The 115343-nt window shown below is 39.2% G+C and carries 100 protein-coding genes and 5 pseudogenes; 91 read left to right on the forward strand and 14 right to left on the reverse strand.

The annotated features are described in order from the left end of the window. The first annotated feature begins 181 nt into the window (after window positions 1–181). A complete protein-coding gene (locus J7I90_RS00005; protein ID WP_214767421.1) occupies window positions 182–1033 on the forward strand; it encodes a tyrosine-type recombinase/integrase in 852 nt (283 codons plus the stop codon). A gap of 273 nt (window positions 1034–1306) precedes the next feature. On the opposite strand, the gene J7I90_RS00010 is transcribed toward J7I90_RS00005, so the two are convergent. Further along, window positions 1307–1546: a hypothetical protein gene (locus tag J7I90_RS00010; RefSeq protein WP_096338764.1), complete on the reverse strand. Its 240-nt coding sequence runs from the start codon at window positions 1544–1546 to the stop codon at window positions 1307–1309. A 571-nt stretch (window positions 1547–2117) separates the two neighbouring features. On the opposite strand from J7I90_RS00010, the pseudogene J7I90_RS00015 reads away from it, so the two are divergent. From J7I90_RS00015 to J7I90_RS00050, 8 genes and pseudogenes are all read left to right on the forward strand, one after another. Continuing rightward, a pseudogene (locus J7I90_RS00015) lies at window positions 2118–2222 on the forward strand (recombinase family protein); the annotation flags it as partial. A gap of 519 nt (window positions 2223–2741) precedes the next feature. After that, on the forward strand, window positions 2742–4331 hold the full coding sequence (locus J7I90_RS00020) for a long-chain-fatty-acid--CoA ligase (protein ID WP_251025058.1): 1590 nt from the start codon (window positions 2742–2744) through the stop codon (window positions 4329–4331). A 75-nt stretch (window positions 4332–4406) separates the two neighbouring features. After that, window positions 4407–5675, forward strand: a complete 1269-nt coding sequence (locus tag J7I90_RS00025) for an MFS transporter (protein WP_048686008.1) — start codon at window positions 4407–4409, stop codon at window positions 5673–5675. Window positions 5676–5768: 93 nt separating this feature from the next. Beyond that, window positions 5769–6941 (forward strand): thiolase family protein, encoded by a 1173-nt coding sequence (locus J7I90_RS00030; protein ID WP_214767427.1) that lies wholly within the window; start codon window positions 5769–5771, stop codon window positions 6939–6941. A gap of 111 nt (window positions 6942–7052) precedes the next feature. Continuing rightward, window positions 7053–8201: an acyl-CoA dehydrogenase family protein gene (locus J7I90_RS00035; protein WP_072272816.1), complete on the forward strand. Its 1149-nt coding sequence runs from the start codon at window positions 7053–7055 to the stop codon at window positions 8199–8201. 70 nt (window positions 8202–8271) lie between these two features. Beyond that, complete coding sequence (locus J7I90_RS00040; RefSeq protein WP_214767430.1) at window positions 8272–9456, forward strand: thiolase family protein; 1185 nt, start codon at window positions 8272–8274, stop codon at window positions 9454–9456. Between the two features lie 82 nt (window positions 9457–9538). Then, window positions 9539–9943, forward strand: a complete 405-nt coding sequence (locus J7I90_RS00045; protein WP_063576637.1) for a PaaI family thioesterase — start codon at window positions 9539–9541, stop codon at window positions 9941–9943. A gap of 63 nt (window positions 9944–10006) precedes the next feature. Next, on the forward strand, window positions 10007–11614 hold the full coding sequence (locus J7I90_RS00050) for a long-chain-fatty-acid--CoA ligase (RefSeq protein WP_214767432.1): 1608 nt from the start codon (window positions 10007–10009) through the stop codon (window positions 11612–11614). A gap of 93 nt (window positions 11615–11707) precedes the next feature. Here the strand turns inward: J7I90_RS00050 and J7I90_RS00055 are convergent, their stop codons facing one another. Genes J7I90_RS00055 through J7I90_RS00065 form a run of 3 tightly spaced genes read right to left on the reverse strand, consistent with a single transcriptional unit; the run spans window position 11708 to window position 12464 of the window. Next, a complete protein-coding gene (locus J7I90_RS00055) occupies window positions 11708–11863 on the reverse strand; it encodes a hypothetical protein (protein WP_214767435.1) in 156 nt (51 codons plus the stop codon). Then, window positions 11860–12099, reverse strand: a complete 240-nt coding sequence (locus tag J7I90_RS00060) for a hypothetical protein (RefSeq protein ID WP_214767438.1) — start codon at window positions 12097–12099, stop codon at window positions 11860–11862. The genes J7I90_RS00055 and J7I90_RS00060 overlap by 4 nt, the downstream gene beginning before the upstream one ends. Before the next feature lie 44 nt (window positions 12100–12143). After that, window positions 12144–12464 (reverse strand): hypothetical protein, encoded by a 321-nt coding sequence (locus J7I90_RS00065; RefSeq protein WP_214767441.1) that lies wholly within the window; start codon window positions 12462–12464, stop codon window positions 12144–12146. A 345-nt stretch (window positions 12465–12809) separates the two neighbouring features. Here J7I90_RS00065 and J7I90_RS00070 point away from each other — a divergent pair, with 345 nt between their 5' ends. Continuing rightward, window positions 12810–13385 carry a hypothetical protein gene (locus J7I90_RS00070; RefSeq protein WP_214767443.1) on the forward strand — a complete coding sequence of 192 codons (576 nt, stop codon included), beginning with the start codon at window positions 12810–12812 and terminating at the stop codon, window positions 13383–13385. Window positions 13386–13536: 151 nt separating this feature from the next. On the opposite strand, the gene J7I90_RS00075 is transcribed toward J7I90_RS00070, so the two are convergent. Continuing rightward, window positions 13537–13953, reverse strand: a complete 417-nt coding sequence (locus J7I90_RS00075; RefSeq protein ID WP_034312878.1) for a PaaI family thioesterase — start codon at window positions 13951–13953, stop codon at window positions 13537–13539. 1266 nt (window positions 13954–15219) lie between these two features. On the opposite strand from J7I90_RS00075, the gene J7I90_RS27630 reads away from it, so the two are divergent. The 38 genes from J7I90_RS27630 to J7I90_RS00255 all read left to right on the forward strand — a co-directional run bounded on the left by J7I90_RS27630 (window position 15220) and on the right by J7I90_RS00255 (window position 54573). Further along, on the forward strand, window positions 15220–15354 hold the full coding sequence (locus tag J7I90_RS27630; RefSeq protein ID WP_285289393.1) for a hypothetical protein: 135 nt from the start codon (window positions 15220–15222) through the stop codon (window positions 15352–15354). A 76-nt stretch (window positions 15355–15430) separates the two neighbouring features. After that, window positions 15431–16288, forward strand: coding sequence for a MurR/RpiR family transcriptional regulator (locus J7I90_RS00080; RefSeq protein ID WP_251025021.1), 858 nt, complete (start codon window positions 15431–15433; stop codon window positions 16286–16288). Between the two features lie 46 nt (window positions 16289–16334). Then, complete coding sequence (locus J7I90_RS00085) at window positions 16335–17465, forward strand: amidohydrolase (protein ID WP_214767446.1); 1131 nt, start codon at window positions 16335–16337, stop codon at window positions 17463–17465. Window positions 17466–17501: 36 nt separating this feature from the next. Further along, window positions 17502–18986 carry an amino acid permease gene (locus J7I90_RS00090; protein WP_251025022.1) on the forward strand — a complete coding sequence of 495 codons (1485 nt, stop codon included), beginning with the start codon at window positions 17502–17504 and terminating at the stop codon, window positions 18984–18986. 156 nt (window positions 18987–19142) lie between these two features. Next, window positions 19143–19973 carry a GNAT family N-acetyltransferase gene (locus J7I90_RS00095; protein WP_214767449.1) on the forward strand — a complete coding sequence of 277 codons (831 nt, stop codon included), beginning with the start codon at window positions 19143–19145 and terminating at the stop codon, window positions 19971–19973. Between the two features lie 112 nt (window positions 19974–20085). Then, window positions 20086–21222 (forward strand): o-succinylbenzoate synthase, encoded by a 1137-nt coding sequence (menC, locus tag J7I90_RS00100; protein WP_214767451.1) that lies wholly within the window; start codon window positions 20086–20088, stop codon window positions 21220–21222. Between the two features lie 239 nt (window positions 21223–21461). Then, entirely contained in the window at window positions 21462–23477 is a 2016-nt protein-coding gene (locus J7I90_RS00105) for a transporter substrate-binding domain-containing protein (RefSeq protein WP_214767454.1), read from the forward strand. After that, window positions 23455–24810 (forward strand): sigma-54-dependent transcriptional regulator, encoded by a 1356-nt coding sequence (locus tag J7I90_RS00110; RefSeq protein WP_214767458.1) that lies wholly within the window; start codon window positions 23455–23457, stop codon window positions 24808–24810. The genes J7I90_RS00105 and J7I90_RS00110 overlap by 23 nt, the downstream gene beginning before the upstream one ends. A 362-nt stretch (window positions 24811–25172) precedes the next feature. After that, a complete protein-coding gene (gene hutG, locus J7I90_RS00115) occupies window positions 25173–26117 on the forward strand; it encodes a formimidoylglutamase (RefSeq protein ID WP_214767461.1) in 945 nt (314 codons plus the stop codon). Between the two features lie 5 nt (window positions 26118–26122). Then, the gene (gene gltS, locus J7I90_RS00120; RefSeq protein ID WP_214767464.1) at window positions 26123–27316 is read left to right on the forward strand and encodes a sodium/glutamate symporter; all 1194 of its coding nucleotides are present in this window, start codon (window positions 26123–26125) and stop codon (window positions 27314–27316) included. Between the two features lie 387 nt (window positions 27317–27703). After that, a complete protein-coding gene (locus tag J7I90_RS00125) occupies window positions 27704–28318 on the forward strand; it encodes a HutD/Ves family protein (protein ID WP_214767467.1) in 615 nt (204 codons plus the stop codon). Between the two features lie 602 nt (window positions 28319–28920). Next, window positions 28921–30108, forward strand: coding sequence for a hypothetical protein (locus J7I90_RS00130; protein WP_214767470.1), 1188 nt, complete (start codon window positions 28921–28923; stop codon window positions 30106–30108). A 17-nt stretch (window positions 30109–30125) separates the two neighbouring features. After that, complete coding sequence (locus J7I90_RS00135) at window positions 30126–31352, forward strand: Zn-dependent hydrolase (protein WP_214767474.1); 1227 nt, start codon at window positions 30126–30128, stop codon at window positions 31350–31352. 2 nt (window positions 31353–31354) lie between these two features. Next, on the forward strand, window positions 31355–32530 hold the full coding sequence (locus J7I90_RS00140; protein ID WP_214767477.1) for a M20 family metallopeptidase: 1176 nt from the start codon (window positions 31355–31357) through the stop codon (window positions 32528–32530). A 701-nt stretch (window positions 32531–33231) separates the two neighbouring features. Beyond that, window positions 33232–34470 carry an amidohydrolase gene (locus tag J7I90_RS00145; protein ID WP_251025061.1) on the forward strand — a complete coding sequence of 413 codons (1239 nt, stop codon included), beginning with the start codon at window positions 33232–33234 and terminating at the stop codon, window positions 34468–34470. A gap of 119 nt (window positions 34471–34589) precedes the next feature. Further along, complete coding sequence (locus J7I90_RS00150; RefSeq protein WP_063236065.1) at window positions 34590–34778, forward strand: twin-arginine translocase TatA/TatE family subunit; 189 nt, start codon at window positions 34590–34592, stop codon at window positions 34776–34778. An 86-nt stretch (window positions 34779–34864) separates the two neighbouring features. Then, window positions 34865–35587, forward strand: a complete 723-nt coding sequence (tatC, locus tag J7I90_RS00155) for a twin-arginine translocase subunit TatC (protein ID WP_251025062.1) — start codon at window positions 34865–34867, stop codon at window positions 35585–35587. A gap of 284 nt (window positions 35588–35871) precedes the next feature. Next, a complete protein-coding gene (locus J7I90_RS00160) occupies window positions 35872–36648 on the forward strand; it encodes a DeoR/GlpR family DNA-binding transcription regulator (protein ID WP_214767483.1) in 777 nt (258 codons plus the stop codon). A gap of 307 nt (window positions 36649–36955) precedes the next feature. After that, a complete protein-coding gene (locus J7I90_RS00165) occupies window positions 36956–37093 on the forward strand; it encodes a hypothetical protein (protein WP_214767486.1) in 138 nt (45 codons plus the stop codon). Window positions 37094–37174: 81 nt separating this feature from the next. Further along, window positions 37175–38002 (forward strand): MerR family transcriptional regulator, encoded by an 828-nt coding sequence (locus J7I90_RS00170; protein ID WP_214767488.1) that lies wholly within the window; start codon window positions 37175–37177, stop codon window positions 38000–38002. Window positions 38003–38132: 130 nt separating this feature from the next. Further along, entirely contained in the window at window positions 38133–39620 is a 1488-nt protein-coding gene (locus J7I90_RS00175) for a UbiD family decarboxylase (protein WP_214767491.1), read from the forward strand. Between the two features lie 47 nt (window positions 39621–39667). Beyond that, complete coding sequence (locus J7I90_RS00180; RefSeq protein WP_214767493.1) at window positions 39668–40243, forward strand: non-oxidative hydroxyarylic acid decarboxylases subunit B; 576 nt, start codon at window positions 39668–39670, stop codon at window positions 40241–40243. A 35-nt stretch (window positions 40244–40278) separates the two neighbouring features. Beyond that, complete coding sequence (locus J7I90_RS00185) at window positions 40279–40740, forward strand: pyridoxamine 5'-phosphate oxidase family protein (RefSeq protein ID WP_214767496.1); 462 nt, start codon at window positions 40279–40281, stop codon at window positions 40738–40740. Window positions 40741–40975: 235 nt separating this feature from the next. Next, window positions 40976–41848: an alpha/beta hydrolase gene (locus J7I90_RS00190; protein ID WP_251025023.1), complete on the forward strand. Its 873-nt coding sequence runs from the start codon at window positions 40976–40978 to the stop codon at window positions 41846–41848. Window positions 41849–42089: 241 nt separating this feature from the next. Then, a complete protein-coding gene (locus tag J7I90_RS00195) occupies window positions 42090–42776 on the forward strand; it encodes a cyclase family protein (RefSeq protein WP_214767501.1) in 687 nt (228 codons plus the stop codon). A gap of 14 nt (window positions 42777–42790) precedes the next feature. Further along, on the forward strand, window positions 42791–43510 hold the full coding sequence (locus tag J7I90_RS00200; RefSeq protein ID WP_214767504.1) for a carboxymuconolactone decarboxylase family protein: 720 nt from the start codon (window positions 42791–42793) through the stop codon (window positions 43508–43510). A 21-nt stretch (window positions 43511–43531) separates the two neighbouring features. Continuing rightward, a complete protein-coding gene (locus J7I90_RS00205) occupies window positions 43532–44221 on the forward strand; it encodes a CoA transferase subunit A (RefSeq protein WP_214767507.1) in 690 nt (229 codons plus the stop codon). Next, window positions 44214–44846 carry a 3-oxoacid CoA-transferase subunit B gene (locus J7I90_RS00210; RefSeq protein ID WP_214767510.1) on the forward strand — a complete coding sequence of 211 codons (633 nt, stop codon included), beginning with the start codon at window positions 44214–44216 and terminating at the stop codon, window positions 44844–44846. Before J7I90_RS00205 ends, J7I90_RS00210 begins: the two co-directional genes overlap by 8 nt. Window positions 44847–44866: 20 nt before the next feature. Next, on the forward strand, window positions 44867–45982 hold the full coding sequence (locus J7I90_RS00215) for a muconate cycloisomerase family protein (RefSeq protein ID WP_057277159.1): 1116 nt from the start codon (window positions 44867–44869) through the stop codon (window positions 45980–45982). A gap of 75 nt (window positions 45983–46057) precedes the next feature. Then, window positions 46058–46396, forward strand: coding sequence for a DUF3870 domain-containing protein (locus J7I90_RS00220; protein WP_214767526.1), 339 nt, complete (start codon window positions 46058–46060; stop codon window positions 46394–46396). A 4-nt stretch (window positions 46397–46400) separates the two neighbouring features. Beyond that, the gene (locus J7I90_RS00225; protein WP_214767529.1) at window positions 46401–47594 is read left to right on the forward strand and encodes a thiolase family protein; all 1194 of its coding nucleotides are present in this window, start codon (window positions 46401–46403) and stop codon (window positions 47592–47594) included. 28 nt (window positions 47595–47622) lie between these two features. Further along, a complete protein-coding gene (locus J7I90_RS00230; RefSeq protein WP_048687696.1) occupies window positions 47623–48435 on the forward strand; it encodes a dioxygenase family protein in 813 nt (270 codons plus the stop codon). 228 nt (window positions 48436–48663) lie between these two features. Then, window positions 48664–49743 (forward strand): MFS transporter, encoded by a 1080-nt coding sequence (locus J7I90_RS00235; RefSeq protein ID WP_251025024.1) that lies wholly within the window; start codon window positions 48664–48666, stop codon window positions 49741–49743. Continuing rightward, window positions 49740–50030, forward strand: coding sequence for an MFS transporter (locus J7I90_RS27125; RefSeq protein ID WP_251025025.1), 291 nt, complete (start codon window positions 49740–49742; stop codon window positions 50028–50030). Before J7I90_RS00235 ends, J7I90_RS27125 begins: the two co-directional genes overlap by 4 nt. A 210-nt stretch (window positions 50031–50240) precedes the next feature. Beyond that, complete coding sequence (locus J7I90_RS00240; protein ID WP_214767532.1) at window positions 50241–51587, forward strand: MFS transporter; 1347 nt, start codon at window positions 50241–50243, stop codon at window positions 51585–51587. A 21-nt stretch (window positions 51588–51608) separates the two neighbouring features. Beyond that, entirely contained in the window at window positions 51609–52415 is an 807-nt protein-coding gene (locus J7I90_RS00245) for a sugar phosphate isomerase/epimerase family protein (protein ID WP_214767535.1), read from the forward strand. Window positions 52416–52443: 28 nt separating this feature from the next. Continuing rightward, entirely contained in the window at window positions 52444–52641 is a 198-nt protein-coding gene (locus tag J7I90_RS00250; RefSeq protein WP_214767538.1) for a hypothetical protein, read from the forward strand. 612 nt (window positions 52642–53253) lie between these two features. Beyond that, window positions 53254–54573, forward strand: a complete 1320-nt coding sequence (locus J7I90_RS00255) for an MFS transporter (RefSeq protein ID WP_396020088.1) — start codon at window positions 53254–53256, stop codon at window positions 54571–54573. A 434-nt stretch (window positions 54574–55007) separates the two neighbouring features. Here the strand turns inward: J7I90_RS00255 and J7I90_RS00260 are convergent. Further along, window positions 55008–55241, reverse strand: a pseudogene (locus J7I90_RS00260) ((2Fe-2S) ferredoxin domain-containing protein); the annotation flags it as partial. Between the two features lie 867 nt (window positions 55242–56108). Between J7I90_RS00260 and J7I90_RS00265 the strand changes: the two are divergent. Further along, window positions 56109–56484: pseudogene (locus J7I90_RS00265) on the forward strand (YybH family protein). 237 nt (window positions 56485–56721) lie between these two features. Here J7I90_RS00265 and J7I90_RS00270 read toward each other — a convergent pair. Together J7I90_RS00270 and J7I90_RS00275 are read right to left on the reverse strand one after the other, a co-directional pair. Then, entirely contained in the window at window positions 56722–58155 is a 1434-nt protein-coding gene (locus J7I90_RS00270; protein WP_048687700.1) for an aldehyde dehydrogenase family protein, read from the reverse strand. 27 nt (window positions 58156–58182) lie between these two features. After that, window positions 58183–59817: an acetolactate synthase large subunit gene (locus tag J7I90_RS00275; RefSeq protein WP_214767546.1), complete on the reverse strand. Its 1635-nt coding sequence runs from the start codon at window positions 59815–59817 to the stop codon at window positions 58183–58185. A 281-nt stretch (window positions 59818–60098) separates the two neighbouring features. Here J7I90_RS00275 and J7I90_RS00280 point away from each other — a divergent pair, with 281 nt between their 5' ends. The 11 genes and pseudogenes from J7I90_RS00280 to J7I90_RS00330 all read left to right on the forward strand — a co-directional run bounded on the left by J7I90_RS00280 (window position 60099) and on the right by J7I90_RS00330 (window position 67017). After that, the gene (locus tag J7I90_RS00280) at window positions 60099–61082 is read left to right on the forward strand and encodes a tRNA dihydrouridine synthase (RefSeq protein WP_214768375.1); all 984 of its coding nucleotides are present in this window, start codon (window positions 60099–60101) and stop codon (window positions 61080–61082) included. Between the two features lie 736 nt (window positions 61083–61818). Next, window positions 61819–62079, forward strand: a complete 261-nt coding sequence (locus tag J7I90_RS00285; RefSeq protein ID WP_214767549.1) for a metal-sensitive transcriptional regulator — start codon at window positions 61819–61821, stop codon at window positions 62077–62079. 38 nt (window positions 62080–62117) lie between these two features. Beyond that, window positions 62118–62423, forward strand: a complete 306-nt coding sequence (locus J7I90_RS00290) for a monooxygenase (RefSeq protein ID WP_214767552.1) — start codon at window positions 62118–62120, stop codon at window positions 62421–62423. A gap of 117 nt (window positions 62424–62540) precedes the next feature. Further along, on the forward strand, window positions 62541–63020 hold the full coding sequence (locus tag J7I90_RS00295) for a DsrE/DsrF/DrsH-like family protein (RefSeq protein WP_214768376.1): 480 nt from the start codon (window positions 62541–62543) through the stop codon (window positions 63018–63020). A 26-nt stretch (window positions 63021–63046) separates the two neighbouring features. Further along, the gene (locus J7I90_RS00300) at window positions 63047–63415 is read left to right on the forward strand and encodes a rhodanese-like domain-containing protein (RefSeq protein WP_222619728.1); all 369 of its coding nucleotides are present in this window, start codon (window positions 63047–63049) and stop codon (window positions 63413–63415) included. Window positions 63416–63433: 18 nt separating this feature from the next. Then, on the forward strand, window positions 63434–63736 hold the full coding sequence (locus J7I90_RS00305) for a rhodanese-like domain-containing protein (protein ID WP_214767555.1): 303 nt from the start codon (window positions 63434–63436) through the stop codon (window positions 63734–63736). 43 nt (window positions 63737–63779) lie between these two features. Continuing rightward, entirely contained in the window at window positions 63780–64352 is a 573-nt protein-coding gene (locus tag J7I90_RS00310; RefSeq protein ID WP_214767558.1) for a sulfurtransferase TusA family protein, read from the forward strand. 54 nt (window positions 64353–64406) lie between these two features. Further along, a pseudogene (locus J7I90_RS00315) lies at window positions 64407–64740 on the forward strand (DsrE/DsrF/DrsH-like family protein). A gap of 48 nt (window positions 64741–64788) precedes the next feature. Continuing rightward, window positions 64789–65916: an MBL fold metallo-hydrolase gene (locus tag J7I90_RS00320; protein ID WP_214767561.1), complete on the forward strand. Its 1128-nt coding sequence runs from the start codon at window positions 64789–64791 to the stop codon at window positions 65914–65916. Window positions 65917–65958: 42 nt separating this feature from the next. Next, window positions 65959–66186, forward strand: coding sequence for a sulfurtransferase TusA family protein (locus J7I90_RS00325; RefSeq protein WP_063593098.1), 228 nt, complete (start codon window positions 65959–65961; stop codon window positions 66184–66186). Between the two features lie 51 nt (window positions 66187–66237). Beyond that, a complete protein-coding gene (locus tag J7I90_RS00330) occupies window positions 66238–67017 on the forward strand; it encodes a sulfite exporter TauE/SafE family protein (RefSeq protein WP_214768377.1) in 780 nt (259 codons plus the stop codon). A 158-nt stretch (window positions 67018–67175) separates the two neighbouring features. Here J7I90_RS00330 and J7I90_RS00335 read toward each other — a convergent pair whose 3' ends face one another. Continuing rightward, on the reverse strand, window positions 67176–67658 hold the full coding sequence (locus J7I90_RS00335; protein ID WP_214767564.1) for a DUF456 domain-containing protein: 483 nt from the start codon (window positions 67656–67658) through the stop codon (window positions 67176–67178). Window positions 67659–68511: 853 nt separating this feature from the next. Between J7I90_RS00335 and J7I90_RS00340 the strand changes: the two genes are divergently transcribed. From J7I90_RS00340 to J7I90_RS00355, 4 genes are all read left to right on the forward strand, one after another. Next, entirely contained in the window at window positions 68512–72594 is a 4083-nt protein-coding gene (locus tag J7I90_RS00340) for a S8 family serine peptidase (protein ID WP_214767567.1), read from the forward strand. A gap of 314 nt (window positions 72595–72908) precedes the next feature. After that, the gene (locus J7I90_RS00345; RefSeq protein WP_214767570.1) at window positions 72909–74156 is read left to right on the forward strand and encodes a helix-turn-helix domain-containing protein; all 1248 of its coding nucleotides are present in this window, start codon (window positions 72909–72911) and stop codon (window positions 74154–74156) included. 842 nt (window positions 74157–74998) lie between these two features. Continuing rightward, window positions 74999–75724, forward strand: coding sequence for an RNA polymerase sporulation sigma factor SigH (sigH, locus tag J7I90_RS00350; protein WP_214767572.1), 726 nt, complete (start codon window positions 74999–75001; stop codon window positions 75722–75724). Between the two features lie 495 nt (window positions 75725–76219). Continuing rightward, the gene (locus tag J7I90_RS00355) at window positions 76220–76876 is read left to right on the forward strand and encodes a hypothetical protein (RefSeq protein ID WP_214767575.1); all 657 of its coding nucleotides are present in this window, start codon (window positions 76220–76222) and stop codon (window positions 76874–76876) included. Window positions 76877–76977: 101 nt separating this feature from the next. Here the strand turns inward: J7I90_RS00355 and J7I90_RS00360 are convergent, their stop codons facing one another. Then, complete coding sequence (locus J7I90_RS00360) at window positions 76978–77181, reverse strand: hypothetical protein (protein WP_034312777.1); 204 nt, start codon at window positions 77179–77181, stop codon at window positions 76978–76980. Window positions 77182–78024: 843 nt separating this feature from the next. On the opposite strand from J7I90_RS00360, the gene J7I90_RS00365 reads away from it, so the two are divergent. The 3 genes from J7I90_RS00365 (at window position 78025) to J7I90_RS00375 (ending at window position 80815) form a co-directional block, all read left to right on the forward strand. Then, entirely contained in the window at window positions 78025–79470 is a 1446-nt protein-coding gene (locus tag J7I90_RS00365; RefSeq protein ID WP_214767578.1) for an alkaline phosphatase PhoX, read from the forward strand. Between the two features lie 55 nt (window positions 79471–79525). Further along, window positions 79526–79669 (forward strand): twin-arginine translocase TatA/TatE family subunit, encoded by a 144-nt coding sequence (gene tatA, locus J7I90_RS00370; RefSeq protein WP_214767581.1) that lies wholly within the window; start codon window positions 79526–79528, stop codon window positions 79667–79669. Between the two features lie 132 nt (window positions 79670–79801). Further along, on the forward strand, window positions 79802–80815 hold the full coding sequence (locus J7I90_RS00375; protein ID WP_214767584.1) for a bifunctional metallophosphatase/5'-nucleotidase: 1014 nt from the start codon (window positions 79802–79804) through the stop codon (window positions 80813–80815). 907 nt (window positions 80816–81722) lie between these two features. On the opposite strand, the pseudogene J7I90_RS00380 reads toward J7I90_RS00375, so the two are convergent. Then, window positions 81723–82481 (reverse strand): annotated as a pseudogene (locus J7I90_RS00380) (GTP cyclohydrolase II). Window positions 82482–83154: 673 nt separating this feature from the next. On the opposite strand from J7I90_RS00380, the gene J7I90_RS00385 reads away from it, so the two are divergent. The 21 genes from J7I90_RS00385 to J7I90_RS00485 all read left to right on the forward strand — a co-directional run bounded on the left by J7I90_RS00385 (window position 83155) and on the right by J7I90_RS00485 (window position 110528). Continuing rightward, window positions 83155–85224, forward strand: coding sequence for a bifunctional aldolase/short-chain dehydrogenase (locus tag J7I90_RS00385; RefSeq protein WP_214767587.1), 2070 nt, complete (start codon window positions 83155–83157; stop codon window positions 85222–85224). Window positions 85225–85407: 183 nt separating this feature from the next. After that, window positions 85408–86661, forward strand: a complete 1254-nt coding sequence (gene rhaA / locus J7I90_RS00390) for an L-rhamnose isomerase (RefSeq protein ID WP_214767590.1) — start codon at window positions 85408–85410, stop codon at window positions 86659–86661. A gap of 1054 nt (window positions 86662–87715) precedes the next feature. Continuing rightward, window positions 87716–88726 (forward strand): autoinducer 2 ABC transporter substrate-binding protein, encoded by a 1011-nt coding sequence (locus J7I90_RS00395; protein WP_251025027.1) that lies wholly within the window; start codon window positions 87716–87718, stop codon window positions 88724–88726. Beyond that, on the forward strand, window positions 88716–90587 hold the full coding sequence (locus tag J7I90_RS00400; RefSeq protein WP_214767595.1) for a cache domain-containing sensor histidine kinase: 1872 nt from the start codon (window positions 88716–88718) through the stop codon (window positions 90585–90587). The genes J7I90_RS00395 and J7I90_RS00400 overlap by 11 nt, the downstream gene beginning before the upstream one ends. After that, window positions 90553–92166: a response regulator gene (locus J7I90_RS00405; protein ID WP_214767598.1), complete on the forward strand. Its 1614-nt coding sequence runs from the start codon at window positions 90553–90555 to the stop codon at window positions 92164–92166. Before J7I90_RS00400 ends, J7I90_RS00405 begins: the two co-directional genes overlap by 35 nt. 191 nt (window positions 92167–92357) lie before the next feature. Further along, window positions 92358–93047: a ribulose-phosphate 3-epimerase gene (gene rpe, locus J7I90_RS00410; RefSeq protein WP_214767601.1), complete on the forward strand. Its 690-nt coding sequence runs from the start codon at window positions 92358–92360 to the stop codon at window positions 93045–93047. Continuing rightward, complete coding sequence (gene rbsK / locus J7I90_RS00415; RefSeq protein ID WP_214767604.1) at window positions 93044–94015, forward strand: ribokinase; 972 nt, start codon at window positions 93044–93046, stop codon at window positions 94013–94015. The genes rpe and rbsK overlap by 4 nt, the downstream gene beginning before the upstream one ends. 23 nt (window positions 94016–94038) lie before the next feature. After that, a complete protein-coding gene (locus tag J7I90_RS00420; RefSeq protein ID WP_214767606.1) occupies window positions 94039–95586 on the forward strand; it encodes a sugar ABC transporter ATP-binding protein in 1548 nt (515 codons plus the stop codon). Continuing rightward, on the forward strand, window positions 95583–96566 hold the full coding sequence (locus J7I90_RS00425; protein WP_214767608.1) for an ABC transporter permease: 984 nt from the start codon (window positions 95583–95585) through the stop codon (window positions 96564–96566). The genes J7I90_RS00420 and J7I90_RS00425 overlap by 4 nt, the downstream gene beginning before the upstream one ends. A 15-nt stretch (window positions 96567–96581) precedes the next feature. Further along, window positions 96582–97556: an ABC transporter permease gene (locus J7I90_RS00430; RefSeq protein ID WP_214767610.1), complete on the forward strand. Its 975-nt coding sequence runs from the start codon at window positions 96582–96584 to the stop codon at window positions 97554–97556. Between the two features lie 68 nt (window positions 97557–97624). Next, complete coding sequence (locus J7I90_RS00435) at window positions 97625–98662, forward strand: autoinducer 2 ABC transporter substrate-binding protein (protein WP_214767612.1); 1038 nt, start codon at window positions 97625–97627, stop codon at window positions 98660–98662. A gap of 95 nt (window positions 98663–98757) precedes the next feature. Then, complete coding sequence (locus J7I90_RS00440) at window positions 98758–100422, forward strand: ribulokinase (RefSeq protein WP_214767614.1); 1665 nt, start codon at window positions 98758–98760, stop codon at window positions 100420–100422. Next, window positions 100422–101885 (forward strand): rhamnulokinase, encoded by a 1464-nt coding sequence (rhaB, locus tag J7I90_RS00445; RefSeq protein WP_214767616.1) that lies wholly within the window; start codon window positions 100422–100424, stop codon window positions 101883–101885. Before J7I90_RS00440 ends, rhaB begins: the two co-directional genes overlap by 1 nt. A 15-nt stretch (window positions 101886–101900) precedes the next feature. After that, complete coding sequence (locus tag J7I90_RS00450) at window positions 101901–103196, forward strand: class II aldolase/adducin family protein (protein WP_214767617.1); 1296 nt, start codon at window positions 101901–101903, stop codon at window positions 103194–103196. 119 nt (window positions 103197–103315) lie between these two features. Then, window positions 103316–104077, forward strand: a complete 762-nt coding sequence (locus tag J7I90_RS00455) for a DeoR/GlpR family DNA-binding transcription regulator (protein WP_101221779.1) — start codon at window positions 103316–103318, stop codon at window positions 104075–104077. A gap of 366 nt (window positions 104078–104443) precedes the next feature. After that, window positions 104444–105343, forward strand: a complete 900-nt coding sequence (locus tag J7I90_RS00460; RefSeq protein ID WP_214767618.1) for an ABC transporter ATP-binding protein — start codon at window positions 104444–104446, stop codon at window positions 105341–105343. After that, a complete protein-coding gene (locus J7I90_RS00465; protein ID WP_214767619.1) occupies window positions 105336–106586 on the forward strand; it encodes an ABC transporter permease in 1251 nt (416 codons plus the stop codon). The genes J7I90_RS00460 and J7I90_RS00465 overlap by 8 nt, the downstream gene beginning before the upstream one ends. 137 nt (window positions 106587–106723) lie before the next feature. Beyond that, complete coding sequence (locus tag J7I90_RS00470; RefSeq protein WP_096338702.1) at window positions 106724–107026, forward strand: hypothetical protein; 303 nt, start codon at window positions 106724–106726, stop codon at window positions 107024–107026. A gap of 450 nt (window positions 107027–107476) precedes the next feature. Further along, window positions 107477–107815, forward strand: a complete 339-nt coding sequence (locus J7I90_RS00475) for a metal-sensitive transcriptional regulator (protein WP_214768378.1) — start codon at window positions 107477–107479, stop codon at window positions 107813–107815. A gap of 16 nt (window positions 107816–107831) precedes the next feature. After that, entirely contained in the window at window positions 107832–108038 is a 207-nt protein-coding gene (gene copZ, locus J7I90_RS00480; protein ID WP_053534714.1) for a copper chaperone CopZ, read from the forward strand. Between the two features lie 75 nt (window positions 108039–108113). Next, a complete protein-coding gene (locus tag J7I90_RS00485; RefSeq protein ID WP_311380982.1) occupies window positions 108114–110528 on the forward strand; it encodes a heavy metal translocating P-type ATPase in 2415 nt (804 codons plus the stop codon). 170 nt (window positions 110529–110698) lie between these two features. Here the strand turns inward: J7I90_RS00485 and J7I90_RS00490 are convergent, their stop codons facing one another. Then, window positions 110699–111202 carry a DinB family protein gene (locus J7I90_RS00490; RefSeq protein ID WP_214767621.1) on the reverse strand — a complete coding sequence of 168 codons (504 nt, stop codon included), beginning with the start codon at window positions 111200–111202 and terminating at the stop codon, window positions 110699–110701. A 248-nt stretch (window positions 111203–111450) separates the two neighbouring features. Between J7I90_RS00490 and J7I90_RS00495 the strand changes: the two genes are divergently transcribed. The 3 genes from J7I90_RS00495 (at window position 111451) to J7I90_RS00505 (ending at window position 114012) form a co-directional block, all read left to right on the forward strand. Beyond that, window positions 111451–112371 carry a patatin-like phospholipase family protein gene (locus J7I90_RS00495; protein WP_214767622.1) on the forward strand — a complete coding sequence of 307 codons (921 nt, stop codon included), beginning with the start codon at window positions 111451–111453 and terminating at the stop codon, window positions 112369–112371. Window positions 112372–113046: 675 nt separating this feature from the next. Further along, the gene (locus J7I90_RS00500; protein ID WP_214767623.1) at window positions 113047–113631 is read left to right on the forward strand and encodes a hypothetical protein; all 585 of its coding nucleotides are present in this window, start codon (window positions 113047–113049) and stop codon (window positions 113629–113631) included. A gap of 78 nt (window positions 113632–113709) precedes the next feature. Further along, on the forward strand, window positions 113710–114012 hold the full coding sequence (locus tag J7I90_RS00505) for a hypothetical protein (RefSeq protein WP_214767624.1): 303 nt from the start codon (window positions 113710–113712) through the stop codon (window positions 114010–114012). 178 nt (window positions 114013–114190) lie between these two features. Here the strand turns inward: J7I90_RS00505 and J7I90_RS00510 are convergent, their stop codons facing one another. Together J7I90_RS00510 and J7I90_RS00515 are read right to left on the reverse strand one after the other, a co-directional pair. Continuing rightward, window positions 114191–114565, reverse strand: coding sequence for a DnaA N-terminal domain-containing protein (locus J7I90_RS00510; protein WP_214767626.1), 375 nt, complete (start codon window positions 114563–114565; stop codon window positions 114191–114193). Between the two features lie 188 nt (window positions 114566–114753). After that, the gene (locus J7I90_RS00515; RefSeq protein WP_082352106.1) at window positions 114754–114921 is read right to left on the reverse strand and encodes an aspartyl-phosphate phosphatase Spo0E family protein; all 168 of its coding nucleotides are present in this window, start codon (window positions 114919–114921) and stop codon (window positions 114754–114756) included. Between the last annotated feature and the right edge of the window lie 422 nt (window positions 114922–115343).

Below are 115343 nucleotides of genomic sequence, written 5' to 3' on the forward strand. Positions count from 1 at the left end.
AGAGTAGGACGCCGCCAAGCAATGTTTATCACATCAATTAGGATTCATAAACCCGTATAAACAGGTTCAAATCCTATCTACGCATCTAAACCTTAGGATTATCCTAAGGTTTTTTTGTATAAATTCCACAATTCGTTGGAAAGGCTTATTAATAGCATGATTTTGGTAGGGGGCTTCTCGAATGACCAGTAAAGAAGAAATCCTGGACAATAAACAAATTCTTCATTCTTTTGGGAAATGGTTAATGGGTCAAAATAAATCCGATGGTACGATTAAAACCTATGTGGGAGTCATCTCCCAGTTTCTTCAATGGTTTAAAGATGAGGCGGAAGAGATTGAAAAATTCCACGTCCAAACCTATTTAGACGATATGGAACAGTCAAACAAGAGTGGAGGAACGATTGAAAAACATTATTCAGCCATTACCATGTTTTCCAGGTTCCTTGATAAACCCGAAATCGTCCTCAACATCGATCGTAAAGCAAAGGAAAAGAAAGAAGATCCACCAAAAGCCCTGAACATGCATGAGCAAGCTGCTCTCCTAAAAGAAATCGAGGCCTCTGGGCATTTCAGGAATATTGCTATTGTCTACACAATGATTCATACGGGTATCCGGGTATCCGAACTTTGTGATTTGAACCATAGTGACATTCAAAAAGAGGGAGAAAGGCAATATATCCTCATTCGGGATTCAAAAGGTGATATAGACAGGAAGATTCCACTCTCCATGACTGCTAGTGAAAAGATCAAGGCATACAAGGAATTTTTAAATATGGAAACGGAAGCCATCTTCATATCCAGTGTGAATCAACGCATAACGCCAAGGTCCGTGCAATATATGTTGACTAAATATAATACGACTCCCCATAGGCTTCGGAATACGTTTTGCCAAACATTAATCGATAAGGGGATAGACCTTCAAACCGTTTCAAAATTGATGGGGCATAAAGATTTGAACATGACCAAACGTTATATAGGAGAAGGAAAAGAAGAATTGGAATCAGCCATTGAAAATACTTTTGATAATTTGTAGGATTGGGAATACTTAACGATATACAAGAAGTTTTCCTTCATAAGTTCCAATAGCACGGGGAATTTAATGCTGATGATTTAAAAATAGCATTTCTTTTATAGTTGTAGGCCTTTTAAAGGACAGATTAAAATGACTAGGAATTTTTAAGGCAAGATCTCTTTTGGTGAATGCCACCCAAAACAACCCTTTGGTAGCCAAGAGGGTTAATTAGAAGGAATTTATTCTTTACCTAGGGTAGACTAGAAAACATCATTGGACTTCTTATTCTACAATTTAGGGTTGCAGGGTAGTTTCTCTTAGTAGTTTCTCGGCTTCAATTATACAAGCACCCTTGTCATGTAGGTATTCAAGTGAGATACTCCTTTTTAATGCTGTTTGTTCAATTAATCTAATTTCATGCTGCATAGCACCAGACAAGATTCCATTTTCAATGTTCTTATTTATTTCATAATAAAATCCTGCCAATAATTCTAACGGTAATTCATCGTAAAGGGAACTTTTTTTGATCTTCATAAAGTACCTCCTCATTCTACAATAAAACTAGCATACATATTTGTACTAAAAACATAAGAGATCTTAAGGGGGGGCTTTTAAGCTAGGGAAACCCTGAATTTGATCGAATACAGAGTTTTTTTGTATTTGAATAATATGATTGATGAATCACTGTTTCCTATTCGGAAGAAGCTATTCTTTCTATGTACTGTTCCGGGTATTGGCCCCACCTACGCCAGATACTATGACGGCCACGCATGCCATCCAACCTATTATCATCATAAAAGAAAACGCTTACATTGTCAAGAATTTCATTTGGAAATTCGAGCAAAAACCTCTTGGTATGATAAAAGGGTGACAGGCTGATAGGATGAAGGGGCTAAAATTAAAAAAATCAGCAGATTTATTATTTTAATAATATCCAAAAAAGAAAATGTTGTATTTCACAAAAATGGTTGAGCGCCGTTTAAAGCTAAAAAATTTCCGAAATGGTCTGTATAGCATTGTTACACCCGTTCGTAAAAGTTAGAAAAACATTTACGAACGCTTTTGATAGAATAAGAGAGAGAAAAGTAGATGAAGGAGTAAAAAAATGGATGTCCGTAAATTTGGATACATAAGAATGAGTAGCAAAGATCAAAATGAAGGACGACAACTTCAGGCCATGTTGGATAATGTTCTTAAAGAACGTGATATCTAGGTCTTTACAGGATGGTCCGATCGATTGAACCAGTTGTGTGGCTTTGATGATTCTTGGATTCAGCGGTGGCAAAAAAGTCTACGAACGCGCAAAATCTAAAAATCCAGGAATGGAAAGGGAGCTATAGATTTTTTATTTAACCGTAGGTCAATAAAATTCGAAAAGCCCATCCAGCTAAGGATGGGCTTTTCGAATTTTATAATCAACCATGGAGAAAGTCTATATCACGATTTGTGAGTAGGTATAATCTATAATATGGTAAAAATCATCTTTTCAATATCGTTAGAAAAGAGCTGAGTTTGTTTAAATTCAAAAATGAATTATGGGCATTTCGATGAATCCCCAATAGAAAGGCATTTTTTGTGAATAAAATTCATTAATGAATTGTCTGATCTTAATAATAAGCGACTTTACATTAAATTGGGACTTGGCATGCAAGTTGCATAATATTAGTTATAAATCAAACATGCACGATATGAAATTCGTTTATGTGCGGAGGGATGAATGGTGCGAAAAATGATAAATAAACCATGGGAGCAATGGTATGTTGAAAGAATGAAATCTATGAAGCTACCGGAAATATCCGTCTATTCACTGCTTGATATAACAGCGAGTAGGTTTCCACACCATACAGCCATCATTTATGAAGACCAGTCCATGGATTATAAGAATCTGAAAATGCAGGTAGACAAACTTGCAGGTAAATGGAGAGAAATGGGCTTTGTTAAAGGTGAACGGATTGGACTGATGATGGCCAACCACCCTTATTTCATAATCAGTTATTATGCTGCCCAGGCACTGGGTCTGTTGGTTGTACAAATTAATCCCATGTACAAACCGCGGGAACTATTGCAAATATTAATAGACTCGGATACCAAGAATATTGTATTTGACCAAACGGCCGTAAAGACGATCGAAGAAACGAGAGCGATATATGAATTTGATGTATGCATTGATACGGAAAATGATCCAAATGGCTCCTATTCTCTTAAAACGATGATTGAAACCGGGGATGCGATTAAGAAGCCCGTAGTGATAATCCCGCATGAAGATACGGCAGTCATCCAATATACTGGCGGCACCACTGGGAAGATGAAAGGTGTCATGCTTACTCACCATAATTTAACCTCCAATGTCGTGCAGAGCTTTGAAATGTATGGTGATTCCCTGAAACCTGGCGAAGAAATCGTTTTGGCAGCTACGCCTCTTTACCATGTTTATGCCATGACAAGTGCAATGAATCTAGGTATCTATATTGGAGCTGCCATCCTCTTATTTCCTAAATTCGAACTTGAAGATGTACTTGCAAAAATAAAAAAGTATCGTCCGACTTTCTTTCCAGGAGTTCCAAAGATGTATAACGCTTTCGTCAATCACCCAGGAATTGAAAACTATGGACTGAATTGTTTAAAAAGTTGTTCTTGTGGATCGGCGCCCCTGCCGGTTGAAGTAATAAAGCGATTTGAGGGGCTGACCGGTGCCAAAATAGGAGAGGGTTTCGGTTTGTCTGAGGCTTCACCTTCCACTCATCGTAATCCGCCTTTCGGAAAAAGGAAAATAGGAAGCATTGGCATCCCTTTTCCAGGCACGGACTGTATGATCATAGACGATGAAAATAATGAAGTGCCTAACACATGCGTCGGGGAGTTGCTCATAAAAGGCCCGCAAATCATGAAGGGTTATTGGAATAACGAAGCCGAAACCAAAAAGGCCTTACAGAATGATTGGCTATATACTGGCGATCTTGCTGTGATGGATGACGAAGGATATTTCTATATCGTCGGCAGGAAAAAAGAAATGATCATCGTCGGGGGATTCAATATTTACCCGCAGGAGGTAGAAGGGGTTCTGTATGAACATCCGGCCATTAAAGAGGCAGCTGTGGTTGGCATCCCACATAAAGAAAAAGGAGAAATAGTGAAAGCATTCATCGTACCTAAAGAAAGCGCTTCTGTGGATCTTGAAGAAATAGAAGGATATTGCTATTCCCAATTGACGCCTTATAAAGTACCGAAAGTATTTGAATTAAAAAAAGAACTTCCGCGAAATACAGTGGGTAAACTCTTAAAAAGACTGTTAGTTAAGGAGGAATTAGAAAAGGGTTGAAAGAGGGCTAAGTTGAACCTTACGTTGGATGGTATGCCAGTTTGTAAACGAAAATAATGAAGAGGAGGGATTCATATGCGTTGGGTTGTTCTCATTCTATTATTCTTTGGAGCCGTCATCAATTTTGCAGATAAATCGATCGTGGGCCTTGCAGCTGTTCCCATCATGAAGGAATTCAATCTTACCTATGCAGAGTGGGGTCTTGTTGGAAGCAGTTATTATTGGCTCTACCCAGTAACAGGGATTTTTGGGGCAGCATGGGCTGATCGGCTGGGGGCTAAAAAAGTGCTGGGGTTCATCATGCTGACATGGACCGTCTTGCAATTCGGCGTTTTAGCCATCACCGCTCTTCCGTTATTAATTCTATACAGGATTTTACTTGGCGCATTCGAAGGGCCTTATAGCCCGATTGCTTACAGTCATGCCGATAAGTGGTTTCCGCCGAAGCTCAAAGGTTTTGCCAATTCGGTGGTTGTTGGCGGAGGGACCGTTGGTGCGATGATCGTGGCACCGATCCTCGTATCCTTAATTACGATATTCGGCTGGAAGGTTGCCTTTGCCGCCCTTGGTGCAGCAAGCCTTGTTTGGTTCTTCCTCTTTCAATTTTTAACAAAGGAAAATCCGGTTGAAGTATATGAAAACGTCCAAAAGAAAAAGAAACAAAAACTGGAGAAAATAAAAGTGAAAGACTTTCTACTGCTATTGGCTTCACCAACTGCTTTGTTTACTACGCTCGCTTATTTTTCAACTTATATTTTAGTTGTTTGGTTTTCTGTTTGGCTCCCTATTTATTTAGTGGAAGCCGTAAAAATGACTCCAGGTCAAATGGGAACCAGCGTTGCGATAATCGGAGTCGTTTCCGTATGTATTTATATGGGTGTTTCGATGGCGTCCGATCATTTATTCAAGAAGAATCAGAATTGGCGATCATCAAGGGTATTCGTCGTTGCGGGCGCCATGATTCTTGGTGCATTGTTCTTTTCCTCAATCATGATATTTCAAAATCCAATCTGGGTGATAGTCGCCATGTGTTTAGCAAAGGGTCTTACATACGCCATTTTACCAATCGGACCAACGATCATGATCAATGAAATGCAGGAGCGGGGGGGACTGATGACAAGCATCTTAACATCATCAGGAAATCTAGCGGGCATTGTTGCACCTCTATTAACTGGCTATATCATAAGTCTAGCTGGAGGAAATCAACTATTGGGTTATAACCTATCGATATTGTTCATGGCCATCCTTGTCCTGGCTTTTGGCATCCTGTTTGCCATATTCGTTAAGCCGGCCGGGAAACTTAAAAATAAAAGTTCTGATAATTTTGACCTTAAATCCTCATAAGCAGGGTCAAACCTGCTTACATTCAATGAAACTAGTAGAGAAGGAATGCCTTCAAATAATGGAGTGAATAAAAGGAAAAGGAGCGGATGGGACATGAATAGAGAAGCAGTCATAGTTTCTGCAGTTCGAACAGCGATTGGAAAACAAGGAGGTGCACTTGCATCTGTTCCTGCCCACGTATTTGGGGCAGAAGTAATGAAGGAAGCCTTAAGACGAGCGAATGTAGAACCTCGTATGGTAGATGATGTAATCATGGGGAATGTGTTAAGCGGGGGTGGAAACATTGCCAGGTTAACTGCACTGGAAACGGGCCTCTCGATTCATCTTCCGGGACTGACTGTCGACCGTCAATGCGGCTCGGGAATAAATGCTGTCAACTTGGCTGCACAAGCGATCCGGGCTGGCGAAGGCGATGTCTATATCGCCGGTGGGGTCGAGAGCATGAGCAGGGCGCCATACTTGATGGACCGACCGGAAAAACCATACAGTGCAAAACCCCCACAGTTCAGAAAGTCCAGGTTGTCCCCTAAAGAGATTGGCGATCCCCCGATGGGAATCACGGCTGAAAACTTAGCGGGAAAATATGAGGTCAGCAGGGAAGAACAAGATGCCTTTGCTCTACAAAGCCAAAAAAATATGGCCAGAGCCGTGGAAGAGGGCCGGTTCAATGAACAAATTGTGCCTATCCACATTCCCGTCAGAAAAGGTGACGATATCGAATTTAATTTGGATGAACATCCACGACCGCAAATAACGAAAGAAGGGCTAGCCAAATTATCGCCTGCATTTCTGGAAGGCGGGTCCGTGACTGCAGGCAATAGTTCGGGATTGAATGATGCCGCTTCAGCATTGGTCATCATGTCGAGGGAAAAAGCGATGGAATTGGGGATTAAGCCTTTAGCGACGATCAGGGCACAGGCAGTTGCAGGGGTAGATCCAAATTATATGGGAATAGGACCTGTTCCCGCAATAAGAAAAATAATGGAGAAATCAGGACTTTCCTTAAATGAAATGGACATCATTGAGATTAATGAAGCATTCGCCGCTCAAGTCATTGCTTGTAATCGGGAGCTTGATATGAATCTAGCAAAAGTGAATGTGAACGGGGGAGCCATTGCACATGGACACCCACTAGGTGCGACGGGTGCCATCCTCATTACGAAAGCGGTTCATGAATTGAAGCGTTCTGCCGGAAGGTTCGCCCTTATTACAGCTTGCATTGGAGGCGGACAGGGAATTGCTACGATAATTGAACGTGAAGGCTGACTTTATGTGTGTGTTTACAAAGGACAATCAATTTAGCACAGCATTCAGACCTAAAGGGCCTGCTTGTCGATGGCTACTATATATGAACAGAACTAAGGAGGAATAAACTAAATGACAATCACTTTAACCAAGGAAATGCAGCAAATGAAGGAAATGATCCGTAATTTTGTTGAAAGGGAAGTGGAGCCCTTCGCCATACAAATTGAAGAAGAAGATGCCATCCCGGGACATTTGGTGGAAAAAGCAAAAGACCTTGGCTTATTCGGGATAAGCATTCCCGAACAATACGGTGGAATTGGCTTAAATGCGGTGGGAAAAGCGACCGTTTTAGAGCAGTTAGGAAGGACCCATAATGGTTTCGTTTCATTAATAAGCGCTCACACCGGGATTGGCAGTACAGGTCTGGTTAAGCTGGCATCCGAACATTTGAAAAATAAATACTTGCCTGAAATGGCAGCAGGCACGAAAATTGGCGCCTTTGCTTTATCTGAACCCGGAGCGGGATCGGATGCAACCAATTTGGCAACGAGTGCAGAAAAGAAGGGTGATTACTGGGTGATGAACGGGACGAAACATTTCATCACGAATGGGCCGATAGCTGATGTTTATACCGTATTCGCATTAACGGATAAAGATAAAGGGGCAAAGGGAGGGATTACCGCTTTTTTAGTGGAAAGAGACTTTCCTGGTTTGACTGTCGGCAAAAAGGACAAAAAAATGGGATTAAGAGGATCATATACCTCACAGGTCATTTTTGAAGATTGTATCATACCTGAAGAAAATGTAATCGGCGAAGTTGGAATGGGATATATTTCTGCACTTAAAATTTTAGGTGAAGGGCGAGTAGGATTGGCTGCAAGAGCAGTGGGTTCAAGTGGTAAATTAATTGAATTATCAGCCAAATATGCCAAAGAGCGCATCCAATTCGGTAAACCGATCGCTGACAACCAAGCGATTCAATGGATGCTTGCTGATATGGCAACCGAAACGGAAGCTGCAAGAGCATTGACGATGATGGCGGCACAAAAGATTGATGAAGGAAAAAAAGTGATCAAGGAAGCTTCAATGGCCAAACTGTTCGCTTCTGACGTTTTTAATCGGGTGGCGGATAAAGCGGTACAAATTCATGGCGGGATGGGATATATGGCTGAATATCCAGTGGAACGTTTTTATCGGGATGCCCGCATAACGAAGATCTATGAAGGAACGAATGAAATCCAACGTTTAATCATTGCAAGAAATGTTTTGGAAGAGTGCTGAATGTTTACTGTTTTATTCGGGCAGGTAGTCTTTTGTCCAAGTATCTGGAGTTTCAAAGGAGAGGAACGAAATGGGAGAAGATATCGTGATCGTGAGTGCTGTACGTACACCAATTGGTAGGTACGGTGGAGCATTTAAAGAGATTAGTTCCGGTCATTTGGCTAGCATTGCCATTAAAGAAGCGATCAAGCGGGCAAATATTGCAGCGGAACAAGTGGATGAAGTCATTTTCGGGGAGGTTAGGCAAACGACCGAATCCTCGAATGTCGCGAGGGTGGCAGCATTGCGTTCAGGGATTCCCGATTCTGCACCGGCTTTTACGGTAAACCGGTTATGTGCATCTGGAATGCAGGCCATCACCTCAGCTGCACAGCAGATAAGCTCAGGTCAAGCAAATATAGTCGTTGCCGGGGGGACGGAAAGCATGAGCCGGGCACCGCTTTATTTAAGAAGTGCCCGTTTTGGGGGAGACAGGACCCAACTAGTTGATTCTAATACTGAAGCAGGGCAGCAGCCTCAAGAAATTTATGGGAAAAGTTTGGGGATGGGAATCACCGCTGAAAATGTCGCGCAGCGATACAACATTTCCAGGGAAGAACAAGATGCCTTTTCAGTGGAAAGTCAACGAAGAGCGGCGCAAGCTATGGAAGAAGGAAGGTTCAAAGATGAAATCGTTCCTGTCCAGGTCTCTGACAGGAAGGGTACGGTTATCATTGAAACGGATGAATATCCACGCCCTGACACCACAATGGAAAAGCTTGCAAGCTTAAAACCGGCATTCAGGGAAAACGGAACCGTCACTGCCGGTAATGCTTGTGGACGTAATGACGGGGCAGCTGCATTGGTGTTAATGAAGGCCAGTGAAGCAAAACGGTTGCAAGTACAGCCGATAGCAAAGATCGTCGATTGGGCGACTGCCGGAGTTTCTCCTGAAGTGATGGGAATTGGTCCAGTACCAGCGGTTGGAAAACTTATGGAGCGCACCGGGAAGAAAGTTGAAGAAATTGGGCTTTTCGAATTAAATGAAGCGTTCGCTTCACAAGCATTGGCAGTAATCAGGGATTTATCGCTAGATGAAAACAAGGTGAATGTAAACGGAGGCGCCATTGCACTTGGGCACCCAGTCGGATCGACAGGCGCAAGGATCGTGGCAACGCTAATACATGAACTGATTCGCAGGAAAGAAAAATATGGAGTTGCTACACTTTGTGTAGGCGGCGGCCAGGGAATGGCGATCATGATTGAAACGATATAGTCCAACGATAAAGGAGCGGAAACCCCATACGTTTCTGCTCCTTTCCGTAATTTGAATCGCGCATAAGTGAGGGGGAGGAAGATTGCCTGTTGAAGTGGAGGATATTCGGAATCAATTCGAAAGTAGTGCATTCTTTTCGCATATTGGGTTTGAAATCATTCGGTTTGAAGAAGGTAATGTAACGATAAAGCTAAACATTGAAGAACATCTACTTAATGTCAATGGAACACTGCACGGGGGCATTCATGCCACCATGCTGGATACCATCCTAGGAATGGTGACTCGTTCCGTTACCAAGTCTAAAGTCGTGACGACAAGTTTAACAGTACATTATTTAGCCAGCATATCAAGCGGGGAACTATTTGCGGAAGCAAAAGTCCTGCAAAAAGGATACAAAATTGCCTTTACTGAAGGAGAAATAAAAGATGCTGAAGGCAACATCATTGCTAAGGGCACAGGAATTTTTAAAATCATTCGCGATAAATGAGGCAAGGATGATCAAATTGGCTGACAAGTGACTATGCTCCATTTTAGTAGTAAAGAATGAGGTGTGAAAAAATTGACTCGAACTTGGCATCGATTTTATCCGAAAGAAACCCCAGCAGAAATTGACATTCCAGTATTGTCCTTATATGGACTCCTTGAACGTTCAGCCCGACTTTACCCAACCTGCAAGGCCGTAATAGATGGGGATCGGGAAATGACATATATGGAATTAAAGGATGCCGCAGATCGTTTTGCTGTGAATTTAGACAACCGTGGATTTCAAAAAGACGATCGTATAGCAATCATGCTGCCAAATTGTCTAGAATATATCATTGCCTATTATGCCACCCATCGTTTGGGAGGTATGGTCGTTCAAGTGAACCCACTGTATAAGTCGATTGAATTGGACTATATATTACGGGATTCCGGAGCCAATTGGTTCATTGGGCGGGAGGTACAACGGGAAATATTAGCGCTAACAAGTTTTTCTGAAAGGTTAACGTTCATATCTGCCGAGCGATTAATGGAAACTGGAGCGGATTTATCAAGGAAAGATAAGGAACTTCCTGTTCTGGACATCGACCCAAAGGAAGCTGTGGCTGTTCTTCAATATACAGGGGGAACTACAGGGAAATCAAAAGGGGTCATGCTCACGCATTTTAATTTGATCTCGAATGTATTTCAAGATTTTGCTTTCACGGCTAATGCCCTTCAACTCCAAAGTCCTGGCGAACGGATGCTTGGATTGACCCCATTATTCCATGTCTTTGGTAATGGACGATTGAATAGTGCCATATATGCCGGATCAACTTATATCACATTAGAGAAATTTGAAATAAATAAGGTGGTAGATTTGATTCGAACACATCGGCCAACCATTTTTCCTGGTGTCCCGACCATGTATATTGCTTTATTGAATCACCCGGATTTGACGGCGGACGATTTATGCTGCTTTAAGTACTGCAGCTGTGGTTCTGCGCCGCTCCCGATAGAAATCATTCAACAGTTCGAAAAAAAATTACGGATTACAATATTAGAAGGATTCGGGATGTCGGAAACTTCCCCCACTACCCACCGTAATCCAGTCATAGGACAGCAAAAACAAGGAAGTATCGGAATTCCATATCCAAATACCGATGCTAAAATCGTCGATTTGAAAACAGGCGTTGATGAATTGCCAGCAGGAGAAAGAGGCGAACTGATCATTAAAGGCCCGCAAGTAATGAAGGGATATTGGGAAAATCCAGAGGAAACGGCAACAGCTTTGCGGGAAGGGTGGCTTTACACGGGAGATATAGCTACGATGGATGAAGAGGGATATTTTTATATCGTAGGCAGGAAGAAAGATATGATCATTGCAAGCGGTTATAATGTATATCCAATCGAAGTCGAAGATATTATTTATCAGCATCCATCCGTAAAAGAGACATGTGTATATGGAGTCCCGGATTCATACCGTGGGGAAACGGTAAAAGCGGCCATAGTTTTAAAGAAAGGCAAGTCAGTCACGGAGCAGGAAATCAGGGAGTTTTGCGTGCAGCGACTTGCCAGATATAAAGTGCCGCGAAGCTTTGAGTTCAGGGAGCAATTGCCAAAATCAGCTGTCGGGAAAATATTGCGCAGAATATTAATGGAGGAAGGAACACAAAGCCCTACTGCCGGGGGGAGATAAGCATATCAGTTATCGCAAGGGAGCTCAGTTGAAACCCTAAATAAGGGAAACCTTTATTCGAGGTTCCCCTTATTTAGGGTTTATAGACGAAATCTACTTTCCTTTTAGGGGAATTTCAAATGAAGTCCCATCCACCAATAATTCATGAGACTCACCATCCGCTATATCATCGGTAGTGAAAGAAAAGGAATCGAGCCGTTCGAAGTTTTCCTCTGGATCAACCAATAAACCAATTGTGCCTTTTCTCAATTCTCCTGGTCTGATCGACTTACTTTTTTTGTCCCCATAAAAGTATCCCCGGAATGGATGAAATTTTTAGAAGGCACCTCATATGTAAGATCATCATTGAAAGTAACATTTTCCATGCTGAAGAACTGAAGTTCCTTCGAATCTTTATTTTCAACAGAATAAGTTATCTCTAGATAAGAAACCTCTTCATCGATATCCGTTTTAGACAACGCCGCCTGTTGATCGATTTCCTCCATGGATAAATTCTCTTTATAATATATCGAATAGGCCTCTTCAAAACTCAATCCCGTATAGGACTTGGTTCCTCTTTTACTTCATCTGTGAGTGAAGATAATTGAATCCTGCGGATATCCTTGACTGTGATGACCATCGGTGCCAATTCAAAAGCCTCATTAATAGACTTCGTTTCTAGTAATCTGAAGGTTCCCCAATTTTTTTGGCGAACCTTATCCCCGACTTTTTCAAGATGGATCCCGCCATATTCATCAACCTCAGGAATTTTGGAATCCTTGGCTTCCGCATTTTCCCCTTTTTCAGTTTTATCGCTCTTGAAATAATTTAAGGCAATCACACTTAAACAAATAAGCAATAATCCAACCATTGCTGAAATGACCCAACTTTTACGAATACTTCATCACTCCTTGTCTTTAACCATTGGTGTCAAAGAATAATATACCATTTTTTTTGAAAAAGAAGGAAAGGGGAGTGACTGAAGATTGATCCTTTTGATTACTAGAACAAGTTCCGTGTTCATCCAAATGATTCGAAGTCTGTCCATGATAATGATTTCTCAGCTACAGTACAAGCCGATTTATAAAAGAGTCATATCATATTTATAACGAAGGGGAAATCTGAAAAACTGAGAATATGCTTTTAATCTTTTATAGTTTTCTCATCCCTGGAGACCTCTCTAGTAACAAATTTAAAAAAAGGAGACGTTTAGGGAATGTTGTGGCCAATTAACAATGGTAAGGAAAGGTTACATCAGCCGAATAAAAGTGCAATGCTGTCCATGAAAGAGATAAAAGCCATTGAGTCCTGGATATCTCAAATTGGGATATTCCAAATTTATATAACCGCTGGACAATTAGTATCTACCGCCAGAAAAACGCTAAAGTTCAAGTATAAAATCATTGGTCATGGATTTAACCGGGTCGTCTATGATTTAAATAATGGCTATATTTTAAAAATTGCATTGTCACAAGTAGGACTAATAAGCAGTGCAAATGAAGCTTATATATATAATAACTGTAATGAGGAAGTCAAAAAGTATTTATGTCCGGTTAAGGAGTATGGGACGGGCTGGATAATCATGAAGAAGGTGGACACGAAAGTGCCGTTTGCAATCAATGAATATACGAAACTGATTAAGTTGGAATTAAAATTCCTGAGGCACGGTATTATCCCAATAGATTTGCGTTTAGATAACGTCGGATATAACGAGAATGATGAAATGGTCGTCATTGATTACGGTCTATTCACCATGGATCTTAAAAGCCCCGTGCTGCGATGGCTTGTTTGATGAGGTGTCTCCAAAGAAAATATAAAATTGATTTACAATGAGGTGATTAGGCGAAGCGGTGAATCTTGTGCTCTCTTGATTTTATCGAATTGTCTAAATGAAACAAGCATGTTACGAAGGGCTTTTTTGTGCAACATGCTTTTTTTATGGTTTAAAGGATCATAACTGATGAAACAACGCTTGCCACTTTTTTATCATTTTGAAATAAATCTGCAAGTACATAAGCTGTTTTTTTTCCGATTCGGTCTACTTTTGCTTCAACTTGTACGTCTCCTAATCTTACTGGTCGATGAAAGGTAGTATGTAAATCAATGGATGCAAAGGATTGTCCAATGCTTAATTTAGATGATATCGCATAAGCCATCATAATATCTGCTGCAGAAGTGACAAATCCACCCATTGCTACACCAATTCCGTTAATGAACTTTTCATCTACTTTCCATACACCCCTCGCAATTCCATCCTGGGCATAATTTGCTTCAATCTGTAACGTTAGATCACAATTCGGAGGTTGTTTCCCCTCTGTAATAACCTGTAAAAGCTCGTTTCCTTTGGATGGTTCCCCCATTAAAATACCCCCTAGAATAAGTTGAAACTACAGAATATTCTAACATATATCTTGGTATCAATGAAGTTATTGATTTACAAATAAAGTAATTAGAGATTCGAACCAATAAATGTAATTTGGTGGTGGATTTGATTTCCACTCTAGGCACTCGCTTTCCGCGGGCGGTCTGTGGAGCCTACTCGGCTTCCGCCTGCAGGGTCTCCCCTAGACACGTTTTGCCCGCAGGAGTCTCGTACCTTCCGTTCCAATCAACTTTGTTTTATTTAGAATCCTTTTGTCTACAAACTAGATAATTTTTGTTTGCCGATTGTCTTTTTTTGGGGTTTATAAATTGGGAACGGTGATTTCCACTTCAGGCACTCGCTTTCCGCGGGCGGGCGGGAGCCTCCTCGGCGAGCCTGCGGGGTCTCCCATGCCACGCTTTTCCCGCAGGAGTCACGTACCTTTCGTTCCAATCAACTTTGTTTTATTTAGAATCCTTTTGTCTACAAACTAGATGATTTTTGTTTGCCGATAGTCTTTTTTTTAGGTTTATAAATTGGGAACGTTGATTTCCACTTCAGGCACTCGCTTTCCGCGGGCGGGCGGGAGCCTCCTCGGCGAGCCTGCGGGGTCTCCCATGCCACGCTTTTCCCGCAGGAGTCACGTACCTTTCGTTCCAATCAACTTTGTTTTATTTAGATAGAATCCTTTTGTCTACAAACTAGATAATTTTTGTTTGCCGACAGTCTTTTTTTGTGGGTTTATAAAATGGGAACGTTGATTTCCACTTCAGGCACTCGCTTTCCGCGGGCGGGCGGGAGCCTCCTCGGCGAGCCTTCGGGGTCTCCCATGCCACGCTTTTCCCGCAGGAGTCACGTACCTTCCGTTCCAATCAACTGTGTGTTTTAAAAGAAAAAACTGTAGGCAGGTCTCATCACGAACCATGTTTAAGATCTGTTTATATTTCATGTTTTTTCCTGTACTCCTTAATGGATGGAAGAAATTTACGATACTCCTTTCGAAAAACTGGTTAGCTTATATTCCACAAGCGCTTGTGCCGAGGAGGCTTGGCAGGCAGTCGGCGGAAAGGGAGCGGATTTCTTGAATTAGCTGGAATGTTTTCTAGAAAAAACTACAGTCTGAGCTTACACCGAATTATGTTTGAGACCAGTTTATCCTTTAAGTTTTTTTCACCTATATTCCTCATTGGATGGAAGAAAATTGCGACACTCCTGCCGAAATACTGTCTAGCCTAGAGCCCACAGGCGCTCGTGCCGAGGAGGCTTGGCAGCAGTCGGCGGAAAGGGAGCTGATTTCTGGAATCACCGGGAATATTATTTTATAAAAAGCCGTAGGGAAGTTGAAGTTAATAATTATCAAAAAAATCAAAAACTTCTTCTTTTTCTAATTAAATTGTGATAGTGTATAAAAAATAGAAGTATTACCTTCATCATAATTTCAAAAAGAAGTATTTGATTCATCAGAGAGGAGTGATATGGTGGAACATCTTCCATTTAAATTATTAGTAAAAGAAAAATTTGACCATTTATCCGCAGGTCAAAAAAAAGTTGCCGCTTATCTGATTGAAAATTTGGATGAAGCCGCCTTTAAAACGGCATTTCAAATTGGTAGGGAAGCGGAGGTTAGTGAAACAACGGTCATTCGGTTTTCGTATTCTTTGGGGTTTGAAGGGTTTAGTAAAATGCAGTCGAGGATTCAAAAACAGCTGCTGCACCAAAATCAAATAGACTTATCCAATACTGATTCCATTCTCCGCATTGATGACAAGCAAGATCCCTTTACAAAAGTGATAGAAAACGAAGTACATATTTTAAGACATCTATTAGATCATACGAACGTTCAGGATATATGGAAAGCAGTCGATGTTCTGATCCAGGCTGACCAAATATTGATTGCTGGGCATCGGATTTCCCATGCCGCCGCCTATTGGTTCTCCTATACGCTAAGTTCATTAAGGGAAAATGTAAGTTTATGTTCTCCTACTGGAGACTTCTATGAAAAGTTTTGTAATCTCACAAATAAGTCTGCATTAGTTGTTTTTTCCTTTCCCAGATATGCAAATGAAACATTAAAAGTTGCTGAGTGTGCCAAAGAACAAGGAGTTTGTTTAATTTCAGTTACAGACCGCCTTCTGTCACCAGTTGGACGCATCTCCGATATTTCACTGACAACTGAAGAAAACGCAGAAACCGGAACCAATTCAATCGCTTCCGTTATTAGCTTATTGGACTTGGTCATTGCAGGCATCCATCAAAAAGACGAAAAACGGATTTATACCCATCAGCAAAAATTAGAAAGGCTATATTCAAGTTATGAGGTGTTTAATGAATGAGTTTTTAATAAAGTTAGAATTCATGTAAAGGAGGAGGTGCAACATTATGGACCCGATTCAATATATTGATCACCATCAAGAATCATTGATGAAGTCCTACCATGACTTGCATTCTTTGGCTGAGCCAAGCTGGCAGGAAGAAAGAACGTCTTGCTATATTTTAAAATGTCTTAGGGAAGCGGGCATAACCGTAAAAACATTTCACGGCCATTATGGAATCATTGCCGAGATCCCAGGCATTTCAAAAAAGGTTGTAGCATTAAGGGCTGATATGGATGCACTTGTTCAGGAAGTGGATGGAGTTGTTAAGGCCAATCATTCATGTGGACACGACGCACATAGCACAATGGTTTTATATACAGCGTTGGGCATTGCCTCCAGCGGAATTCGGCCTAAGCACACTCTCCGATTTATATTTCAGCCTGCAGAAGAAAAAGGGGAAGGCGCTCTTCAAATGATCAATGATGGCGCGTTGGAGAATGTTACATATTTATTCGGGGTACATGTAAGACCAAGTATGGAGGTTCCTTATATGAAGGCTTCCCCCGTCATTGTCCATGGCTCAGCCGAAACAATAAGGGGTACAATCAAAGGCCTTCAGGCGCATGCATCCCGGCCGCAAGATGGAATAAATGTAATTGAGGCAGCAGCTTTGCTTGTCCAAAAATTACAGCAGATTAATCTGGAAACCGAATTTCCTTATTCCATCAAAATGACTCAATTTGAAACAAACAATAAAGCATCAAACGTCATCCCGGAAACAGCTGTCTTTGCTATTGATGCTAGAGCACAGTCAAATGATGTAATGAATGAATTAAATCGCTTAACAAAGGAAGCTTTTGAACAGTCAATGGAACAAACTGAAACATCGATTTCCTGGTCTGCGGAAGAATTTGTCCCAGCTGCGACCTTGAATGAAAAGGCGATAAAGCTGGCTGAGGCCGCAATTAGAGATATCCTAGGGATGGAAAATGTCGTTCCAGTCTGTGTTTCTCAAGGAGGCGAGGATTTTCATTTTTATACTGCCGAAAATCCTGATATAACAGCAACCATGATAGGGTTAGGCTGCGATCTAACGCCTGGTCTGCACCATCCGGATATGAAGTTTAATTTACAAGCACTTATTTATGGAACGAAAATTTTAATTAACACAGTCATGATGGCGGCAGAAGAGTAAAATTTGTTACTTAAAAAATTAATGAAGGGGTGTTTTATGGAAAATACGGCACAAACATCACAAACCGGGGGCCAAACAGCAGCTGATGAAAAACAACTGGAGCGAAAACTCAAACCAAGGCATCTATCGATGATTGCAATCGGCGGCACCATTGGAACAGGACTATTTTTGGCAAGCGGTTCCATTATTCATACTGCGGGTCCTGGAGGAGCTGTGGCTGCTTATATAATTGCCGGGATCATGGTTTACTTTCTGATGACAAGCTTAGCCGAAATGGCTGCCCTTATTCCTATTACAGGTTCTTTTAGTACCTATACATCAAGGTTTGTCGATCCTGCATTGGGATTTGCGATCGGATGGAACTATTGGTATAACAATGCAATCGTAGTCGCACTGGAATTAGCGGCTTCCTCCCTGATAATGAAATATTGGCTTCCTTCCGTTCCGGGCATCATTTGGAGCGCATTATTTCTTGCACTCATATTTGGCCTTAATATTTTATCGGTAAAAGGGTATGGAGAATCAGAATTCTGGTTTGCCATTATAAAGGTTTTGACGATTATCATTTTTATTGCAGTAGGTTTATTAATGATTGTTGGAATCATGGGAGGGGATGCCGTTGGTTTTGAAAATATCACCAAAGGGGAGGCACCGTTTAAAGGAGGCTTTTTATCTATTATAAGTGTCTTTATGGTGGTGGGATTTGCCTTTCAAGGTACCGAGTTAGTAGGAATTGCGGCCGGCGAGAGTGAAAACCCGAGAAAAAATATACCAAAGGCCATTAAGCAAATCTTCTGGAGACTGCTCTTGTTTTATGTATTGGCGATAATTGTGATTGGATTTTTAATAAGCTATAATGATCCGCGTTTGTTAAGCTCGGATATTGAAGATATTGCGGTAAGTCCCTTCACTCTAGTTTTTCAAAACGCTGGGCTTGCCATCGCTGCCTCCGTTATGAATGTGGTCATTCTTACTTCCGTTCTTTCTGCAGGCAATTCGGCCATGTACGGAGCTTCTCGGGTGCTTTGGGTGCTGGCGAAAGAAGGCAAAGCCCCTTCGTTTCTAAAAAAAGTGAATTCAGGCGGCATTCCAGTAAACGCTGTGTACTTTTCCACCATCGTTGGGATGGCAGCTTTCCTGACCTCTCTTTTCGGTGAAGGCACGATTTATACTTGGCTATTGAATGCTGCAGGATTATCCGGTTTTTTATCCTGGTTAGGAATTTCGATTACACATTATCGTTTCCGGAAGGCATATATTGCACAAGGTAGAGATTTGAAAGATTTGCCTTATGTATCAAAATGGTATCCATTCGGTCCGATATTAGCGACACTTTTATGTGTGACGGCAATCCTGGGACAAAATTACTCTGCATTTTTCGGTCCTGAGATTGATTGGTATGGAATTTTAATTTCCTATATCGGGCTTCCTTTATTTTTCCTGGCTTTTCTAGGATATAAAATCGTAAAGAGAACAAAAATGACTCCATTGCAGGAGGCCGATTTCAGTAAAGTGGAATAACCTCTTTCTTTAAAAAAGCAGGAAAGCATTTCTTATTAAGAAAGACCATTTACATGATAGCTCCAGTGCCTCGTAACGACATGCCGTCAGCTGTGGACTACCTTGTCATCTTATGTTGTAAATAAGGGCACTTATGCTATACCAAGGAGGTTGACCATGACAAAATTACAGGAAATTGTAATTCGTTCTATTCATGGAATTGAAGAACTAGAGGACGTAAGAAAGCTAGAGTCCAGCATTTGGGGAGAAACCGACTCAATCCCCACACACCAAACCCTGACAGCCGTGAAAAACGGCGGTTTGGTTATAGGAGCTTATTGCGAAGGAAAGCTGATTGGATTTCAATACAGCTTTCCGGGATTCAATGGGCAATCAGCCTATCTTTGTTCACATATACTAGGCATAGATGAGCAATTTCGCAACAAAGGTATAGGCGAGAAGTTAAAGTTAGCGCAACGTGAGGAAGCGCTAAAGCTTGGCTATTCGCTTATTACATGGACATACGATCCTTTGGAAAGTGTTAATGGGTATTTAAATATAGCCAAGCTCGGTGGGGTATGCTCCACATATATAGCAAACTGCTATGGTGAAATGGAAGATCTTTTAAACAGCGGAATTCCTTCTGACCGCTTTCTTGTCGAATGGCATATTGATAAAAAAGAAACAACGGATTCTAGTGGAGGGGGAATGCCGCTGGACTTCATGATGGAAAACTCGCTTATTCAATGGGATACCATTGAAAAGGGATTGCCTGTTCCATCGTTCACTCGCCCGCTGCCTGAGCATGAATGTGAAACAGCTTTCGTGGCCATTCCAAAGGACTTCCGAACAATAAGAGTCACGAATATTCAGGCGGCCAATGAATGGCGGATGAAAACCAGGGACATTTTTACCGGATTATTTCAGCAAGGATGGCAGGTAACAGATTTTATGAAGAATTCCATGACGGAAATTCCCGTTCAGTTTTATGTGCTATCAAGGAAGTGAACTAGGAAGAATATATATAATGTTTAGTGATTTCAGGCTGTGTAAGCCTATTAATAAAAAATTTGTAAGACTGTGTCCATTAACAGTTTTATCACAAAAGGAGAATTTCTAAGTGAAAATTAAACAAGTTATTCTAAGGCATCTTAAGCTAGACTTGCTCGAACCTTTTACAACTAGCTTTGGGACGGAATACGATAGGGATTTTATCCTTGTGGAAGCCATAAGCGAGGATGGCATTTCCGGTTGGGCTGAATCGGTTGCGATGCTCGACCCCCTGTATAATGAAGAGACCTTAAAAACAAACTGGCATATACTAGAAGACTATCTAATTCCAATAATCCTAAAAAATGAAATCAAGCATCCTGATGAAATTTCCGAAAAATATTTCACCCATATTCGCGGAAATTATATGGCAAAAGCCGCTTTAGAGGGTGCCGTTTGGGATTTGTATGCTAAAAAGAAAGGTGCTTCTCTTTCAAATGTGTTAGGTGGAACAAAAAAGAAAATTGAAGTGGGGGTAAGCATCGGCATAAAGGATTCGATCGATTCGACCCTGGATATAATTGAAGCCCGTCTCGGTGAAGGCTATAAACGTTTTAAACTAAAAATCAAACCGGGCTGGGATGTTGAATTAATAGACAAGGTACGAAAAGTATATCCTGAAATCCCGCTCATGGCCGATGCAAATTCAGCTTATACCTTAAAAGATATAGACCGGTTATCCGCCTTGGATGATTTTAATTTAATGATGATTGAGCAGCCTCTTGCCTATAATGATATCATTGACCATGCAGATTTACAGTCAAGGTTAAAAACCCCTATTTGCCTGGATGAAAGCATACACTCATTAGAAGATGCCAGGAAAGCTATTAAATTGGGCAGCTGTAAAATTATTAATATCAAGATTGGCCGTGTCGGAGGTTTGACTGAATCTAAGAAAATCCATGATTTATGCCTAGAACATGGCATTCCGCTTTGGTGTGGGGGGATGCTGGAATCAGGCATTGGAAGAGCTCATAATATTGCAATCACTTCACTGCCGAACTTCACTCTTCCCGGTGATACCGCAGCTTCCTCCCTCTATTGGGTAGAAGATATCACTGACCCTGAAGTTACAGTGGAAAACGGAATGATCAGTGTTCCAGAATTGCCTGGAATCGGCTATGAACCAAGCATGGAAAAAATCAATAAGTATACTATACACAGTCAAATCTATCATTTAAGTGAAAATGTTGCTAGAAACGCCTAGAGTGCTACTAGATTATATAAAGGCATGATTCCCGAAAAAGGGAGCATGCCTTTTTTATTTATAATCCATTTTCCATTTAAAATATATTGTAATTCGACTTTGTGCCATGTATGGTGTTATGAAATGCAGATTAGCTTTTCTTATATCCTTTAAAAAGTTATCATAATAGAGTCTTTATACATTGTATATATACACATTTATGATACAAAACTGCATGTATAGAAAAAAGGGGTGAGGCGATGCGAAATTTACATACTATCTGTGCCGTAATAACCGTCTACCTTTTCTTTTTTAGCTGTTTCTTTCCTTCAGCAGTCCATTCGGAAGCCCAAAAAGTGATACGGGTTGCTGGGGATAATAACTTTCCACCTTTTGAATACTTGAGCGATTCTGGTGTTTATACCGGTTTTAATGTGGATATAATGAACGCCATTTCTATCGAGACTGGCATTAGGTTCGAATACTATCCCATGCCGTGGAACGAGGCTGTACAAGCTATGCGCTCTGGAAAAGTGGATGCGATTCAAGGCATGAAGTACAACCAAGAACGTGAAGGGATTTATGATTTTTCAGCTCCGTATTTCACAAGTTCACAAGGGATTTTTGTGTTGAAAGATAATATGTTTATCCGAAAAATCGAAGATCTTAAAGGCCGGAAAGTAGCTGTACAAAAAGGAGATGTTGCAAGCGGCCTATTAAGTAAAGTCGACCGTTTGAAATTGGTGGAAACTAATAATCAACAAGAAGCCGTTCAGTCGCTGATCGACGGTAAAGTGGATGCTTTCATTGGAAATCGGATTACGGGTCAATATTTTCTGCAGAAAAATGAGCAGCAATCACTCATTAAGATTGTCGGTGAGCCACTTGGCACCACAAAATATGCTGTAGCCGTGATGCCGAAAAATAAAGAGTTGCTGACACTATTCAATCAGGCAATTTCTCAAATCAAGAAAGATGGAACGTATGAAAAGATAGAGAAAAAGTGGTTCGGCGAATATATCCTGCCAAATACTCAACGGCTACGTAAAACGCTGTTGTATTTGGAAATTGGTCTTATTCTTACCTTCATTGTGATTTCTCTCATCTTATGGTGGAATCTCAGCCTTAAACGAGAAGTGGCTAAGCGAACCGAGCAAATTGAGCACGTGAATAAAGACTTGGAAGAGAAGATGCTGCTTCTTGAGGAAAACATCAACTTTCAGCAGCAAGTATTAAACAGTGCCTACAGTTCGCTTATTACACTGAATCAGCAAGGTCTTGTATCGATGATTAATGTTAGGGCCATGGAATATTTGGGGGTGGACGGTAATGTTGTTGGAAAACGTTTTCAGGATCTGCCAACTGCCCATTTCATCCCGGAAAAGGAAATTAAGGCTGCATTAGAGAAAAAGAGAGTTTTCTTGCAAAAGGAAACGGTATGGTCTCATTATGCGGGCAAAAAAAGGCATATAACTTACAGCATGTATCCAATTCAGACTATTGGGGGAGAAAGTGTAGGTGCGGTATTGAATTTTTTCGATAGTACGGAACAAAAACAACTGGAGAGAAAAGTGGCTCAGGATGACCGATTGCGTTCATTGGGTCAACTCGTGGCGGGTATCGCTCATGAAATAAGAAATCCGTTAACATCGATCCTTACCTATACGCAATTGCTGCCGAAAAAATTTGCAAGCGCAGATTTTCGAACGTTCTTTTCCGAACAGGTCACTAGTGAAATTACCCGACTTAATACATTGGTTAACGATTTGCTCGATTATGCCCGCCCTAAAAAATCAGAGCCTGTCACATTTTCGCTGAATGAGGCCATGGCAGGGATTGAGCTATTGCTTAAGCCGAAAATCAAAGAAAAAAACCTGAGCATTGTTCGAGAGTTCGCTGGAGACATTCAGGCAACTGCAGATACACAGCAGATCAAACAAGTACTGGTGAACGTCATTCTCAATGCCATACAGGCGTCCAATACAGGGGGAACCCTTATTTTTCGGGCATATTATCGGGATATGTTCACCGTCGTTGAAATCGAGGATGAAGGGATCGGCATTTCGGAAGAAGACATTGATAAGATCTTTGAACCGTTTTACACCAGGAAACCCAACGGGGTCGGGCTAGGGCTTTCTATTACGTATCAGCTTGTCAAAGAAAACGATGGCATTATCGAGACAAGAAGTGAAGTAGGAAAGGGAACAGTAGTGACCATTTGTATACAGCATTCATACAGAAAGGATGAAGACGATGTACGATATCATGATTATTGATGATGAGCCAACCATTTGTCAGTCACTTACGTTTGCATTGGAAGACCAGTATCACGTTTATTCGTTTACAGACCCACGTGAAGCGCTTCCGCTTTTCGAAAGAGCAGAAATCGCCATCGTTTTGCTGGATTTAAAAATCGGGGGATATAATGGAATGGAAGTGTTAGAAGAAATCAAACGCCTCTCCCCCTCGACTGTTGTCATTATGATGACGGCCTACGGCACCATTCCTTCTTCCGTGGAAGCAATGCGTAAGGGTGCGTTTTCATATGCGACAAAGCCGCTTCATATTGATGAATTGGAAGTGCTGATGCAAAAAGCAGAAGAAGTGTACACCCTTCAGTCCAAAGTGAAATGGCTGAGTGAAGAATTGGATAAGGTGGCAGGTGTGAACGGCCTCATTGGTGAAAGCTTGGCCATGCGCAAAATATTCTCCCTCATCGAAAAAGTGAAGGATATCGATTCCAACATTCTCATAGAAGGGGAAAGTGGAACCGGTAAAGAAGTCGTCGCCAGAACCATCCATAATCAAAGCAAGCGCAGAAACAAAAAGTTTCAGGCTATTAATTGTGCCGCCATTCCGACTCACCTGTTGGAATCAGAATTATTTGGATATGAAAAGGGCGCATTTACAGGGGCGACACAGCGAAAATATGGACTTTTTGTGCTGGCGGAAGGAGGTACAATATTTCTTGACGAAATCGGTGAGATGGATTTGGCGCTGCAGGGGAAAATTTTGCGTGTTCTACAAGAGAGAAAGGTAATGCCCGTTGGCGGGATAGAAGAAGTCAGCATCGATGTCCGGATCATTGCAGCGACAAACAGAGACTTGGTTAAAGAAGTAAAAGAGAATAGATTTCGTGAAGATTTATATTACAGATTAAATGTGATTCCGATTCACCTTCCGGCTTTACGTGAACGAAAAGAGGATATTCCTTTGCTGTTGGAATTTTTCATTGCAAAAATCGGTGATCGAATGGGAAAACCTGTAGAAGGAATTTCCCATGAAGCGTTACAGCTTTTACAGCAATATGACTTTCCAGGAAATATTCGTGAACTGCAGAACGTGATTGAAAGAGCAATAGCGCTTACGAATGATTCTTACATACAGAAAGACGATTTACCTTCCGACATCCAAAAAAGCTCGCGCCCATTTTTCGGGAATACCCTAATCCCCGTATATGTCGGCGAACCGCTTGAAGATATCGAAAAAAGAGTGATTCTTCATAACCTTGCCGCTTTTAACGGTCATCAAAGGAAGACAGCGCAAACAATTGGCATCGGGGAGAGGACATTGCGGGACAAGTTGAAGAAATATCGGGAAGAAAAGTAGGCGGAAATTGCCGAGCGGCAATTTTCGCCTACTTTTTATTTTGAAAAAATCTGAATTTTCCACTGTTTTTAAGACAATGGACCTGGCATGAAACTTGCTTAATAAAATTGTAGTAAAACCATTAAGCAGAATGGAGGGAACATAGATATACAACATAATGGTCTACAGAGCTGGACTGGAAGTTACAGTGCGGCGAAAGCGGGGATGTGCAAAATGCATCAGGTAGGATAAGTCGATGGTCTATCCAAATTTACCGAAAACAAAAGGACAAGCTATCGCACCATACCTTTTATAACAGTACAACCTGAAATTCATGGCGATTGCAAATATGAAGTATTTTTATTCATGGGGAGGAAAAATAAATGTATGCGTTACCAAATATGGATTTATGGAAAGGCAGAACAGATAGTCTAATAGATAAAGATGAATTTAGAATTCATCAAATAGTTAAAGATAATCAAACAACATCAGTAAATAATACATGTGGAATAATAGGGTTCTCTTGTGAAGAAGGTGTACGCAGGAATAAAGGAAGACTTGGAAGCAAAGAAGCTCCCAATGAAATACGTAAATCCTTATCATCTCTATCTTGGCACGGACAATCAGCAGATAGCTTAGTTGATTTCGGAAATATCATTTGTGAAAATCAACAGTTAGAAGCAGCTCAAGCTGAATTGGGAAGTCACGTCGAGAAAATATTATCTAAGAATATGTTTCCTGTTATTTTGGGGGGCGGACATGAAACCTTTTATGGTCATTATCTAGGAATTAGGTCGAGTGTTGGACCCAATGCCAAAATAGGCATTCTTAACATTGATGCTCATTTTGACTTACGCTCTTATGAAGATATAACTTCTTCTGGAACGATGTTTAAACAAATATTAGATAATGATCATCAAGCTAGTTATTTGCCAATTGGCATTCAACGTTATGGAAATACAAAAAAATTATTTGACACTGCAACTACACTTGGTTGCTCTTGGATATTGGAAGAAGAATTAGTAGATGAAAATTCTGAAGAAAATGAAAATAAAATTCTGAATTTTATAAATCAGCATGATTATATTATATTAACACTTTGTATGGATGTAATAAACGCTTCTGAAGCACCGGGTGTTAGTGCCCCTTCCTCATTTGGTCTTTCAGGAAAAATGGTTAGGCAATTAATTCGTAAGATTACTTCACATACGAAAACTATTTCATTTGATATCTGTGAAGTGAATCCATCATTAGATTGTGATAATCGCACTGTAAAACTAGCTGCAAACCTAATAAATGAAGTATTCATGTGTGTGGAGAGGAGATAAGCAATATGAACATCGAGATTAATCAAACAATCACTATTTTTTTAGCGATACTGCTTTTAGCACTAGGCGGGATTATCGTTAAGAATGTCAAATTATTTAGACACTTTTGTATCCCTGCACCCGTTGTTGGGGGATTACTTTTTGCAATCGTCGCTACAAGTCTTAAAACCTTTTTAAACATGACCATCTCATTGGATACGACACTCCAGGGTTTATTCATGTTAACATTTTTTACGTCCGTTGGATTGGGTGCCAGTTTCCAATTAGTGAAAGTCGGCGGTAAATTATTATTAATATATTGGTTGTTATGTGGGTTTCTGGCATTTGCTCAAAATTTAATCGGAATTTCTTTAGCGCCCGTTTTTGGGATTGATCCATTGATTGGCATGATGGCAGGAGCAATTTCCATGGAAGGCGGCATAGGTGCAGCTACAGCATTTGGCGGTACAATTGAATCGCTTGGCATTCAATCTGCCCAAGCAATTGGAATAGCAGCCGCTACATTAGGATTAGTGTTTGGTGGATTAGTTGGAGGTCCCACTGTAAAGTATTTAATTAATAAGCACAAATTAACACCAAGTAAAGAGGATATTGAAATTCAAGAAAAGAAAGAAATGGAAGACAAAATAGAATTAAATGTAGCTTCATTTATGAAACAAGTGTTAATACTGACATTTTGTATGGCATTAGGTTCATATCTAGGAGAGTTATTTTCGGCAAAGACAGGTTATGTTTTACCGAACTATGTTGGAGCAATGATAGTGGCTGTAATAGTTCGGAATATTTTAGATAAAATAAACGGAAAAATTATCGAAATGCCAAGTATTAATTTTATTGGAGATATCACTTTAGGTATTTTCTTATCTATGGCATTAATGAGTATAAAATTATGGGAAGTTGCTGACCTTGCTTTACCAATTATTTTAATTGTGGTTATACAAGTAATTTTCATTATCCTTTTAAGTATATTCATCATGTTTCGCTTTCTTGGCAAAAACTACGATGCGGCAGTTATGGTTGGCGGTTTCATCGGACATGGTATAGGGGCTACACCGAATGCTATGGCAAATATGTCAACAATCACTGCGAAATATGGACCTTCAAGTAAAGCATATTTAATCGTTCCGATAGTCGGTGCATTTCTTATTGATGTTTTTGCCATGCCTATCATCATAATAAGTATTAATCTATTTAAATGATGATTTGCCATTAATTAAGGCATCAAAGAGTGGCTTTACTATAAATCCCGTCTTGGTAAATAAATGGATTAAAATAAAGTGTTACCGAATGTTTTTGGGAATGCCAAAACATTCGGTATTGATTTTTTTATTCCGAAATTGCCCATATAGTAGGTTATCACAATGGTTTTTCTGTATGATTATTAATGCACCGGAAACCTATCAATTTCAAGTAGACATCAGCAACCATAGGTGTATCGTATCAGATCCTGATTTAGGTACGAATGCTGCTGCGATGATCAGAGTTCAGTAGAATTAAGCTCTCTTATGCATCTCTGTTAATGATATCCACCCTGGCCTAAATTGAATTGTACTGAAAAAATGTAATAATTAAAGGGGAGAAAATCATTGTCATTTTCACTAAAAATAATAAAGAAAAGTGAACAAATAACCAGTTTTTGGTCAGGTGGTAAAACAACTCAACTAGCCATTTATCCTGAAGAAGCTGATTACTCGAAGCGTGATTTCAAATGGCGGATAAGCACAGCAGAAGTCGAGGTGGACGAATCCTTATTTACTCACCTTCCAGGCATTCAGAGAATCATCATGATCCTTGATGGTGAAATGTCGCTGCAACATCAGGGAAAGCCCAGTGTGCATTTAAGCCCATTTGAACAGGATCGGTTTGATGGAGGCTGGACAACCCGCAGTATTGGGAAGGTCACTGACTTTAACTTGATGTTAGCGGAAGGATGTGAAGGTGATATCAGCACGATTCATATGAATGATGGAACCCATGCGGAAGTGCTGGATAATCGGGATTCTTCGAAAAGAACCGACGCCTTCTATTGTTTTAAAGGAAGGAGTAGAATGAATATTGATGAAAAAGAGACAATTGTTTTAGAGCAAGGCGACTTAATCACCTTAAACAGAGAACATACCTCCAACAATTTAAATATAAAGTTATCAAATCACGATGACGACTCTACTGTAACAATTATTAAGGTACGTATTTTATATTGATAGAGAGTTTCTGGGTTGCCAAAGCATCCTTCTCCTATATAAATCCGAGTCCATTGAGCCGCAATTTACTTAATGATATTTTTTATTAATTAACAGAAATGTCCTTTGTCGGCTAAGTTTGTATCAAAAAGGGTTCTGTCTGAAGCTTTAAACATAGTTGATTGGAGCGGGGTGTGCGAGACTCCTGCGGGAATAGCGAGTTCAAGGGGAGACCCCACAGGGCAAGTGCGCCGAGGGTGGACCGCTCTCGGAAAGCGAGTGCCCTACGTTCCAATCAAATTTGTACAAGCCAAAAAAAACTGTAGACAAACTCGATTTTCATCGAGTTTGTCTACAGTCTGAGCCGTCAATAGACGGCTTTTTCTTTTTGGTATTTAAAGGAGATAAAGTGTCTGTTTTAAGATTAAAATTATTTTGATATATCCAATCCTTTAATTGTTCGAGAATATTTAGTTTTTGAAATCGAAAATAAAACACTTACATTTCCTATTATCTGTGTATAAATACCTGAAAATATGAAATTATATTTAAATTCAAATGATTCAGTGTTATTATTTTATAAGAATATTCAAACTATTAAATGAGAAGGTGAGGGAACTCATATGTCACAGATGTTGGCTTTGGTTATCGTAATTCTGATTTTATTTGTAGGAGACATAGTGGCGGTTCGAACAAAAGCCTGGGTACCTTCCGTTTTCATTTCGGCGATCCTATTTCTATGTGGTTATTGGACATTCTTCCCGCAAGACATCGTTTCAATAGCAGGTGTTCCACCGGTAGTGGCAACCATGATGATGTACTTATTGATCACAAATATGGGGACATTGCTTTCAATAAGGGAATTGGTGAATCAATGGAAGACGATTGTCATCTCCTTATCTGGTATTCTTGGCATTGTTGCACTATTATTCGGAATTGGCATCTTTATTTTTGATCTGCAAACTGTCCTTGTAGCGGTTCCACCTTTAGTGGGAGGTATGGTTTCTTCAATAATCATGTCAGAAGGAGCGGCAGATGCAGGACTTACGAGCTTGTCCGTTTTTGCCATTGTTATTTATGTAATGCAAGGCTTCGCTGGATATCCTTTAACTTCAATTGTCTTGAAGAAAGAAGGGAAGAAGCTTTTGGTGCAATACCGCAATGGAAAGTTAACGGTAAAAAAGGATGAAACTGCAGCCGCTGCAGAAGGCATGACGGAACTTAGGCTGTTTAAGAAACTTCCTGAAAAATATAATACGGAGTATTTCAAATTTTTAAGACTTGCAGTTGTTGCTTTACTTGCTTACCTTGTTTCGAGTGGATTAGAGCCGATTATATCTATAAATGCATTTGTTCTTTGCTTACTATTCGGGGTTATCGGAAAAAGTATCGGTTTCTTGGAAAGACAGACACTGCAAAAAGCAAATGGATTTGGATTTGCCATCATGGCCCTTATGCTTTTCGTCTTTGATGGATTGAAAAATGCAACACCAAGTATGATGATGGAGATTCTTTACCCACTTGTTGTTTGCATTATCTTAGCTGTGATAGGGATGTATATATTCTCATTCATAGCAGGGAAATTGTTAAAAGTCAGCAAAGAAATGGCCTTTGCTGTATCTTTAACAGCATTATACGGATTTCCAGCTGATTACATTATCACCAATGAAGTCGTCAATTCATTAACAAAAGATGAATATGAAAAAGAAGCATTGCTAAGCCATATGCTGCCGCCGATGCTTGTTGGCGGATTTATATCGGTAACAATCGTATCGGTTATTTTGGCAGGAATATTCGTACAATTCTTGTAAAATAGGAGGGATTCCAAGTGAGTCTTAGCGAACGTATAGAAAAGCAAATAAATGATTTGAAAGAATTTACATCAACACCCGGAGAAGGGACTACCCGGCTTACGTATAGCAAGGAAGACTTGCTTACACGTAATTATATAAAAAATAAAATGATGGAATATGGCCTGTCAGTAAAGGAAGATGGATTTGGAAATATTTTTGGAAGGCTTGAGGGTACTTTAAAAGATGCACCAAGCGTTCTGTTAGGTTCACATTTTGATTCCGTACCAAATGGCGGTGCGTATGACGGACCAGCCGGTGTAATTGTCGCACTGGAAGTGGCTGCCCTATTTGCAGAAAATCAATTAACACCTAAATATCCATTGGAAATCGTTGCCCTGATTGAAGAAGAAGGAGCTCGTTTTGGCGGAGGGCTAATGGGGTCGAGAGGAATAGTGGGAACGCTTAGTGAGGAAAGTTTTAAAAATTTAAAGGATAAAGATGGTATCACAACCATTGAAGCGATGTCAAAAGTTGGACTGGATTTCTCTCTTCCGAAAAGAAGAAATCCCAATAGCATTAAAGCATTTCTCGAATTGCATATAGAACAAGGACCAATCCTTGAAGAGAAGAATATCCCCATTGGTGTTGTAGAAGCTATTGTTGGTTTAACTCAATTTGAAGTAACCATTGAAGGAAAGGCAGGACATGCAGGCACTACCCCAATGGATCGCCGTACGGACGCATTGGTTACTGCCGCTCAAATTATTTCTCAATTACCGAGCTTTGCAATTGAGGAAGGAGAAGGAACGGTTATAACGACAGGGCGACTAGATGTTTTACCAAATGGAGCAAACGTCATACCGAATAAAGTGGTATTTTCGGTAGATATCCGATCAAGCAAGGAAGAACATATTAACAATGTCATCAGGCGGATGAAAGAATTAATCGAATCCTATCAGGTACAGGGGATCCATACAACGGCAGAACAGCTGTTGTATATGCCGCCAAAGATATTGAGTAATGAGATTAAGGATTTATTAAAAGATAAAAGTTCTGATTTGGAAATTCCATACTGTTCCATTGATAGTGGTGCAGGTCATGATGCGATGGTTTTTTCCGATGTGACTGATGTGGGCATGCTTTTTGTTCCAAGTAAAGCAGGACTAAGTCATTGTCCAGAGGAATGGTCTGATGCACGTCATTTGGCAAATGGAGTGCAAATATTTTACGAAGTGGCTAAATGTTTAACGGAGGTAGAATAAGAATGATTAATCAAACGATAAAAGAAGCGATTCAAAATTATAGTGATGAATTAACAGAAATACGTAGAAAACTTCATAGCGAACCTGAGTTATCATGGGAAGAAGAAAATACAACTGCCTTTGTTTGTGACTACCTTGAAAAATTAGGAATTACTTATCGAAAAGCAGAACCAACAGGTGTCATTGGAGAAATTAAAGGCGGTAAGGCTGGAAAGACCGTCGCGTTAAGAGCAGATATGGACGCCCTTTCTGTAGAAGAACTAAATAAAGACTTGTCGTATGCTTCAAAGGAAGAAGGGAAAATGCATGCATGTGGTCATGATGCACACACTTCCATGCTATTAATTGCGGCGAAGGCACTAAACGAAATAAAAGAAGAATTACCTGGGAATGTGCGCTTAATATTTCAACCAGCCGAAGAAGTGGCAACAGGTGCAAGGGAAATGGTTAAACAGGGGGCCGTTGAAGGGGTTGATAATGTTTTTGGCATACATATTTGGTCGCAAATGCCAACAAACAAAGTCGCTTGCACTCAAGGACCTTCATTCGCTTCAGCAGATATCTTTACCGTAACGTTTAAAGGAAGAGGGGGACATGGTGCAATGCCGCAGGACTGTATCGATGCTACTATTATCGCCTCTTCATTTGTCATGAACGTACAGTCTGTCGTATCAAGAACGGTCGACCCCCAAAATCCCGCTGTTTTGACAGTCGGAAAAATGGTCGTCGGCACACGATTTAATGTCATTGCAGAAAACGCCGTCATTGAAGGGACTGTCCGTTGTTTTGATCCTAAAACACGTGACCATATTGAAAAGCAGCTCCAGATTTATGCTGAAAATGTTGCGAACATTTACGGTGCGACCGCAAAGGTTGATTACTACCGTGGCACGCAAGCTGTCATTAATGATGAATATAGTGCCAAATTAGTGCAAAAGGTGGCCTCACAAGCGTTTGGCGAAGACGCAATATATAATGAAAAGCCAACAATGGGGGGAGAAGACTTTAGCTTCTATTTAGATGAAGTACCCGGAAGCTTCGCTTTAGTGGGATCAGGAAACCCTGAAAAGGATACGGAATGGGCGCATCATCACGGGAAATTCAACATCGACGAGGATGCGCTTGCTACCGGTTCAGAACTTTATGCCCAATATGCATGGGCATATTTACACGAATAACGGACTGAAAAGAAGAAGGATCTTGGGCAATTACAAAAAGTCTTTCAATGTCAAGGCCGCCAATTGGCGGCCTTCCGGCGTTAAGGGTTACATTTAACTACAAGGGCTTTGCATACAGTCAAAAAGGGAATGGATTTTACCATTCCTTTTTTTTCCATTAACAAGGAATGAAACAAAGGTATCTTATGTCGAAATTAAAATGAGAAAACAATTAATTACCACAAAAACTTAAAAAAACTTAAGATAATGCAGAATTTATTGCTATTAAAATTAAGTAGACTTATAATTAGATTTATAGGGTGACATCATGTAACTGGACCAGTGACTATTTCAACAGATATGAATGGATTGAAATTGTAAAAAATAAATCCAAAAACACCACTAGAAGAGATATGAAAGATTGGAAGGAAAGAGTAATTCCAATCAAATGCCGGGCTGGATGCCTCTTGTTCTCCAATGAAGTTTATAATCATGATCATCTTAAAATACGAACGTACTAGAGGAGGATTTCACAGGTGAATCAGGAAAAAGAAGGTTTGTCCCGCAGAAAGTTTATAGGTAACGTCTGTAAAATTGGAAGCGCTTCCGCTGTTCTCGGTGTCACGGACACGGTGGGATTATTTATGCCTGAGACGGCAAGTGCGGATGCTGAGAGGAAGGCTGCCCATAACACCAAAAAACCAGGAAAGAACAGTTCCTACATGTTGATGAATGTTAGATTGGAAAGTGGATACAAGTATAAAAATGGCCAGGTCGTCGCAACCGAAACCGTATTGAGGAACCTCCATATTGTAAAAGGCATCATTACCAGAATACTAGATATCAAGTCCCCTTATGGAAAAGGTGTCGATTGCTACGACGCGAAAGGCATGCTGCTACTTCCTTCTTTTAGAGATATGCATATTCATTTGGATAAAACCTTTTATGGCGGTCCTTGGAGAGCGGCTGCGACGAGGAAAAATGGCATTTTTGACATGATTACCTTGGAGCAGACACTGCTGCTGGAGCTTCTTCCAACAGCTCAGGAGCGTGCGGAGAAATTGATTGAACTAATTCTTGGCTATGGCTCAACTTATGTCAGAAGCCATTGCAACATCGATCCAGTCGTTGGCTTGAAAAATCTTGAAAAGCTAAATCAGGCCTTAGCGAACTATTCAGATAAAATATCACATGAAATCGTTGGATTTCCTCAACATGGCCTACTTCGTTCAAATTCTCAGGGATTGATACGCGAAGCCATGAAGCTCGGAGTTACACATGTTGGCGGACTTGATCCAACCTTAGTTGACGGGGATATGGAAAAATCGTTGCAAACGATGGTACAGATCGCGGTTGACTACAAAGCAGGTATTGATATTCACCTTCATGAAGGTGGCGAAACGGGTTTGAAGGCAATACGTCGATTGGCTGATCTGACTGAGGAAGCGGGTCTGCAGGGAAAAGTGACGATCAGTCATGCGTTTTCGCTCGCTTCGTTAGGGGATGGCGCCGACGTAGAAATGGCAAAGCGCCTTGCATCGCTGGGTATTTCCATTGCCTCAACCGTTCCAATCGGCAAAGAAGTAATGCCGATTCCGCTCCTTCAGAAGCATAAGGTGAACGTCATGCTAGGTAATGATAGTATTACGGATCACTGGTCACCATTCGGGATTGGAGATACGCTGCAAAAGGCACATCTCGCCTCAGATTTGTACGGATGGTCAAACGAATACAACCTGTCTCGCTCACTTTCCCTTGCTACCGGTGGTATTACACCGTTAGACGAGGCTGGCAAGCAAATATGGCCAAAGGTAGGCGATGCCGCGACCGCTGTACTCATTCCAGCAAGCTGCTCGGCCGAAGCCGTAGCCCGACTGCCTAAGCGTTCTGCCGTATTGCATAAGGGAACTCTCTCTTCGGGTTCTCTGGATAGCGTGAAGCCAAAGCTTCATACCAATTAAAAGGGTATGACAATGTTAATGAACCTTGGTAAAAAAAGAATTGGGGATAGGTTCGATGAGCACATTAACGTTTAACGTTTTAAAGGAATTACAAAATATGAATACCGATGGGGGAAGTTATGCTACAAAATATTGGAATACCAGGATTGATGCTAATTTTAGTGATTGCCCTTATTATTTTCGGCCCTTCAAAGTTACCGGAAATCGGAAGGGCGTTTGGCTCAACATTAAGAGAATTTAAAAAGTCTACCAGAGACCTTGTAGCAGATGACACTAATGCAGATGTGACCAATAAGAAAGAAAGCTAATCAAATAAATGAAGAGGGGATGTAGGATCTGTCTTACATCTTTTTTTCCTGGAGTGATGAAGTTGGAAAATCAAAAAAAAACGAGCATGATTCAGCACCTTGAGGAGTTACGTAAACGTATTATTATCACTTTAGTCGTTTTCACGCTGTTCCTCGTACTGACATTTATATATGTTCAAGATATTTATAATGTAATAGTTAAAGACTTGCCGTTTAAGCTAGCCCTGTTAGGACCGAGTGATATCATACTCGTTTATTTAATGATTGCCACCGTCGTTGCCATCGCGGCTACTATACCGGTTGCTGCTCACCAAACTTGGCTCTTTGTACGTCCAGCGTTAACAGCAAAAGAACGCAAGGTTACTAGCGCTTATATTCCAGCTCTATTTATTCTATTCATATTAGGAATCAGTTTTGGTTACTTTATTTTATTTCCTATTGTCCTAAATTTTTTAATGTCTCTATCAAACGGCATGTTTACTACTTTCTTTACAACTGAGAAATATTTCCGGTTTATGCTTCACATGACAGTGCCTTTTGGATTTCTGTTTGAAATGCCCGTTGTTATCATGTTTCTAACAAGTTTAGGAATTATAAATCCATACCGTTTGCAAAAAATCAGGAAATATTCTTACTTTATTTTAATAGTTATTTCAATTTTGGTTACTCCACCAGACTTTCTATCAGATATCCTAGTTACAATACCTTTATTACTCTTATATGAAAGCAGTGTCAGCTTATCTAAATTCGTATATAATCGACATCAAAGGGAAAAAGAAAGTAAAAAAGAGATGGATGAATCTGTCTAAAAAGGGACTTGCACCAAGACAGTAGCATCTCCATTTTAAGGTTGATTTTTTTCATGCCCGGAAAATATCCTTCCAATGGTCGGGATCTATAATTTGATGGGCAAACCGTCATGTTTAATCCATGGTTAATATCTCCGATATGGAATTCTGTTAAAAATATATTGATAATGTCTTCAGTATTAACTAATAATCTACCCTCAAAAGCTTAATTATCCTTAAAATAATTCATGTTTCTTTGTGATTAAATTTGGATTAACTTATAATTAAATGTACGAGGTGAGATCATGCTACAGGATGAACGACTAGACGCCATTGTACAATATTTAAACGAACACGAACGGATTGATATTGAAACAATTTGTAAAATAAATAATGTATCTAAAGATACGGCCAGAAGAGACTTAATCAATTTAGAAGAGATGAGGAAGATCATTCGAATACGGGGTGGGGCGAAAAAGGCTCTGCTTTCCAATGAAGTCCATAATTATGGTGAGCGCATGAACATGGCATCGGAAGCTAAAGGCATGATCGGAAAATTTGCAGCTTCTTTGATAAACAACGGGGATCATCTTATTTTGGATGCCTCTACAACAGTTCAATTTTTAGCTAAATATTTAACTAGCCGGAACAACACTGTCGTGACTAATTCGATTAACATTGCCAGTGTATTAAGCCAGAGGGAAGATATAAAAGTTAATTTATTAGGCGGAACATTAAGCACTAGACACCAAGCCATTTATGGTTCAAGAGCCATAAGGGATATACAAGATTATAAGGTGAATAAATGCATCATTGGCACTTGCGGAATATCTGCTGAAGGACTGTCTACATCCATCGAGGAAGAAGGTCTCCTCGTTAACGAAATGATTAAGCGTTCTGACCAGGTCATTGTGATTGCAGATTCAACGAAGTTCAATAAAACTTTTTTTCAAAAGGTATGTGACTTAACCTCCGTTGATATAGTGATTACAGACAAAGAAGTACCAAAAAACATGCAGGAACTCTTAAATGAACATGTGGTAGAGGTGATTGTGGTTCCAGGTCATGAAAGAGACGAGTAATAGTTTTAAAGGTTGGATTTACTGCTGATTATATTAAACTCATAACAGCGGTTAATAATGCTTAAATTGAGGATATACAATATAATGTTGAACGAAAAGCAACAAGATATGTTTATGAATCATGGGAAAATATTTATGGAAAAAGAGCGCCCAAGAGGTGCTCTTTTTTTCAGTGGATAGATTGATGAAGTTCTTTTTAATCATTTGTATAGGTGATTAGCTGTTCACTACACATTGCTGGTAAGAAAATAAACCTTTTGGTATTTTCCTTCTGTATCCATTGCAGTCACTTACATATTGGCTATTAATGAAGATGTTGATATGCTCCATTTCGATAGAAAGGGCAGTTGAAATTCCATTCATTTTAAATGGGAAAATGGTAAAGTTAGTGGAGGATCCTCTCCAACCGGCTGTTGCTGCCGTAAGAAGGGAAATCAAAAGATAAATAAAATTAGTCAGGGCTGTAAAAGTAACTGTAAGAATTAGAGGAACTTTATAAAAAAAGCTTTGCGGAGGGGGAACTCATATGGGCAATTACTTATCAATCAGTGAAATGGCTTCCATTCACAGTATCTCAAGGCAAACACTCATTTATTACGATAAGATCGGTTTATTTAAACCCGTACATATAGATGAACATGGTTATAGATATTATAGTGCAGTTCAGATTCCGTTTCTAAGGGAAATTTGCTTTTTGAAGTCGATTGGCATCAAACTGAATGATATTAAGGACCATATAGGAAATCGGAATTTAACGACTGCCATGTCACTTTTGGAATTTCATCAAGAATTCATTGATAAAGAAATAAATGCCTTGATGAATATACGTACATTCATTCAACAGAGATTAATGAAATATTCAGAAGCCAAAAATATTAAAAGTGAATTGGATAAACCTATTATCGAAGAATTTCCTGAAAGGCATGTCTTATTTATACCATTTGAAAATGAATTGTGCCGAGAAGAATTACATTTAACGCTGATGAAAGCTTGGAATGTATTAAGTAAACATGAAATGCTTCCGTCAGAGGGATTTGGCACGGTCATTTTAAAGGATAGGCTTGGAACGGATGATGTTTTCGAGGGTGCGGGAATATATACAGCATTACCTTTTATAGATCCTGATATGGATAATATGATGACGTTGCCTGCTGGTCAATATGCATGTGTGTATAAATATGGAATGCCATATAACATAGAGTTTTTAAATGAATTGGTTCAATGGGTCAGTGAAAATCAGTATAGAATTGTAGGGGACGTCGTAGACGCGTGCTTATTGGATACGACCTTTTACGAGAATGATAATAGTGTTGATTTTTGTCAGCTGCAAATCCCTGTAGAGAAAATTACTTGAATTTTCAAATATCCATTGACTGTATAGTAGAAATACACTTTAGAATATCATTTGTAACCGATACTATATAGGTTATTTGAATTAGGATGATACATAGGATACAGATCATGAAGTGATAGGGGGATTTTTTATGTCTGAAAAAATGAACAGAGTGACAGATTTACGTTCTGCGTTGGAACTCCTGAAATCCATTCCAGGACAATTGATTGAAACGGATGAACCAGTCAATCCTCATGCTGAATTATCTGGGGTTTATCGTCATGTCGGTGCTGGCGGAACAGTCATGCGTCCAACAAAAATCGGACCTGCAATGGTTTTCAATCATGTATTGGGACATGAAGATTCAAGCGTGGTGATCGGACTTTTAGCCAGCCGGGAAAGAGTCGGCCTCATGCTGGATACAAAACCGGAGCGACTGGGATTCCTTTTAAATGAAGCTGTAAAAAATCCAATTGATCCAATCACCATTTCAAATGATAAAGCGAAAGCTCAAGAAGTGGTTCACTATGCAGAAGATCCGGATTTCGATATCAGAAAATTAATACCTGCGCCTACGAATACAGAGGAAGATGCAGGCCCGTATATCACGATAGGCATGTGCTATGCCTCCGATTCAGAAACGGGTGAATCTGATATTACGATACATCGTTTATGTTTACAAAGTAAAGATGAGATGACCATGTATTTTGTTCCAGGACGTCATTTGGAAGTTTTTCGTGAAAAGGCTGAAAAAGCAGGAAAACCGTTACCCATTTCCATTAGTATTGGTGTTGACCCTGCAATTGAAGTCGCTGCTTGTTTTGAAGCGCCAACGACTCCCCTTGGTTTTGATGAGTTGAGTGTTGCAGGGGCAATTAGGAAAGAAGCGGTAGAATTGGTCCAATGCTTGACGATAGATGAAAAGGCTATCGCGAATGCTGAATATGTAATAGAAGGGGAATTGGTTCCCGGAGTGCGTGTTCGGGAAGATCAAAACACCAATACTGGAAAAGCAATGCCGGAATTCCCTGGTTATACAGGTTCAGCTGTTGCGGATCTGCCACTAATCAAAGTGAAAGCCGTAACGCACCGAGTCAACCCAATCATGCAAACAGTTATTGGTCCGAGTGAGGAGCATGTGAATATGGCTGGCATTCCAACTGAAGCAAGCATTCTGCAAATGGTGGAAAAGTCCATGCCAGGAAAATTATTGAATGTTTATGCTCATACTTCAGGAGGAGGTAAATACATGGCTGTTCTTCAATTCAAGAAAAGTCAGCCAAGTGATGAAGGGCGCCAAAGACAAGCTGCACTATTGGCGTTCTCCGCCTTTTCTGAACTGAAGCATGTATTTATCGTGGATGAAGATGTGGATCCCTTCGATAGCAATGATGTTTTATGGGCGTTAAATACTCGTTACCAAGGTGATGTTGATACGGTTTTCATTCCTGGAGTGCGCTGTCACCCATTAGATCCTACACAAGATCCCGCATACAGCCCTACTATTCAGGAAAAGGGGGTTTCCTGTAAAACCATTTTTGACTGCACAGTACCATTTCATTTAAAAGATGAATTTAAAAGATCCGAATTTAAAGAGGTGGATCCAAGTCGGTTTGTGCCTGGATTTTCCAATGCATAAGTTTCTATAAAACTTCGATTCAATGACTAATGTAAGGAGGGGAATGAATGAAAATCATTGTTGGAATAACAGGAGCGACTGGAGCCATTTTCGGAATTAGGATTCTTCAGATGCTTAAAAGCAGTGAAGTGGAGACCCATTTAATCATGTCTCCGTGGGCACATGCCACCATTCAACATGAAACATCATATTCTGTTAAAGAGGTGGAGGGATTAGCTGATCATTCCTATTCTTACAAAGATCAAGCAGCCAGAATATCAAGTGGATCTTACCGGGTTGATGGCATGATCGTAGCACCTTGCAGTATGAAAACGCTAGCTTCCATTCGCATGGGACTAGCGGATAATTTATTAACGCGATCTGCTGATGTCATGTTGAAGGAAAGAAAAAAACTATTACTAATGACAAGAGAAACGCCTCTGAATACGATTCATTTGGAGAATATGACGGCGCTTTCCAAAATGGGGACCATTATATTCCCTCCGATGCCAGCCTTCTATAATCATCCGGAGAATGTTAACGATATCATTGACCATCTTGCTTATCGGGCGTTAGATCAATTTGAAATCGATACTCACGGTGCGAAACGGTGGGATGGAATGAAATATCACACCAAAATATAACAGATTGCTAGTGAATTAAGGAAAAAGGTGAAAAAATGAATGGGGTGGAAATGCCAGTAGAGGTATTCGACTTGTTAAATGGTAAAGATCTTGTCGACAAGCAGCATGAAGCCATGATGCTGTTGACGGTAAGTGAAGAAGGATGGCCGCATACTGCTATGGTTAGCGTGGGTGAGATCGTAGCGATAAGCAGGAAGGAATTAAGGATTGGCCTATGGCCGGATACTTCGACTACAGCCAATGTCATTCGTACCGATAAAGCCACACTTGTTTTGTTTTGGAAAGGTAAAGCACAATATATTCGCCTTTCATTAGAGAGATTAAAAGAACTGCCAGATGCGCAATACAAAAGAGAAAGATTCCACGCCAAAATAATAGAGGCACGGGAGGATAGTGCTAAATATGCTGAAATAACCTCTGGAATTAAAATCGACTTGAAAAACCCTAAAGAAGTTGTTGAACGATGGAGCGCTACCATAGAGGACCTCCTTCAATAAAATCCCAATTAATGACTTTAAGTCACTAAAGGATTCGAAATAATCAAATTATGATTGAAATTATTAGAACTTCATGTAAAATTGAATCATTACATGTATTTATAACTTGCCTATTCATTAACCATTAAAAAAAGCCCTTTTTTAATGAAAATTAATGAACTGACTGGCTATCTTAATTTCTCGATCAAGTTACCTTGATGTGAAGTTAAGATAGCTTTTTTTATTAAATAGCAGGATGGTTAATGTTAATAAACATGGAAATGGAGGAGTTGCATTGGAAATGTATGTAAAGGAATTGGGGGATCACAGAATCCAAATTGCTGATTATCCTGGAACGAAAGGGCCAATCATCGCCATACATGGTTTAACGGGTAATCATAAGCAAATGCATTATTATGCAGAAATGTTAAAGGGCGATTATAGAGTCATTTCGATTGACTTGAGAGGGAGGGGGAATAGTTCAAGGGCAGATGTGCAGTCTTCGCTATTCAAACATGCAGAAGATGTAATTGAGTTAATTCAAGAATTAAAGATTAATAACCCGATTTTGATCGGGTATTCAATGGGAGCCTTCATATCAAGCGTTGTAGCCAGCAAATTAACCTCGGTAAAGGCCCTGATATTATTGGATGGTGCGGCCAATTGCTCTCAACAACAAAGGGACATCGTACAACCTTCTCTAGGCCGATTAAGTAAAGAATATGACTCTCAAGAAAGCTATATTGCAGAAATTAAGGAAATCTATAGCCGTTTGGGTATCAAATGGACGGATCATCTGCAAAGTGTAGCGGAGTATGAGGTACATGAAGTGGATGGTCATTGGGAGAATAAATCAACAGAAGATAGCATTCTTAGGGATTTTGATAGTTTTTATTCTTTTGTCCCTAAAGAGATTTGTAGACTAATTTCCTGTAAAACGTTATTGGTGTATGCCAGTGGGAAAATAGGGGATTTTCCCCCTTTATTTTATGAAGAAGCCTATGGTGATACGAAGAAATATACACCTTATATTGAAACGATCGTTTCAACTTGTAACCACTATACAATGGTGTTTGAAAATAGGGCGGAGATCAACAAAGAGATAAAGTCCTTCTTAAAAAGAATTTGATTTTTTTGAAGATATTTTTTAAAAAAATATTGAAATTAACAGAAAATAGTGTAATATTATGAATATATAATAAACTTAATTATTGCCTATTCATTAGCTATTAAAAAATAACCTTTTTTAATAACAACTAGTGAACAACTGGCTACCTTAAACACCTGCTGTCAATTATTGATAGTAATGTTTAGGGTAGCCATTTTTGTCGTGATAATGTAAACGCTTAATGAATTTGGGGGTTTTACCGTTGAAAATCATTGATTTAACATTGGAACTTTACGATGGTCTAGTTACGGATAATGATTTACCTGCAATAGGCATTAAAGATGAACCTCTTGAACATGAGGGGAAATCTGATTCACATCCTAAAGGCTGCCGTTCCAAGTTGATTTCTTTTTCTGACCATAGTGGGACACATGTCGACGTGGCTCCACGTTACTCAGAAAACGGGGAGTCGGTTGAAAACATCAATCTAGAGAATATGTTTGGGGATGCCCTCATACTGGATGTAAGCTTGTTAAAAGCGACACATGAACCTGTTACGAAAGATTTACTTGAAGAGGCGGAACGCCGGCAGGGAGTATATGTTGAAAAAGACGATATCGTCCTCGTCAGGACATGGGGGAAGTCCTGGGGGGAAGAAGGCTTTTTTGAAGCACAGGCATTAGATGATAGTGTGGCCCAATGGTTAATTGAGAAGCAAATACATATTGTCGGGTTGGATTTGCCCAATGCCGATTTGAACCAGGATTCAGAAAGCGGAATTCATCAAAAATTACTGAAGAATGATATATATATCGTTGGAAATCTAGTGAATCTCGAAAAATTACCCAAGCATTCCCGTTTTCTTTTCTTCGGGATTCCTTTAAAACTAAAAAATGCAACAGCTTCCCCTATTAGAGCACTATCGATTCTTGACTCTCAATTAATTTAAAGAGGTGCAGACGAATGAACGAAGGACTATTGTATTTCAAGGAAGTTTATGATGTGGTACCAGGCTGGGTGCAAAAAATGCACGATTATAGCCCTAATGCACTTGATCACTATACCAACTTGCGAAGTAACATCATGCAAGAGGGAGCCTTGACGAAGAAGGAGAAAGATATATTACTGGTCGGCATGAATGCTGCAAGGTTGTATGAACGGAGTATGGTTTACCATACAAAAGGGGCAATGGATGGTGGAGCAACATTACCGGAACTGGTGGAATACCTAATAGTTTCATACTTATATAACGGAACTAAGGCATTAAAAACTGGGATAAAGTCATTGGAATATGCCCTTGAACTTAAAGGGATTCGATATCGTGAAGGAAGTGGCCATAAAGAAACAACAGAAGAAATCCTGTTGTATATGATTGAGTTATTAGGTGATGAGGAAACGGGATTCGTCTCGAATGTTTTGAAACTGGTTAAATCGGGAGACCAAAACTCCCTTAAAGTTTATATATTAAGTGATTCCATCGTTACAAAAAAGCTAAAACACATCCTGATGACAGGAATATTCATTACAGAATTAAAAGGGAAACAGGTTGGGGAATGGATGGAGGCGGCAAGGGTAAATGGAGCTTCGGAAGAACAATTAGCGGAAGTGGGTCTCATTTGCTTATTGACTGCTGGAATACCTGCTTGGTTTGAGGCAAGCGATTCATTGATTGAAAATAATTAACGTGGGATTGGTGGGGAAAACATGACGAAAGTACATCAAGATATAGAAGCAGCTTTATCTTGTGTGAAGAATGGTCATACATTAATGGTAGGTGGATTTGGCTTGATCGGGGCCCCTCTTACGTTAATAGATGGATTGGGCAAAAAGGATGTAGCAGGCTTGACGGTTATCAGCAACAATTTAGGCGAGAAAGGGAAAGGTCTGGGAGCTCTCCTAAGCCAGAAGAAAATAAAAAAAGCGATCGGTTCTTATTTTACAAGCAATCGTGAAATTGGGGAGTTTTACCAACGTGGCGAAATAGAGATAGAACTATTACCACAGGGAACATTAGCTGAATCCATTCGTGCTGGCGGTGCAGGCATAGGAGGTTACTATACGAAAACAGGTGTAGGGACCGATTTAGCTAAAGGAAAAGAAGAAAGGGAAATAAATGGGGCTACATATATTTTTGAACCTGCCATAAGAGCAAATGTAGCTTTAATCAGGGCGTGGAAGGCAGATACACTTGGTAATCTTGTTTATTATAAAACGGCTCGAAACTTTAATCCGGCTATGGCAACGGCCGCAGATCTCGTAATTGCAGAAGTGGATGAGATAGTTGAACCTGGAGAACTTTCGCCAGAGGAGATTGTAACACCGCATCTATTCGTCGATGGAATCATTAAGGCAAAGAAAATCCTGACGAAGGAAGGTGTGAAGGATTATGGGTGACAAAGAATTCATGCAAAATATGATAGCAAGACGCGCGGCAAAAGAATTGACGGGTCCTTGTATAGTGAACCTTGGAATCGGGATTCCGACCTTGGTTGCAAAGTACATTGATGATGAAAATATTTTTTTCCATACGGAAAATGGATTGTTGGGAGTTGCTGATGTAGAGGAAGATGAAATCGATCCCAATTTAGTCAATGCAGGCAAGTTACCAGTAGGGCAATCGATTGGGGCATCATTCTTTAATAGTGCAGAATCGTTTGCAATGATCCGTGGAGGTCACATTGATGTTGCCATCTTAGGTGTTTTGCAGGTAGGTCAAACCGGTGAAATTGCAAATTGGGCGGTACCAGGCAAGAATATCATGGGTGTTGGAGGAGCGATGGACCTGTTGGTTGGCGCCAAAAAAGTGATCGTGACCATGACACATACAAGTAAGGAGGGTAAAAGTAAAGTTTTAAAGAAATGCACCTACCCGATTACTTCCACTAGAAGCGTTGACATGATCATCACCGAGTTGGCTGTCTTTGAAGTTATTGACAAACAGTTGAAATTGATTGAATTGATGCCCGGTATAACGATCGAAGAAGTAAGAGCAAAAACAGAAGCGGATTTTATCTATTAAATGTTAAAAAGGTGGATTAAATGAAAATACGTTCAGTAGAAGTATACATTATTGATTTACCCACAATTCGTCCTCATCAGCTTGCCATGCATACGATCGTGGAACAAACGATCATTCTTGCCCGTGTCATGGATGAAGAAGGCGCGGAAGGTTGGGCAGAGGTGGCGACAATAGGCGGGGCTTCATATGGTGAGGGGACGCCAGAGGCGATAAAAGTGAATATTGATACATATATCGCCCCGCTTATCATTGGTAAAGACCCCGTCCATTATGACAAAATCATGCATGAAGTTTCACTCAATGTTAGAGGAAATAATTTTGCGAAGGCTGTCGTTGAATCAGCCATGGTGGATTTGGTAGCCAGAAGAAGAAACATCCCTGCTTATGAATTATTCGGTGGACAAATTCATAAATCATTGCCGGTGGCATGGACTTTGGCAAGTGGGGATACGAATAAAGATATCGAAGAAGCGAAAGAATCCTTACATCAAAAACGTCATAATATCTTTAAATTGAAAATTGGCAAAGGGAATCCATATAAGAATGTGGAGCATGTATTGAAAATTATTGAAGCCGTGGGAGATCAAGCACGCATTACGGTTGATGTTAATCAGGCATGGGATGAAACAACGGCTACGTATTGCATTGAAGCTTTACAGGAAGGCGGGGTTTCCATGGTCGAACAGCCGCTGCCAGCTTGGGATAATGAAGGGATGTCAAGATTGACCGATCGTTTTAAGGTCCCGATCATGGCCGATGAGTCATTGAATTCTTTACAAGATTCATTCCAAATAGCTAAACATAGAGCAGGTAATTCGTTCGCCTTGAAAATATGTAAACATGGCGGGATGACCCAAACGAAAAAAGTGGCTGCAATTGCTGAAGGTGTAGGTTTTGGTTTGTATGGAGGAACGATGATTGAATCATCATTAGGCACGGCCATTTGTGCCCAACTTTATTCAACCATTCCCAAATTTGAATTCGGTACTGAATTATTTGGTCCGTTACTTTTTAAAGAAAATATTACGCTAAACGAAATAAAATATGAGAATTATGAAATAATCATCCCGGATGGTCCAGGATTTGGCATGGAGATAGATATGGAAAAAGTAAAACATTTTTCAAGAGGTCTTTAATTAATATAAACTTGAAAGGGGATTATGGAAAACCCACTAGTTTATGCAAGTAATCTTGAGAGGATGTAGTTTTATATGGGACAGCCAACATTATTAATCACCGCCTATGCGAAGGCGCCGCAAAATACGAGCATGTATGAAAATTCTAAATACGCTGGGATGGTACTTGAAATTCACAAGGAAAGTCACATCATCATTAATGCAGAATTTACGTTTTTAACGACTTTGGCCCAGGATTTTTTTAAGCGAATGATAGTTGGTTTTGATTTTAGTAAAGATATTGATTCTTTAATAGAGAATATTAAAACGGACTTTTTAGCTCCATCGCAGCAGTCGGTGATTGTTGCCCTGAAAATAGCTCACCAGAGATATAAGGATAGTTTAGAAGAAAGAAATAAAAATAGCAGGAGGTAGAAAATTGAGTAATGTAGTTATTATAGACTCGGTTCGCACCGCTATAGGGAAATTAGGGGGAGCATTGGAAAATGTTCCTGCCGATTTCCTGGCAGCTGCTGTCCTTGATGAAGTGATCAAGAGAGCGGATATTCCTAAAGAGAGTATTGATGAAGTGATCATGGGACAAGCCAAACAAAGTTCAGACGCGTCGAATTTGGCAAGAGTTGCATCACTCCGGGCAGGATTTCCTGTGGAAGTACCAGGTTATACCGTACACAGACAATGCGGATCCGGCATCCAGGCAATCAATTCTGCCAGTCAACAAATACAAAGCGGATTAGGAGATGTAATCATTGCAGGCGGAGCGGAATCAATGAGCACGGCCCCATACTATATGAGAAATATCCGTTTTGGATTGAAATCAGGGAATGGACAGTTATTGGATCCGAATACGGAAAGCCAGCCAGGATCACAGCCCATTGAAGATTACGGAATGTTAACGATGGGAATGACAGCAGAAAATCTGGCTGAAAAATATTCCATTTCAAGGACTGAACAAGATGAATTTGCTTTCAGGAGCCAAGAAAATGCAAGACGGGCAATTTCTACTGAAATATTCACGAAAGAGATCGTTCCCTATCAAATCAAAACGAAAAAAGGAGTAATGGAATTTAATGCGGATGAGCACCCAAGAGAAACCAGTCTGGAAAAGTTGGCTGATTTAAAACCGGTTTTCAAGAAAAATGGAACGGTGACCGCTGGAAATAGCAGTGGAAGAAATGATGGTGCATCCGCTCTGATACTAATGTCGGAAGAAGCGGCAAAAAGGCATGGTAAAAAGCCGAAAGCAAGAGTGATCGCTCAAGCGGCAGCAGGCGTATCTCCGAACTTCATGGGGCTGGGACCTGTCAACTCTACCTTGAAAGCGCTTCAAATGTCAGGGCTGAAACTGGATGATATTGATTTAATAGAACTGAACGAGGCCTTTTCTGCACAAGCTTTGGCAGTTATCAAAGAATTGAAGCTTGATATGAATAAGGTGAATCCTAACGGCGGTGCCATTGCCATGGGACATCCAATTGGTGCCACTGGTGCAATTTTAGCAACCAAATTGATACATGAGTTAGAAAGAACCGGAAAAAGATATGGGCTAGTCACACTATGTATAGCAGGTGGATTAGGAATCAGTACCATCATTGAAAATCAACAAATATAAAAACTTTAAAAAAATTGGAGGAAGTATTATGAAGAATCAAAAAGTAATCGACGTTTATAATGGATTGGTAGTTAAATTCAAGGAATTAGTTAGTGAATATGAAATAGATCATAATGACTATCAAGCTCTTGTTGATTGGATGGATCAATTAGGCAGGGCTGGGGAAATTCCGTTATTTATGGATGTTTTCTTTGAAACGCATGCACTTCAGGAAATGTATAAAAGCGTAAAAGGAACGGAACCTACTATTCTAGGACCATATTACATTGAAAATACGCCAGTCGTTCAAAATCCCGGAATGCTGCCACAACGAGAAAATGAACCAGGTGACGCCCTTTACTTTTCAGGATCTGTTAAAGATGTTAATGGAAATCCGTTGGCAAATACCAAAATCGATATGTGGCAGGCTGATGCAAATGGTGAATACTCCTATTTCGCTGAAGGTATTCCAAATGATAATTTACGTGGTGTTTTTTATACGGATGCGAATGGTAATTTTGAAATAAAAACAGTTGTACCGGGTAATTATTCAATTCCAACAGATGGACCTTCCGGACAATTCTTAAAGTGGATCGATCATCATGCATTTCGTCCAGCACATTTACATCTCTTGTTCCAACCGGAAAATGGCGATAGATTAGTAACGCAAATATATTTCGAGGGCGATGAATATTTAGAAAATGATGTTGCACAAGGTGTTCGCGGAAGCTTAATTACGAAGTTAGAAAAACATTCAGGTGCAGAAAAAGGATTGAAAAATGATTATTATACGGCTCATTTAGATTTTGAACTAAGATTGCAAGATAAACCTGTTTTCAATAAAGCTGTCGTAAAAAACTAATCTTCGCTAAGAATATGAAAGCAAAGAATCTAGAAAAAAGGGTAGTTTCCTTAGTAAATATATCTTTTAAACGAAAGTGTCTAAGTGGGTAATAAAAATAAAAAAGATGGTTTGTTGAACAATTCCAATCTTCATTATCTGATTTTTTGAAAACTTTCCGAGTTCCTATTTTGGAACTCGGAAAAATAAATTCGTAACGGATATTTTTAAAATGATGGGAGGCGGAAAATGCGTAGTGTAATTGCTTCGGATATCATTGCTGTCAGTAAATTTAACCGCTTTCATTTACTTGTTTTTCTTTGGTGTTTTTATGCCATAGCTTTCGACGGGTATGAAATAGCGATGTATGGTGTGGGTTTGCCTTGGATGATGGAAGAGTGGGACTTAACTTCGATTCAGGCTGGGGCAGTCGGCAGTTATTCCTTATTCGGCATGATGATTGGCGCCTTGATTTTAGCACCGATCGCAGATAAACACGGCCGGAAGAATGTTCTCGTCATTTGTATGATTTTGTTCAGCGTATTTACCTTGGGGGCAGGGATTGCACCCAACCTCACATGGTTTACCGTCATGCGTTTCATAGCGGCAATAGGCATGGGAGCTTTGATGCCGAATGTTATATCGCTAATGACTGAATATTCCCCAAAACAAAATCGAGCCATCATTGTAGCTGCGATGTATTGTGGCTATTCAATCGGCGGAATCCTGGCATCGTTAGTGGGAATGTATATCATTCCTTATACGGATTGGCGTGTATTATACTTTATTGGGATTTTGCCATTACTTACACTTCCAATATTCATGAAGCAGTTTCCTGAATCCCTTTCCTACTATCTAGCAAAAAAGGAATTTGGAAAGGTTGTTGAAATCCTAAATAAGGTCAAACCAGAAGGGGATTTTAAAGAAACTGACGATTTCAGGCTTAGTGATGCTGAACAGAGGGGGAAAGGATCTCCAGTTAAAAAACTATTCACGAATAAACGGGCATTCAGCACGATTTCCATATGGATGGCTGTGTTCTTTACATTGATGATGGCTTATGGATTAAATACATGGCTTCCAAAAATGATGCAGGATGCAGGATTCAGTATCACCTCAAGCCTTTCATTTAACCTGGTTTTATGCCTTGGTCAAATAGGAGGCTCATTAATCGGCGGTTATTATGCGGGGAAAATTGGGCATCGCAAAATACTTGTTACACTATTCTTTTTAGGGGCCGGTACCTTTGTCGCATTGAGCGCTACGACTAATACCATTGGAGTATATTTACTTATTTTTATGGGGGGGCATGTACTGTTGGTGCCATGAACTTAGCCAATCCGTATATCACAGAATATTACCCCCGTGAAATCCGTACGACGGGAATGGGCTATTCGCAAGCTATAGGCAGGATTGGTTCCATTCTCGCTCCTACTTTAATTGCCTTTCTTCTATCAACAGGCATGGATCCGAAGGTGGCTTTTGCTACATTTGCCCTGCCAAGTATCATCGCAGCGGTCGGTTATATTCTGGTCCAAGAAAAACATGGATCTTTTGACAGGGTAGTCAAGGAGGACACTGAAGAGGTAGAATCAGAGAAGACTGTAACTATCTGAAGAAATGATTCACAATTCAAAAAATAATCCCCTTGGTTGTTTATCTTTGCAACAAGGGGATCTGTTGTCAATGTTCCTAGGGGCTGCTCTTGAAAATATGAAACTCAGGTTGTAAGTAATGGAAGGAAACATAGTAGCATTTATAAAATTTCAAAAAAGGTTTAGTAGAACGATGTACTAATTTGGGCATTAGGTTAAGGGGGAAAAATATTGAGCTCAGAATTAAAGGCAATAATAGAAGATCGCACATCGGAACCGGTAATTGACAAATCGAAAAAAAGAAAACAGAAAACTGTTCGATGGTTCATCTTATTTCTAATTGCTTTGGTCACCTGTATTAATTACATCGACCGTGCCATCATTTCGCTTGCGGCTCCGAATATTCAAGCCGATTTACATATTGATCCGGCTATGATGGGAATCATATTTTCCGTATTTGGCTGGAGCTATACCTTCTCCATGCTATTCAGCGGATACTTTCTTGATAGATTCGGTCCTAGGAAGGTATACACGGTTTCCCTCATTTTATGGTCAGTATTTACATTCATGGTAGGAACCGCGAAAAATATATCGTCACTTATTACATATCGCATAGGACTGGGTGCCTTTGAATCTCCCTCCATACCTACTAATGCATGGTGTGTATCCGAGTGGTTTCCTAAAAAGGAACGTGCTACTGCGGTAGGGATTTATACGGGTACCCAATATATTGGGTTAGCCTTCCTGACTCCAGTTTTTACTTGGATCATCATAACATTTGGATGGAATTACCTTTTTTATATCGCCGGAATCATTGGGATTCTTATTGGATTTGTTTGGTATGGATTCTATCGGAACCCTAGGGAGCATAAGCGGATTTCTCAAGAAGAGCTAAATTATATCAAAGAAGGCGGAGGAATGATCGGGACTGAAGAGAAGCATCCTTTCTCATGGAAACGAATAGGGCAACTGCTTAAACACCGTCAAATTTGGGGAATGTTCATCGGGCAATTTTCGATTCAAACTACTTTGTTTTTCTTCATGACTTGGTTTCCATCCTATTTGATTGATGAAAAGGGAATGACGATGTTAAAAACCGGAATTTATGCGAGTATCCCTTACATTGTTGCCATATTAGGAACCCTGATTGGCGGCCGATGTTCCGATTGGATGCTGACTCGCGGTGTATCAACAGGATTGGCACGCAAACTTCCCATTATTGTCGGGTTGTTATTGTCTTGTTTGATTCTGGGGGGGAATTATACGGATTCACCAAACATAGTCATCACCTTTATGGCGATAGCATTCTTTGGACAGGGGATGGCATCAACAGTTACCGGTGCCCTTTTAGCAGATATTGCGCCGAAAGGAATGGTAGGCCTAACGGGCTCATCACTATATTTCGTGGCTAACATTGGCGGGGCTTTATCTCCGTTAATCGTCGGTTTAATCATTAGTGCGACACATTCTTATGCAGCGGCGCTAACCTTCATATCCGTAGTGGCCCTAATTGGCGCTTTTGCTTATATCTTTCTTATAGGAAAAGTCCAGCGGATAGAAATCACAATGAAAAAATAAATGGAGAAAGGCGGAATTACATTGAAACTAAGTTTATGCACGACAGGATTTAAAGAATGGGACATAGAGGAAATAATAAATTGGCTGCTTCCTTTGCAAGCGGATGTTAAAGGACTTGAATTATGGAATAAGCATATAGAGCGATTTCAGGAGAAGCACGGACCACTGGACAAATTAGCCAAATTACTTGAAACCAATGATCTACAAATACCTTCCATAAGTGGATATACGACTTTTTCGAAACTATGGAACCAAAAAGAACATCAAAACGAAATCAATCAAGCAAGAAAATTGTTAGATATGGCTCATCAATTAAACTGCCCATTAATACGGACATTCGCTGGCCATATTGCATCAAGGAATGCCTCACCAGAGCAATGGTCGGAAACGGCTACCGAATTAAATAAATTAGGGCAAATGGCAGATCTCTATGGAGTGGATGTAGCAATAGAAATTCACTATGACTCTTTTGCCGATAACCTCGAAGCCATTCATAAGCTTTTAGAAGATATCAACCATCCACGGATAAAACTGATTTTCGATGGTGCTAACTTATACGTTGATCAATTGAATCCGAAGGAGGTATTGGAATCCATCTTCCCCCATGTCAGCCATGTACATTTAAAAAATTATCACTACAATCATGAAGAGCGTTATAAAAACAAACCAGCACCCATTTTTAGTGGGGACGTTGACAATCTTCGTTTACTTGAAGAATTGAGAAAGCGAAATTATACTGGCTTTGTTTCTCTCGAGTATTTCGGTCAGGAAGGAATGCCTAACTTGCTTGCCTCATTGGAACAATGGAAACAACAACTGACATATTGATTCTTTTGGGTATTTTAGATGAAGATCGATGGTGGGAATCCAACTTTTATTTAAATGGTTCTGGACGATTCCGAATTCTCTATGGAAAGAACCGCGACAAATGGATTTAAAAAGGATTCCACCGGTACATGGGAGCTGCATAATTGACAGCTCTTATGATGCTAAAATAATTGAACAATTGAAGTATTTAGTGAAAGCTGCCGTATTTGGTGGCTTTTCATTATAATTGTAAAATGGTTGTGTGCGACGCTATCAACTATATGGACCGAGAGAACTTGGTGTGGCAGGTTCCACTCTTCAGCAAGAATTAGGGCTAACTGCAACACAGTTGGGTTGTTATTCTCAGCTTTCGATTTTATTTTTAACAAAATTGTGGTGAAAAGGGATTGAGTTAAATTATCATGCATTATCGGGCAATGAGAAATAAGATAAATGTGTAAAGTTATAGTGAATTTGGTTAAATATTAAAACAATAAATAGCTTTCTTATTGGCAATAACTTCAACATGGCAGTAGCCTCTTCTGTAATCCAAGATGAATATATTAAATTTAAAATTTATGTTTGGTGCCCTTATTAGCAAGGCTCAAGATTGTAAAAAAATAATAATAAACTGTTTCCTATCTAGGGATGTAAGCGTTTTATTTGAGCGCCATAAATTAATTATAAAATCACCGGGAAATTTGATCCATTATAATAAGATCCTTACTCAATTAATTGATTAGATATAGTTCAAGAGCGTTATGACCCAAAAATGAGTATATAGGATCATCCAGCAGAAGGGAAGACTGCAGGTTTTTAAAAAGGAAAATCTTAAGGAGGATTAACTATGTGCAATCCATTGAAGGTAGAAAATGAAAATGTAACTATATCCATTAAACATAGGAAACCATCTCGTGCTAGATTTATGATTCTTTCCCTTTTGTTTTTTGGAACTGCAATAAACTATCTTGACCGTACAAACATGGCAGTAGCCGCTTCTGCTATTCAAGATGATCTGGGGTTAGATCCAGCTATGTTAGGGCTAATTCTTTCTGCCTTTGGTTGGACATACGCGTTCATGCAAGTTCCCGGAGGATGGCTAACCGATCGTTTTGGCCCTCGGGTGGTATATGGCATATCTCTTTTATTGTTTTCACTTTTTACTCTTCTACAAGGGTTTGCCAAAAACTTCGGGACCTTATTCGGACTGCGCCTTGGCCTTGGATTTGCAGAATCACCTGCCTTTCCTGCAAACAGCCGTATTGTCGCCTCTTGGTTTCCACAACGTGAACGCGCACTAGCTACTGGTGTTTACACAGCAGGTGAATATGTAGGGTTAGCAATCGCAACTCCTTTTCTATTTTGGCTATTGTCCTCTTTCGGCTGGCATTCAATCTTTATCGTGACAGGTATAATTGGATTGATTTTTGCTTTAGTTTGGTACAAGTTTTACAAGGATCCGAAGGACAGTAAGTATATTAACAAGGAAGAAATGGATTATATACGTGAAGGAGGCGGACTAGCCGATAGCGCTGGTCAAGGTCAAAAAATTAATTGGACAAAGGCACGGCATCTTTTTAAGCATCGTCAATTCTGGGGAATCTATATTGGACAGTTTGCCGTTGCATCAACTCTTTACTTCTTTCTCACGTGGTTTCCAAGCTATCTTGTTCAAGAAAAAGGGATTACTTTGCTAAAAGCTGGCTTTATTGGTTCTATTCCATACATTGCTGCAGGGATTGGTGTGCTTGTAGGTGGTTTTTGGTCAGATAAAATGGTAAAACGTGGAGTATCCGTTGGTGTTGCACGTAAAACCCCCATTATCCTTGGATTGTTGGGTGCTTGTACAATTATACTGGCCAACTATACAACGTCTATTGCTTTGGTTATCGCGGTTATGTCGTTTGCATTCTTTTCCCAAGGAATGTCAGCCATAACATGGACTCTAGTTTCAGATATGGCTCCAAAAGAGCTAGTCGGCTTAGCTGGCGGGATATTTAATTTTGCAGGAAACTTATCAGCAATTGTTACGCCTATCGTCATTGGAATAATTTTGAGCGCAACTAATTCATTCAATGGGGCCATTGTTTTCGTAGGTGTAGTTGCCTTAATTGGAGCTTTATCATACATCTTCATTGTAGGCGATGTTAAAAGGATTGAAATATCGGATAATGAATAAATGCCATTTTTACAGTGAAAAAGAGATGTTAAAAGCTCATGACAGATCTCCATGGGTGGTAAATTATACTTCATAGGAAATTGTTATGAGTCTTTTTAATATTCAATATTTACATAGGAAGAAAGATAATTATTTTGGAGATTGTTCTACAATTCCTTATATCTTGCCTTATTATGCGGAAAAGGAATTTCCGAGATGGGAGGTATAGCATTGTTGCTACTGTTCGTAAAAGTACACATTTACGAACAGCTCATTTTTTTATAAGCATTAGGCAGGAATTAAAATGCTTTTTTAAATTTCGGGGTACCATCTTGTTCTTTCTGCGATGGTATATAATTTCCATTTTCGAGTGTTAAAAGTAAGGAAATTTCCATTTTCAGTTAGAGATAAAGTGCATTTAAAAATAAGAATTATCCCACCGTCGATATGATTTGCTGGTTACTAAAATTTTTATACCAAGTTCCTTTCGGATAGGCGATGACAACGCACTTATCATGGCATCTTCCATTACAACGTGTGCGAGTTGTGTGAATGGTGTCGTCTACCTGTCGGTCTGAGATTTCTTTACGAATTGCTTGAGTCAGTTCCTCTGATCCGACCTCAGTACAGCTGCTACCATTACAAATGAGTACATGATGCTTCGTATTACTTAAATTCCATGTGGCCATATTTAATTTTCCCTCCAGTTAAATCGTAATAATTACGATTTAAAATCAATTATTGTCTCATTTTTAACTTTCTAAACGACTAAATTCACTAAATTACCGAGTAAGCATTTTCAGTAGAGCTATATCCTGAAAGGATGTTTTTACCAACTGGAGTTTTGATGCCTAAAAGTAAACCTTTTTGTATTAACTCCCGAAAGGCGATTCTAAACATCTTAATCTTTCTTATATCCTTAAGGTCTTCCTGTAAACTAGAAACGATTATGCAATCGAGTAGGGGATGAGTCTACCTTTCGCTTTTAATTCCTTTTTCAGGTCAAGCGTAATTTTCAACTAATATCAGGGGTTGCTTCACTTTTTCCACCTTCTATTTATTTGCCAATTGGATTTCTCCTTTATCATATAAATATTGTATGATTGCAAAAAGCGTAGTCATTACGATTTGAATGATGTTATTTTACCCCTTTTTTAAGCCATGTGCAAATACTAAAACGTTCAGCAAAAGTTAATGTTCCAAGGACATGCTATTTTCTCTGAATTTTTGAGTGTTTTCTGTAGGTAGCAGTGATCTAATCCATCCCCAAGAAACACTAGAATATTGTTTACCTTTAAATCTTTTGTATGGAAGGGATGCCATAATAATTGATATACCCTTTATTCGATAAATGGAGCCAGGCATTGTTCTTAAGAAGTCTTCTTGTTAATAGGGTGAAGGTAGGGAGCAGGGATGGCACCATTGTACATCATTCTTACTTTGTTCTTTACTTTATTTACTATATGAGCAGGATCCCCCATCATCACAGTCGAACACCATAGAGTATGAAGTAGTATGATGAGAAGTATGAAGAGAAGCTGAATAGGAGGGTGAATATGCAGAATCATGAGCTGGAACAAGTCATAAAAAATGCGGACAGGGCAATAAATAATGAAGATTTCGATCATTTAATGGAGTTCTATTCAGAGGATGCGACTTTAGTTGTCAAACCTGGAACAGTCGCAAAAGGGAAAGAGGAAATTCGCCGGGCATTCATTGCTATCGCTGAATACTTTAATCATAGTTTAATCGTCAATCAAGAAAAGATGGCAGTAATCGAAACAGGTGATACGGCATTGGTTGTGGCACAAGTCAAGCTAAGTGCCAATCAAAAGGACGATTCCGAATTCTCGATGGAAAGAACCGGACTCCACGGGTACATGGCGCTGTATAATCGACAACTCTTATGGTGCTGAAATAATTAAGAATTGAAGTAATTAGCTGCCGTAAATGGTGGCTTTTTATTTTTTCAAGAATAATCTTCTAGGAACAATTGACGACTCACCCCTTTCAGACTTGAAGTTCGATGCGGCAAGTGGCAGAATAATAATTTTTCCGATTGTGCCCATTAATAACAAAAACTACAATAAAAGCATTGATGTACGACAAAACAAGAAGACGATATCCTTAAGATATCGCCCTCTCATCATTACCACGGGTTAATAATCCTCAATGGTCGCTTATTTTAAAGCTGATAAACTTCTGCTCCATCATTTCCTGCATCGCATATTTGACGCCTTCCCGGCCAACACCGCTGTCCTTCCAGCCGCCATAAGGCATATTATCAATTCGGTAAGTTGGGATATCATTGATTACGACTCCACCTGTTTCCAAGCGTTCCGCCGCATAAAAAGCTCGTTCTATACTCGGAGTCATCACTCCTGAGTTCAAGCCGTAACGCGAATCATTTGCATCATTGATGGCATCATCCAGCGTATCGAAAGGGAAAATGCAGACAATCGGACCAAATACTTCGAAACGAAATACCTTTGAGTCACGATTTACATTGGTTAAAACGGTAGGCAATAGTACATTGCCTTCCACTGTACCGCCGCACTCAATTTTTGCTCCTTCCTGTACTGCCTCATCAATCCAACTTTGTAACCGCTCCAATGATTTTTTTGAAATCACCGCTGTGATATTTGTATTTTCCTCCAGAGGTGAACCGATGACAAGCTGTTTTGTGGTACTGACGAAACGATCTAAAAATTGTTGGTATAGTGATTTGTGGACATAAATTCGTTGAATCGAGATGCACACCTGCCCATTATTCGTAAATGAACCCATTACACTTCTTTGAATAATTTGATCGATGTCGACTCCTTCATCAATGATGAAAGGGGAATTGGACCCGAGTTCAAGTGTAAGCTTACGGAAGCCTGCCTGCTGCTGGATAAGGTGTCCGACCTCTACACTGCCTGTGAAAGTCACTTTTTTTACATGTGGATGGGTCGTCAAGGCTTCGCTTAAAACATCGCCTTTGCCAGGTATGATGTTCAATACTCCATCTGGCAACCCGGCTTCTTTAAAAATATCGGCAAGAACCAGTGCGCTCAATGGGGTTTGTTCGGCAGGTTTTAACACAATCGAATTTCCAGCGGCAATAGCTGGACCCACTTTATGGGCAACCAGATTAAAGGGAAAGTTAAATGGGGTAATCGCGGTAACGACGCCAATCGGGGTGCGAACCGTGAAGCCAAAACGGTTTACCCCACCGACTGCCGCATCCATCGGGATTTGTTCTCCATAATTGTTCTTTGACGCTTCTGCAGCGAAACGATAGGTCTGAACCGTACGATTCATTTCTTCACGAGCATTTCGAATCGTTTTCGCCGCCTCCAGAGAAATGATTCTTGCAAGTTCTTCACTGCGTTCTTCCATGATTGCTGCAGCTTTAAATAAAATTTCTGCTCGTGCATGAGCCGGGTAGGATCGGTATTTCTGAAAAGCAGCATTTGCCTCTACAATCGCTTCAATGGCATCCGCTGGTTCAGCCTGTCCGATTTGTGCAATTTCTTCGTTTGAATGGGGATTATATAATGGCTCATAGGATTTAGCCTCCCGCCATTTACCACCGATCCACAATTGCCACTTTTTCTTCATCTGAAATCCCTCCAATAATATCTGCTTCTATAATTTACAAATATAATCACCTAGTGTTTTCGAGAGCTTTACATTTTCCGAATAATCGACATCCACATCAATCAAGACAATTTCCTGACTCGAAAGCGCTTCTTCTAATGCAGGTAACAATTCATCGGAGTGGGTTACTTTCACTCCTTTAACCCCAAAACTTTTTGCGAACCCTAAAAAGTCCGGATCTGTAAATTCAATGGCATTCGTACGATCAAATTTATTCAATTGCTTCCATTCAATTAGGCCGTATTTTGAATCATGGAAAATGACTATCACGAAGGCAAGACCTAGACGTTTTGCCGTTGCCAATTCAACTCCATTCATCAGGAATCCACCATCCCCTGTAACCGCAATGACAGGTTTATCAGGCTTTGCCAATTTGGCTGCAATTGCGCCAGGAATGGCGATTCCCATCGATGCAAAGCCATTAGAAATGATCGTATGATTAGGGATTTCCGGCTGATACATCCGGGCAATCCATAATTTATGGGCACCCACATCCGAAATGACAATGGCATTACCCTTTTCCGCCCTTTTCAAATCGGCAATAATTCGCTGAGGGATGATTGGGCTTCCTGATACATCATCCGAAGAATGAAATTTTTCAATGATTTGGGACCTTAACCTTTTCACTTCTGGCCAAAGTTCTTTTTTTGCTACACCAGTCGTCAAGGCTTCAAGTGCCTCGCTAACGTTCCCGACCAATTCTGCTTGAACGGGGTAATAGGCATCAATCTCGGCCGGCCGAGCATCAATATGAACAATCGGGTTCATTGCCTCATCGTTCCAATACTTTGGCAAATACTCGACGAAATCATAGCCGACGGTGATAATAAGATCGGCCAAATCAAATCCGCATAGAACATAATCCCTTGCTTGCATCCCTACTGTAAAAAGGGACAATGGATGGTCGGAAGGTAAAACTCCTTTAGCCATGAACGAATTCACAACGGGAATTTGCATCTCTTCTGTAAATTTCCGCAAAACCCCAGAAGCTCCATCGCGGATCACGCCATTACCAGCTAGAATGATAGGCTTTTTAGCGCGATTTATTAATTCGACTGCTTTTTTGATTTCTTCCTCGGCTGGGCGGGATCTAGGCATTGGTGTAACCGGAAGAGGTTCCCCTTCTGTATCCATCATTGCCACATCTTCCGGAAGTTCTATATGGACAGCTCCCGGCTTTTCAATGACAGCCGTTTTAAATGCTTTACGGATAATTTCCGGAATCGTATGCGGCACCTTAATTTGTTGATTCCATTTCGTTACTTCCTCAAAAACGCCAATAATGTCCACATATTGATGCGACTCTTTATGAATGCGATCAAGGCCAGCCTGACCTGTAATCGCAACAACAGGGGAATAATCCAGATAAGCACTTCCTATCCCTGTCAATAAATTGGTTGCACCCGGTCCCAATGTGCCCAAGCATACGCCTGGCTTTCCAGTTAGCCGGCCATAGATGTCTGCCATAAAAGCTGCAGCTTGTTCATGATGAACCAAGATAAATTCAATATCAGAGCTTATTAGAGAATCAATAAGATCCGTATTTTCCTCACCAGGTATCCCAAAAATAAACTGAACCCCTTCATTCTCTAAACATCTTACAAACAAATCAGATGCCTTCAAATTATTCCCTCCACCATTTCAATTTCTTTCCTTATATGTTGGCTTTGCCCCCTAGAAATTATGTACTTGCGTGTATGAAAAACCATTTTGAGCATTTGCGGCTCTAAACTAGGAGGGGGAATATGGAAGTCGGATGGGTTTCGTGAAAAAAAAATTTCTGCAGTTTGATAAAAAGTGCTTAAGCATGGTATAAGTGTAAAGGAAGCAGGGACATTCTGCTTTTTAATTTTGGGATAAGGGGTTATCCTGGTAACCCATAATGAAAGGATTGGAATTTGAATATGATAGATAATTTTTGGCGTGATCTACCACGACCTTTTTTTATACTGGCACCAATGGAAGATGTGACCGATGTTGTTTTTCGCCATGTAGTGAGTGAAGCAGCCAGACCAGATGTGTTTTTTACAGAGTTTACAAACACGGAGAGTTATTGTCACCCAGAGGGCATCCGCAGTGTACGTGGGCGTTTGACTTTTACAGAGGATGAACAACCAATTGTAGCCCATATATGGGGGGATAAGCCTGAATACTTTCGGCAAATGAGCATAGGTATGGCGGAACTGGGCTTTCGGGGTGTGGATATCAATATGGGCTGTCCTGTACCTAATGTGACACAGAATGGGAAGGGAAGTGGCCTTATCCGTCGTCCAGAAGTTGCAGCAGAATTGATACAAGCAGCAAAAGCAGGAGGATTGCCCGTGAGTGTAAAGACAAGGCTTGGTTTCACGGATGTGGACGAATGGCAAGACTGGCTAACACACATATTGAAACAAGACATTGTTAATCTTTCTATTCATCTTCGTACAAGAAATGAAATGAGTAAAGTAGATGCTCATTGGGAACTAATCCCGGAGATTAAGAAACTTCGTGATCAGGTGGCACCAGATACGCTCTTGACGATCAATGGGGATATCCCTGACCGTCAAACTGGCTTAAAGCTTGCTCATCAATACGGTATTGATGGTGTTATGATTGGGCGTGGTATTTTCAATAATCCATTTGCCTTTGAAAAAGAACCGAAGGATCATAGTAGTAAGGAATTGCTTGATCTTTTAAGGTTGCATCTGGATCTCCATGATAAATATTCAAAATTAGAGCTACGTTCATTCAAGGCTCTTCATCGCTTTTTTAAGATATATGTCCGTGGGTTTCGAGGGGCAAGTGAATTAAGAAATCAATTAATGAACACAGAGTCAACAGATGAAGCGCGTGCATTGCTCGAAAACTTTGGGTCAAAGAATCTTGATGGAATGGGGGAACAGTAGAAGTGTCCCCATTCAAGGTAAAAGCGTAGTAGGACGCTAAAAGGCTCTTTTTACAATTGAATAATGTGAAGGTGGTATTGAACCGCACTCATTCCTGCCAATTTTTTCTTTCTATGTTCGTTATTATAGTAATCTATATTAGATTTTGGAATTGCCAATATAAAGAACGTAAACGGGGAAAATCATTATTTATTCAATATTTTGGATATACAAGAAAAAAGTGGCTACCTAAGGCTCGAATCCTTGTAATAACAGGGGTTTGGGCCTTTTTATTTTGTCCACTAGATGCGTTTTGATCAACATTAGTGAGTTGCTCACATTTTTGCTAACTTCTTAGGGCAATTGTAGAAAGTATCAGCCACTTCATATCTTGGTTTGGCTTCATATGGGCGTAATGCTCTCCCTCCAAGAGGTCAGTTTAATCCATTATGTGTTTTTAGTATTAGGTTGTGTTTATTAAAGTGTGAATTCAACGGCTTGACAATATACCCCTATAGGTATAATATGAACTCACGAGTCATTAATGAATAAATTCACGAGTAAAATGCCAAAACTCACGAGTAAAACGTGCAAATTCACGAGTAAACTGCCTAAACTCACGAGTAAAACGTGCAAATTCACGATCATTGCTTCTGATCAATTGGGAAGTGACCTTGGGACTAAGCTTCTTAATCGGAAATGGAATTAATGTAATCAGTCATGATATTAACGATTGCAAATAGATGGGGGGCGGAGTATGGAGTATGATAAAAATGTCATGAATCGCTTGAAACGGATTGAAGGACAAATCAAGGGTGTTCTTGGAATGATGGGGCAGGGAAAAGATTGCAGGGAAATCGTCACTCAGTTGTCGGCTGCGCGAAATGCCATCGATAGAACCATGGGTGTTATCGTAAGTGCCAATCTTGAGCAATGCGTTCGGGAAAACGTCGAGAATGGAGAGGGCACTGATCATCTAGTCAAGGAAGCGGTTAATTTACTGATTAAAAGCAGGTAAAAGTATTTGACCTGACTACCAGGAAAGGAGTGTTATTCATGTCTTATATTTTACAAGTGGATTTTAAAATGGAGGGACCTTTCGGCAACGAAATGGTAAAAGAATTTACAGATTTAGCAAAAAGCATTAATGATGAAGAAGGATTGATCTGGAAGATTTGGACCGAAGACAGTGAGGCAAAGGAAGCAGGTGGCATTTATCTGTTTGAAACGAAGGAAACCGCATGTAAGTACTTGACGATGCATACAGCTCGGTTAAATGGGTTTGGTATTGAGAAGGTTAATGGGAAAATTTTCGAAGTGAATGACGTTTTGACTTCAATCAATCATGGACCAATTAAATAAAGAAAACCCTATTCCCTTGAATAGGGTTGACGAACTATATTTTTTAGCATAATATATACCCCGTAGGGTATTAAATGTGAAGTGGAATATCAATCAGGGGGAAACATAATGACTGTAATGACTGAAAAGAAAAGAACGACGATCATTTTATTTAGTGGTGATTATGATAAAGCAATGGCTGCTTATATCATCGCAAATGGGGCTGCGGCTTACGATCATGAAGTGACTATCTTCCATACATTCTGGGGATTGAATGCTTTAAGGAAGGATGAACAGGTTTCATTAAAAAAAGGATTACTGGAGAAAATGTTTGCAAAAATGATGCCGCGTGGTTCTGATAAAATGAGGTTATCCAACATGAACTTTGCTGGGATGGGTCCCAAAATGATCAAACACGTGATGAAGAAGCATAACGCCATGTCACTCCCAAATTTAATTGAGTTGGCTCAGGAACAAGAAATCAAACTAATAGCCTGTACGATGACAATGGATTTATTGGGCTTGCAGCAAGAGGAATTATTGGATGGAATTGAGTATGCAGGTGTTGCGGCTTATTTAGCTGAAGCAGAGGATGGAAATGTAAACTTATTTATATAAATTTGGGTACCGGAGGGATGGGTCCATTGGGAACTATATTTAACCTCATCATATTAGGTTTCATCGTTTGGTTTTTATATCAGCGCTTTGTCCCTGTAAAAGGGATAAAAAATATAAATGCGGCTGAGCTAAAAGCTGTGTTGAAAAATAGAGGAAATAAGCAATTGATTGATGTCCGTACACCTAATGAATATAGGGGCAATCACATAAAGGACTTTAAAAACATACCTTTAAACGAACTTGGCAAAAGGGCACAAGAACTTTCAAAAGATAAAGAAGTGATTGTAATCTGCCAAAGCGGGATGAGGAGCAGTAATGCGAGTAAAGCATTGAAAAAACTTGGATTTAAAGAAGTCACCAATGTAAAAGGCGGCATGAGTTCTTGGCGCGAATAAAAGGAGGATCTTATAAGAATGAAAGAAATTTTACCGAATGAAGTGAACGCATTATTGAAGGGAAACTCACCAGTCCACATCATTGATGTGCGGGAGGTGAATGAAGTCAAGGCAGGGGAAATACCAAATGCTTTGAATATCCCGTTGGGTCTAGTGGAATTTAGAATGCAGGATCTGGATAAATCAAAAGAGTATATCATGGTATGCCGGTCAGGGGGCAGAAGTTCAATGGCTGCACAGTTACTTGAGGATCATGGATATAAAGTGTTGAACATGATAGGTGGTATGAATGAATGGGAAGGTCCCACAGAAAAATTTTGAATTCGAATATACCCCCACATCTATAATAGAAGGAGGATATAAAATGATAAAAACAAATTCCGTTTTGGATGCTAAAGGTTTAGCTTGTCCAATGCCAATCGTAAAAACGAAAAAAGCCATGAATGGCCTGGAAGCGGGGGAAGTACTGGAGATTCAAGCAACTGATAAAGGGTCAACCGCCGATATGAAGGCGTGGGCGGAAAGTTCAGGCCATCAATACTTGGGTACGGTTGAAGAAGGTACCACACTAAAACATTATCTTCGGAAAGCAAGCGATGAAGAAACAGAAATGAAGAAGCATGAAAAAATCATTTCAAATGAAGAACTGCTACACGTGATGGAAGAAAATAGAAATATGGTCATCCTGGATGTACGAGAATCCGCAGAATATGCTATTAATCACATTCCAGGAGCAAGATCCCTTCCAATGGGTGAATTGGAACAACGTATGGGTGAACTGGATATAGAGTCAGAGATTTTCGTGATTTGCCGTACAGGCAGCCGAAGTGATCTTGCTGCACAAAAACTGACTGAGGCTGGATTTGAACGGGTTTTCAATGTTGTACCAGGCATGAGCCAATGGAACGGTCCTTCCCAAAAATTCGTGAATGAATAAAACTATTATATGGAGGAATACATCATGACTAAAAAGTAGCTATAATCGCAAGTAATGGTGTTTAACATTGCAATGGCAGCGGCAGCAACAGATCAAGAAGTGGCCATTTTCTTTACTTACGAAGGTTTGAACTTAATTCATAAAGAAGCGAATGGAAAACTTCCTCTGCCTAAAGGTAAGGAGCTTTTTGCCGTAGGGTTTAAAAGGGCCAATGTGTCCAGAGTTAGTTACTATGGCACAGGAAATGGACGTCAAGTTTATTGGGTGTCAAATGACCATGGACGTAGTGGGCTTGGAAAAAGAAGCTTTCGTTGACGGTATCGAAGTAGGTGGAGCGGTCACATTTTTGGAGTTCGCAAAAGATGCTGATATTACATTAACCTTTTAATGAAGGAAAATTTTTTTGAAAACATCAATACTATAGGGGGTATATAATATGACATGTAAGCAAATGACAGCTGCTGAAGTATCAAAGAAAGTAACCAATAAAACCGACTTATTTATTTTGGATGTTCGAAATGAAAGTGACTTTAATGATTGGAAAATTGAAGGGCAGAATTTCGAATTCCTTAATATTCCTTACTTTGATCTACTGGATGGCGTGGAAGAAATTCTCAATCAAATCCCGGCCAATAAAGAAATTCTGGTAGTATGTGCCAAGGAAGGCTCATCCGTCATGGTAGCTGAAATGTTATCTGAAGCTGGATTGGATGTATTTTATTTAAAGGGCGGCATGAAAGCATGGAGTGAACATTTGGAACCAGTGAGGATAGGTGAATTGACAAATGGCGCTGAAATTTACCAATTTGTTCGACTTGGTAAAGGCTGTTTATCTTACATGGTCGTTTCCAATGGTGAGGCAGCCGTTATTGATTCCACAAGAATGATAGATGCCTATCTTGATTTCGCCGATGATATCGGGGTGAAGATTACACATGTTCTGGATACGCATCTACATGCCGATCATATTTCAGGTGGAAGACGAATCGCGGAAGCAACAAATGCAGCTTACTGGCTGCCGCCAAAAGATGCGGCTGAAGTAACTTTTCAATATCAGCCTTTAAAAAGCGGGAAAGTGATAACGATCGGTCATACAGCGATTGATATCCAAGCATTATATTCCCCGGGTCATACCATTGGATCCACTTCATTTGTGGTGGATCAAAAATACTTGCTAAGCGGGGATATACTATTCATCGATTCCATTGGCAGACCGGACCTAGCTGGTTTGGCTGAGGATTGGGTAGGGGACTTGAGAGAAACACTGTATACACGTTATAAAGAATTATCAGACGAGTTAATTGTATTGCCATCACATTTCATGATCATTGATGAATTGAATGAAGATGGAAGTGTCGCTAAAAAGCTGGGTGCGCTGTTTGCTGAAAATCACGGATTGAACATTGCGGATGAAACGGAATTCAGAGAAATGGTAACAGGTAATTTACCGCCTCAGCCAAACGCTTATCAAGAAATTCGCGAAACTAATATGGGGAAAATCGAACCCGATGATGAAAAACAGCGCGAAATGGAAATTGGACCAAATCGCTGTGCGGTTCGCTAAAACCGATAAAAATAGAAACCAAGAAAATGGGAGAGATGAAATATGAATGCAGATAAAGTGCTAGATGCTAAGGGACTGGCATGTCCAATGCCAATCGTCAAAACGAGAAAAGCCATGAATGATTTGCAAACCGGGCAAGTTCTGGAAATACATGTAACTGATAAAGGAGCTAAAGCAGACTTAGCCGCTTGGTCAAAATCCGGTGGTCATGAACTGGTGGAAACGGCAGAAGAAAATGATATACTGAAATTTTGGATCAGAAAAGGTTGATAAAGAGAGGGGAACCATTTGGTTTCCCTTCTTTTAAGGGAGGCAATTAAAATTGATATAACCTTTATCATTACCATCTTTTTGATTGGTTTTATAGGTTCATACGTTTCAGGGATGCTCGGCATCGGCGGTTCGATAATAAATTATCCCATGCTGCTGTTTATTCCCCCAATCTTCGGTTTAGCGGCAATTAGTGCCCATGATGTGACAGGTATAAGCGCTGTACAAGTCTTATTCGCTTCCATCGGAGGTATATGGAGCTATCGTAAGAGCGGACATTTAAATAAAACGCTAATTCTCTACATGGGAATCAGTGTGTTGATCGGAAGCGTGGTTGGGAGTTTTGGATCACAATCGATGTCGGAAAACGGAGTGAATATCGTCTATGGCATTTTGGCGTTGATAGCGGCTGTCATGATGTTCATTCCGAAGAAAGGGATAGATGACATTCCTATAGATCAAGTTACCTTTAACAAATGGCTTGCGGCCATCCTGGCATTAATCGTTGGTTTAGGTGCCGGGATAGTCGGTGCCGGAGGGGGCTTTCTATTAGTTCCCATCATGCTTATCGTTTTAAGAATTCCAACAAGGGTCACGATTGCTTCTTCATTGGCCATTACTTTCATTTCATCCGTTGGTGCAACAGCAGGGAAAATCTCAACCGGTCAAGTTGACTTCTATCCGGCGTTGATCATGGTTGTAGCTAGCTTAATAGCATCCCCGCTTGGGGCAATGGCCGGTAAAAGAATGAATGTAAAAATGCTGCAAGTCATACTGGCTCTATTGATTTTAGCGACGGCTGTGAAAACTTGGGCGGGGATCATGTCTTGAGTTTTGATACGGAAGGGAGCAGTTGTGAAAAGATAGTTCCTTTTCCTCCATAACTTTTTTTCTTATAATCTTATACCAGATAAGTTAACAGGACTTCTGTTAATAGAAAAAGCTGACTGTTGAAAGTCAGCTTTTTCTTTATGTGGCCTTTATAAAAATTAAAAGATTACCGCTAAAATAAACCAAACAATCATCAATAATTGAATTAATACTTTGGCTAAGCTGCCGCCTAAAAAACCGATGATAGTTGCAAACCCAACTTTAGTAGCCTTCATTATATCTTTTTGAATGATTGATTCCGAAACGAGGACTGCTAAAAATGGTACGAGAATTATTCCAAAAGGAGGAAAGACAAATGAACCAACAATCGTGGCAATAGCTGCTATTGTCTCGGATGTTTTTGACCCCCCATACTTTTTAACAAAATAACTGTTTGCGATAATGTCTGCCGCGATTAATACACCGCTCAACAAAACCATACTGATCCAGAACCATAACGATAACTCATCAGGATTAACCAGGAATTGATAAACTGCAAATCCTCCCCAAATGGCAACAACCGAAGGAATAATAGGATAGACAATTCCTACAAAACTTAAAGCAAATAAGACGATCGTTAATCCCCACCATAAAATATCCAATGAAACTCCACCTTTTCATACTTACTTTTTCATATAACTATTAAATTATATTTCTATTTAGGGACAAACACCATTTATTCTTCTTTTGTATATTCGAATCCCGCACAGGTCATCAACTACCAAGGGATCAAATCTTGATATCACAGGGGTTTGAGCCTTTTTTTGTTTATAAAATTTATAGCCAGTTTTGTTTTATTTACTCAATTGGTGGAGAATAGAGAAGGATTAAAACGTATTACAGGACAACTATTTGTAATAATTAATATTTCAAGAAACTGTGGATAAAGCCTTTTGATTATTCAGCTAACGATGAGGTTAAAAATAAGAGAAAGAAATTGACATCCTATTAGCTGGTTTAGCTGAAGATCAGAGCTGTCTTTAAGGCAGCTTTTTCTTATTCTACTAACGGGGCGGGTTAGTTGAAAAAAGAACTATTTTGAACTACCTAGAAATAAATACTATATAGAAAAAAGATAAGGAGGTGTTCGTAAATTGGGCCAGATAATAGAATAACACTTGGAAGTTAATTTGGATATTTTCGTGAATAAACCTTTTTGCTGCAACTTAAGTATAGATCTTCCCCTCCTCAACTCTTTCAATTGAATTCATATTTTTTTATTTTACTAAAGAAAACCCCAATTTATAAAAATGGATTTAAGTCTTTTTCACTAATTTTCGCAAAAATAATGATTTTTCAGAACATATAAAAGAGAAAGAAGGTATAAAGTCCTGTAAAATTAACCCAATAGCAATCCGATAGAAAGGCAATTAATATTATTGTATGAATATTTTAAATTTTTAGAAAGGGGTATTTTTTCGGGGAATTCTATTTAACTAAGAAAGTAGGGAAGATATGAAAATTCATTCATTCATTAAACGAACAGCAGCGATTACGCTGTCAGCTGGCCTGCTGCTATCATCAGCAAACACGCCTTTCATTCCTTATGCAAATGCAGCGAACATAAAGGCAGAAGACGTCTTGGCTTCGTTGACAAGTGAACAACGAAAAGCGTTAAATAAACTTGAAATGACAGATAATGTCGGATTGCAAGGATTTAAAATGGAAGAGTTAAAAAAGGATAAAGAAATCTCGGTCATCGTCCAGTTCAAATCAAAGCCGGGAAAAGTTGCAGTCTTGGATGCGAATGTAAAAGGAAAGAAGCTTTCAAAAAAACAAGCGGATGATCAAGTAGAAAAGGAACATTCCCAGTTTAATAAAGACATTCAATCGATTCTTCCATCTACTAATCTTAGAAGCAAGAAAACAGGTCATAAAATCACTTCTACCTTTAAGACCGTTTATAACGGGGTAGCTATGAAGCTGCCAGCTAATCAGGTAGAGCAGCTCTTGCAATCCAAGGTCGTAAAAGCAGTATATAAAAATGTAGAATTTAAGGTCGATCCGATCGCCATGGGAGAGAAATCGGCCCCTGGTACATCCGTTGAAAGTATTCCATATTTAAAAATTGACCAGCTGCACAATGAAGGTATTACAGGAAAAGGAATCAAAGTTGGGGTTCTTGATACAGGGATTGATTACAACCACCCTGATTTGAAAGATGCCTATAAGGGCGGTTACGATTTAGTTGATCAAGATAATGATCCAATGGAGGCAACGTACAAGGATTGGCAAGCGTCGGGGCAACCAGAATTTAGCTGGTCCGGTTCTTCCTATTATACTTCCCATGGAACACATGTTGCAGGTACCATTGCTGGACAAGGAACGAATGCAGAGGTTTCTGTAAAAGGTGTGGCTCCTGATGTGGATTTATATGCGTATCGTGTTCTTGGACCATATGGATCAGGATCATCTGAAGGGGTCATTGCAGGTATAGAAAAAGCTGTAAACGATGGTATGGATGTTATCAACCTTTCCCTCGGATCGGACATCAATGATCCTTATGATCCAACCAGTACTGCCATTAACTATGCTGTCCTTAATGATGTAACAGCAGTTGTAGCAGCTGGAAATGCAGGATCAGATGATTATACATTAGGTTCACCTGGCTCAGCAGCACTTGCTTTGACAGTCGGGGCGAGTGATGTACCGATGGCGGTTTCTACTTTCAATGGGAAAATCGGAAATAAAGATTCGATCGAGCTTGTTAGTTTGGGACGCCACTATTCAGACCATTTAAAGGAATGGGAAGGGAAATCCTATGAGGTAGTGAATGTCGGTTTAGGAAATGGCTCTGATTATTCCGGCAAGGATGTAAAAGGGAAAATTGCACTTGTGGAACGCGGAGAGTTCGCCTTAGCGGAAAAGGTCAGCAATGCGAAACAAAATGGAGCAGCCGCCGTTCTTCTTTGTAACAATGTGGAAGGGCAAATTAATGCCAATCTTGGAGAGTCCGATGACTTTGTGCCTGCATTTTCTTTAACAAAAGAAGCGGGAGAAAGCATTAAAGCACAGATTCAAGCAGGTGAAGCGAATTTTACTTTTTCCAAATACGCGGATAAACAGACAGAAGGTGACCACTTAGCGGACTTTAGCTCAAGAGGCCCGGCAAGAGAAACATACGATATGAAGCCAGAAGGGACGGCACCGGGAGTAAGTGTTCTTTCAACAGTCCCTTCTTATATGGTGGACGCTGAACATCAAGAAAACTATCAATATGCATATTCCAGATATTCTGGAACATCTATGGCTACTCCTCATACAGCAGGGATTGCAGCACTCATGCTTCAAGCGAATCCGCAATTAGAGCCGGAAGATATTAAAGCCGTTCTAATGAATACGGCAGATCCTCTTAACGGAGAATATAGTGTATTTGAAGTTGGAGCAGGAAGAGTCGATCCATACCAAGCTGTGTATAGTGGAACAAGCTTCAAAATTAACGATAAAACATTTGTTCCAGGTGCTGAAGAATTAATCAAGGTAAAAGAATTGACGGGCGGACTCAGCTTTGATGTTCACTATGCAGATAAAAAGTTAAATCTAAAAAAATCAATCACTATTGAAAATAACGATAAAGTAAACAAAACTTTCAGTGTATCTGTAACTGAATCGAATGGTTCAAACAGCTTGAAGGAAAATGGAGTGGAGCTGGATATTCCAAGCGAAATTTCTGTAAAAAGTGAAGACTTCAAAAAAGTAACACCACGTTTGCTTATTCCTAAGAAAGCAAAGGATGGAATTTACGAAGGCTATATTACATTAACAAACAATTCGAATTCATCAGAGCAGTATCGGATTCCTTTCAGCTTCCGAACAATGAAAGATGGATTTAATAAGGTTGATGTACTAAATCCTGCCTATTCTCCAAGTCATTTAAACCAAGTAGGATGGGATCCTATGCGTACTCCATTTGTATTTGCTAATTTTAACCTTCGTGCACCAATGGAAAAAATGGATGTCGTTCTTCAAGATGGCAAAACAGGAAAGGACCTCGGGTTGGTCGGAACAATAAATTTAGATTACGCTTATGACAATGTAGATTATGGATTATATGCATTTAATGGAGCTTATTATGAGTTTACAGGAAACTCAAAACAGCCCATTTCGGAAGAAGCAAGTTATGTGAAAAAACCGGGACATTACAAGTTGAAATTCATTGGTACAGGTACTTCCGGGAAGGTTACAACTGAAACGCAGCATTTGCTCATCGATCTCGATGCACCGAGCTTCAAAAGTTCACTTGATGGAAAGTCTCCATTTATTGAATATAAACCAGGTCAAGAAACATATCCATTCGAAATTCAAATCACAGATCCAACCATTGACGAACTAAAGAAATTGGGCGTAAATATCGATCAATCATCGAACTCGATGGTGTATTACTGGGGTCAAGGTGGTTTCCCTTCTACGCCAATTCCAATGGATAAAGAAGGAAAGTTTGTCGAAGAAATCGCCCTGGATGAATCCATCCCAGCACTTCAATTCCGCATGAATGGATATGATATGGCAGGAAACAAACCAGCAACAAAGCAATATTACTTTGTAAAAGAAGGTACACCTGTCTCGTATACTATTGGCGAAAAGTATGAGGTGAAAACAGGCGATACGGTAAAAGCAACGCTATCATTAGATAACCTAAACGCAGTGTCAAAGGCGGAATGGAACTTTAATGGTGACGGAGACTTTGACAGAGGTTTAGATAGCGTAGAGTTAGTTGATGCCAAGCTTCACAGCAAATTCTCGGACAAAGCCTCTTTAACGATTAAAGACAAGGTCGTTACTGTCCAATTTAATGAAGAGAGTAAAGCATTAGACCATGCAAAAGTCGTTGAGGTTACGTTTAAGGTTCAGGATGATCAATATACCCTTGGAGCAGCGATTAATCCGATTGTGAGCGTAATGGATGCTAATAATCAGAAAAGCAGTGTGTTAAAAGCTGGTTATAGTTGGAAGGTTAATCCGCAATTCTCAATGGCTAGAGGTTATGTCTCTCCGCAAGGATTTGAAAATGAAGATGGTACTGTTACAGAGAAAAGGGATTGGAGCAAGGTTGGCGGTACAGTGAAAATCTTCGATTCAGAAGGAAATGAATTCGATGCGACATCAACGGTAGAAGAAAATGGACAATATGTATTCAACAAGCTGCCATTAAGCACAAATGCCTTCACGATAGAAATGAAAGTCCCAGGCCACTTTGTCACGAAAGAAAAACTAAATTCTGGTATAGGTTTTGAGCACAATGGTGAGTTATACGGTCAAAATCGCTGGATACCTGCCCTTGATATTACTGCAGGTGATGTAAACCAAGACCATGTCATTGATGTTCAAGATGCGATTGAAATTCAAAATGCATGGAAAACAAAGAAGCGTGCAGCGGATATCACCTTTGATGGAATAGTTGATGCTAAAGATATGAAATATGTTCAAACAAACTATCTCAAGCAAAATGTGCATGTTGATAATGCTCCAATACCAAAGAAGAAGTATAAAGGTAAGACATTAGAATCAATTTTAGTTGAGTTGGGAATACAGCCATAAATATTAAAAAACACGATGAAAGCTTAGCTTCATCGTGTTTTAACTTTAAAGAAAGTATAAAATTTTTCTAAAAGTATTAAGAAAGAGAGTATTCCAATAAGGTTGCGTTATTTGGATTTTCTTCAGAATAAAATATTGAGGTAGATAGGGAATTCGTAAAAAAGGGAAACAAAAGTGAATATTGAAAAAGCTAATAAATAGAGGGATGGTATTAAAGTAGTCTTGCGCTTTTCTTAATTTTACTAGAATATATAGATTATATATTTATTTTTTTCTATATATACTAGATAAAATTACAACCTAGAGGTGAAGCTATGATTGAAGGGAAACTTATCAAGTTTTATCGTGAAAAAGCGGGGTTGACTCAGGGGCAGCTTTGTGAAGGAATTTGTTCTGCTACACATCTTAGTAAGATAGAACGGGAGATAACAGAATACTCAGGGGAAATTACTCTCTTATTATCCCAAAGATTGAATATCTGTCTTGATGATGAATTTGTGCGGTATCATAATCTTCAACAGAAACTAAAGCTATGGCACAACACGTTCGTTATGCAACAAAGCAAAGAATCAGAAATTTTAAAAGAAGAAATCGAAAAAGAAACACTGATTCAATTGCCAGATTTTCAAGTTTTCTATCAATTACTCTCTGCAAGGTATTATTTATCTAATTATCAATTAGAAACAGCATTATTAATTATTCAAAACCTGCAAAAAATTGAATCATCTTTTTCTCCGCAAGACCGCAATATGTTAAAACATGTTCTAGGTATGTACTATTTTCACAACGGACAGTATCGAGATTGTATTCAAATTTTAACATCGATTGATCAAAGTCAATATAATCAATTTGAATATTATTACCATTTGGCACTAGCCTATCACCTTATTCATTCTAATATAATATCGTATTATTATGCAGAGAAAGTTCTTGACTATTTTCAAAAAACGTTAAATGTCATCCGAATAATTGATACAGAGACGATCATGTTATTACAATTAAATGCAAAGGAGCTTCGTGATTTTGAAGAGACGAAAGAACGTTACGAACAATTAATACGTACCTGTGATACCATTAATGAAATAGACCGTAAATCAAAGCTTCTTAATAATCTTGCATTTGAACTTTACAGAAGAAAAAAATACAAAGAAGCATCCGAACTATACAAAGAAGCCATGGAACTAATGGATGAAAAGGTTCCTCATTATTTAACTGCATTAGATGGTTATATGAATACTTGTTATAAAGGAAAACTACTTTCAAACGAGATTTTATTGGAATTAGCACATAAAGGCCTTAGAATAGCAAAATCGACAAAATCGTATAACTGGATTTTTTTTGAATTACACCTTTATCAGCTTAATCATGAAGAAGACGATTACTATCATTTTATTGAGACTACAGCCCTTCCTTTTTTTAAAAATATGGGCTTCACCATGTTAATTGAACACTACGAAAAAAAACTCTTCCACTTCTATAACCGAATTGGTGCCGTCCAAAAAGCATTGGACCTTGCCAATTCTTACATACAAGGAAGAAAGAGCTACTATGATCATGAATAAGTCTTAATAAAAAAAGCTACTCTATGCAGATGTTAATGCTGTATAGATTGGATTGAAGCTGAAAGTCAGCGTGAAAAAATAGTCAATCAAAGAAGAATTAAAATTGGAAAGCAATTAAAAGTTTAATTGAAAAATATCGAAAAGAAAATATGTAAAACTGATAAGTCCATCAACTTAAAGTATGATGAACTATCAACAATTCGGTTATAGCTATCCACGTTCATTAAAAGAAGTAGAAGCACGCTAAGAGACATGGGAGGGTACGTCATCATAAGCTTCGCAGAGATCTATTGTGCATCACATAGTGAAGAAAATAGCTGATAATTTCCATTAGTTTTAGCGAAGCGTACGCTCAATTTACTAAAAAAAACCAGAATTTCAATGCTCTTTTTAAAAGAAGATTAAAAAAAAAAATTCCCTAATATAACGAGTGGTGCAAACCGTTGATACATCAATGTTTATAGAGGGAGGTTAGTTGCATAGGAAGTAGTTAAATAGAGTTGAAAAAAGACTGAAATCCCTCCTTCATTGTATATAAATGGTACATTAGGAAATAACCCTCACATTGACTCCTAGTACAAACGTTTAAAATGCAACTCCATTAAACTGCCAGTTTATTGAATAAGAACCACCTTGTGTTTTACCATAAAATTTAAGTTTTTAATTTTTTTTCCAAAGGGCAACAATCCTTTAGAAAACAGCCTAAAAAAAAGAGGGTGTAAACGGTTCCTTCTAACTAAAAAAAGGTGTATAGGAATGTATTAAATTGTCGAAATAATCTAATATCATTGGTGGTCGTTATAGGTTAATATTAAATAATATGGTAATTTACCGCATATAAAATGGGCGTCCGTTTAAACAACAAGGCTCAATTGAATACAGCCGGTGGAGGGATTTTTGTGGGTATAGCTATCGAAGAAAAACCGTCATTCCTATGCGCTAATTTTGAAGATGGAGTATTAATAGAAAAGGTCCGGCAAGGAAATATGGAGGCACTAGAAGTACTGATGAAAAAATACCAAACTTTTGTAAAGATTAAGGCTAACAGATACTTCTTAATTGGGGCAGATAGAGAAGATATTATCCAAGAGGGGATGATAGGATTGTTCAAAGCCATCAGGGATTTTAATGGCGAGAAACAATCTTATTTTAAAGCGTTTGCAGAACTATGTATCACGAGGCAGATTATTACAGCCATCAAGGCAGCTACTCGTCAAAAACATACTCCGTTAAATTCTTCTATTTCGCTTGATATGCCTATATATGAAGAAAATCCGGATCATACTCTTATGGAAGTAATGACAGACACCGTTATTTCTGATCCGGTTGCGATATTGATAGATAAAGAATCTGCGGATGACTTGGAATTAAAATTATCTGAGGTTCTAAGTCCGTTAGAAAAGAAGGTTTTGGCTTATTACTTAGAGGACCTTACTTATATAGAAATGTCTGATAAATTAAATACTCACGCCAAGTCTATAGATAATGCGTTGCAGAGAGTGAAGAGAAAATTGGAGAGTTTATTGGAACTTAGAAATAGACACGGAATAGAAGGTCACATTCAATAGATAAAAGAGCCGTTTACTATTAAGTTGCTCTTTTGGCCAAAGGGTTTTTAATCCTTTGGCTTTATGTGTTTGAAAAACCTTAGTTGTATTTCATAGTGAAATTAAAAATACAACAAACACCGGTATGGAAGGGCACTGATGTTAACAGAAAGATTAAAACGATTATTCTCTCAACAAGCAAGTGGAATAGACTATGCCATTCTACTAGCACCAATACTGAAATTGGCTACTTAATTTCTCTAGCTCACCAATATGGAGAACTTATATTTTTATGGGTACCCATCCTATTATTTAGAAATATAGATAAAGAATACTATCGTTATTATACTTTTATGTATTATGGCGTTTTTCTTTACCAAAGAAGGAACAAAAAGAATTCTCAACTATAGAAGATTTTTCTAAAATAGATTCTGTGAATCCTGATAAAGATGCATGGGCTAAAATTTATATGCCTAAAAAAGATTTCAAAACAATTTTAAAACAATTTTAAAACAGATGGCTGGTCCTGATGATGAAGGAACTATCACTTATAAAAGCATTGAATTAAAAGACTCTAAAACGATAGAAATGAAAGTGAACTACTCAGATGGTGGATGCTTTGAGAGCAGCATGCAAGCAGCTATTATGGATGCCTACATACGAGAACTATATAAACACTCTGAGCTCTATGATGATAAAAAAGAACCCACTATCCGTACCGTTGATTTGAGCAATACAGTTATTGCGGAAAACAAGAAACCCATTGAATTCGATGAAGATTCCGAACAAAAACCGAAAGAGCTTGGAACCTTTAAACTAGGTGAAAAGATAAATGTAGAAGGTCATATCATAATATTAACAAATGTACAATACACAAAGGAAAGAAACGAATTCGAAGAAACACAGCTCAAAGAAGTATTGGGGTTTGATATTGAATACCTAAATGGTACAAAAGAAGAACAAGTAGTTAGCGCAGGAGATTTTGAAGTGTATGACAGCAAAGGTGAAAAGATGGAGGTATATGCTCTCGATACATTAACCGAGATTGTTCAAGCTGGTAAGCACGTTAACGGGCCCGCTGCTTTCGGAGTAACCGATTATGCACCTTATGAAATCTTTTTCACAGATTATACTACGGGTAGCAAAGCAAAATGGATTATGGAAGAGAAATAATAGTTTTCATGTTCATTTTTTAAAGCAGAAATTTTAGGCAAAAAGGTACTCACAACAATGGTGAGTACCTTTTATTGTAATGCCTTTTATGTTTCAATCCTTTATATAAAAATATCAATGCATTGTTCCACAGTTGTTGCAGAGGCTAACTGTTTTGCTTTTGTAGCCAATACATCTGCCGGTTCTGTATCGAGAATGACACCAAATAAGTTTTCTATTTCATCCAAGCTTTTTTCTAAGCGGGTAGAGATGATTGAAATCGCTATTTCTTTGACAAGTCTGTGTTCAGCCATGTTAATACTCACTTGAATCACCCCTTCTAATAAACTTAAATACCTATATTCGATTATCCAAGTGTTAATTCCTTTTAAGAAAAGAATATGTCGAAAAATAAATCGACCATTTACTTAATAATTGGCTATGTAAAAGCTATTGATTGTTTTTGAGTAGTCCTGTAGTCAATTTTGGTATCCTGATTGCATCAAAATAAAAGGGATAATCTGATATGACTGTGGTGACTATACTGTTATTGCTTCATTAAGCGATAGGAAAAGAGAATATATATTTGGGGTGTTGTCTCGCTATTTACATTACTCAAATACTGCACAGGAACTGCACAAGACTGTCGCTTTGTCTTACAATCGTATGGATTTTATTTTTGGTTGTTATGTGCATTTTTGTCCGTCCTACAATCATCAAACTCATCGGCTGATTTTTCCTGCATGCTTCACTGTGTGCGAATAGATATCAAGCGTGATTCAACTATATCAAGTCTTTGCCTTTCCTCTTCCAAAAATTCAGTAGATTTTGGTGGAATTAATCGGGGTAACTAGTTTGTCATAGTGTATCTCTTATATTTACAAACGATTAATAAGCTTTAATATTCTGCATCGGTCTTTTTATGACAAAATCCTTAGTTTTTTCTCCACTTTTGACTAATACCATCAATTTCCACCCTTTACATGTTAAAAATGTCGTTATAACCTCCATTGTTTTGTGAAAACAGTGACTTTTGGTTTATCTTTCTTGCGAAGGAATAAAATCACATGAGTTTAACAGAGCGTTTAAAATGGTCTGTTAATTTTAAGGGTAGAGTTTGCTATAAGGAATATAGCACCCCTCAAAAAGATTTTTTGGAGGTAATGTTGATGAAATCTGGCAATAGCGGTTTAAACAGGCGTAATTTCTTAAAAGTTGGCGGTATGAGTACTTTAGCATTAACACTTGGTTCAACCGGGGTATTTTCTCTTGCGGGGGCTACAAAAGGATTTGCAGCGGATTCCAGCAAACCAACAAACGGATTTGGTGGATTTGGCCCACTAGTAAAGGACCCAAATGGAGTTCTCGATCTGCCAAGGGGATTTCATTACAAAATGCTTTCAAAAACTGGTGATATTATGCCTAATGGTGACCTTGTCCCTTCTGCCCATGATGGAATGGCTGCCTATAAAGGAGAGAAGGGTACAACCATTCTTGTAAGAAATCATGAAAATGGGACAAACTCGGATTACCCTGTAAACGGGAAAAAACCTTGGAGTGCTGGTGCTGCCGGCGGCACAACCACATTAATCGTTGGACAAAATAACAAGGTCATTGATCAGTATGTATCAAGTTCAGGTACAATCCGTAACTGTGCTGGTGGAGCTACAACTTGGGGCACTTGGTTAACAATGGAAGAAACCCGTGATATGGGGCATGGCTTTGTATTTGAAGTGAATCAGCTTGATCCTGAAAATGAAATGTCAAGAACACCAATCCGTGATATGGGGTATTTCTCCCATGAAGCTGGGCATGTTGACCCTTCAACAGGAATTTGGTATTTAACCGAAGACGCAAGTCCAAGCTTCTTGTACCGTTTTAACCCGCATGACCGTAGTCAAAAGCTAGGTTCTCTGCAAAAGGGCGGTATCCTTGAAGCGGCAGCGATTGATGAATTGCCTGCTGCAGCAGCAAGTCAATTTAGTACTAGACAAAAATTCGGGATTGTTTGGAAAAAATTAAATCCTGAAATCGCACAGCAAGATGCTAAGGATAAAGGCTGTATTCAGTTTAGCCGCTTAGAAGGGGCATATTTTTCTGAAGGTACTTTATGGTTTGATGATACAAGTGCAGGTTCATCACGCCTTGGCCGTGTTTATCGCTACACGCCAGCGACAAACAACTTAGAACTATTCTATGAGTCTACTGATAAAAATGATTTAGAAGCACCGGATAACATTACGATCACTCCTTGGGGAGATCTTTGGATCGCCGAAGATGGTGGCGGCAATGACCGTATCGTCGGATTAACTCCTGAAGGAAATATTTATACTTTCGCTGAGAATATGATGAACGGTTCTGAATTTGCTGGCCCTACATTTTCTCCAGATGGAAATACTTTCTTTGTGAATATGCAAACACCAGGTATCACCTTTGCGATTTGGGGACCATTTGCACGCAGAAATTCTACCCGTAGACGAGCTATGAACCAGGCTTTGCCGCCAGCAAGTCTTGCTCCTGTTGTTTCGGATAAACTTACTGCATTCGCAGAAGAACAAGGCATGTCTATATTAGAAGCAGCAGCTTTAGAGCGTCATGGCATGCCAATTTTATAAGTAATGAACGCATTTTTTTAGATCTTTCAAACCATCATGGTAGCAGGTGAGACATTTGTTATCCAGTATCGGCATCCCTGGCCTAATTCTAATTCTAGTCATTGCGTTAATCATTTTTGGTCCTTCAAAATTACCCGAAATTGGAAGGGCTTTTGGAAACACATTAAAAGAATTTAAAAAAGAGACAAATGATTTTTAATCAGCAATGACAAAGAGAAAAAACTAACTTTGAAGAAAAAAACAATTGAATAGCTCTTGTGAAATCCGAAAAAACTGGAAACTAAATAACTACTTTTATCATTTAATAGAATTAATGCTTGGAGGAAATAGTATGAATATAATAAGGAAGATTAATTTGAAGGGCTGCTTTTCGCTGGCGATGGCTGCCGCTTTTGCCGCAATTCCCGTTACGGCAGATGCCGAGGAAAAGCTCAAGGAGGGAGAGAGGTTTGAACTCACCATTCTCCAGACAAATGACTTTCATGGTCATTTGGATGACATCGTCATGCTTGATGATGGAACCGTTCATCACAATTCCATTGCGAAGTACGCCACCATCATTGAAAATGTGCGCAATGAAGAGGAGAATGTGCTTCTCGTCGATGGCGGGGATGTCTTCCTGCGAGGCGAGTTTCAGGCGGGTCAAGGAGAGTTGGAGACGTCTCTTTTGAAAGCTTTGGACTATGATGCGATGGCTCTCGGAAACAACGACTTCCGCGTTTACCCTGCCGGGGAGGGCACACCGGACAGCCGTTATGAACAGTTAAAGAATTACCACCGGAACGTAAATTTCCCCATCCTTACTGGAAATGTCATTGAAAAGGAAACAGGAAAGTACATACAGAATGTCAAGCCCTGGAAGGGTTTTACTTTCAAAGGCGTTAAAGTCGGTATGATCGGCCTTACTTCGATGAAGCCGGAAATTCGCGGTTGGGATGATGTTGCAGACCTCGATTTCATCGAACCGGTTGAAGCGTTGAATGCGTTGCTTCCTGAAGTGAGTGAAAAGTCAGACGTAAACATTGTCCTTTCGCATGCTGGAAATCCCGAAGACCACAAGCTGGCTCAGGTTCCCGGAGTTTCGGCGGTAATCGGCGCAGATACACACAAGGTCATCGAAACACCCGAATATGAATTCAACGGAGAGGTGATGGTGCCAATCACTCAAGCTGGCGGAGAACAAGAACATTATTTGGGCCGTCTTAATTTGACTTTTGAAGTCGTTGACGCCAAAATGACTTTGGTCGAATCCGATGGATTCCTCTACGACGTCACAAATGTTCCGGCTAATCCGGAGATACAAGCGATTATTGATGATTATCGTGCAGATTTGAAAGCGCAATAATAAACTCTTCATTGTGCAATGAGGTAAGGACAAAGCGAGGTTAACGCTTTGTCCTTTCTAAATTAATGATAAAGTAAATGCTGGAAGGGGGTGTACAAGTCGTTGCAAACTAACTGACTGGTGCCTTTTTTATTTTTGCTCACCCGCCTTTTCCACTGATGGGAGTTGAAATTAGTGTAGAGTTTATCTGTTTAGTTTTGCTTAATTCCACTAATTAATGTGCTAATAAGGATCGTTAGGGAACAAAGCATTTGTTATGCCATTGAAAATGCGAAGATTTTCGCTTGGGATTCCATTAAATGCCTTTGTATTTGCTGGAAATCGTTTGAAAAAATTCTGATATCCATAAACAACCAGTTATTTTTTATCCGCTGATGGTCATTATAAATAAAGAAGAAGGGGCTACTGATTACGTATGATTCACATCATATAGTAAATGAGGTGTTAGTTAAAGACGTTTAACTTAACTATTGGTAGCTTCATTAAAAAATCGATTCGAGCAAGGAGATGGTTCTCTTGCACGTAAAAGCAGAAAACTCATTCAATAATTGTCATTTATGCTTTGAAAGTTGATGAAACTTTGAAGATATAGGGGATGGTTGCATTGGAGGGTAAACTCTAGCCAGATACCTGTTCTTACTCTAAAGTAGATGAGGTGTTTATCGCAGAGAATTTATGCTGATTCGAAATGAAGCAAACCCCTTTTTCAGGCAGGGTGCAACGTTCCGTTGCATCCTGTTTTTATGTATTATTAGCAATTTTATTTTATCCCCTATCTGTATATTTTAGGTAACCTGTGGTGTTATAAATAAAAGCACCCAATAAGGAAAAGCATACGGTAACAAGTTGATTTATTCCATTTCAAGCCTATTCAGGGGTATAAACAATTTCATATAAAACAAATAATTCATTCATTTTTACTATCTTTTAAATGACCGGAACGAACGACTTTAGTTTTTAAATATTTTTCATTAAACTCGGAAATGTCTCCCCATAACGGAACTCTGCCTGCAACATTAGCACCTGAGTTTTAAAGAGCTTCCAATTTTCTCGGATTGTTGGTGATAAGAGTCACTGGATTAGAGCGCAGTTTTTTTAACACCCGAATGGCGTCATCATAGTTACGTGCATCATCCACAAATCCAAGCTCCAAATTCGCTTCCACCGTATCCAATCCTTTTTCTTGCAGAACATAAGCCATGGCTTTACTAAATAATCCGATGCCTCTTCCTTCGTGATTCGCTAAATAAAATAACGCTCCGGATCCTTGAGTTGCAATCATTTTCATAGCCTGCTTTAATTGAAAGCCACAATCACAGCGTTTGCTTCCGAATATATCCCCAGTATGACAAATACTATGCATCCGGATAAGTGCATCAGCTGAATGTTGAAAATCTCCATACAGTAACACACTGGATTGCTGCATTTCCGCTAAGTTGGAAGAGGCTAAAGTTTCAATGATCTTATTTATATTATAAGTGCCGTCACCACAAAAATGACCCGCCATATTCTCACATCGTAACCAGCAATACCACTGGAATATAATTGTTTCTCCCTCTAAGTTAACGGGTAATTTGATTGGGCCGACTAAATAAATGGATGTTTCATCACTTTTAATAACGTTAATTTTATCTTTTAATATTAAAGCCACTTTTTCATTAATCATATAAACTTCCTCCCGAAACTTCTAATACTACGATAACGTTTACTAGTTCATTTCATATTGTACCCAATCCACTCTTTTGTGAATCTTTGATTTTAAATAGAAAAAAAAGCTTCAAATGTACTAAAGCGAAAGACAATATCAAAAGGTTAACCCCATCTTTGGTGTGAAAGCCCAAGACCATTTCTTATTTGAACCACAGCACCGATTTTTCAAATGGAATTCGATTAAAAACACTGTATCTCTTAATTTCAGTAAAAAGGATTGAGAAGCATTATTGCATCAATGGTATTTGGATTAGAAAGAAGTTTGTCTAGCTGCCTGTTTACCCGTGAAAATTATGTCTTTCCGTAGGAAATGTCCTGCGAAGTCTTTGGGAAGTTTTGCATCTTTCTTTTTCTAAGATGGAAGGGACATGGTGTTTACATTCCTGGTCATTTGTTGTATTTACGTTTATTTTACAGACTTCATCTAAGGAAAATGGTGATTTTTTTAGATGATATTACCTTGCAGAATGATTTGGATTGTTGAAAATGCGGATACATCCATTATCTTACGCTCAACGATTTTCCTTGTTTTCGTAAAATTGTAACAATTAAAAAAACTTCTTCAAATGAAAACAAAAGTGTTATACAATAAAACAAAAACAAATAAAGATAAACGGGGGTAAAACAAAATGGTTAATAATTTATGGAATGATAAAGAAGCGTCAAAAGTGACATCTGGAGTAGAAGAACTGGTATATCGGTCTAATTTAATCGGTACAGATCGAGCCGTCTGCAACTGGGGAGGCGGCAATACATCCATGAAAACAATGGAAAAGGATTTTCGTGGCCGGGAAATTGAAGTCATATGGGTTAAAGGAAGCGGTTCCGACCTAGCAACAATGAAAGCGGGCAATTTCACAGGTTTGAATCTAGCGGAAATTCACCCATTAATCGAGCGTGATGACATGCCTGATGCAGATATGGTTGAATATTTGTCACACTGCATGATCGACAGTAAGCATCCACGAATGTCGATTGAAACTTTACTTCATGCCTTCCTTCCCTTTAAACATGTTGACCACACACATCCAGATGCAATTATTAGTCTTTGCTGTGCAGACAATGGAAAAGAAGTCGCCAATGAAATTTTCGGTGATCGTTTTGTCTGGGTACCATATGAGCGCCCTGGCTTCACTTTGTCTAAAATGATCGCAAAAGGTGTGAAAAATAACCCGCAAGCCGAGCTTGTTTTAATGGAAAAACACGGATTGGTTACTTGGGGTGAAGCATCGAAAGAAGCCTATGAAAAAACCATTTCGATCATAACGGAAGCAGAAGAGTTTATTAAAAGCCGCCAGCATGAAGAAGATGCATTTGGTGGACAGGCATTTGACTCTTTAACTGAAGCAGAGCGCAAAAAGGTACTTGCTTCTATTATGCCGGTTATCCGCGGTGCTGTGGGCGAGGAGAAAAAAATGCTTTTAACCTTTGACGATGCAGATGATGTCCTGCAATTTTTGAACAGCAAAAATGCGGCAGCCCTATCACAAGTCGGTGCCGCTTGCCCGGATCACCTTGTACATACAAAAATGAAGCCACTTTTCATTAACTGGGATCCTCAAAATGAACGGACTGAATCCTTGGTGGAAAAAGTTAAAACGGGTATTCAACAATATAAGGAAGAGTATAAGCAATACTTCGAGCGCAATAAAAACGAAGGAGATGTGATGTTTGAGGTGGCACCACGAGTTATTTTGATTCCAGGTGTCGGAATGGTCAACACAGGCAGAAACGTAGCCATGGCAAACGTGAGCGGAGCACTTTACCATCGAGCGATTGCGGTTATGAAAGGGGCAACAGCAATTGGCGAGTTCGTATCTCTCAGTGAAAATGAGTCATATAACGTTGAATACTGGCCACTTGAGCTTTATAAATTGTCTCTTTCACCGGCAGAAGCGGAGTTCTCACGGAAAGTAGCCTTCATTACAGGCGGTGCGGGCGGAATTGGCAGCGCAACAGCACGGCGTTTAGTTTCTGAAGGTGCCCATGTAGTTCTAGCTGATTTAAATATTGAAGGTGCTGAAAAAGTTGCGGATGAAATCAATAAAGAATACGGGGAAATACGTGCTGCAGCTTTTAAAATGGATGTTACCAGTGAAGAGCAGGTACAGGATGCCTTTGAGAAATCAGCTCTTACATTTGGGGGAATTGATATTATCGTCAACAATGCCGGCCTTGCCACATCCAGCCCGTTTGATGAAACAACCTTAAAAGAATGGAACCTAAACATGAATGTACTGGGGACAGGCTATTTCCTTGTAGCACGTGAAGCTTTTAAGCAAATGAAACAACAGGGAACAGGAGGAAATATGGTATTTGTGGGATCGAAAAACTCTGTTTACGCTGGAAAAAATGCTTCTGCTTACAGTTCAGTCAAAGCACTTGAAACACATCTAGCACGATGCATTGCAGTGGAAGGCGGGGATTTCGGAATCCGTGTTAATTCTGTTTTGCCAGACGCCGTATTACAAAGATCTTCCATTTGGGGATCGGCTTGGCGTCAAGAGCGTGCCGCTGCATACGGAATAGAACCAGACCAGCTTGAAGATCATTACAAAAAACGTACGACATTGCTAGTCAACATATTCCCGGAAGACATTGCTGAGTCCATAGCGTTTTTCGCTTCATCAAAAGCAGACAAAACAACGGGTTGTATGGTCACTGTAGACGGCGGTGTACCTGGAGCTTTTAATCGCTGAATAGGTTTTGCCTGCTTTCTTGGATTTTGTTGCTTTAAGTGGAGGGTTTGTCATAGGTGGAATCAATCTATCGAAAAATAATAGATTAAGTATGTACTGCCCATTATGATAATTGAAGAATATGTGAAAAGGTAGTAGGAATCATGGAGTAATCAATTCAATCCGTTAAAAGGGTGGGACGATATGACAATTAAAGAACAGTACGAAACAGCGAAACAAGCGTATTCGAATTGGGGAATTGATGTTGATGCGGCACTCGAAACGCTGAAAAAAGTGCCCATTTCGATTCATTGCTGGCAGGGTGATGATATTGGTGGATTTGAAGTGAACAAAAGTGAATTATCTGGCGGTATTGATATAACGGGAAATTATCCAGGAAAAGCCACTACGCCGGAAGAGCTGCGCATGGATTTTGAAAAAGCGCTATCTCTTATTCCGGGGAAACATCGGGTCAATTTGCATGCCATTTATGCGGAAACAAATGGAGAAGCAGTCGAACGCGATCAGCTTGAGCCAAAGCACTTCGAAAACTGGTTGAATTGGGCTAAAGAAAACGGTCTTGGTTTGGATTTTAACCCGACACTATTTTCCCATGAAAAAGCAGCAGACGGCTTGACACTTTCTCATCCAAATGAAGAAATTCGTGAATTCTGGATTGATCATTGCATCGCCAGCCGAAAAATCGGAGAGTACTTTGGCCGTGAACTAGGCAATCCCTGCTTAACAAATATATGGATTCCTGACGGCTACAAAGATATTCCAAGCGACCGTTTGACACCGAGAAAGAGATTAAAAGAATCCCTTGATCGAATTTTTACAGCAGAAGTGGATGAAACATGTAATTGGGATGCTGTGGAAAGTAAAGTATTCGGTATTGGCTCCGAGTCATATGTCGTAGGATCGCATGAATTCTACCTTGGCTACGCACTGAAAAATAACAAGATTTGCTTAGTGGATACGGGTCATTATCATCCGACTGAAACTGTATCGAACAAAATTTCTTCGATGCTATTATACAGTGATAAACTAGCACTTCATGTTTCGCGCCCGGTTCGATGGGACAGTGACCACGTCGTAATTTTAGACGATGAGCTTCGTGAAATTGCGCTTGAAATTGTTCGCAATGATGCATTAAACCAGGTGATCATTGGTCTTGATTTCTTTGATGCCAGCATCAACCGTGTTGCTGCCTGGACGATTGGTACGCGTAATATGATTAAGGCCCTCTTATATGCCTTACTTGTACCGAACGATCATTTGAAAGAGCTGCAAGAAAAAGGCGATTTTACTGAGCGACTGGCATTAATGGAGGAATTTAAAACCTATCCATTTGGTGCAATTTGGGATTATTATTGTGAAAAAATGAATGTGCCGGTAAAGGAAAGATGGCTGACGCAAGTGAAAGAATATGAACGTGATGTCTTAGCAAAGCGTTAAAATAACAAGTTGTCCTGAATCCGCAAACCGATGTGTGACTAATTCTGCAGTATTAATATGGGGTCTATCGATTCGTCCCGAGTGAATGGTGAATGGTCTGGAATTACCGAAATATAACGAAGAAGTGGAGAAAAAGTAAAAAAGTTTTTGTTTAAATTAGAAAATTAATATAGTTAAAAAGGAAAACTTATTAGAAAGGTAATTCCTTTATAAAATATACCTATAACGATCTATGACACAGGTCTTTCTATGGGTATATTTTTTTTGATTGCACGTTAATAAATAGACATGAAAGCTAGTCAATTTGTGTTAAATCCGGAATGAGAGTCTCGTGCAACAAATTGATTTAACCAGTTGAAAATTAGACTGAGGATTGAGGAGGAATCGTTAAAGTAACTTTTTCTAAAAAGGGAGGATTTGGATTGAAGGTATCAATCTACAGTTTAAGATAATAAAAGCACTATGAAAAAAGGATATAGAAAATGTAATGACGTAGACTGCTTTGTAATTTTCCAATACAACTAAAAATGAAACACTATGAGCAAGTGAAACTATATAAAAATATTATTTGAATTTTAAAAAAGTTTGTGAAATTTAAATTGACAAACCTTTCAAAAACAGTAAAAATCAATAATAAAAAGAAAAAAGTGATGGGGTTCAAATGTACAATAGAGATATTTTTAATACATATAGAAGAGAATGGGAAAGGCGCTCACTCTTGTTGCTAAAATACGATTTTTTCAGTTTCCATCTCGCTTTTTGTGTAAGTTAGTGGTTGAACATAACAGAGAAGGACATGGCTGGACAATAAATTATAGGGAAACCTGAAAGTATATAAAGGTTTCCTATTTTAGTAAAGAAATTAAGGTTATACTCCCGGTAAAATCCATCATTTATGAAACCGTTTTCTTAGAAAGAAGCAGCGGTGAATGGAACCGGAAGAGAAAAGCACTTCTTAAGTCATTCCTTATTACAATATCCATGATACGTGCTAAAGTTTAGAATTTAAGAAAGAAGGTAGCTAATCATGTTAAGGATGCCCATCTTTTTTATTTTGTTTTTATTTATACTAAGCGGCTGTGATCATTCTACAGAATACGAGATTATTTACAATGATGAAGAAAGTATCGACGTTAATACAAAACCTGTCGAGAATAAAAAAGATTCGTATACGATAGCTGTTATACCTAAAATTGACGGAATACCTTATTTTAAAGCGGTAGAGGAGGGGGCGTTGGAGGCGGGAAAAGACTTAGGTGTTAAGGTCATATATACAGGCCCACCTACCCCCAGCTCTGAAAAGCAGGAAGAGATTATAACAAAATTAATTGAAAAAAAAGTGGACGTAATTGCGGTATCTGCAAATGATCCATATAAATTAGGCAGGGTGCTGAAAAAAGCAAAGCGTAAAGGAATCAAGGTGATCACCTGGGATTCTGATACTAATGCATCATACAGAAGCTTTTTTGTGAACATGATAGATCCTGAGATAATTGGCAGGCATGTAATGGATACTCTCGCTATTGAAATGGAAGAAAAAGGGGAGTTTGCGATTATGACGGGATCTCCTACCGCTGCCAATCTTAATACATGGATTGATTGGATTCAAATTCAACAAAAAGAATATTATCCAACTATGAAACTAGTTGAAGTGGAATATACAAACGAAGATATTCATAAAGCGTATAAGGTAACACAAAATTTATTTAAAAAATACCCGGACCTAAAAGGAATTATTGGTATTTCAACGGTTAATCCTCCTGCTGCGGCTCAGGCTGTGAAAGATGCAGGGGAAATCGGCAAGGTTGCTGTAGTCGGTACATCGACTCCTAATTTAATGAATGGGTATTTACAGGAAGGGGCTGCCCAGACCATTACGTTATGGAGTCCACAAAAGTTAGGTTACTTGACTGTTAGCCTAGCAAAAAACTTATTGAATGATGAATTTCCGTATGAAGGACAGAACATTAATAACATAGGTAGGATTAAATTCAAAGGTGATATGGTTATTATGGGAGAGCCCATCGATTTTACAAAGGGAAATGTGAACCAGTATGATTTTTAAAGGAAAAAAGCCTATCCTGATAAAAAACCTTCGTTTAACGACAAAACTAGTTACAACCTATACATTATTAACGGTTCTACCTATGGCCTTCCTTGGGTTAATTGCATACTGGCAATACACAAAATCAATAGAAGAAGAAGTAGGCGAATATATTCCCCGTCTTGTTAAACAGGTTAATGGCAACATTGAAAATGACATTCAAAAACTAGAGACCTTACCTGATTTAATTTATAATTCCGGTGATGTTATGGCTATTTTAAGAGACAGCCAATCAAAAAAAAAATCGGTTTTGCTACACGATGAATATATCATGAAGAGTTATTTGACAAGAACCTATTTAAATAACAATTCATCTCTTATTTTGGGGGCGTTTCTTGTTTCCAAGAATCGTACATTTGCAAGTACAAGTCTGCATTATGACAATTTTGGTTTTGAAGATGGTTCCTTGCCATATGCAGATGACCTAGGATTGCTAGGCGAGATGCAGTTGCTCCTTCCTAATCAGACTAATTTAACGTTTGAAGGGGATCCCTCCTATTTTATGCTGGTCAAAACAATTACTGATTTCGATAATAGAAAAAATTTAGGAACGCTCTATTTAGCCATCGATGTAGCCTTTTTTGAGCAATCACTTCAGGATTTGCAAAAGGAAAAGAATGTTACGATGTGGATCATGAATAAGCAGGGGAAGATAATTTATCATAAGGATCATTCAAAAATTGGTACAGTGGAAAAAGGGATACATGATTACCCATTACTGAATGGTAGTTTTCGTACAGAAATCGATGGAAAACGGAATTTAATCAGTATAAGTGAATCAAATGAGCTGCCATGGGTACTCGTTCATAGCATGCCTATCAAAAACATGACAGAAAAAACGGATGTTATCCGAAATGTAACAATTTTCGTTTTTATCCTTTTTACACTTATTACTACATTGATCTCTATCTTTTTTGCCTGGACCGTTACACGTCCACTAAACGAATTAGGAGATATAATGAAGCGGGTGGAAAAAGGTGATTTATTAGTAGATATACCTATACATTCCGAGGATGAAGTCGGGATGCTCGCGAACAGTTTTCGATCAATGCTTGCAGAGATAAGAGAGCTGATTCATAAAAACTACCACATTGAACTGCGAAAAAAAACAGCTGAATTATACGCCCTTCAATCTCAAATAAATCCTCACTTTATGTATAATACGCTGGAAACCATAGGCATGGCTGTGGAAGAAGGAGAGAGCGATGAAGTCGTGAAGATGGTGACTCTGCTTGGTAGAATGATGCGCTTTTCAATCAGTAATAAAGAAAGCTTGGTTCTTATAAACAGTGAGGTTCAGCACATTGAAGATTATTTAAGCATCCAACAATTCCGTTTTGAAGATCGTTTGCATTTTATGATAGAAAAAGGAGCAGATGTAGTTAATTATTATATACCCAAGTTTGTTTTACAGCCAATCGTTGAAAATTCCATTAAATATGGATTGGAAAAAAGAAAGGAAATAGACATTCAGATACATATTTCTGAAGAGGAAACTCAGACAGGTGAGGAATATCTTTTGCTGATAGTCAGTGATAACGGACCAGGGATGACAGAAAGCAAATTGATTGAATTAAATGAAAAGTTACGTTTGGATCCAATGATGAAACGGGACTCTGGCTTTGGGATTATCAATGTAAATGCAAGAATTGGCATGATGTTCGGGGAACAATATAATCTTCAAATTAATAGCGAATACGGAAAGGGAACGAGTGTGATTATCCGACTTCCCAAAATAAATGCCCAACAAGTAAGCATGTATGTTCAAGGAGAGGAGAAGAACAGAGATGATACAAAGGGTCAGGACGGTCATTGTAGATGATGAACCAAGGATTAGAAGAGGCATAGAAAGACTAGTACAATCTTGTGGGGAAGAGTGGCATGTTGTAGGTGTTTACTCCGATGGTCAAGAGGCATACGATGCAATTATCAATCAAGTAGAAGAAGTTGATGTATTAATTACAGATGTACAAATGCCTGTCATGGACGGGTTAACGTTAATTCAACATTTGAAAAAAACTAAACCAAGGCTATTTCCATTCATTATAAGCGGGTATGATGATTTTCTCTATGTACAGACTGCCCTAAGGGAAGGAGCTGTCGATTATATATTGAAACCGATTGATCGAGAAAAGTTTAAACTGCAGTTGAAGACTGTGCAGGAAAAAGTAATTGAGGCACGAAAGGAAAGGGAAAAGATAGGAGAAATAGAAGAAAGAGCCTTGATATTAACCCATGAAAAGCAGCTTCAATTGCTGATGGAAATTACGTGGAAAGATGCAATGGACTTATCATTACTTGAATGGACGCGGCAATTTCCAGAAGGAACCTATTCCCTGATCCATATTGGAATCGATCATACATCTGCCAAGACCCAAAGTTTTTCACCAGAAGATTGGGGTGGATGGAATGATGTAATAAAAAAACTTATAACAGACTTACTAGATGATCATTCAATGCATTGGATGTGGAAAGATAGTCTACATGCTAGTTGGTTTTTGATTAAGGATACTACCCCTACAGCTTTGGAGCAATTGTGTATAACATTAAAAACAAGTGTCCAACGGCAAACCCCTTTTACGGTTTCCATTGCCCTTGCGAATGAGTTTAATGACCTTACCCTTTTAGTAAATATTAAAGATGAATTACGATCTACCTTGCAATATCGAATGATACAAGGAGGCAATAAAATTTTCAGAACTGAAATGCTTAAACATGTATCATATAATAAAGTGATTGAAGTGCCGCCATCCATCTATAAATGGGCAGAAGAGACAGTGGAGGCGATGGAGCATGGTGAAGAAGCTGCCATTCGTTCTCTCAGGCAATTTTTTAACGAACTGAAAGATGTCACTTCCCCTTTCATAATACAAGAATCGGTTCGCTATTTGTCTATTAGAATTATTAATAAATGGATTAAAAGTGATGGTTTTAAAGACCTTCCGCTTTTACTTGAGGAAGCATTTAGCATTGCCGAGGATTCTTCTCATTTTAATCATTTAAAAAAGGAGACGGAGCGCTGGGTCATGAATATGTTAAAAAAGCAAGCAGCATTTCAAAATGACCAAACAGATCCCATACGCCAGGCAAAAGAATGGATTCTAAAACATATAGGCGATAACATCACAATAAAAAAAATCGCCAATCATGTCCATTTAAATTCAACCTATTTTTGTGAGTATTTTAAAAATCAGACAGGTGAAACCGTGCTTGACTATGTAACTAATGAACGGTTAAAAGTGGCGAAGGAATTATTAAGTCATACAGATTTAAAGATTTACGATATCGCTTCAAAAGTAGGCTATCAAGATACCAAATATTTTAGTCGGCTGTTTAAGCAATGGACAGGACAACTTCCGTCTCAATATCGAGATACTCATGAGTTTTTTGTGAAAAAGTAGAAGCTTCCATTCCGGAGCTTTTTTTTATGTCTACATTGAAAATGTCCCGAAGAAAATCCCCCCTACCCGAATTTTATCACCTACCAGCTTATACCAATTCCCTTTATAGTGAAAGTATCAGAAAAGAAAGCGCTTCCTTTATGAGGAAAACGCTTTCTTGATAAAAGACGAAATGGAACGGGAGTGTTTATATGACCTTAATTGGACCCTCACTTATGTGTGCAGATATGGGGAATTTACAAGAATCAGTAATGAGATTAGACCGTGCAGGTGTTGATTTCTTTCATCTAGATATAATGGATGGATCGTTTGTTCCTAATTTTACAATGGGCCCGGATCTAATTAAACGCATTAGGCAATTCTCGGATAAACCATTTGATGTTCACTTAATGGTTGAAAGACCGGAAGACCATTTAGATCTTTTCATTCAGTCGGGGGCAGATATGATTTCCATTCATGCAGAGGCAACTGCCCATTTACAGAGATCACTACAAAAGCTGAAGAATGATGGGATTAAGGCAGGGGTAGCCTTAAATCCATCAACCCCCATCACAGAGCTTGAACATGTATTGGATGTAGTCGATTATGTAACGGTGATGACGGTGAATCCTGGTTTTGCCGGACAGTCCTTTGTACCGCTTATGTATAAGAAAATAAAAAAGATAAAAGAATTAATTCAATCGGAAGGCTACCAAATTGATATTCAGGTAGATGGAAACATTGGGTTCGAAACCATTCCGGGTGTATTGAAAAATGGAGCCGACATGTTGGTTTGCGGGACGTCCTGTTTATTTAAAAACGATGTATTACTGGAAGATGCCGTTGGCCAACTCCGGGAATTCTTAGAGCAAATGAAAATGAAAAACGAGGGTTGTGCATGAAAGGGGTTGTAGTGGTAGGGAGTATTAATATGGATATTGTCGCAGTCACTAATCAGTATCCAGCGCATGGGGAAACGATTTTTGGAGAAAATATGAAACTATTAAGTGGTGGAAAAGGCGCAAATCAAGCAACGACGTGCGCTAAACTTGGAAAACCAGTAAAACTGATCGGTGCGGTTGGCGACGACGCATTCGGGCATGAAATAGAACGTTCTCTTCTTCAAAATAACGTGAACATATCTTCCTTGAAACATGTTGCAGAACATCCAACTGGATGCGCAGTCATTACAGTAGATGCTACAGCAGAAAACACCATGCTTGTCATTAAAGGGGCCAATGAACATTTGACAAGAAGTGATATTGACATTTGTTTTTCTACCATCAGTGATGACTATGCTGTTTTACTTGTACAGATGGAAATTCCTAATGAGGCTGTTCTACAAGCAATGAAAAGGGCTAAAGAAAAAAATATGTTTATTATCCTGGACCCTGCTCCGGCAGAAGGGGTAACGACTGAAGCACTAACGTATGCCAATTTGATTACGCCGAATTGGCAGGAAACAAAAGTGTTGACTGGGATTGACGTCAACTCGAAGGAAAATGCATGCAAAGCGGGTGTTTTCTTTGAGAATCATTTTGGAGTGGAGAATAGCATTATTAAGTTGGGCCATAAAGGAGCATTGGTTTATCAAAACGGTGAAACAAACTTTATCGAGCCCATTGCTGTAAAAGCTGTTGATACAGTGGGGGCAGGAGACTCGTTCGCAGGAGCCCTTGCTTGTGCCATTGCAGATGGGGAGACGATCGAATCAGCAGCCGAGTTTGCTTCAATTGTAGCGGCGATGAAGGTAACGAAAATGGGGGCCCAAGATGGTGTGCCGAGGCTAGCAGAAGTGGAACATTTTTGTGAAACTAATAACATTAATTATTATGGTAAAAAACAAAAGTTGAATCAAATTTATGACTGATTAAGGTTGGAAAGGAGAGAAACATGTCTGATTTCTTATTGCAAATGACGAATGTCAGTAAAACCTTCCCAGGTGTAAAAGCACTGGATAGCGTTCAGCTTGAAGTGAAAAAAGGAGAAGTTCATGCGTTAATAGGTGAGAATGGTGCCGGGAAATCAACGCTCATTAAAATATTAGCTGGCATTTATCGACCGGACCCAGGCGCCAAGTTTTACTTTGAAGGAAAAGAAGCCGAAATTCAAAAACCGATTGATGCTACGCTAAAAGGCATTTCAATCATTTATCAGGATTTAAGTTTATTTTCAAACCTATCTGTAGCTGAAAATATCTATATTGGCCGGGATAGTGACAAAAAACCATGGAAAAAGATTAGATGGAAGGAGATGGAGGATACAGCAAAACGGGCACTTAAAGAACTAGAATTTGAGATTGATGTTCATACACCCGTTGAAAAATTAAGCATTGCTCAACAGCAGATGATTGAAATCGCCAGAGCCCTCGCTTTTGATTCCAAGTTAATTGTAATGGACGAACCGACTTCATCCCTATCCGCAGGGGAAGTTGAAAAGCTTTATAAAGTTATACAAAAATTAAAGGATCGCGGAATTTCCATAATCTTTGTCAGCCACAAGTTAAAAGAGTTATTTACTGTTTCCGATCGATTTACAATATTGCGAGATGGGAAATATGTCGGCACTTATGAAACTGAAGAACTTGATGAAGATAAATTAATCACACTAATGGTGGGACGTCAGATTTTATATAACAAGAATATGGTAAAAGGAAAAACAGGAAAAACTCTTTTGGAACTGAATGGTTTATCAAAAGAAGGTAACTTTAAAGATATTTCCTTTGAATTGAAAGCTGGAGAAGTCCTTGGGATTACAGGACTTGTCGGATCAGGAAGAACAGAGCTTGCACAAGCGATATTCGGGGTCAACAGGCCCTACGATGGAAGTATGAAAATAAATGGGGTTTCTACTAAAATCAACTCTTCTGAACATGCTGTAAAGCAAGGGATTGCATATATTCCAGAAAGCAGAAAAACGCAAGGTCTCATCCTTCGCCAGTCCATAATCAATAATATTTCATTACCTGTTTTGAAACAATTGAGAAATAAATTCAAATTGATTAAGCGAAAGGAAGAAGTTAAGCTGGCTGATCATTATATGAAAACGCTAGATGTTAGACCCGCTTTGCCTAAAAGGGCAGCTGGTGACCTATCAGGCGGAAATCAACAGAAAGTCGTGATCGGCAAGTGGCTTTCTACTAAACCACAAATCCTAATTATTGACGAACCGACGAATGGGATTGATATTGGGGCGAAGTCAGAAATTCATAAGTTAATGAGGGAACTGGCTGCTGAAGGAATAGGCATTATTGTGATTTCTTCAGAGCTTCCAGAAGTACTTGCTGTCAGTGATCGGATTTTGGTCATGAGACATGGAAGAATAGCCGGAGAGCTTGGTATAGAAGAAGCGACACAGGAAAATATCATGAATTATGCTCTGCTTGGTTCTCAATCTCCTTCCAAAAAAGGGCTTCCGCTAAAAGAGGAGGTACGTACATGAACGCCATTTTGAAGTCGAAGGAAATCAGCATCGCAATGATTGTTTTGCTTCTATGTATTACGTTGACATTCTTAAGCCCGTATTTTTTTACTGTAGACAATTTGCTGGATGTACTAAAAGGGAATGCTGTACTTGGAATTCTGGCGGTGGGTATGACACTTGTAATCATCACTGGCGGGATTGACGTATCGGTGGCCGCTGTTACAAGCGCTGTCTGTGTCATCGTTGGAAAAGTAATGATGCTCATGCCTGACCATCCCATCTCTATACTATTACTCTTTTTGATTGGGCCATTTCTTGGGGTTTGTTTAGGTGCACTGAATGGACTGCTTGTTGCAAAGGTTCAAATTCCAGCTATTGTCGTGACACTTGGAATGATGAGTATCATTAATGGGCTCGTGTTGTACATTACGAATGGACAGTATTTGAACAGCAGCAGTTTTCCAACCGTATTCATCAAGTTTGCCAGTTTTGAGATGTTTGGTATATCTATCATCATTCTAATTTTTATCGCCGTAGCACTGTTTACTTGGTATATTTTGAAATACACATTAATCGGTCGCGAAGTATTGGCGATTGGCGGTAATAAAGATTCAGCCATTCGGGTTGGGATAAATTTTGACAAAGTTCAAATATTTGTTTTCTCCTATATGGGGTTTCTTGCAGGAATAGCAGCCATTGCTCAAACAGCATATACAAAGTCTGTGGATCCTAATGGAATGCTTGGTCTGGAGCTGATGGTCATAGCAGCCGTTGTTTTGGGCGGTGCGAACATCATGGGGGGGCGCGGTACCATTTTGGGAACTGTTTTGGGCGTTCTTCTGCTAGGCATTGTACAAAATGGACTTATCTTGGCAAAAATTGATACCTTCTGGCAAAAAGTATTCACTGGATTGATTATATTACTGGCTGTGTCATACGACCACATTCAATATAAACGCTCAAAAGATAAGTTAGCGAAAATTGAAGTGGAAGCGTAAGAAAGAGGTGAAAAAATGAAACGGCTTTCAATATCAAAAGAAAATACTTTAGGTGTAATTACAGCAGGCTTGTTTGTGTTAATGAGTTTTTCAATACCTGGATTCTTTTCTTCAAATAATTTAACCAATATGATGTTCCAGCTCCCGGAGTTTGGTTTAATCGCATTAGCAATGATGGTGGTGATTGTAACTGGAGGGATTGACCTATCGATTACGTATACAGCTGCCTTGTCTGGCGTGACAATCGCACTTATGGCAAGCAGCGGATACCCAATGCTAGGCGCAATCTTAATCGGTGTTTTAGTCGGGCTGAGTTGCGGATTGATTAACGGCGTACTCATCTCAAAAATCGGTGTTTCGCCAATACTGGTAACACTCGGAACGATGGTGCTTTTTGAAGGTTTGATCTTAAGCATTACGAAAGGAAATTCAATTTCAGGATTCAGTGAGGGTTATAGCTTAATTGGAAACGGCTACTATATGGGGATCGTTCCTCTTTCCATCATTATTTTTGTACTATTTGCAATAATAACAGCTATATTGCTGTCAAAAACCAAATGGGGCAGAAGTGTTTATATGGTGGGTAGCAATCCGATCGCCACATTATTTTCAGGTATAAATAATAGCAAGGTATTAATGAGGGTTTACTTATATGCGGCACTTCTTGCCACAATTGCTTCCATTATTATGACATCCCGTTATAATACTGCAAAAGTGGATCTGGGATCTTCTTATTTATTACAAAGTGTAGCGGCAGCCGTACTTGGCGGAACTGAAATTCAAGGTGGTTATGGCAAAGTTATCGGCACTGTTTACGCAGTGGTCATTTTCCAAATGTTATCAAGTGGATTGAACTTAATGGGTGTACCACGATCGATCGTGACTGTGATGATGGGGGTTATTTTAATCACGGTATTGGTCATAAACTTCGTGAAAACGAAATTAGATGAAAAAAGTCAAAAGAAGTTACCTTCAAACTCTGTAGCGTAATTTACATGACCATGTAATCTCTGAAAATACTTTAGTGAAAAATCAGAAAAATTGTAAGGGGGATCATTATGAAGAAAATGACGGGGATATTGGCAACAGCTATTTTAGCTGGGGGACTGTTAGCAGGCTGTGTATCACAAGAAGGAGCATCGGGGAACAGTGAAAAAGAAACAAGTGGCGGAGGTGGTAATGAGAAGTTGAAAATTGCCGTAGTTCCAAAATTAATGGGGATACCATATTTCAATGCTTCTGAAAAAGGAGCGATTCAAGCAGGTAAAGATCTTGGTGTGGAAACCATTTACACAGGACCTACGGAACCGGATGCTGCACAGCAAGTAAAAGTCATTGAAGACTTAATTAGTCAAGATGTGGATGTAATCGCAGTAGCACCAAATGACGCTGCATCACTCTCACCAGTCCTTCAAAAGGCGAAGGATGAAGGAATAATTGTAATGGATTGGGATACACCAGCTGATCAATCCCTTGTAGAATTATCTGTCCACCAAATAGACGATGAAGCATACGGTCGCCATATCGCTAAATCACTCGTAAAACAAATGGGTGTTGAAAAAGGGCAAATCGCTATATTAACTGGAGGGCTTTCAGCAGCAAACTTAAACACCTGGATTGATGCAGCAAAAAAAGAACTGGAAGAGAATTATCCAGGTATTGAATTAGTATCGGATAAAATCGCGACAGATGAAAAACAACAGGTGGCATACCAAAAAACACTGGATTTAATAAAATCAAATCCTGAATTAAAAGGAATCATGGCTTTTTCTACTCCGGCACCTCTTGGGGCAGCCCAAGCTGTTCAGGAAAAAGGACTGCAAGAAGATATAACAGTTGTTGGAACTGCTCTACCGAAAGACTCTTCACCATATTTAAATGATGGATCTCTAGATGTAGCCATTCTTTGGGAGCCAGACAAACTAGGTTATTTAACAGTTGCCCTCGCCAAACGTCTAGCTGAAGGGGAGAAACCAGAAGATGGTTTGAAAGTTGAAAATGTAGGTGAAATTGACGTGTGGGAGGATGGAAAAACAATCATCATGGGACCACCGACAGATTTTACGAAAGACAATGCAGCTGATTTTAATTTTTAAGGTTAGATTGACCGAAAAGTCCCCTCTCAACTATCTAGAGGGGCCTTTTTATTAAATATCATTGCGAGACTTGCATGTTAGGAGATGATGAAGGGATGAATGAGAGATATACAATCGGAATTGATTTTGGCACTGAATCAGGAAGAGTGCTGCTAGTAGATATAGAGAACGGAAATGAAATGGCTACACATGTTACACCTTATCGTCATGGAGTATTGTCTAATAGGCTTCCAGACGGATGTAAACTTGAAAAAGATTGGGCTCTCCAGCATCCAGGTGATTATTTGGACGTTTTATACACTTCTGTTCCTGAAGTGATTCGGTTAAGCGGAGTAGATGCGAATGATGTGATAGGCATTGGAATCGATTTTACCTCATGTACCATTTTGCCTGTTGATAAGAAAGGAAATCCCCTTTGTTTTGATGAGAAGTGGAAAAGGGACCCTCACAGTTGGGTCAAATTATGGAAGCATCATGCCGCACAAAAAGAAGCGGATGATATTACACGCATTGCACAGGCAACGAATCAACCATTCCTGCAACGATATGGCGGGAAAATTTCTTCTGAATGGATGTTCCCTAAGATTTTACAAGTGTTACGTGAATCACCTGATATCTATGAAGAAACGGATCTATTTATGGAAGCCGGAGATTGGATTACCTTCCGACTGACGAATGAGCTGGTACGCAGCAGTAATATGAGCGGTTATAAAGCATTTTGGGATAAAAAAGATGGATATCCGGACCCTGCTTTTTTAGCGGCTATTGATGAACGTCTTCTGGATATACTGGATACAAAAATGCGTGGTGAAGTATTACCCATTGCTGGACGGTCGGGTGGTTTAACAGAAGGGATGGCTAAGAAGATGGGGTTGAAATCTGGTACGGCTGTTTCTGTATCCATAATCGATGCCCATGCAGGTGTTCCAGCTGTAGGAGCTGTCCATCCAGGCCAATTTGTGATGACGATGGGAACCTCTACTTGCCACATGTTAATTTCTGAGAAAAAACAAACAGTAGAAGGTATTTGTGGAGTAGTGGAGGATGGAATAATTCCCGGATCATTCAGTTATGAAACGGGTCAGGTGGCTGTTGGCGATTCGTTTGCATGGTATATTGAGCAAACTGCTCCTGAGTATGTAAAGAAAGAAGCTGAGCAAGAAGGTGTCAATCTACATAGCTTACTGGAAAAAAAGGCTTCTCGCTTAAGGCCTGGTCAATCTGGGTTAGTGGCGTTAGATTGGTGGAATGGCAACCGAACAGTCCTTGTAGATGCGAACTTGTCAGGTGTGATAGCAGGGATTACTCTTTCCACGAAGCCGGAAGAAATATACCGTGCACTTTTAGAATCAACAGCCTTTGGAACAAGGAAAATCCTTGAAACCTTTGAGAATGATGGTATAGAGATAAACGATTTGTTTGCCTGTGGCGGATTACCTCAAAAAAATAAACTGTTAATGCAGATATATGCCGATATTTTAAATCGTGAAATTAAAATCGCGGATGGGGAACAAGTGGTTGCATTAGGAGCAGCCATATACGCTGCCACGGCTGCCGGCCGTATAAATGGTGGGTATGATTCCATAGAGGAGGCATCCTCTAAGATGGCAAAAGTAAAAGAAGATACTTTTATACCGGTTAAAGAAAATGTAAGTATTTATCAACAACTGTATGCTTATTATTTAGAACTGCATGACTTCTTTGGCCGCGATCATATTTCCATAATGCACGGTTTAAAGAAATTGAGGAGTGTGGACTAATGATACATATTGCGGTGGATATTGGTGCTTCAAGTGGCCGGCTGGTCTTAGGGAAAATGGAGAACGGGAAATTAGTAATTGAAGAAATCCATCGATTTGCGAATGGTTTCACCTCCCAAAATGAAACCTGTTTTTGGGATATTGATCATTTATTGAATGAAATCTTAAAGGGGTTAGAATCAGCAAAAAAGCTTGGATACGACCACTGTACACTTGGAATTGATACGTGGGGAACGGATTACGTATTGTTGGATGATAATGGACACAGAGTGCAAGAAGTTATCTCTTATCGTGATAAGCGCACCGAAAATACAATCGAAAAGGTCACAAGAACACTACCTAAAGAAATCATTTATCAAAAAACGGGGATTCAATTCTTATCATTTAACACGTTATACCAATTGTACGAAGAAGATATAAAGAACCTGAAAGTCACTAGGAATGTCATGACTGTGCCAGATTATTTAGGTTACTGCCTAACGGGGAAAAAGGTCACAGAAGTTACAAGTGCTTCTTCGATGCAATTATTGAATGTAAACACGAAGAAGTTTGATGAAGAGTTACTAAACCTGATTGCATTGTCAAAAGATCAATTCCCGCCTTTTGTTAATCCGGGAGAACGATTAGGGAAACTGATGAAAGAACGTTTTTCTACTTTTGATCTTCCCAATACAGAAGTGATTATCGTTGCTTCACATGATACTGCTTCCGCCATAGTCGGTTCACCTGGTAATGGAGAGAAATGGGCCTATATTAGTAGCGGAACGTGGTCGTTGCTTGGGATTGAAAGCGATAAACCGATAGTGAATGAGTTAGCCCTTAAAAACAATTATACAAATGAATGGGGTGCATACGGAACCTACCGCTTTCTGAAAAATATCATTGGTATGTGGGTTATTCAAGAGGTCAGAAGACATTTAAAGGAAGACTATAACTTCGAGCAGTTTGTATATGAGGCAGAGAAAATAAAGGTGTGCACGCAGTTCATCAACTTTAATGATAAACGATTTTTAAATCCAGAAAATATGATTCAAGAAATTCAGCAGTATTGTCGGGAGACGAATCAGGAGATTCCACATACAGTGGGCGAATTAGCGAACTGTATATTTACAAATATGTCTATTATTTATGCGATGTCCATTCGGCAAATAGAAGAGATAACCGGGAAAAGAATCGAGCAACTTCATATTGTCGGAGGAGGGGCGAAAAATGAATTCGTTAATCAACTTACAGCAGACCTTAGCGGGAAAACCATATACGCTGGACCAACGGAGGCTACGGCGATTGGGAATATACTAGTACAAATGATTTCAGGCAATGAAATAAGCGATTTACAAACGGCACGTCAGTTAATAGAACACTCGTTCCTTATAAAAAAATATGAGCCAAAAGAAAAAATTGAATTATCATCTCTGATTGAAAAATTCAAACAAGCAATTTCCATGAAAGAAGAATGTAAATAATAGGAGTGATAAAGTATGAATGAAAATCTGCATCCAGCCAAACAAATTGTTATGATCATGGAACGTGTCTATAAATATGGCATGACAACAATTTCAGGAGGAAACCTTTCTATTCTAGATGAAAATGGTGACCTTTGGATTACTCCATCGGGAATTGATAAAGGAGCATTAACCATGGATGATATCATGTGCGTCAAAAAGGACGGTACATTCATAGGGAAACATAAACCATCGGTAGAGCTTCCTTTTCATCAAGGAATTTATGAAGCAAGGTCCGATATAAAAGCTGTCGTACATGCACATCCCCCGGCTTTGGTTTCCTTTAGCATGGCTCGTAAAGGACCAAACCCAAAGTTGCTTTTACATGCATATAAGAGTGTAGCAGATTCCCTTCAGGTTGCACCCTATGCGATCCCTGGAAGCGACAAATTAAAGGAAAATATTTCGGCTGAATTTGCAAAAGGAGGGGATGCGGTCATATTGGAGAATCATGGTATTGTGGTAGGGAAACCCACTATATTTGATGCCTTTAAGTTGTTTGAAACACTTGAAGATACTGCTTGTATGGAAATAAATGCAAGGAATATAGGGAAACCATTTGAACTGACCGAACAAAATTTACAAGAAATAGATTTATATAAAGCGGATAAATTAACACAGATAGAAATGAAGCACCATTCTGTCGAAGAGGTTTCTTGCCGTCAAGAAATGATCAGGTTATTGGAACGGTTATATGATCGTCAGCTTTTTACAAGTATCTCAGGCAGCTTTTCAACCCGCCTTAAAGATGGCTCTATTTTAATCACGCCTGCTCAACAGGACCGTAAATATATTAAGGAAGATGAATTGGTTCTGATTCATCAGGAGTATAGTGAAGCTGGAAAGGAACCATGTGAGTTTTTTGAGCTTCATCAAAAAATATATGAGTTAAACCCGGAGCTTACATCCGTAATCATTGCGAACCCAAGATTTTTAATGGCCTATGCTGTGACAGATGTTAAATATAATACACATATAATTCCAGAGGCCTACATTGTACTTCGGGATATAGATAAAGTGCCTTTTGGAATGGGAGAAGATCATAATAGAATGATTGCAGATAAACTAGCAGAGGATAATCCTGTCCTATTAATTGAAAATGGGTATGCAGTTGTCTCAGGAAAAAGTTTACTGAGTGTATTTGATAGGCTAGAAGTAGCTGAATATAGTGCAAAAGCATTGGTGTACGCTAAAAGTATTGGCGAAGTAATCGATATTAGTGATGAAGATATTGAAGAAATTATTGAAGGTTTTAAGCTAATTGCCAAATAACGATATCAATGAAAAAAGGCAGTTCCTAAGCTCTCTATTTATATAGAGGGCTTTATATATGTTACAATACAAAAACAAACAAAAGTAAACAAAGATTATATAGATAGGAGAAAGTTGGTATGCTTGTAGCTCAAAGACACCAAAAAATTGTCGAACTCGTAAATGAACGTTCGAGTATTCGTGTTACAGAATTAAGTGAAATCTTTTCAGTAACAGAGGAAACAATCCGACGTGATCTCGAAAAGCTTGAGAAAGAAACAAAACTAAAACGCAGCCACGGCGGTGCCGTTAGCCTGCAAGAAGATGATTCGGAAATCCATTTTTCCGAAAGAGTGATAACAAATGTCAACGAAAAAAAAGTGATAGCATATGAAGCGGCAAAGCGGATAGTGGAAGGTGACAGGATTATTTTAGATGCAAGTACAACTGCCTGGTATATGTCAAAAGCCTTACCAAACATACCGCTAACGGTTATTACCAATTCCACCAAAGTGGTGATGGAATTGAGTAAAAAAGAAAAAATAGAGGTTATTTCAACCGGGGGAAGATTGCTGTCAAAGTCTTTATCATTTGTTGGTCCGATAGCAGAGAAATCATTAACGATGTATCATGTCAACAAAACGTTTTTGTCTTGCAAGGGGATTCACTTAGAAGAAGGACTCAGTGATTCTAATGAAGGGCAGGCTTTATTAAAAAAGAAAATGATCGAAAGGTCGGATGCAGTGATCCTGATGGTGGATTCCTCAAAGTTTGGAAAAAAGGCGTTTTCATTAATCGTTCCGCCTAGTGAAGTGGATGAGGTCATTACGGATAGAGAAATAGATGAAGCATCAAGAAAATTGCTTGAAAAAAGAAATGTAAAAGTAACGATTGTAAAATAAAATAGAATCATTAGCGACAGTTGGGAAATGTGTCCTTTAAAGCGAGCAATCTATTTTTATTATTGCCTCGTTTCCAAAAAAAAGGGCTTTCAGTTTAGTAACATGCTTGCGTGAGGGAAAGGCAGGAGACGTACGGGGTTGTGAATATTACCAATAGGAAGGGAAAGGGGGTTCTGTCTTAAGTTTCGCAGAAAAAATACCATTAGGGTAAAGGGCAAACGAAAGGGCAGACGTGAAACGTTAATTTTTTCCGGAAATTTACATACAATCGAAGGAGAAAAGAGTTATTTGCTCCTTGGCGATAGTTGAAATTGGAAAACCTTTCCGTTAACATGTAATTAGAATCATATATTAGGAGGTTTTGCATTGGTTTTACAAATTAAAGAAGTTACGAAAAAATTCGGGGATTTCACGGCGGTCAACAAGCTTGATTTAACTATCCCCGAAAAAGAAATGTTCGGCTTTTTAGGCGGGAACGGAGCAGGGAAAACGACCACGTTCCGGATGATACTCGGCCTGCTTGACCCTACTGAAGGGGAAGTGACCTGGGATGGTAAGAAAATCGATTATACGACCAGCTCAATGATTGGCTATCTTCCTGAGGAACGCGGACTATATCCAAAACTGAAGGTGCGTGATCAAATTGTTTATTTGGCTAGATTAAGAGGGATGAACAAACGTGATGCTTTGAGAGAATTGGAGTATTGGCTGGACCGCTTCATGGTGCCAGATTATATCGATAAGCGAGTTGAAGAGCTTTCAAAGGGAAATCAACAAAAAATCCAGCTGATCGCATCAATGATCCATAAACCTGAATTACTTATTCTTGACGAACCCTTCAGCGGACTGGATCCAGTGAATGTGGAAATTCTGAAGAAAGCGGTCATTGACTTAAGGGACAGCGGCACGACGATCGTTTTCTCGAGCCATCGCATGGAGCATGTCGAAGAGATGTGTGAGCATCTTTGCATCATGCATAAAGGTTCACCTGTTGTGGCTGGAAAGTTAAAAGAAATCAAGCGTTCTTTTGGTAAAAAGAATGTGTCAATTAAAGCGGATTTTGATCTATCTTTCTTGGATCATTATGAAGGTGTAACAAAAGTGAAGAACACGATGGAAGGGAAAGTTCTTCAAGTAACTGGTGAAAATGTGGCTGAGAGCATGCTGCGTGAACTTGTTCCAAGAGGTTTCGTCCGGAAATTCGAATTGGAAGAACCATCGCTGACGGATATTTTCATTGAAAAAGTAGGTGCAGTCTATGAATAAATTTTGGATTGTCCTTTCCCATACATACCTATCAAAATTAAAGACGAAATCCTTTATCATTTCTACAATCATTATGATGGCACTGATTCTCGTTCTTTCGAATCTTTCGAATCTTATTGATAAATTCGACAGTGATGAACAGGAAAAGGTTGCCGTAATCGATCAGACTGAAGGCGGTTTATTTGATTCTTATAAAAATGCGGTAGCAGGTGTGAACGATGACCTATCGATACTATCAGCCCAGGATGAAAAGAAAGCGGAGGAAATGGTCAGCGCGGAAGAAATCGTTGGGTATTTATTAATCCAAAAGGATAAAACTCTCGGCTTTAAGGGAACGTACAAAGCGAATCAAATTTCAGATTCTGCGGTAAGTAATGATTTGCTATTAGCACTTACCCAATTGAAGGGTCAAATAACGGCGAAGGAATTGAATTTGACAGAGCTGCAAATCGCTCAATTAAATACGCCGCCAGCATTTGATACGATTGCACTTCAGAAGAATGCAAAAACGGAAGAGGATCTAAATCAAGCACGCGGTCTCGTGTATGTGCTCCTATTCGTGATTTACTTCGGTGTGTTGATGTATGCAACGATGATTGCAATGGAAGTGGCAACTGAAAAAACTTCACGAGTCATGGAAATCCTGATTTCAAGTGTCCCGCCAGTCACACAGATGTTTGCCAAAATAATGGGTGTTGCTTTACTTAGTCTTACTCAAATGATTTTATTTTTTGGGGTGGGCTATTTCTCGATTAAACAAAACTTGACGGGGATGGATGAAGGATTCTTTTCATTTTTCGGTTTCGGCAGCACAGATATCTCAACGATCATTTATGCAATCATCTTCGCTTTGCTTGGGTATTTTCTGTACGCGACTCTTGCAGCATGCCTTGGATCCGTTGTCAGCAAAATTGAAGATGTCCAGCAAATGATTTCACCGATGACCATGTTAGTTGTCATCGCCTTCATGATTGCGATGTTTGGACTGGGGAATCCGTCAGCCAGTTATATTACGATCACATCATTCATTCCATTTTTCACTCCGATGATCATGTTCTTGCGCGTGGGGATGCTTGATGTTCCATTCTGGGAAATCGCCATCAGCATAGGAGTGTTAATCTTAACGATTGTTTTACTTGGAATAATCGGAGCCAAAATCTATCGGGGTGGAGTCTTGATGTACGGTAGCTCAAAATCATTGAAAAGCATCAAGAATGCCCTGCAATTATCCAAGAAAAATTAACATCAAACCTGGATCTTTCATCCTGTTGGAGGGGTTCAGGTTTTTTAAAGTTAATATTATAGGAACGAAAAGTAGCATAGATATAAGGGAACATAAATATATTCCCTTTATGCAACCACGATTAGGAGTGAATGATTATGAGCAATCTGGTAACGTTGACGATAGTTTCAGAAGCGTTTCTCTTGTTGTCCTTCATCATTATTATTTTATCAACCAAGAATCCGAAAAAGAATGTTCTCTGGGTCATCCTGTTCATCATTGGAGCTGCACCGCTTTTATATTTAGCCATAGATCATGTGAAAAACGATTATATGGACGCGAATATCGGACTGGGCCTAGCCTTTATGTATACCTGGTTATACAGCGCAGTTGCTTTTATCATTGCCATCATTCTTTTAGTGAAAAAGAAAAGGAATAATAATATTTCAAAAGAACTGTGATGATTACAAATTGGAATCTTAAATTGAATGAAAAAAACGCTGAGGATACATGAACTATACCCCGGATAAGGGACACACATAAAAAAGTGTCCCTTATCCGGGGTTTTTTATGTTTCAATAAGTGTAATGAGAATGGACGGTGGGTTTTAATGGGTAAGAATATATTTACTGATTTTTTTCTTCAAGTTTGTTCTCAGTCTGGCTGAGGGTACATTAGTATCGCAGTGTTTTGTGTTACCTGGGTATTTACTGACTAATCGTATTCTTGGCAAAAAGGATCTTGGCGGTATAGGTTTAGGATAGTCCAACTACAACCTGTGCTTTTCTTAGCTTAAGAATAAGAAACTTTAATAAACGAATAGTAATAAATAAGGAACATAAATCTTTCTCTTTGCATAGGGTAGGAGGGTATGGTATATTATTTTTGAGGAGGGATGGGCAATGGATGAAATGATGAATGGGCAAGATGCGAAGAATGAAGAAGAATGCTGTACGACCTCTTCCCACGGCCGAAAGAGTCATCACTCAGAAGCAGTAAAAAAGAATTTAACGACACGGTTAAATCGAATTGAAGGTCAAATTCGCGGTATAAAGGGTCTTATTGAAAAAGATACGTACTGTGATGATGTGATCACCCAAATAGCAGCTACACAAAGCGCGATGAATAGTGTAGCCAAGATTTTATTGGAAGGCCATCTAAGGAATTGTGTGGTGGAACGCCTGAATGAAGGGGATACAGAGGTTATAGATGAAGTTCTTGTAACGATACAAAAATTAATGAAAAAATAAAGGAGCAGTGGATAAAATGGAAAATGTAACATTGAATGTTAGTGGAATGTCTTGTGGTCATTGTGTGAATGCAGTTGAAGGGAATGTAGGAAAACTTGCGGGTGTTGAAAGCGTAAAGGTGCATTTGGATGCAGGAAAAGTAGATGTAGCGTTTGACAAGGAAAAAGTATCACTTGAGAAAATAAAAGAAACAATCGATGATCAAGGCTATGATGTTGAGTAAATTATGAGAGTGCTGTTAAGCACTTCTTTTTTACAAGGAAATATACCCCATAGCGGTATAGGGAGGCGGAATGAAGTGAGCAGCCAAATAAAAGAAACAAGTTTACAGATTTCAGGAATGACTTGCGCTGCCTGTGCAAACCGAATTGAAAAAGGGTTAAACAAAATGGAAGGCGTTGAGGAAGCCACCGTTAATTTTGCACTTGAGAAATCGGTTATTAAATATGATTCGGAAAAAGTAAGCAACCAGGACTTTGAAAAGAAAATTCAAGATCTTGGCTATGATGTAGTAAAAGAGAAAAAGGAATTTACGATTACTGGCATGACCTGTGCTGCCTGTGCAAACCGAATTGAAAAAGGGTTAAATAAGATGGATGGGGTGAGCATGGCTAATGTCAATCTAGCGCTTGAAAATGCGACCGTCGAATATGATCCTTCCCAAGCCTCCCCAATTGACATCATTCAACGGGTGGAGAAGCTGGGGTATGGGGCGATCATCAAGGAAGATAAAATGGAATCCGTGAATTTCCGTCAAAAAGAAATACAAAAACAAAAGAATACATTCATCTTTTCGGTCATTTTATCATTCCCATTGTTATGGGCGATGGTAAGCCATTTTAGTTTTACTTCGTTTATCTATATGCCTGATTTCCTCATGAATCCTTGGGTGCAGATGGCATTCGCAACCCCCGTTCAATTTTTGATTGGAAAGCAGTTCTATGTTGGAGCTTATAAAGCCTTGAGAAATAAAAGTGCCAATATGGATGTATTAGTCGCGATGGGAACATCCGCTGCCTATTTTTACAGTGTTTATCAGGCGATCATCTCGATGGGTTCCCATCACAATACGGCACAACTTTATTTCGAAACCAGTTCGATTCTTATCACCCTCATTCTTTTGGGGAAGCTATTTGAAGCAAAAGCAAAAGGACGTTCTTCCGAGGCCATCAAAAAATTGATGGGGCTTCAGGCCAAAACGGCATTGGTTTTAAGAAATGGGGAAGAACGGGAAATACCACTTGAAGAAGTCATCGTAGGGGATACGATTTTGGTGAAGCCGGGTGAAAAGATTCCTGTCGATGGCAAGGTAATCGAGGGGAACTCTGCCGTCGATGAATCCATGTTAACGGGTGAGAGCATCCCGGTCGATAAAACAAACGGGGATACTGTTATCGGTTCAACATTGAATAAGAATGGGTTTCTCAAAATGAAGGCGACTAAAATAGGAAGGGATACAGCTCTTTCCCAAATCATCAAAGTCGTCGAAGATGCTCAAGGTTCGAAAGCGCCGATTCAACGGCTTGCTGACCAAATTTCCGGTGTTTTCGTTCCCATTGTTGTCGGAATCGCTCTTTTAACTTTTCTGGTTTGGATGATTTGGGTTAACCCTGGAGAATTCCTACCTGCTTTTGAAGCGATGATTGCAGTGCTAGTCATAGCCTGCCCATGTGCTCTAGGCCTGGCCACTCCCACCTCTATCATGGCAGGATCTGGAAGGGCTGCCGAATTCGGCATCTTATTTAAAGGCGGGGAACATCTGGAAACCACCCACCATATCGATACGGTCATCCTGGATAAAACGGGAACGGTAACGAATGGTACCCCTGTGTTGACAGATGTCCTCATTGAGAATGGTATGGAGGAAGAACAGTTTTTATCATTAATCGGTGCAGCTGAAAAACAATCTGAACACCCTCTTGCTCAATCAATCGTTCAAGGAATTCAAGCAAGGCAGATTTCACTTGCAGCGGTTGAGGAATTTGAAGCGATGCCTGGATACGGGATTAGAGCTGTGGCGGATCAAAAAGTGATATTCATCGGAACCCGTAAATTGATGAAGCAAAATAACGTGGATATCACTAAGGCGCTAACAGCGATGGAAGAATTTGAAGAGCAAGGGAAGACTGCAATGCTCGCTAGCATTGAAGGGGAATATGCAGGACTCATTGCTGTTGCGGATACGATAAAAGAGAGCTCGCTTGAGGCGATTAAAAGGTTAAAAGCAATGGATACCCAGGTCATCATGATAACCGGGGATAATCAAAGAACAGCAAATGCCATCGGCCATCAAGTTGGCATTGACCATGTAATCGCAGAAGTCCTACCTGAAGGGAAAGCGGAAGAAGTGAAAAAACTGCAGGCCGCCGGTAAAACTGTGGCAATGGTCGGTGATGGGATAAATGATGCGCCCGCGCTGGCACTAGCCGATATAGGAATGGCGATAGGAACCGGGACGGACATAGCCATGGAGGCTGCCGATATCACTTTGATTCGGGGTGATTTGAACAGTATTGCAGATGCCATCCTCATGAGCAGAAAGACGATGAAAAATATCAAACAAAACCTATTCTGGGCTTTTGCCTATAATGTAATCGGAATACCAATTGCGGCAATCGGACTGCTTGCCCCGTGGTTAGCGGGTGCTGCCATGGCCTTCAGTTCTGTGTCAGTCGTATTGAATGCACTTCGCCTTCAACGGATAAAGCTTTAATGATCATGTAACATATATAGAAGGCAGTTGTACTGACTGCATATACCATTCTACGGGCGTATGGATTATAATCATCCAAATAAAGCCGATGATTCCTTGGCAAGAGGATCATCGGCTTTCATCTGGAATGAGCGGCATGTTACTGCCACTCTTATAGGTTGTCAAACCGCTTATTTTAAACAGTAAAAAACATAATCTGTAGGTGTGCCATTCTCGCCTTGTTGATGGAGCATCGCTGATACATTACCGCGATGATAGGTCCCATGATTCACTACATGATGGATGAGGTCGGCAAGTACAAACTCACAAGCCCCCATTTTCGGATGTTCGGTTACAATGGTCCGTTCAAGATCAGGCTGCGAAGTAAGGAAATTGTCGTAATCCTTTGCAAGTTCATCATATAAGGATTCCAGTTCATTTAATGTGATTCCGTCCACTTCTTTCCGCCGCTGTTCAACTTTCTTAAAAGTTTCTTGAACTGTGCGTCCTTTCATTATCTCCAACCAGGTAATATCTGTTGCGTAAAGGTGAATTAGAACTTCCTTGATAGATGGAAAGACACTTTTTATCGTGTCTCCATAGACTCCTTCCGGTAATTGTTTTAGTTTTTGGAACACTTGCTGATTAGCCCAAACGTGGTAATCATACATTTTCTTGGCGCGGTTATTTTCCATTTTTTCACTCCTTTAATTGTTACATATCCTTTTCGACATCATTTAAAGAACTCCTTTATCAAAAGCTGCATCCTAATCTGATAATTTGTCCATGCAAATGCTTCATTTTCTACATACCATGATAATAGATGCTATCCTACTATTGTTATTACGTTTGATTGCCATCAAAGAGTCCAAGAGTGTGAAAATTCACTTTATTTTCAAATATTGTTAATATGATAGTAACTCTTATCGAGAGGTGGAAAAAAATGAGAGCAGATGCCGTTTTTGAAGGTGGGGGGGTCAGGGGAATTGCTTTTATTGGAGCGATTCAAGCAATGGAAGAGGAAAAAGTAGAATGGGAGAGACTTGCTGGGACATCAGCAGGAGCAATAATAGCTGCTCTTTTGGCTAGTGGCTATAAAAGCCATGAAATTAGAAAACAGTTTAGTGAAATCAATTACTCAAAGCTTAGAGGCAGGACAATTCTGAATCGAATTCCCATTTGTGGATTCTTTTTGGAGCTTATGGTTCATCTCGGGATTTACAAAAACGATTATTTGGAAACATGGGTGGATTCACTTCTTTCAGAAAAAGGGATTAAGACATTCGCGGATCTTCCAGATGGAAAGTTGAAGATAATTGCTTCGGATGTTTCGAATGGCCAGATGCTTATTTTGCCAGATGATTTGGATCGCTATGGGATGACTCCTGCTGATTTAAAAGTTTCAACTGCCGTAATGATGAGTGCCTCCTTACCATTTTTCTTCCGTCCGGTTATTTGGAAATCAAAAGACCGGAAAAAATCCTACATTTTAGATGGTGGTTTACTTAGTAACTTCCCGATATGGATTTTTGATACCGACAATCCTCGCTTTCCAACGTTTGGATTCCATTTTGTGAAAGCTGAAGTTAACATAGATGCGGTTATACCAACGCCAATCCACCTTTTCAAAAATATATTTAAAACGATGCTTCAAGCCCATGATTTACGTTATATGAACAAAGAAACGATTGAACGCACGATTCAAATTCCTACTGGCGGCATCAACGCAACGGATTTTGAACTGAATGAGGATGAAATCGACTTTCTCTATAAATCAGGCTATACTTCTGCAAAAGAATTTTTGTCGAATTGGGATTTTGAACAATATAAGGTCAAACGCTTGCAAAGAGTCAAAAAAGAGTAGGAGAAACATTCCTCTATCATTCGGTCCAAAAGGGGGAAAGAGGGGACAAGGAGCTGTTACAACGGCTCTTTTTCTTATTGAATGAACGAACCAATCGTTTAATTCAAAAGCAATAAGTGGAATTACAATCAAAAAAAATTAATATAATATATTATTTTGATATTGGTTAACAAATATTATAAAAGCATTTAAATGTATGAGGAAATGAAACTTTTAAAAATTATTAGATGACATAATAAATAGTATCTTTTACGACGTCTATGTGAACCAGTCAAAGAATTGACCGAACATAAAAAACTACTTCTTTCGAAAAAAATCTTGACTGAGACATATTTCAAGTCTTGAATGAAGTCATAAAATCCCACAGCTTCTAAAAGAGGTAACGATAATTTGGATAATGATTCTTCAGACCCTTTTTTATATATATTTTTATAAAAACAAAATAAATCTAGTTATATTTTCATACTAATGTTAATGTAAAGTGGTAGATAATACCTAACCATGGAAAGGAGAGGATTTTATAAACAGATATAGAAATCAAAATTGTTCCCGCCTCAGCCTTCAGCCTCTACTTAGATCACTCCATAAACCGCATCTTCTTTCTATGAGAGAATTTATTTCTTAAATGTAGGAAAAATGTTAAGAAAAAATCTACTAGAAGGGGAATAGAATATTATGAAAAATATATTTGCCTTTTCATTATCGTTGATTATTTTATTTAGTTTTGTAGCTCCTTCATTTGCAAGTATAGAAGTTAGCAACGAGACATCGACACAACAAGAAGTAAACGAACATGCCTATTCTTTTAATGAACTAGAAATAATAAGTAATACAATTTTAACGGAGCAAGAGATTGAAAATCTATATAATGAAGTTATGAGTATTAATACACTTAACTCTGGTGGTATAACTGCATATGGACCTATTTCAGGTGGATCAACAATAACTGAAATAGCTCCTATTTATAGAACCTACAAAAATACCGGTCTAAATGAAGCCAAAAATCTAATTTTTGCATATATGATGAAAAAGATTCCTAAAAAACTGACAGATAGTGTATTCGCTAATTGGCTTTTTGTAAAGTTAAATAGCTGGTCCAAAATTAGTCCAACTTACGTGGGTTCTTGGGTATCAAGTTCATATAGCACTGCAGAAAAGAAAAGAAATTATCATGCGACAGTGGTTCATTATGGCAAAAGTAATTACACATCACCTAAATCAGTTCAATATTTCCAATGCAATTACTGGTTTGGGAAATAATAAATCGAGGAAATGGGGAATAAGATGAATTTGAAAATATTATTGAGAATAAGTATCTTTTTATTATTTTCTTGTCTAATGATTTTTGATTATTTCCCTCATCTCGTTCTCAAAGACATTCCTAAAACTGCACTGACAATTGGAATGATCTCATTAGCGGTTGTCTATATTATCATTAATCGAAAGACTGAAAAAGATTGTGAAAATGCATTAATTGGAGAAGCAGTATTTATTTTTTATATGTTAGTGCTAATAGGATTATTAACGGTAATGGGCGGAAAATCTACTGTAGGAATTTCTTTGAATAATCCTATGCTATGGTTTGTTTTATTATTGACAATCGTTGATATGACCGTAAGATATAGGAAAATGAATGCTTAGTAAACGCTAAACTTATGAAATTGGGGAAATTCCGGACGAAAAAACAGCCAGTTGACTGCTTATTTACTTCATATTATCTCAGACTAAAGCTTTAGGCATATAACATGTACTTTATTATTTTCTTATAACGAACGAAGGAGCCTTTATAGCTTCTTCGTTTGGTTGGTTAAGAGTTCCCTTACTTCATAATAAATCGAATCGTATAATCTCTTCCATTGAAACTCTTCAGCAAGGATTTAATTAATTCAGAGTACCTTTCCTCAAGCCAATCTCGAGCGAATACATTAGGTGCAACTAATGTCATTTGGTCACTTTCAATAGAAGAAAAGTACACATCTTTCATCCAAGCCTCATAACTCGGTTTAGAGATCTTTTTCTGCATTTGTAATTTAACAAGGGAGAATATATCTTTATCGTCCAACAATTCATTATGTATTGACACATCTTTTAAAGGAAGTACAGCCTCTTGATCCGGGTTTAAATGATCTATTATTTGAGTGACACGATTTAATTCATGTCTTAGTGAAAGTTTTAGCTTTAGTAACTCCTGCATTAAAAAATCTTAGATTTATCATTACTATCCATTGTACGTCCCCTTGATGTCTGGTTATCTTTCTATTATAACTTTTTTATGTTCTATTCCCATGGCGAATTCTACACGAAATAAGGTAGAAGACTATACTAGGAAGCAATAGGTAAAAGTCCAAGAAAGATCCATGAAGTATTAGTTCATGGATCTTTTTAGACATATTCTAAATCATTTGGTTCTTTTTCATTTGTAAGTAAATTCAACAGTTCATCTAGTTCCTGGCTTTTATGTAATGTTTTTGGAGCAGTAAATCCATAAATCAATCCGGTGGTTATTAGTTCTTTCCTCAATATCTCAATTTTTTCAAATAATGCTTCCATACTCTCCAATGCAGAATCCTCAAGTGCTTTCTTTTTTTTGTTATGAAACTATTATTACATAAATTGGGATGTTTTTAAACCTGAAGTGAGTATTCACTTATAAAATTATTACTAAAGCATTTTTAGTCCGATTTTAGAAAACCATGATGAATTCTAAACCTTCCTTTGAATCAAGGTTTCCTTCCTGAGGTGGGATCCAACCAAGTGATGGCGATCTTTCTTTTATTCCATTATTTCGCTGGCTTCTTTAGGCTTTTATAGTTTTGGAGGTTTATTGTAAAAATAGCCTATTGAAGTTATTTGTAACGATTAAATAAATGATTCGTTAAGAGAACTAGGCTGAAAGACTGTCGTTATATGTAAAAGTTTGTAGGGCTATGTAAATGCATGAGTGAATCAAAACTCTTTTTGTATTCAATAGG

The organism is Bacillus sp. ISL-57, assembly GCF_018613135.1.
GTDB classification, from domain to species: domain Bacteria; phylum Bacillota; class Bacilli; order Bacillales; family DSM-1321; genus Peribacillus; species Peribacillus frigoritolerans.

Bases quoted from the DNA above. Each gene is read 5' to 3' on its own strand.
- J7I90_RS00005 (WP_214767421.1), top strand. From the start codon at position 182: ATGACCAGTAAAGAAGAAATCCTGGACAATAAACAAATTCTTCATTCT.
- J7I90_RS00010 (WP_096338764.1), bottom strand. From the start codon at position 1,546: ATGAAGATCAAAAAAAGTTCCCTTTACGATGAATTACCGTTAGAATTA.
- J7I90_RS00020 (WP_251025058.1), top strand. From the start codon at position 2,742: ATGATAAATAAACCATGGGAGCAATGGTATGTTGAAAGAATGAAATCT.
- J7I90_RS00025 (WP_048686008.1), top strand. From the start codon at position 4,407: ATGCGTTGGGTTGTTCTCATTCTATTATTCTTTGGAGCCGTCATCAAT.
- J7I90_RS00030 (WP_214767427.1), top strand. From the start codon at position 5,769: ATGAATAGAGAAGCAGTCATAGTTTCTGCAGTTCGAACAGCGATTGGA.
- J7I90_RS00035 (WP_072272816.1), top strand. From the start codon at position 7,053: ATGACAATCACTTTAACCAAGGAAATGCAGCAAATGAAGGAAATGATC.
- J7I90_RS00040 (WP_214767430.1), top strand. From the start codon at position 8,272: ATGGGAGAAGATATCGTGATCGTGAGTGCTGTACGTACACCAATTGGT.
- J7I90_RS00060 (WP_214767438.1), bottom strand. From the start codon at position 12,099: ATGGAGGAAATCGATCAACAGGCGGCGTTGTCTAAAACGGATATCGAT.
- J7I90_RS00065 (WP_214767441.1), bottom strand. From the start codon at position 12,464: ATGGTTGGATTATTGCTTATTTGTTTAAGTGTGATTGCCTTAAATTAT.
- J7I90_RS00070 (WP_214767443.1), top strand. From the start codon at position 12,810: ATGTTGTGGCCAATTAACAATGGTAAGGAAAGGTTACATCAGCCGAAT.
- J7I90_RS00075 (WP_034312878.1), bottom strand. From the start codon at position 13,953: ATGGGGGAACCATCCAAAGGAAACGAGCTTTTACAGGTTATTACAGAG.
- J7I90_RS00080 (WP_251025021.1), top strand. From the start codon at position 15,431: ATGGTGGAACATCTTCCATTTAAATTATTAGTAAAAGAAAAATTTGAC.
- J7I90_RS00085 (WP_214767446.1), top strand. From the start codon at position 16,335: ATGGACCCGATTCAATATATTGATCACCATCAAGAATCATTGATGAAG.
- J7I90_RS00090 (WP_251025022.1), top strand. From the start codon at position 17,502: ATGGAAAATACGGCACAAACATCACAAACCGGGGGCCAAACAGCAGCT.
- J7I90_RS00095 (WP_214767449.1), top strand. From the start codon at position 19,143: ATGACAAAATTACAGGAAATTGTAATTCGTTCTATTCATGGAATTGAA.
- J7I90_RS00105 (WP_214767454.1), top strand. From the start codon at position 21,462: ATGCGAAATTTACATACTATCTGTGCCGTAATAACCGTCTACCTTTTC.
- J7I90_RS00110 (WP_214767458.1), top strand. From the start codon at position 23,455: ATGTACGATATCATGATTATTGATGATGAGCCAACCATTTGTCAGTCA.
- hutG (WP_214767461.1), top strand. From the start codon at position 25,173: ATGTATGCGTTACCAAATATGGATTTATGGAAAGGCAGAACAGATAGT.
- gltS (WP_214767464.1), top strand. From the start codon at position 26,123: ATGAACATCGAGATTAATCAAACAATCACTATTTTTTTAGCGATACTG.
- J7I90_RS00130 (WP_214767470.1), top strand. From the start codon at position 28,921: ATGTCACAGATGTTGGCTTTGGTTATCGTAATTCTGATTTTATTTGTA.
- J7I90_RS00140 (WP_214767477.1), top strand. From the start codon at position 31,355: ATGATTAATCAAACGATAAAAGAAGCGATTCAAAATTATAGTGATGAA.
- J7I90_RS00145 (WP_251025061.1), top strand. From the start codon at position 33,232: ATGTTGATGAATGTTAGATTGGAAAGTGGATACAAGTATAAAAATGGC.
- J7I90_RS00150 (WP_063236065.1), top strand. From the start codon at position 34,590: ATGCTACAAAATATTGGAATACCAGGATTGATGCTAATTTTAGTGATT.
- tatC (WP_251025062.1), top strand. From the start codon at position 34,865: ATGATTCAGCACCTTGAGGAGTTACGTAAACGTATTATTATCACTTTA.
- J7I90_RS00160 (WP_214767483.1), top strand. From the start codon at position 35,872: ATGCTACAGGATGAACGACTAGACGCCATTGTACAATATTTAAACGAA.
- J7I90_RS00165 (WP_214767486.1), top strand. From the start codon at position 36,956: ATGAAGATGTTGATATGCTCCATTTCGATAGAAAGGGCAGTTGAAATT.
- J7I90_RS00170 (WP_214767488.1), top strand. From the start codon at position 37,175: ATGGGCAATTACTTATCAATCAGTGAAATGGCTTCCATTCACAGTATC.
- J7I90_RS00175 (WP_214767491.1), top strand. From the start codon at position 38,133: ATGTCTGAAAAAATGAACAGAGTGACAGATTTACGTTCTGCGTTGGAA.
- J7I90_RS00180 (WP_214767493.1), top strand. From the start codon at position 39,668: ATGAAAATCATTGTTGGAATAACAGGAGCGACTGGAGCCATTTTCGGA.
- J7I90_RS00185 (WP_214767496.1), top strand. From the start codon at position 40,279: ATGAATGGGGTGGAAATGCCAGTAGAGGTATTCGACTTGTTAAATGGT.
- J7I90_RS00190 (WP_251025023.1), top strand. From the start codon at position 40,976: ATGGTTAATGTTAATAAACATGGAAATGGAGGAGTTGCATTGGAAATG.
- J7I90_RS00200 (WP_214767504.1), top strand. From the start codon at position 42,791: ATGAACGAAGGACTATTGTATTTCAAGGAAGTTTATGATGTGGTACCA.
- J7I90_RS00205 (WP_214767507.1), top strand. From the start codon at position 43,532: ATGACGAAAGTACATCAAGATATAGAAGCAGCTTTATCTTGTGTGAAG.
- J7I90_RS00210 (WP_214767510.1), top strand. From the start codon at position 44,214: ATGGGTGACAAAGAATTCATGCAAAATATGATAGCAAGACGCGCGGCA.
- J7I90_RS00215 (WP_057277159.1), top strand. From the start codon at position 44,867: ATGAAAATACGTTCAGTAGAAGTATACATTATTGATTTACCCACAATT.
- J7I90_RS00220 (WP_214767526.1), top strand. From the start codon at position 46,058: ATGGGACAGCCAACATTATTAATCACCGCCTATGCGAAGGCGCCGCAA.
- J7I90_RS00230 (WP_048687696.1), top strand. From the start codon at position 47,623: ATGAAGAATCAAAAAGTAATCGACGTTTATAATGGATTGGTAGTTAAA.
- J7I90_RS00235 (WP_251025024.1), top strand. From the start codon at position 48,664: ATGCGTAGTGTAATTGCTTCGGATATCATTGCTGTCAGTAAATTTAAC.
- J7I90_RS27125 (WP_251025025.1), top strand. From the start codon at position 49,740: ATGAACTTAGCCAATCCGTATATCACAGAATATTACCCCCGTGAAATC.
- J7I90_RS00250 (WP_214767538.1), top strand. From the start codon at position 52,444: ATGGTGGGAATCCAACTTTTATTTAAATGGTTCTGGACGATTCCGAAT.
- J7I90_RS00270 (WP_048687700.1), bottom strand. From the start codon at position 58,155: ATGAAGAAAAAGTGGCAATTGTGGATCGGTGGTAAATGGCGGGAGGCT.
- J7I90_RS00280 (WP_214768375.1), top strand. From the start codon at position 60,099: ATGATAGATAATTTTTGGCGTGATCTACCACGACCTTTTTTTATACTG.
- J7I90_RS00285 (WP_214767549.1), top strand. From the start codon at position 61,819: ATGGAGTATGATAAAAATGTCATGAATCGCTTGAAACGGATTGAAGGA.
- J7I90_RS00290 (WP_214767552.1), top strand. From the start codon at position 62,118: ATGTCTTATATTTTACAAGTGGATTTTAAAATGGAGGGACCTTTCGGC.
- J7I90_RS00295 (WP_214768376.1), top strand. From the start codon at position 62,541: ATGACTGAAAAGAAAAGAACGACGATCATTTTATTTAGTGGTGATTAT.
- J7I90_RS00305 (WP_214767555.1), top strand. From the start codon at position 63,434: ATGAAAGAAATTTTACCGAATGAAGTGAACGCATTATTGAAGGGAAAC.
- J7I90_RS00310 (WP_214767558.1), top strand. From the start codon at position 63,780: ATGATAAAAACAAATTCCGTTTTGGATGCTAAAGGTTTAGCTTGTCCA.
- J7I90_RS00320 (WP_214767561.1), top strand. From the start codon at position 64,789: ATGACATGTAAGCAAATGACAGCTGCTGAAGTATCAAAGAAAGTAACC.
- J7I90_RS00325 (WP_063593098.1), top strand. From the start codon at position 65,959: ATGAATGCAGATAAAGTGCTAGATGCTAAGGGACTGGCATGTCCAATG.
- J7I90_RS00340 (WP_214767567.1), top strand. From the start codon at position 68,512: ATGAAAATTCATTCATTCATTAAACGAACAGCAGCGATTACGCTGTCA.
- J7I90_RS00345 (WP_214767570.1), top strand. From the start codon at position 72,909: ATGATTGAAGGGAAACTTATCAAGTTTTATCGTGAAAAAGCGGGGTTG.
- sigH (WP_214767572.1), top strand. From the start codon at position 74,999: ATGGGCGTCCGTTTAAACAACAAGGCTCAATTGAATACAGCCGGTGGA.
- J7I90_RS00355 (WP_214767575.1), top strand. From the start codon at position 76,220: ATGGCTGGTCCTGATGATGAAGGAACTATCACTTATAAAAGCATTGAA.
- J7I90_RS00365 (WP_214767578.1), top strand. From the start codon at position 78,025: ATGAAATCTGGCAATAGCGGTTTAAACAGGCGTAATTTCTTAAAAGTT.
- J7I90_RS00375 (WP_214767584.1), top strand. From the start codon at position 79,802: ATGAATATAATAAGGAAGATTAATTTGAAGGGCTGCTTTTCGCTGGCG.
- J7I90_RS00385 (WP_214767587.1), top strand. From the start codon at position 83,155: ATGGTTAATAATTTATGGAATGATAAAGAAGCGTCAAAAGTGACATCT.
- rhaA (WP_214767590.1), top strand. From the start codon at position 85,408: ATGACAATTAAAGAACAGTACGAAACAGCGAAACAAGCGTATTCGAAT.
- J7I90_RS00400 (WP_214767595.1), top strand. From the start codon at position 88,716: ATGATTTTTAAAGGAAAAAAGCCTATCCTGATAAAAAACCTTCGTTTA.
- J7I90_RS00405 (WP_214767598.1), top strand. From the start codon at position 90,553: ATGATACAAAGGGTCAGGACGGTCATTGTAGATGATGAACCAAGGATT.
- rpe (WP_214767601.1), top strand. From the start codon at position 92,358: ATGACCTTAATTGGACCCTCACTTATGTGTGCAGATATGGGGAATTTA.
- rbsK (WP_214767604.1), top strand. From the start codon at position 93,044: ATGAAAGGGGTTGTAGTGGTAGGGAGTATTAATATGGATATTGTCGCA.
- J7I90_RS00420 (WP_214767606.1), top strand. From the start codon at position 94,039: ATGTCTGATTTCTTATTGCAAATGACGAATGTCAGTAAAACCTTCCCA.
- J7I90_RS00425 (WP_214767608.1), top strand. From the start codon at position 95,583: ATGAACGCCATTTTGAAGTCGAAGGAAATCAGCATCGCAATGATTGTT.
- J7I90_RS00430 (WP_214767610.1), top strand. From the start codon at position 96,582: ATGAAACGGCTTTCAATATCAAAAGAAAATACTTTAGGTGTAATTACA.
- J7I90_RS00435 (WP_214767612.1), top strand. From the start codon at position 97,625: ATGAAGAAAATGACGGGGATATTGGCAACAGCTATTTTAGCTGGGGGA.
- J7I90_RS00440 (WP_214767614.1), top strand. From the start codon at position 98,758: ATGAATGAGAGATATACAATCGGAATTGATTTTGGCACTGAATCAGGA.
- rhaB (WP_214767616.1), top strand. From the start codon at position 100,422: ATGATACATATTGCGGTGGATATTGGTGCTTCAAGTGGCCGGCTGGTC.
- J7I90_RS00450 (WP_214767617.1), top strand. From the start codon at position 101,901: ATGAATGAAAATCTGCATCCAGCCAAACAAATTGTTATGATCATGGAA.
- J7I90_RS00455 (WP_101221779.1), top strand. From the start codon at position 103,316: ATGCTTGTAGCTCAAAGACACCAAAAAATTGTCGAACTCGTAAATGAA.
- J7I90_RS00465 (WP_214767619.1), top strand. From the start codon at position 105,336: ATGAATAAATTTTGGATTGTCCTTTCCCATACATACCTATCAAAATTA.
- J7I90_RS00470 (WP_096338702.1), top strand. From the start codon at position 106,724: ATGAGCAATCTGGTAACGTTGACGATAGTTTCAGAAGCGTTTCTCTTG.
- J7I90_RS00475 (WP_214768378.1), top strand. From the start codon at position 107,477: ATGATGAATGGGCAAGATGCGAAGAATGAAGAAGAATGCTGTACGACC.
- copZ (WP_053534714.1), top strand. From the start codon at position 107,832: ATGGAAAATGTAACATTGAATGTTAGTGGAATGTCTTGTGGTCATTGT.
- J7I90_RS00490 (WP_214767621.1), bottom strand. From the start codon at position 111,202: ATGGAAAATAACCGCGCCAAGAAAATGTATGATTACCACGTTTGGGCT.
- J7I90_RS00495 (WP_214767622.1), top strand. From the start codon at position 111,451: ATGAGAGCAGATGCCGTTTTTGAAGGTGGGGGGGTCAGGGGAATTGCT.
- J7I90_RS00500 (WP_214767623.1), top strand. From the start codon at position 113,047: ATGAAAAATATATTTGCCTTTTCATTATCGTTGATTATTTTATTTAGT.
- J7I90_RS00505 (WP_214767624.1), top strand. From the start codon at position 113,710: ATGATTTTTGATTATTTCCCTCATCTCGTTCTCAAAGACATTCCTAAA.
- J7I90_RS00510 (WP_214767626.1), bottom strand. From the start codon at position 114,565: ATGCAGGAGTTACTAAAGCTAAAACTTTCACTAAGACATGAATTAAAT.
- J7I90_RS00515 (WP_082352106.1), bottom strand. From the start codon at position 114,921: ATGGAAGCATTATTTGAAAAAATTGAGATATTGAGGAAAGAACTAATA.